This window comes from Pantoea sp. SO10, assembly GCF_005281435.1.
GTDB lineage: Bacteria > Pseudomonadota > Gammaproteobacteria > Enterobacterales > Enterobacteriaceae > Pantoea > Pantoea leporis.
The window spans coordinates 1092644-1207986 of record NZ_CP040095.1 but is presented as its reverse complement, the minus strand read 5'-3'; the positions used below and the strand labels follow the sequence as shown (position 1 = coordinate 1207986).

97 protein-coding genes, 1 tRNA gene and 7 pseudogenes (2 of these 105 running past the window's edge) are annotated in these 115343 nt (G+C 54.1%); 62 read left to right on the top strand and 43 right to left on the bottom strand.

What is annotated here, in order from left to right; all coding sequences use genetic code 11:
- The 4 genes in view from FCN45_RS05525 to FCN45_RS05510 are tightly spaced (at most 19 nt apart) and all read right to left on the bottom strand, a layout consistent with a single transcriptional unit that may run on beyond the window.
- Positions 1-219 carry the start of an amino acid ABC transporter permease gene (locus FCN45_RS05525; RefSeq protein ID WP_101763258.1) on the bottom strand. Its footprint begins 741 nt before the window's first position, so only the first 219 of its 960 coding nucleotides appear in the window; it begins with the start codon at positions 217-219; its stop codon lies beyond the left edge, outside the window.
- Positions 216-1103, bottom strand: coding sequence for an ABC transporter substrate-binding protein (locus tag FCN45_RS05520; RefSeq protein ID WP_137385357.1), 888 nt, complete (start codon positions 1101-1103; stop codon positions 216-218). The genes FCN45_RS05525 and FCN45_RS05520 overlap by 4 nt, the downstream gene beginning before the upstream one ends.
- Positions 1104-1122: 19 nt before the next feature.
- Positions 1123-1917 (bottom strand): deaminated glutathione amidase, encoded by a 795-nt coding sequence (locus FCN45_RS05515; protein ID WP_008103707.1) that lies wholly within the window; start codon positions 1915-1917, stop codon positions 1123-1125.
- Positions 1918-1919: 2 nt separating this feature from the next.
- Positions 1920-2879, bottom strand: a complete 960-nt coding sequence (locus tag FCN45_RS05510) for an ABC transporter substrate-binding protein (protein WP_137385356.1) — start codon at positions 2877-2879, stop codon at positions 1920-1922.
- A gap of 137 nt (positions 2880-3016) precedes the next feature.
- Between FCN45_RS05510 and FCN45_RS05505 the strand changes: the two genes are divergently transcribed.
- Positions 3017-4372: a PLP-dependent aminotransferase family protein gene (locus tag FCN45_RS05505; protein WP_137385355.1), complete on the top strand. Its 1356-nt coding sequence runs from the start codon at positions 3017-3019 to the stop codon at positions 4370-4372.
- Here FCN45_RS05505 and FCN45_RS05500 read toward each other — a convergent pair.
- The 3 genes from FCN45_RS05500 to pagP form a co-directional block, all read right to left on the bottom strand.
- Positions 4356-4781 (bottom strand): GNAT family N-acetyltransferase, encoded by a 426-nt coding sequence (locus tag FCN45_RS05500; RefSeq protein ID WP_137385354.1) that lies wholly within the window; start codon positions 4779-4781, stop codon positions 4356-4358. The two genes, FCN45_RS05505 and FCN45_RS05500, sit on opposite strands and share 17 nt — an antisense overlap.
- 355 nt (positions 4782-5136) lie before the next feature.
- Positions 5137-5346 (bottom strand): transcription antiterminator/RNA stability regulator CspE, encoded by a 210-nt coding sequence (gene cspE / locus FCN45_RS05495; RefSeq protein WP_007890714.1) that lies wholly within the window; start codon positions 5344-5346, stop codon positions 5137-5139.
- Between the two features lie 150 nt (positions 5347-5496).
- Complete coding sequence (pagP, locus tag FCN45_RS05490; RefSeq protein ID WP_101763264.1) at positions 5497-6069, bottom strand: lipid IV(A) palmitoyltransferase PagP; 573 nt, start codon at positions 6067-6069, stop codon at positions 5497-5499.
- A gap of 947 nt (positions 6070-7016) precedes the next feature.
- On the opposite strand from pagP, the gene FCN45_RS05480 reads away from it, so the two are divergent.
- The gene (locus FCN45_RS05480; RefSeq protein WP_101763266.1) at positions 7017-7262 is read left to right on the top strand and encodes a hypothetical protein; all 246 of its coding nucleotides are present in this window, start codon (positions 7017-7019) and stop codon (positions 7260-7262) included.
- Positions 7263-7368: 106 nt separating this feature from the next.
- Positions 7369-8451: a malate/lactate/ureidoglycolate dehydrogenase gene (locus FCN45_RS05475; RefSeq protein ID WP_137385353.1), complete on the top strand. Its 1083-nt coding sequence runs from the start codon at positions 7369-7371 to the stop codon at positions 8449-8451.
- 39 nt (positions 8452-8490) lie between these two features.
- Here FCN45_RS05475 and gntT read toward each other — a convergent pair whose 3' ends face one another.
- Positions 8491-9807 carry a gluconate transporter gene (gntT, locus tag FCN45_RS05470; protein WP_137385352.1) on the bottom strand — a complete coding sequence of 439 codons (1317 nt, stop codon included), beginning with the start codon at positions 9805-9807 and terminating at the stop codon, positions 8491-8493.
- A gap of 283 nt (positions 9808-10090) precedes the next feature.
- Between gntT and FCN45_RS05465 the strand changes: the two genes are divergently transcribed.
- Complete coding sequence (locus tag FCN45_RS05465) at positions 10091-11242, top strand: iron-containing alcohol dehydrogenase (protein WP_233501651.1); 1152 nt, start codon at positions 10091-10093, stop codon at positions 11240-11242.
- A gap of 32 nt (positions 11243-11274) precedes the next feature.
- On the opposite strand, the gene FCN45_RS05460 is transcribed toward FCN45_RS05465, so the two are convergent.
- From FCN45_RS05460 to FCN45_RS05445, 4 genes are all read right to left on the bottom strand, one after another.
- Positions 11275-13203, bottom strand: a complete 1929-nt coding sequence (locus tag FCN45_RS05460) for a methyl-accepting chemotaxis protein (protein WP_137385351.1) — start codon at positions 13201-13203, stop codon at positions 11275-11277.
- A gap of 125 nt (positions 13204-13328) precedes the next feature.
- On the bottom strand, positions 13329-14156 hold the full coding sequence (locus FCN45_RS05455) for a Cof-type HAD-IIB family hydrolase (protein ID WP_110865702.1): 828 nt from the start codon (positions 14154-14156) through the stop codon (positions 13329-13331).
- A gap of 107 nt (positions 14157-14263) precedes the next feature.
- Positions 14264-14749 carry an RcnB family protein gene (locus tag FCN45_RS05450; protein ID WP_137385350.1) on the bottom strand — a complete coding sequence of 162 codons (486 nt, stop codon included), beginning with the start codon at positions 14747-14749 and terminating at the stop codon, positions 14264-14266.
- Between the two features lie 797 nt (positions 14750-15546).
- Positions 15547-15777, bottom strand: a complete 231-nt coding sequence (locus FCN45_RS05445) for a DUF1272 domain-containing protein (RefSeq protein ID WP_101763271.1) — start codon at positions 15775-15777, stop codon at positions 15547-15549.
- A gap of 204 nt (positions 15778-15981) precedes the next feature.
- Between FCN45_RS05445 and FCN45_RS05440 the strand changes: the two genes are divergently transcribed.
- Together FCN45_RS05440 and FCN45_RS05435 are read left to right on the top strand one after the other, a co-directional pair.
- Positions 15982-17106, top strand: a complete 1125-nt coding sequence (locus FCN45_RS05440; protein WP_101763272.1) for an AI-2E family transporter — start codon at positions 15982-15984, stop codon at positions 17104-17106.
- A 111-nt stretch (positions 17107-17217) separates the two neighbouring features.
- Positions 17218-17898, top strand: a complete 681-nt coding sequence (locus tag FCN45_RS05435; protein WP_101763273.1) for an HAD family hydrolase — start codon at positions 17218-17220, stop codon at positions 17896-17898.
- Between the two features lie 18 nt (positions 17899-17916).
- Here FCN45_RS05435 and FCN45_RS05430 read toward each other — a convergent pair whose 3' ends face one another.
- The 7 genes and pseudogenes from FCN45_RS05430 to FCN45_RS05400 all read right to left on the bottom strand — a co-directional run bounded on the left by FCN45_RS05430 (position 17917) and on the right by FCN45_RS05400 (position 23784).
- Positions 17917-19158, bottom strand: a complete 1242-nt coding sequence (locus FCN45_RS05430; protein WP_137385349.1) for a VWA domain-containing protein — start codon at positions 19156-19158, stop codon at positions 17917-17919.
- 83 nt (positions 19159-19241) lie between these two features.
- On the bottom strand, positions 19242-19817 hold the full coding sequence (locus tag FCN45_RS05425) for a TerD family protein (protein WP_101763275.1): 576 nt from the start codon (positions 19815-19817) through the stop codon (positions 19242-19244).
- A 57-nt stretch (positions 19818-19874) separates the two neighbouring features.
- The gene (locus FCN45_RS05420) at positions 19875-20453 is read right to left on the bottom strand and encodes a TerD family protein (protein WP_137385348.1); all 579 of its coding nucleotides are present in this window, start codon (positions 20451-20453) and stop codon (positions 19875-19877) included.
- Positions 20454-20503: 50 nt separating this feature from the next.
- Positions 20504-21541 (bottom strand): TerC/Alx family metal homeostasis membrane protein, encoded by a 1038-nt coding sequence (locus FCN45_RS05415; protein ID WP_008103746.1) that lies wholly within the window; start codon positions 21539-21541, stop codon positions 20504-20506.
- 24 nt (positions 21542-21565) lie between these two features.
- Positions 21566-22021, bottom strand: a complete 456-nt coding sequence (locus FCN45_RS05410; protein WP_101763276.1) for a tellurite resistance TerB family protein — start codon at positions 22019-22021, stop codon at positions 21566-21568.
- Positions 22022-22041: 20 nt separating this feature from the next.
- Positions 22042-23200 (bottom strand): annotated as a pseudogene (locus FCN45_RS05405) (TerD family protein).
- A complete protein-coding gene (locus tag FCN45_RS05400; RefSeq protein WP_137385347.1) occupies positions 23200-23784 on the bottom strand; it encodes a TerD family protein in 585 nt (194 codons plus the stop codon). The pseudogene FCN45_RS05405 and the gene FCN45_RS05400 overlap by 1 nt, the downstream one beginning before the upstream one ends.
- A gap of 320 nt (positions 23785-24104) precedes the next feature.
- Here FCN45_RS05400 and FCN45_RS05395 point away from each other — a divergent pair.
- The 24 genes and pseudogenes from FCN45_RS05395 to tssG (FCN45_RS05280) form a co-directional block, all read left to right on the top strand.
- Positions 24105-25159, top strand: a pseudogene (locus FCN45_RS05395) (ATP-grasp domain-containing protein); the annotation flags it as partial.
- Positions 25160-25171: 12 nt separating this feature from the next.
- A pseudogene (locus tag FCN45_RS05390) lies at positions 25172-26298 on the top strand (phosphoribosyltransferase domain-containing protein).
- Positions 26291-27076, top strand: coding sequence for a hypothetical protein (locus FCN45_RS05385; protein WP_137385346.1), 786 nt, complete (start codon positions 26291-26293; stop codon positions 27074-27076). Before FCN45_RS05390 ends, FCN45_RS05385 begins: the two are co-directional and overlap by 8 nt.
- The gene (locus FCN45_RS05380; RefSeq protein ID WP_137385345.1) at positions 27066-28145 is read left to right on the top strand and encodes a cysteine protease StiP family protein; all 1080 of its coding nucleotides are present in this window, start codon (positions 27066-27068) and stop codon (positions 28143-28145) included. Before FCN45_RS05385 ends, FCN45_RS05380 begins: the two co-directional genes overlap by 11 nt.
- Positions 28145-29128, top strand: a pseudogene (locus tag FCN45_RS05375) (HpcH/HpaI aldolase/citrate lyase family protein). Before FCN45_RS05380 ends, FCN45_RS05375 begins: the two are co-directional and overlap by 1 nt.
- A gap of 130 nt (positions 29129-29258) precedes the next feature.
- Positions 29259-29728, top strand: a pseudogene (locus FCN45_RS05370) (tellurium resistance protein TerW).
- A 569-nt stretch (positions 29729-30297) separates the two neighbouring features.
- Positions 30298-30954, top strand: a complete 657-nt coding sequence (gene tssL, locus FCN45_RS05365) for a type VI secretion system protein TssL, short form (protein ID WP_137385343.1) — start codon at positions 30298-30300, stop codon at positions 30952-30954.
- Between the two features lie 36 nt (positions 30955-30990).
- Entirely contained in the window at positions 30991-33375 is a 2385-nt protein-coding gene (locus FCN45_RS05360; RefSeq protein ID WP_137385342.1) for a type VI secretion system Vgr family protein, read from the top strand.
- 2 nt (positions 33376-33377) lie between these two features.
- Positions 33378-34124, top strand: coding sequence for a DUF4123 domain-containing protein (locus FCN45_RS05355; protein ID WP_137385341.1), 747 nt, complete (start codon positions 33378-33380; stop codon positions 34122-34124).
- Positions 34121-34633, top strand: a complete 513-nt coding sequence (locus FCN45_RS05350) for a DUF3304 domain-containing protein (protein ID WP_137385340.1) — start codon at positions 34121-34123, stop codon at positions 34631-34633. Before FCN45_RS05355 ends, FCN45_RS05350 begins: the two co-directional genes overlap by 4 nt.
- Entirely contained in the window at positions 34621-35166 is a 546-nt protein-coding gene (locus FCN45_RS05345; protein WP_137385339.1) for a DUF3304 domain-containing protein, read from the top strand. The genes FCN45_RS05350 and FCN45_RS05345 overlap by 13 nt, the downstream gene beginning before the upstream one ends.
- Positions 35154-37559 carry a DUF2235 domain-containing protein gene (locus FCN45_RS05340; protein WP_101763289.1) on the top strand — a complete coding sequence of 802 codons (2406 nt, stop codon included), beginning with the start codon at positions 35154-35156 and terminating at the stop codon, positions 37557-37559. The genes FCN45_RS05345 and FCN45_RS05340 overlap by 13 nt, the downstream gene beginning before the upstream one ends.
- Positions 37556-37819, top strand: a complete 264-nt coding sequence (locus FCN45_RS05335; protein ID WP_101763290.1) for a PAAR domain-containing protein — start codon at positions 37556-37558, stop codon at positions 37817-37819. The genes FCN45_RS05340 and FCN45_RS05335 overlap by 4 nt, the downstream gene beginning before the upstream one ends.
- Complete coding sequence (locus tag FCN45_RS05330; RefSeq protein ID WP_101763291.1) at positions 37816-38952, top strand: hypothetical protein; 1137 nt, start codon at positions 37816-37818, stop codon at positions 38950-38952. Before FCN45_RS05335 ends, FCN45_RS05330 begins: the two co-directional genes overlap by 4 nt.
- On the top strand, positions 38933-42265 hold the full coding sequence (locus FCN45_RS05325) for an ImcF-related family protein (protein ID WP_137385338.1): 3333 nt from the start codon (positions 38933-38935) through the stop codon (positions 42263-42265). The genes FCN45_RS05330 and FCN45_RS05325 overlap by 20 nt, the downstream gene beginning before the upstream one ends.
- Complete coding sequence (tssJ, locus tag FCN45_RS05320) at positions 42262-42783, top strand: type VI secretion system lipoprotein TssJ (RefSeq protein WP_137385337.1); 522 nt, start codon at positions 42262-42264, stop codon at positions 42781-42783. Before FCN45_RS05325 ends, tssJ (FCN45_RS05320) begins: the two co-directional genes overlap by 4 nt.
- Positions 42784-42812: 29 nt before the next feature.
- Positions 42813-43415: a CDP-alcohol phosphatidyltransferase family protein gene (locus tag FCN45_RS05315; RefSeq protein WP_137385336.1), complete on the top strand. Its 603-nt coding sequence runs from the start codon at positions 42813-42815 to the stop codon at positions 43413-43415.
- Entirely contained in the window at positions 43408-44337 is a 930-nt protein-coding gene (locus FCN45_RS05310; protein WP_137385335.1) for a phosphatidate cytidylyltransferase, read from the top strand. Before FCN45_RS05315 ends, FCN45_RS05310 begins: the two co-directional genes overlap by 8 nt.
- 9 nt (positions 44338-44346) lie before the next feature.
- Positions 44347-44979: a lysophospholipid acyltransferase family protein gene (locus tag FCN45_RS05305; RefSeq protein WP_137385334.1), complete on the top strand. Its 633-nt coding sequence runs from the start codon at positions 44347-44349 to the stop codon at positions 44977-44979.
- Positions 44976-46730: a bifunctional alpha/beta hydrolase/class I SAM-dependent methyltransferase gene (locus FCN45_RS05300; protein ID WP_137385333.1), complete on the top strand. Its 1755-nt coding sequence runs from the start codon at positions 44976-44978 to the stop codon at positions 46728-46730. The genes FCN45_RS05305 and FCN45_RS05300 overlap by 4 nt, the downstream gene beginning before the upstream one ends.
- Position 46731: 1 nt before the next feature.
- Positions 46732-48051 carry a phosphatase PAP2/dual specificity phosphatase family protein gene (locus FCN45_RS05295; protein WP_137385332.1) on the top strand — a complete coding sequence of 440 codons (1320 nt, stop codon included), beginning with the start codon at positions 46732-46734 and terminating at the stop codon, positions 48049-48051.
- Entirely contained in the window at positions 48036-48437 is a 402-nt protein-coding gene (locus tag FCN45_RS05290; RefSeq protein WP_137385331.1) for a hypothetical protein, read from the top strand. The genes FCN45_RS05295 and FCN45_RS05290 overlap by 16 nt, the downstream gene beginning before the upstream one ends.
- Positions 48438-48444: 7 nt before the next feature.
- Complete coding sequence (gene tssF, locus FCN45_RS05285) at positions 48445-50226, top strand: type VI secretion system baseplate subunit TssF (protein ID WP_137385330.1); 1782 nt, start codon at positions 48445-48447, stop codon at positions 50224-50226.
- Positions 50223-51239 carry a type VI secretion system baseplate subunit TssG gene (gene tssG, locus FCN45_RS05280; RefSeq protein WP_137385329.1) on the top strand — a complete coding sequence of 339 codons (1017 nt, stop codon included), beginning with the start codon at positions 50223-50225 and terminating at the stop codon, positions 51237-51239. Before tssF (FCN45_RS05285) ends, tssG (FCN45_RS05280) begins: the two co-directional genes overlap by 4 nt.
- Before the next feature lie 371 nt (positions 51240-51610).
- On the opposite strand, the gene FCN45_RS05275 is transcribed toward tssG (FCN45_RS05280), so the two are convergent.
- Positions 51611-52330, bottom strand: coding sequence for a Rha family transcriptional regulator (locus FCN45_RS05275; protein WP_137385328.1), 720 nt, complete (start codon positions 52328-52330; stop codon positions 51611-51613).
- Positions 52331-52503: 173 nt separating this feature from the next.
- Between FCN45_RS05275 and FCN45_RS05270 the strand changes: the two are divergent.
- A pseudogene (locus FCN45_RS05270) lies at positions 52504-52881 on the top strand (tyrosine-type recombinase/integrase); the annotation flags it as partial.
- A gap of 241 nt (positions 52882-53122) precedes the next feature.
- Here FCN45_RS05270 and FCN45_RS05265 read toward each other — a convergent pair.
- From FCN45_RS05265 to FCN45_RS05245, 5 genes and pseudogenes are all read right to left on the bottom strand, one after another.
- Positions 53123-54370 carry a PD-(D/E)XK nuclease family protein gene (locus tag FCN45_RS05265; RefSeq protein WP_137385327.1) on the bottom strand — a complete coding sequence of 416 codons (1248 nt, stop codon included), beginning with the start codon at positions 54368-54370 and terminating at the stop codon, positions 53123-53125.
- A 110-nt stretch (positions 54371-54480) separates the two neighbouring features.
- The gene (locus FCN45_RS05260; RefSeq protein ID WP_137385326.1) at positions 54481-55314 is read right to left on the bottom strand and encodes a DUF4942 domain-containing protein; all 834 of its coding nucleotides are present in this window, start codon (positions 55312-55314) and stop codon (positions 54481-54483) included.
- A gap of 114 nt (positions 55315-55428) precedes the next feature.
- A complete protein-coding gene (locus FCN45_RS05255; protein WP_137385325.1) occupies positions 55429-55758 on the bottom strand; it encodes a TA system toxin CbtA family protein in 330 nt (109 codons plus the stop codon).
- 21 nt (positions 55759-55779) lie between these two features.
- Positions 55780-56082 carry a type IV toxin-antitoxin system YeeU family antitoxin gene (locus FCN45_RS05250; RefSeq protein ID WP_137385324.1) on the bottom strand — a complete coding sequence of 101 codons (303 nt, stop codon included), beginning with the start codon at positions 56080-56082 and terminating at the stop codon, positions 55780-55782.
- A gap of 24 nt (positions 56083-56106) precedes the next feature.
- Positions 56107-56552, bottom strand: a pseudogene (locus FCN45_RS05245) (JAB domain-containing protein).
- 337 nt (positions 56553-56889) lie between these two features.
- On the opposite strand from FCN45_RS05245, the gene tssL (FCN45_RS05240) reads away from it, so the two are divergent.
- From tssL (FCN45_RS05240) to FCN45_RS05180, 13 genes are all read left to right on the top strand, one after another.
- Positions 56890-57597 carry a type VI secretion system protein TssL, short form gene (gene tssL, locus FCN45_RS05240; protein ID WP_137385323.1) on the top strand — a complete coding sequence of 236 codons (708 nt, stop codon included), beginning with the start codon at positions 56890-56892 and terminating at the stop codon, positions 57595-57597.
- 157 nt (positions 57598-57754) lie between these two features.
- Positions 57755-60136 (top strand): type VI secretion system Vgr family protein, encoded by a 2382-nt coding sequence (locus FCN45_RS05235; RefSeq protein WP_246862553.1) that lies wholly within the window; start codon positions 57755-57757, stop codon positions 60134-60136.
- Between the two features lie 15 nt (positions 60137-60151).
- A complete protein-coding gene (locus tag FCN45_RS05230; RefSeq protein WP_137385321.1) occupies positions 60152-61144 on the top strand; it encodes a DUF4123 domain-containing protein in 993 nt (330 codons plus the stop codon).
- Positions 61141-63939 (top strand): T6SS effector BTH_I2691 family protein, encoded by a 2799-nt coding sequence (locus tag FCN45_RS05225; protein ID WP_137385320.1) that lies wholly within the window; start codon positions 61141-61143, stop codon positions 63937-63939. The genes FCN45_RS05230 and FCN45_RS05225 overlap by 4 nt, the downstream gene beginning before the upstream one ends.
- 14 nt (positions 63940-63953) lie before the next feature.
- Positions 63954-65018 carry a putative type VI secretion system effector gene (locus FCN45_RS05220; RefSeq protein WP_137385319.1) on the top strand — a complete coding sequence of 355 codons (1065 nt, stop codon included), beginning with the start codon at positions 63954-63956 and terminating at the stop codon, positions 65016-65018.
- A gap of 10 nt (positions 65019-65028) precedes the next feature.
- Positions 65029-65301 (top strand): PAAR domain-containing protein, encoded by a 273-nt coding sequence (locus FCN45_RS05215; protein ID WP_137385318.1) that lies wholly within the window; start codon positions 65029-65031, stop codon positions 65299-65301.
- Entirely contained in the window at positions 65301-66494 is a 1194-nt protein-coding gene (locus FCN45_RS05210) for a hypothetical protein (protein WP_137385317.1), read from the top strand. Before FCN45_RS05215 ends, FCN45_RS05210 begins: the two co-directional genes overlap by 1 nt.
- Positions 66487-69777, top strand: coding sequence for an ImcF-related family protein (locus tag FCN45_RS05205; protein WP_210421273.1), 3291 nt, complete (start codon positions 66487-66489; stop codon positions 69775-69777). The genes FCN45_RS05210 and FCN45_RS05205 overlap by 8 nt, the downstream gene beginning before the upstream one ends.
- An 8-nt stretch (positions 69778-69785) precedes the next feature.
- Positions 69786-70532 carry a hypothetical protein gene (locus FCN45_RS05200; protein WP_137385316.1) on the top strand — a complete coding sequence of 249 codons (747 nt, stop codon included), beginning with the start codon at positions 69786-69788 and terminating at the stop codon, positions 70530-70532.
- On the top strand, positions 70520-72280 hold the full coding sequence (gene tssF / locus FCN45_RS05195) for a type VI secretion system baseplate subunit TssF (RefSeq protein WP_137385315.1): 1761 nt from the start codon (positions 70520-70522) through the stop codon (positions 72278-72280). The genes FCN45_RS05200 and tssF (FCN45_RS05195) overlap by 13 nt, the downstream gene beginning before the upstream one ends.
- Entirely contained in the window at positions 72259-73338 is a 1080-nt protein-coding gene (gene tssG, locus FCN45_RS05190) for a type VI secretion system baseplate subunit TssG (RefSeq protein ID WP_137385314.1), read from the top strand. The genes tssF (FCN45_RS05195) and tssG (FCN45_RS05190) overlap by 22 nt, the downstream gene beginning before the upstream one ends.
- Complete coding sequence (gene tssJ / locus FCN45_RS05185; protein WP_137385313.1) at positions 73338-73859, top strand: type VI secretion system lipoprotein TssJ; 522 nt, start codon at positions 73338-73340, stop codon at positions 73857-73859. Before tssG (FCN45_RS05190) ends, tssJ (FCN45_RS05185) begins: the two co-directional genes overlap by 1 nt.
- Positions 73860-73896: 37 nt before the next feature.
- On the top strand, positions 73897-74730 hold the full coding sequence (locus tag FCN45_RS05180; protein ID WP_137385312.1) for a DUF4087 domain-containing protein: 834 nt from the start codon (positions 73897-73899) through the stop codon (positions 74728-74730).
- Positions 74731-75189: 459 nt separating this feature from the next.
- On the opposite strand, the gene FCN45_RS05175 is transcribed toward FCN45_RS05180, so the two are convergent.
- The 5 genes from FCN45_RS05175 to FCN45_RS05155 all read right to left on the bottom strand — a co-directional run bounded on the left by FCN45_RS05175 (position 75190) and on the right by FCN45_RS05155 (position 82330).
- Entirely contained in the window at positions 75190-78306 is a 3117-nt protein-coding gene (locus FCN45_RS05175) for an HsdR family type I site-specific deoxyribonuclease (protein ID WP_137385311.1), read from the bottom strand.
- Positions 78307-78428: 122 nt separating this feature from the next.
- Entirely contained in the window at positions 78429-79706 is a 1278-nt protein-coding gene (locus FCN45_RS05170) for a restriction endonuclease subunit S (protein ID WP_137385310.1), read from the bottom strand.
- Positions 79703-81259: a type I restriction-modification system subunit M gene (locus FCN45_RS05165; RefSeq protein WP_137385309.1), complete on the bottom strand. Its 1557-nt coding sequence runs from the start codon at positions 81257-81259 to the stop codon at positions 79703-79705. The genes FCN45_RS05170 and FCN45_RS05165 overlap by 4 nt, the downstream gene beginning before the upstream one ends.
- Before the next feature lie 395 nt (positions 81260-81654).
- Positions 81655-81731, bottom strand: a tRNA-Arg gene (locus FCN45_RS05160).
- A 95-nt stretch (positions 81732-81826) separates the two neighbouring features.
- A complete protein-coding gene (locus FCN45_RS05155) occupies positions 81827-82330 on the bottom strand; it encodes a DUF1198 family protein (RefSeq protein ID WP_137385308.1) in 504 nt (167 codons plus the stop codon).
- Between the two features lie 175 nt (positions 82331-82505).
- Between FCN45_RS05155 and folD the strand changes: the two genes are divergently transcribed.
- Positions 82506-83372, top strand: a complete 867-nt coding sequence (folD, locus tag FCN45_RS05150; protein ID WP_036648219.1) for a bifunctional methylenetetrahydrofolate dehydrogenase/methenyltetrahydrofolate cyclohydrolase FolD — start codon at positions 82506-82508, stop codon at positions 83370-83372.
- Complete coding sequence (ybcJ, locus tag FCN45_RS05145) at positions 83372-83584, top strand: ribosome-associated protein YbcJ (protein ID WP_007890771.1); 213 nt, start codon at positions 83372-83374, stop codon at positions 83582-83584. The genes folD and ybcJ overlap by 1 nt, the downstream gene beginning before the upstream one ends.
- A 25-nt stretch (positions 83585-83609) precedes the next feature.
- Here the strand turns inward: ybcJ and FCN45_RS05140 are convergent, their stop codons facing one another.
- Both FCN45_RS05140 and cysS read right to left on the bottom strand, forming a co-directional pair.
- Positions 83610-84716 carry an AAA family ATPase gene (locus tag FCN45_RS05140; protein ID WP_137386853.1) on the bottom strand — a complete coding sequence of 369 codons (1107 nt, stop codon included), beginning with the start codon at positions 84714-84716 and terminating at the stop codon, positions 83610-83612.
- A gap of 33 nt (positions 84717-84749) precedes the next feature.
- Entirely contained in the window at positions 84750-86135 is a 1386-nt protein-coding gene (gene cysS, locus FCN45_RS05135) for a cysteine--tRNA ligase (RefSeq protein ID WP_110865669.1), read from the bottom strand.
- A gap of 218 nt (positions 86136-86353) precedes the next feature.
- On the opposite strand from cysS, the gene ppiB reads away from it, so the two are divergent.
- The 4 genes from ppiB (at position 86354) to purK (ending at position 89266) form a co-directional block, all read left to right on the top strand.
- A complete protein-coding gene (ppiB, locus tag FCN45_RS05130) occupies positions 86354-86848 on the top strand; it encodes a peptidylprolyl isomerase B (RefSeq protein ID WP_008103818.1) in 495 nt (164 codons plus the stop codon).
- Positions 86848-87564, top strand: a complete 717-nt coding sequence (locus tag FCN45_RS05125; protein WP_137385307.1) for a UDP-2,3-diacylglucosamine diphosphatase — start codon at positions 86848-86850, stop codon at positions 87562-87564. Before ppiB ends, FCN45_RS05125 begins: the two co-directional genes overlap by 1 nt.
- A 131-nt stretch (positions 87565-87695) precedes the next feature.
- Positions 87696-88205 (top strand): 5-(carboxyamino)imidazole ribonucleotide mutase, encoded by a 510-nt coding sequence (gene purE, locus FCN45_RS05120; RefSeq protein WP_110865667.1) that lies wholly within the window; start codon positions 87696-87698, stop codon positions 88203-88205.
- The gene (gene purK / locus FCN45_RS05115) at positions 88202-89266 is read left to right on the top strand and encodes a 5-(carboxyamino)imidazole ribonucleotide synthase (RefSeq protein ID WP_137385306.1); all 1065 of its coding nucleotides are present in this window, start codon (positions 88202-88204) and stop codon (positions 89264-89266) included. The genes purE and purK overlap by 4 nt, the downstream gene beginning before the upstream one ends.
- A 116-nt stretch (positions 89267-89382) precedes the next feature.
- On the opposite strand, the gene FCN45_RS05110 is transcribed toward purK, so the two are convergent.
- From FCN45_RS05110 to ybbA, 3 genes are all read right to left on the bottom strand, one after another.
- Entirely contained in the window at positions 89383-90126 is a 744-nt protein-coding gene (locus tag FCN45_RS05110) for a class I SAM-dependent methyltransferase (RefSeq protein WP_137385305.1), read from the bottom strand.
- An 82-nt stretch (positions 90127-90208) separates the two neighbouring features.
- Positions 90209-92626, bottom strand: coding sequence for a putative ABC transporter permease subunit YbbP (gene ybbP / locus FCN45_RS05105; RefSeq protein ID WP_137385304.1), 2418 nt, complete (start codon positions 92624-92626; stop codon positions 90209-90211).
- A complete protein-coding gene (ybbA, locus tag FCN45_RS05100) occupies positions 92623-93309 on the bottom strand; it encodes a putative ABC transporter ATP-binding protein YbbA (protein ID WP_101762379.1) in 687 nt (228 codons plus the stop codon). Before ybbA ends, ybbP begins: the two co-directional genes overlap by 4 nt.
- Here ybbA and tesA point away from each other — a divergent pair.
- From tesA to FCN45_RS05075, 5 genes are all read left to right on the top strand, one after another.
- Positions 93277-93903 (top strand): multifunctional acyl-CoA thioesterase I/protease I/lysophospholipase L1, encoded by a 627-nt coding sequence (tesA, locus tag FCN45_RS05095; protein WP_210421272.1) that lies wholly within the window; start codon positions 93277-93279, stop codon positions 93901-93903. The genes ybbA and tesA overlap by 33 nt on opposite strands.
- Positions 93904-93934: 31 nt before the next feature.
- Positions 93935-94708 carry an SDR family oxidoreductase gene (locus tag FCN45_RS05090; RefSeq protein WP_137385302.1) on the top strand — a complete coding sequence of 258 codons (774 nt, stop codon included), beginning with the start codon at positions 93935-93937 and terminating at the stop codon, positions 94706-94708.
- Positions 94709-94787: 79 nt separating this feature from the next.
- Positions 94788-95642 carry a co-chaperone YbbN gene (locus FCN45_RS05085; RefSeq protein ID WP_137385301.1) on the top strand — a complete coding sequence of 285 codons (855 nt, stop codon included), beginning with the start codon at positions 94788-94790 and terminating at the stop codon, positions 95640-95642.
- Positions 95643-95705: 63 nt separating this feature from the next.
- On the top strand, positions 95706-96620 hold the full coding sequence (locus FCN45_RS05080) for an SPFH domain-containing protein (protein ID WP_101762383.1): 915 nt from the start codon (positions 95706-95708) through the stop codon (positions 96618-96620).
- Positions 96617-97078 (top strand): NfeD family protein, encoded by a 462-nt coding sequence (locus tag FCN45_RS05075; protein ID WP_225608369.1) that lies wholly within the window; start codon positions 96617-96619, stop codon positions 97076-97078. The genes FCN45_RS05080 and FCN45_RS05075 overlap by 4 nt, the downstream gene beginning before the upstream one ends.
- On the opposite strand, the gene cueR is transcribed toward FCN45_RS05075, so the two are convergent.
- Entirely contained in the window at positions 97054-97470 is a 417-nt protein-coding gene (cueR, locus tag FCN45_RS05070) for a Cu(I)-responsive transcriptional regulator (RefSeq protein ID WP_101762384.1), read from the bottom strand. The two genes, FCN45_RS05075 and cueR, sit on opposite strands and share 25 nt — an antisense overlap.
- A gap of 96 nt (positions 97471-97566) precedes the next feature.
- Between cueR and copA the strand changes: the two genes are divergently transcribed.
- The 3 genes from copA to ybaK all read left to right on the top strand — a co-directional run bounded on the left by copA (position 97567) and on the right by ybaK (position 101696).
- Entirely contained in the window at positions 97567-100086 is a 2520-nt protein-coding gene (gene copA / locus FCN45_RS05065; protein WP_137385300.1) for a copper-exporting P-type ATPase CopA, read from the top strand.
- A 68-nt stretch (positions 100087-100154) separates the two neighbouring features.
- Positions 100155-100955, top strand: a complete 801-nt coding sequence (locus FCN45_RS05060) for a TraB/GumN family protein (protein ID WP_137385299.1) — start codon at positions 100155-100157, stop codon at positions 100953-100955.
- 261 nt (positions 100956-101216) lie between these two features.
- Positions 101217-101696 carry a Cys-tRNA(Pro)/Cys-tRNA(Cys) deacylase YbaK gene (gene ybaK / locus FCN45_RS05055; protein WP_137385298.1) on the top strand — a complete coding sequence of 160 codons (480 nt, stop codon included), beginning with the start codon at positions 101217-101219 and terminating at the stop codon, positions 101694-101696.
- Here ybaK and FCN45_RS05050 read toward each other — a convergent pair.
- Positions 101693-102562 carry a LysR family transcriptional regulator gene (locus FCN45_RS05050; protein ID WP_101762388.1) on the bottom strand — a complete coding sequence of 290 codons (870 nt, stop codon included), beginning with the start codon at positions 102560-102562 and terminating at the stop codon, positions 101693-101695. The genes ybaK and FCN45_RS05050 overlap by 4 nt on opposite strands.
- 90 nt (positions 102563-102652) lie before the next feature.
- Between FCN45_RS05050 and FCN45_RS05045 the strand changes: the two genes are divergently transcribed.
- A complete protein-coding gene (locus FCN45_RS05045; RefSeq protein WP_137385297.1) occupies positions 102653-103084 on the top strand; it encodes a multidrug/biocide efflux PACE transporter in 432 nt (143 codons plus the stop codon).
- Positions 103085-103134: 50 nt separating this feature from the next.
- Here the strand turns inward: FCN45_RS05045 and ushA are convergent, their stop codons facing one another.
- Positions 103135-104886 carry a bifunctional UDP-sugar hydrolase/5'-nucleotidase UshA gene (gene ushA / locus FCN45_RS05040; protein ID WP_137385296.1) on the bottom strand — a complete coding sequence of 584 codons (1752 nt, stop codon included), beginning with the start codon at positions 104884-104886 and terminating at the stop codon, positions 103135-103137.
- Between the two features lie 459 nt (positions 104887-105345).
- Between ushA and ybaL the strand changes: the two genes are divergently transcribed.
- Both ybaL and FCN45_RS05030 read left to right on the top strand, forming a co-directional pair.
- Positions 105346-107034 carry a YbaL family putative K(+) efflux transporter gene (ybaL, locus tag FCN45_RS05035; protein ID WP_137385295.1) on the top strand — a complete coding sequence of 563 codons (1689 nt, stop codon included), beginning with the start codon at positions 105346-105348 and terminating at the stop codon, positions 107032-107034.
- Between the two features lie 84 nt (positions 107035-107118).
- Positions 107119-108482 (top strand): IS3 family transposase gene (locus tag FCN45_RS05030; RefSeq protein WP_137385294.1). Its coding sequence is split into 2 segments (ribosomal slippage): positions 107119-107614 and positions 107614-108482, totalling 1365 coding nucleotides; the frame shifts between segments, so codons are not numbered across the junction.
- Positions 108483-108532: 50 nt separating this feature from the next.
- Here the strand turns inward: FCN45_RS05030 and FCN45_RS05025 are convergent.
- The 4 genes from FCN45_RS05025 to FCN45_RS05010 form a co-directional block, all read right to left on the bottom strand.
- Positions 108533-109834 (bottom strand): inosine/guanosine kinase, encoded by a 1302-nt coding sequence (locus FCN45_RS05025; RefSeq protein ID WP_101762392.1) that lies wholly within the window; start codon positions 109832-109834, stop codon positions 108533-108535.
- Positions 109835-109892: 58 nt separating this feature from the next.
- Positions 109893-110852, bottom strand: a complete 960-nt coding sequence (hemH, locus tag FCN45_RS05020) for a ferrochelatase (protein ID WP_137385293.1) — start codon at positions 110850-110852, stop codon at positions 109893-109895.
- A gap of 121 nt (positions 110853-110973) precedes the next feature.
- On the bottom strand, positions 110974-111618 hold the full coding sequence (adk, locus tag FCN45_RS05015; protein ID WP_137385292.1) for an adenylate kinase: 645 nt from the start codon (positions 111616-111618) through the stop codon (positions 110974-110976).
- 151 nt (positions 111619-111769) lie between these two features.
- Positions 111770-112600: a DUF6024 family protein gene (locus FCN45_RS05010; protein WP_137385291.1), complete on the bottom strand. Its 831-nt coding sequence runs from the start codon at positions 112598-112600 to the stop codon at positions 111770-111772.
- Between the two features lie 188 nt (positions 112601-112788).
- Between FCN45_RS05010 and FCN45_RS05005 the strand changes: the two genes are divergently transcribed.
- Positions 112789-113658, top strand: a complete 870-nt coding sequence (locus tag FCN45_RS05005) for a LysR substrate-binding domain-containing protein (protein WP_101762395.1) — start codon at positions 112789-112791, stop codon at positions 113656-113658.
- A gap of 54 nt (positions 113659-113712) precedes the next feature.
- Here FCN45_RS05005 and htpG read toward each other — a convergent pair whose 3' ends face one another.
- A protein-coding gene (htpG, locus tag FCN45_RS05000; RefSeq protein ID WP_137385290.1) for a molecular chaperone HtpG crosses the window boundary here: on the bottom strand, positions 113713-115343 show its 3' portion. 244 nt of this gene lie beyond the right edge of the window; the window shows 1631 of its 1875 coding nt (coding positions 245-1875); its start codon lies beyond the right edge, outside the window; the stop codon is at positions 113713-113715.

Genomic DNA, 115343 nt, shown 5'->3' with positions numbered 1-115343 from the left:
GCCTTTCATCACCGAACCTTCGGTGAACCACTGCAGCACCACGTTCCACTCGAAATTGGGGTTGGTCGCCACCAGCCAGAGGAAGTTCGCGGCAATAACCAGCACCAAAATCCATGAGATCCAGCGCCCATAAGTGGGCGCACTGCGGGCAAAAGCCACATCGCGCTGCTGCACGTCGGCCTTATCCCTGGCTCGCGAATTGTTGGTGACCGGACTCATTTTGCAGCCCCTTGCGCCAGGTTACGTCCCGGTTGCTGCAACACGTTGCCGTCTAATTTCCACTTCTTCATGATGGCCGCGTAAGTGCCGTTATTGAACAGCTCTTTGTACGCATCCAGCACCACGTTGCCGAGTTCAGAACCCTTGGGTACCACGGTGCCCTGGAAAATGTCACCAAAGCCGTTTTTCTTGCCTTTGCCCGAAAGCTCCAGCTGGCCATTGGCCTGTTCGATGAAGTATGTCAGCGGCGCCTGCGAGGAGAAGAAAGCATCGGAACGTTTTGAACGCACGGCTAAAATCGACGATGGCTGGTCGGTGAAGGATTGCACCACCACCGCCGGTTTACCCGCCGCGACACAGGCATCGGACTGCTTGCGAATCACCTGCTCCGCTGAACCGGCCGCCATTACCGCAATGCGTTTACCGCAGGTATCTTCCAGACCGTTAATCTTCGAGGGATTGCCTTTCTGCACGCCAAACACCACGAACTCCTGCACGAAGTCGATAAAATCAACCTTCTGCTGACGATCCGGATAATCGCCAATCGGGCCAATCGCCATCTGGTAGCGGCCGGAATTAATGCCGGTGAGCACGCCCGATAAACCGCTGACGGTGGCATGTTCAATCTTCACGCCCAGCAATTGTGCCAGCGCTTCGGTGAGATCGGCGGAAGCGCCGTCCATTGAGTGCGGACCGTTAACGATCTCATACGGAGGAAAAGATCCGTTGTTCACCGAGATCATTTTACCGCTGCTTTTGATCTCTGCTGGCAGACGATCGTGCAGCGCCTGATCCACTTTTTGCGCAGGAATCGTGTCGGCGGCCTGAGCGAAACAGGCCGTGAGGCCCAATGACAGCGCGATGGCGGTAGCAAGAATTTTCATCAGTCAGATTCCCCAGCGATCAAAGTGGTTTAAGTTCGGGACGCGCAAAACAGCGATTTTCCAGCACCGGCAGTACGCTGCGAGCGTAGGCGATGCGCTGTGGATCGAGATCGGCAAACACCAGCGCGGCCGATTCCGGCGCTTTGGCAATCGCCACGCCCAACGGATCGATTACCAGGCTGTTGCCGATATTGCGTGGCCCGCATTCGCCCACCGCCACCATGTAGCAGGTGTTTTCCAGCGCACGCGCGGTGGTCAGCAACTCCCAGTGCATCTCTTTCAGCGGGCCTTTCACCCACGCTGCCGGTAGCACCAGCACATCCGCGCCGTCAAGCACTAAGCGACGCGCCAGCTCCGGAAAGCGCACGTCGTAGCAGGTCATCAACCCGACTTTCATGCCCGCCACGTCAACCAGCGGCGGAATTTCGCGCCCCGGATTCACGCGCTGCGACTCCTGCATGGCGAAGGCATCGTAAAGGTGCAGTTTCACGTACTCGGCGATGATTTCGCCGTTGCGAATGGCGATCAGTACATTGAGCGCCTTCTGCCCTTCTGTCGGCACGTGCACGCTCATCATGGTGGTCAGGTTGTTGCCTTTGCTAACCGCCAGCAGCTGCGTGACGAAAGGACCATCAAGTGGCTGCGCCGCTTTCAATACCAGATCAGGATCGGCGATATCACGCGCCAGCACGCCTTCCGGCAGCACCAGCAGATCAGCACCGCCCGCCAATGCCTGGTTCATCAATCCGATGCAGATATCGGTGTTTTCCTGCCATTCGCGGCTGACGGCAAATTGTCCCATTGCTACTTTCATGGTTATTCTCCTTGCGCCGCAGCCGGGAAAATCGCTTCCGGCGTCAGCAATGTTTGGGTTAGGCCTTGCTGGAACAGCTCATTCGCAAAGTCGGCAATCATCTTTTTGTTAACGGAAAATCCGTTCTGATTCCAGTTGGCCGGTAATTCCTGCGCGGTGCGCCGCAAATCGTCCAGCAGCCACGGCGTGGTGTCGGCGTATTTCTCGCGCTTCTTCATCCACATCTGGTACGAACGATCGATGATGTCGCTCAGCGCCTGAGGCAGCCACGGATGCGCCTCCGCTAGGGCGGGCTTCAGTGCCAGTAAGTGAATGCCCGGCACATAACCGACGCGATTAAAGTAGTCGCGCTCGGCAGCGGCAAAATCCACCTGCAGCTGACGCAAACCCGAATCGGCGAGGAAAAAACCCTCCGGCATAAAAGGGGTAAAGACAGCATCCAGCTCGCCCGCTTTCAGCAACGCGATCAGTGGACGCTCACCTGGCGCCGGTTCAATACGCCCCGGACGACCAAAACCGGCCAGACGATCAACAATCGGGTGATCCTCAGTCAAACGCCCGGCAAACCAGTACGCATCATCAATCTCCACGCCCGCTTCACGCAGCACGGTGCGCGTCCAGGTGTTGCCCGAATCCTGCCAGCCGGTAACGCCGATCTTTTTACCTTTCAGCTGCGCTGGCGTAGTCATCGGGCTGTCGCTGCGCGTAATGATGCAGCGCTGACGGAAACCGCGCATCAGAAAGTGTGGCAGGCCCAACAGTGAAGTGTCACCTTTTGCCCGAGCCTGAGCAAAGCGGCTAAACGACACCTCACCGGCATCGTATTTATCGCTGGTGGCGAGGTTATCCACCAGCGTGCCAACGCGATCGATCTCCAGCGTGAAACCTTCCGGCTTGATATCGCCAAGTGCCAGCGGTGTGAAGTAATCCCAGTCACGTACCGCCAGTCTGATGGTTACCATAGTTTTGCCTTCCCCGTCTGTTCTGCCAGCCCTGCGGCTGTGATTATTTATGCAGCAAATAGTGCTTGAATTTGAGTCTAAATCGCGAATACTAATCTGAACAATCTATTATTTGTTACTGAACAAAGGATTTTCTTATGACGCAAAGTGTGGATTTGGAGTGGCTCAGCCTGCAGATCACGGATGCTTCGGTGAAAGGCATCACGCATGCGGCATCCACGCTGATTCGCGATGGGCAGATTGCGGTGGGCATGCAGATGCCGGCGGTACGCGAGTTGGCTGAGCGATTGGGCGTGAGCCCGGCAACCGTTTCCGCTGCCTGGGCGCAACTGAAGAAGCAGAAAGTGCTGGCGGGTAAAGGTCGCAGCGGCGTGTGGGTGAGCGGTAACAGCGTGATGCCGCGTCCGATTCGCTTCGAGAAGATCGGCAATTACGGCGAGAATGTTCAGGCGTCACTGGCGATGGCCTCACCGGATCCAACGTTATTGCCGGATCTACGTCAGGCGATGCTGGCGGGCATTGCATCGCCGCAACTGAATAGTTATCAGCGTGAGGCGATTTCACCGCAATTGCTGGATGCCGTAGCGCCACGTTGGCCCTATCCCGCCGAAGCCTGGTTGGCAACCGATGGCGGCTTCGATGCCATGAACCTGATCGTGCAGACGTTGCTGTCACCGGGCGATCGTGTGGTGATCGAAGATCCTACCGCCACGCGATTACTGGATATTTTAGACAACATGGGTGCTGAAATTCTGCCGCTGCCCTGCGATGAGCAAGGTCCCATTCCCTCGGCGCTGACCACGCTGATGCAGAAATCTCCGGCGATGTTTATCTATCAACCGCGCACCCATTCCGCCACCGGAAACAGCGTGAGCCAGCGTCGCAGTGCAGAGCTGGCGCGCGTGCTGGCAAACAGCAGCACCGTCATTGTCGAAGATGACGGCATTGGCGATCTGTCGCGCTACCCGGTGTTTAGCCTCGGCTTCCACTATCCCGAACGCGTGCTGCATGTGCACTCGTTTTCTAAAGCATATGGGCCGGATTTGCGGCTGGCGGTGTTATCAGGCACCGCAGAAATGGTGAAGCGCCTGCAAGCGTGGCGCAACTTTGGCGTGAGCTGGACCAGCCGTATTTTGCAGGATGCCGTGGCGTGGATGCTCAATGATGAAGAGACTCAGCAGCGTATTCAGCAGGCCAAAGCCACCTATGCGCAGCGTCGCCAGCAGTTACTGGCCGCGCTGGCGAAACGCGGTCTGGTGCTGGAAGAGCGCGATGGATTGAGCGTGTGGATTCCGGTGGAATCGGAGCAGTACGCGATGATCACGCTAGCCGCGCGCGGTATCGCCGTGCTGCCCGGTGAACGCTGTAGCATTAGCAGCCGGCAGTTCATTCGCGTCAGCGCCGCGCTGCTGCCTGTGGCACAACTCGACAGCATCGCCGATGCCATCGTGATAGCCAGCGGACGCGAGCTCAATCTTAACTCAGAGCTTTAATGTGATAACGCGGTGATTCCACATAGCCTTCACGCGCATAGAACTGGTTGGCTTTGAGGCGCGATGAATGGCAGTGCACTTCCATACGGTCGCAACCGCGTGACCGCGCCAGCTGTTCAGCGTGGTTCAATAACTGCTGCCCGCTGCCTTTGCTGCGCTCGCCTTCGGCAATACAGAAGTAGCTGATGCGGGCAAAATCGCCAGCCAATGCCAGCTGCGGAATAAAGTGCAACGAGAGAAAGCCCAGCACCTGATTGCCGTGTTCCGCGACCAACAACATTTCATCGGGATGATGAATAAGCTGCGCCAAACGTGTATCGATAAATCCTTCCGTCGCGCTATAACCTAATTCGGTTAGCAACGCGCTCAATGCAAAACTGTCTTTTGCCTGTGCCTGACGTATGTTCATCCTGCCTCCTCATTTTCCCTGAGCAGTTATATAGCGTTGCCGGACAAAAATCTGCAAGTAAGCATTGTTGTGGCTATGTTACGGAAGTTATCTGTGAGATGTGCCGCAGAATCTGCCTTGTCACGAGAATGTCATAACGGCTTAAGGCTGGCTTAATCTGGTATTGGCATGCTGAGGGAAATCTCTTTCTGAGGCAGGCGAAATGAAAAACCTTATTCCACGCACTTTCGATGAGTTAATGGCACTGAGCATCAGCATGCTTGCCGTAGCGAGCTGGATGATTATTTGGTGGCGAGCCTAAAAATGAATAAAAAAAACCCGCCAGAAGGCGGGTTTTCAGAATTCGAACTGTTAATTACAGTGCGATAACGTTAGCAGCTGATGGGCCTTTAGCGCCGTCAGTGATTTCGAACTCAACGCGTTGACCTTCAGCCAGAGTTTTGAAACCGTTGCTGTTGATTGCAGAGAAGTGTACGAATACATCTTTGCTGCCATCTTCTGGAGTAATGAAACCGAAGCCTTTCGACTCATTAAACCACTTTACGTTACCTTTGATCTTAGACATCTATATTACCTTTACATGAAAAAAGGACACTAAACTGTGTCGACGTCTAGTACAGCAATTGCGGTGACATTTGTCCAGTGCGATTTGATGAAAAAGTGATAAATATTGATTTTTTGCATGCCGATCACACTTTATGCGTGCCGCCAGCGCTTAAAACTCAAATCTCAGCCATGCAAAGTAAACGTTGCCGTTATTATAAGTGCCGGGAATATAAGTCATTTGGAAAGTGGCTGGACCATATCCAATTGATGCTAAAGGCAATATCAGCGGAACCGGGATGTAGCGCCAGTTATCACGTGCCGTTACACCCGCCGTGTATCCGGCGCCCAAATGAAAGTTCTGATCGCTAAGCGGTCGCCAGGTCGCTTCCCAACCGTAACCGCCAATCGGCTCCCATTTGTTGAAGGAGTCCTTGAACGCCATCAGGTACAAACCGTGCCAGTTACCTTTCTCATCCCAGCGCGAAACGCCCGCACCTGCGCCCCACGGGCGCTCGTTGTATTTATCGATGTGTTCGTCGTCATAAGTCCAACGGTTGTGCCAGGTAATCGCCGGCAGATAAAAATCATAATTCTGCGGTTGCGACCAGGTTTGCGACACGTTATCGCTAAAGGTGTTCCAGCCTGATTTGATGGCTTGTGAAGTTGTTACCGCTGATGCCGAAAATGAGACCGATGAGGTCAAAATGCAGCCTAACAAAACTGCAGAAAAGTGCCGATTCACAACGTAATTTCCTGTTAATTCATGCTGAAAAAGTGCACTACCCTGAGGCAAATTTTTCAGATTCTTGTACGACGCATTCCTAAGTAATCGCCAAAAGGATATTAAAAAACATGCTTAATATCTCCAGGCTAATTCTCGGTTGACGGCGAATTTTACCTCATGCGGAACGTGAAATTGAAACGCCGGATAAACGGAAAGGTATTACTGAGGGATGTACACAAAGTGCAATCATGTTGTGAGGATGACGGCAAGCAATAAGATAGCTTTCAGTGACTTAGTGTCAACTATTCACGCATGGAATAAATTAACAAAATTTATCAATTGAACTCGCCCGACGAATAAGATAAATCTCGATACTCCAGGACGGAGATGGGGAAAAAACTGACATGACTATTCGTTGTAGCCGCTGCGGTTGCACTAAATTTTTTTACACCTTAACGGACTGCAAACAGGTCGATGCAATAAATCATCATGGCGCCTGTTGCGCACAGTGTCAGAAACCGTTGACGCTGGGCGATCTCATCCTGCCTATTGCGTCTTTTAATGACAGCGAAAAATCCTATGCTGAATAAAAAATTCAGGCACCCGCAGGTGCCTGTTGTTGTCAGAAAATCAGTTTAAAGACGCCTGTTAGTGTCAGTAACCCAACGATGAAGATGATGGCGATGACCCACAGAATTATTTTCATTGTTCGCTCCTTCAAGTATGAAAAATAATGTGTCTGCTAACCAGTATAGATGATCATTCTGCTTTCGCTGGGCGCTGCGAGAGTGGTCACAACCCTTGGCTATCGTTTCGCTTAATGCCGATTTAATTCTGCGAGACGGGTCGCAGCCTGCGATTTTCCCTCTCCTTGATTCCGCACTCAGCGCCTGTCCGCAGTCTAAACTTATAGCGCCTGAAGAGGCCTCGATTGTTATCAATGCCGACGTAACAAGGAGATTCTTATGAGCACGATTAATACCAGCATGGGGCGTTATAGCCTTAAGGCAAAGGATTACGGCAACCACATCAGCGGCAGTATTGCGATTAATGATGAAGGTGGCACGCAACTCACCCTGCAGGAGTTTGAAGAACACTATCTTGACGATGTCGTCAACAATGTCATTTATCCGATCACTGGCGGAAACCGTGAAATTACCCGCGCACTGCGCGATCAGATGGTCAAAGCGGGCTTTGAACAGCCGCACTGAGTTTTTGGGCCACACGTTGTGGCCCTTTACTTCTTATCATTGACTTGCAGTTATTACTGGTTTCGGCACAGGATGCATGATTGTTCATGATAAGGAGATTGACCGTATGAGTACTCTGCATCTTATTCCCCCTTCTCGCCTTCATCAGTTTGTTCAAGCCATTTGGTTACATGCTGGCAGCAGCGCCGAAGAAGCGCGCCTGGTCGCCGACCATTTGGTGGCCGCGAATCTGGCGGGTCACGATTCACATGGCGTTGGCATGATTCCGAGCTACATGAAATCGCTGGCACAGGGCTTTTTGCAACTCAACCAACATGCCAGCATTGCAAAAGACGCCGGCGCGGTGCTGACGCTACACGGGCACAACAGTTTTGGTCAGGTGGCGGCCTTTGAGGCGATGCAACTCGGTATTGAGCGCGCAGCCAGGTTAGGTATTGCGGCGGTTGGTTTACACCATTCGCACCACATTGGTCGCATCGGCCATTGGGCAGAACAGTGTGCGGCCGCCGGTTTTGTCTCGTTCCATTTTGTTAACGTGATGGGCGATCCGATGGTCGCGCCGTTTAACGGTAGCGATCGTCGTTTTGGCACCAATCCTTTCTGCGCCATTTTCCCGCGCCGCAATGCCAAACCGCTGCTGCTCGATTTCGCCACCAGCGGCATCGCCTTTGGTAAAACGCGAGTAGCGTGGAATAAAGAGCAGCAGGTCGCGCCAGGTTATCTGATTGATCATCAAGGCCAGCCGACCACCGAGCCAGGCGTGATGCACCAGGCGCCGTATGGTTCACTGATGCCGTTTGGTCTGCACAAAGGCTATGCGCTGGCAACCATGTGTGAAATTCTCGGCGGCGCGCTGTCCGGCGGACGCACCACACATGATGAGACGCTGGTCACCAGCCACGATGCCATTTTCAACTGCATGACCACTATCATCGTGAATCCGGATGCGTTTGATGCGCCTGCGATGCAGGAAGAAGCGGAATCATTCCTGGATTGGGTGAAACAGTCGCCGCAAAGTGGCGAAGCACCGATTCAGGTGCCCGGCGAGTGGGAAGAGCAAAACCGCGTGGCACGTGAACGCGATGGCATTCCTCTCGACAGCAACAGCTGGGAGCAAATCTGTGACGCGGCGTTACAAGCGGGAATGCCGCAAGAGGAACTCGCGGCGTTCCGCGCCTTAACGCAGTAAACCGCAAGCGGCTGAGGCGCATTGCCTCAGCCTTGATGCTTAGATGACGTTGGCGAGCAGTAAGCAACCCAGCAAACCGCACACCGAAATAATGGTTTCCAGCGCCGACCATGAGCGGAAAGTTTCGCCGATGGTCAGGTTGAAATACTCCTTAAACAGCCAGAAGCCCGGATCGTTGACGTGAGAGAAAATCACGCTGCCGGAGCCAACCGCAATCACCATCAGTTCCGGACTGGCGCCGCTGGTGATGATCAACGGTGCGACAATCCCGCCTGCCGTAATCGCCGCCACGGTTGCGGAACCCAGGGCAATACGCAGCACCGCAGCAATCGACCACGCCATGAAGATCGGCGACAGATTGGTTTCATGCATCATGCTGGCGATATATTTATCGACGCCGCTGTCCACCAGCACCTGTTTGAACGCCCCGCCACCACCAATCACTAACAGCATCATCGCGATGATCTTGATCGAATCGGTGATGGTGCTCATCACGTCATCCATGCTGCGGCCACGGTTCAGACCAAAGGTGAAGATGGCGATCAGCACGGCAATCAAGGTTGCCATAATGGGGTCACCAAAGAACTCGGCATACGGCAACAACACGTGACCTTTCGGCAGCAGCATCTCCGCCACCGCGCGCAACGCCATCAGCACCACCGGCACCAATGCCGTCCAGACGCTGACGCCAAAGCCAGGCATCTCCGCTTCGGTAAAGGTTTTCGGGTTCCACAAGCCTTCCGGGATCGGCTTATCAATGCCTTTCAGGAAGCGCGCATAAACCGGACCGGCAAGAATAACGGTTGGAATCCCCAGCAGCGTTCCGTACAGCAACGTTTTACCCATATCGGCGTTAAACAGCGTGGCGATCGCAGTTGGGCCCGGATGCGGTGGCAGGAAACCGTGTGTGACCGAGAGCGCGGCCGCCATCGGCACACCCACGTACAGCAGCGGTACGCGCGCGGAGGCGGCGATGCTGAACACCAACGGCAGCATCAGCACAAAGCCCACTTCGTAGAACAGCGCAAAGCCGACGGTAAAGCCGGTCAGCACCAGCGCCCACTGAATATGCTTCTCGCCAAATTTAGCGATCAACGTGGTGGCGATTCGCTGCGCCCCGCCGCAATCCGCCAGCAGTTTACCCAGCATCGCGCCGAAGCCCATGATCAGCGCGAGGCTGCCCAACGTGCCGCCGACGCCGGTTTTAATCGAAACGATAACTTTGTTGACCGGCATGCCCTGCATCATGCCAACGGCCAGCGCCACCAGAATCAGCGCAATAAATCCGTTCAGTTTGAAACGAATCATCAGCAACAGCAGTAACGCTACGCCAATCGCCACATAGAGTAATGGCATAATTTTTCTCCACTTTTGCGCACGGTAAGCTACCGGCAGCGGTTTATTTTGGTTATCCCAGAGGACATGAGAATCAACAACGTGCACCACAGGAAACATCCTGCCGAGCAATGTTACGGGTATCATGTTAAGGGTAACATTGCGTACAAAGCACCTGGCGCCGCAGCGGAATTTCTGTTTTGCGAAGGTGATCAACTTTTTGCCAGCGGGTTATCAGAATGTTTGCAGCGGGAGTGTCACGGCTTTTGGTTACACTTAGGTCTTTGAGCCAAACAAGAAGGACGTGCAGGTGAGTGAGAATCTGATCGAGTTGTACAGTAATCAACAAACCCTGTTTGGGCGCGGCAGCATTGACCAACTGATTCCGCTGCTGGCGGCCAATACCCAGCCGACGCTGCTGTTTTGCGGCCGCTCATTCCTGAATGGTCCGGCCTGGACGCGCTTAGGTGCCGCGCTCAACGATCACATCATCGGTTACGAGATTGTCAGCCATGAAGCCTCGCCGGATGAGATTGATGGCTGGGTGCGACGCTGGCGCGGCCATGTTGATCGCGTGGTGGCAATTGGTGGCGGCAGCGTGCTGGATGCGGCCAAAGCCTTTAGTGCGATGATGCAGCACCCGCTGAATACCGCGCGCTATCTGGAGAAAGTCGGTGATACGCCAGTGCAAGCGGTGACCTTGCCGCTGATCGCCATTCCCACCACGGCCGGCACCGGCAGCGAAGCCACGCAGAACGCAGTGGTGACCGATCAGCAGCATATTCAGGTCAAAGCCTCGCTGCGACATCCGGTGTTTGTGCCGCAGGTCGCGATTCTCGATCCCGATCTGCTAAAAGGCGCGCCCGACAGCGTGCTGGCAACCTGCGCCATCGATGCCTTCACCCATCTTTTCGAAGCCTATCTGTCGCGCAAAGGCAATTTGTTCACCCAGCAAACTGCGCTTAATGGGCTGCGACTGTTCTTCCAGGCCTGGCCAGATTTAAACCGTGACGACGAGCGTGGAGATGCCGCGCGCGAAGCGATGATGATGGCGTCATGGTTGGGTGGCGTGTGTCTGAGCAGCGCCGGATTGGGCGTGATCCACGGCATTGCCGGTGAGTTAGGGGCGATCAAGCCGTTCCATCACGGCGAAGTGTGCGGACGTTTACTGTTCCCGTTCCTCGAGGTGCTGGCAGAAACCGAGCATGCTGAACAGCAACGTTTGATGGCGCAGTTCGGCCAACAGCTGCTGCCGGACGATCCCGCGCCGCCCGCGCTGGCGTTGAAAGCCTGGATCCAGCAGCAGGCGATCGTGCCGTTCTGGTTAGAGGGCCCAACGCTGTCAGCCACCGACGTTGACTGGATTGTGTCACGCGCCAACAGCAAAAACGGCTGGGTCAGCTACGATGCACCGACGTTAACCGAGATGATCGCCGCCGCCTGGCGCATCGTCTAAATGATAACGGGCAGCCGACGCTGCCCGATTTTTTACTGCTCAGCCACTTTAAACATCGCCATCTCTTGCGCCAGCTGCGCCGCTTCATCACGCAGCGCCTGGGTATTTTCAGCGGTTTGCGTCACCAGCATCAGGTTTTGCTGAATACCGCGCTCCATTTGCGATACGGCCAGCGTCACTTCCGCGATACCTTTGCTCTGCTCATCACCGGCCACGCGCATCTCGCTGACTACCTGCTTCACTTTATGCACGTCGGAAACCAGCTGCGAAAGCTGCTGCCCCGCGCCTTCCACCAGTTTACTGCCGGCCAGCACGTTGCTGTCGGAATCGGCAATCAGCGCTTTGATCTCCTGCGCCGCCGTGGCGCTGCGCTGCGCTAAGGCCCGCACTTCAGATGCCACCACAGCAAAACCACGCCCTTGCTCACCGGCGCGTGCCGCTTCCACCGCCGCATTCAGGGCAAGGATGTTGGTTTGAAACGCGATGCTGTCGATCACCGTCAGAATCTCCGCCACGCGGCGCGACGAGGATTGAATAGCGCCCATGGTGCTCACCACTTCGCCCATCACTTCGCTGCTGCTGCGGGCAATCTGCGCGGTCTGTTCGGCGGCAGCATCGGCCAGTCGGGTATTTTCAGCGTTTTGCTGCACGGTGGCGTTAAGCTGCTCCATCGCCGCCGCACTCTGCTCAAGCGCCGCAGCCTGCTCGGCGATTTTCTCCGACAGCGCGGTGTTGCTGTGCGCTAATCCCGATGCGTTGGCCGCCACCGTTTCGCCGCTGCCCTGCACGCGAGTAATCACGCCCGCGATCTTATCGACAAAGCTGTTGAACGCACCGGCGATATCCGCCAGCTCATCGCGCCCACTTTTGGTCAGACGGCGGGTTAAGTCGCCATCGCCATTGGCAATCTCATCCAGCGCCGCGTGCGTCGCCTTCAGGCGTTGGCCAATGCGTTGGGTAAACGCCCAGGTTAACAGCAGCAGCACGATCATCGCCGGAATCAGGAAAGTGAAGATGTCGCGCATCATGGTACGCGCCAGGCCGCTGACGGCACTTTCCGGCGTTACCAGGCCAATTACCCAACCGGTGCCGGGCATGCGGAACAGCGTCACCTGTGTGCTGTTGTGCAAGTAGCCGTCTGCAAAATCCGAGAATTGTAATACATCGCCATCGCCCTTCAACTGGGCGATACGGGCGGCCAGCGGCGCCAGCCAGCTGGATTTTTCCGCCAGGCTGCTCAAGGTGGTGAGCGATTTCATATCCTGGCCTGGGTAATAGAGCAGGTTGCCCGCGCTATCGAGCGCAAAGGCGTAACCGCCCGTCACCTGCCCTTTCTGCTGCATAAAGCCCGCAAGATTATCCAGCTGCACATCCAGCGTTGCGACACCGGCAAACCGATCGCCCGCCGCATACGGCACGCTGCAGGTGACCATTTTCACACCGGAGACCGGATCCTGATACACCTCCGACCAACCGCAACGATCGCGCGGTCCGTTACGCACCGCGCTGTACCAGCTTTCCTGTTGATAGCCGTTGCCCGCAGGCAGGTTGTAGTCATCGGAATAGGCCAGCGCGCCATCACCCTGACGCGCCCAGAAGAAGCTACGACGCTGCACTCCGGCGCTAAACGCATCGGGTTCCGGCCACACGCCGCCGCCGGCAATGGTTTTATTGCCGCTGCTGTTGATGATTTGTGGGAAGCTTTGCTGCCACAGCGTGGCATCGTGCGGCAACACTTCAGCAAGGCGCGCCATGCTGACGGCCTCGCCTTCAATGCGCACCAGCTGCTGATTTAATTGGCTGACCAGATTGCTACCGGCCTGCTCAATCAGCGTATGGCTGGCTTCGATGACGCGCGGCTGACCGCGCAACAACAGAACGGAAAATACGACTGCGGTGGTGACGCACAGTAATAGCAGGCCACCCAGCGTCATGCGGGCAGCCAAACGGGTTGGCAACATAATTTATCCTTTCTAACCGACTGCATTAACGATTGAGATAAGAAGTGCCGCTCAGCGGCGAATTGTGCGTTCCGTCACAATCGAATATCGGCAAAGCAAAGAATAAATTCAGCTATAAATGACGATCAGATGACAAACGGCGGTTTGCCGGCCAGCATCTGCTCAATCACCTGTAAAACGCCCTCGTCGTTATTACCCGGCGCTTCAAAGCGGGCCGCATCTTTGACCTTCTGCGGTGCGTTCGCCATGGCAAAGCTGAAGCCCGACTGCTGCAGCATTTCGAGATCGTTACCGCCGTCGCCAAACACCAGAATTTCACTGCGTTCGATGCCCCAGCGTTTGCCCAACAGATCGAGGCCGTGACCTTTATGGTTGCCCGGCACGATCAAATCCACCGATCCATGACCGCTGGACGTGGCGGCAGCCGCCCCCTGATGCAGACGCTCAATGTCCGCCATCAGCGGTTCCACGTAATCATCAGACAGATTCAGCGCAAACTTGAACAGCTTATCGCCCGCCACGTCATCGAGGCTGCGAATCGCCTTCAGGCGGTGGCAATAGTGACGCATTTTCACCAGCCACTTTTCATCAAGGCCTTCGAAGTAGTACGCGCTGTCGCGTCCGCACAGGATGTAACGCAGTTCGGGATAGTTACCGTTGTGCAACGTATCCAGCACCGCATCAATATCCGGACGAGAAAACTCGCCGCAGAATAACTCTTCATCACAATCGATAATCCACGCGCCGTTCTCCGCCACAAAGGCAATTTCGTGGGCGATCTCAGGGAAGAAGGATTTGAGTTGGTAATACTGGTTGCCGCTGGCTACCACAAACTTGATGCCGCGCTGCTTCATTTCCTGATAGCAGGCGTTAAAACGCGCGCGATTGTACTGTTTCTTGTCGTCGAGAAAGGTGCCGTCTTTATCCACCGCCACCATTTTTACCACGGTCATCATCACTCCTTAACGTATCGAAAGGAAAAACGGGTCGTAGAGAGAATAACCTGGTGAGCGGATAAAGCGCAGAGAAACACGGATGGCCGCAGCCATCCGCGGGGGGATTAGTTAAACGCGCCGTTGAGCAGAATCGCGGTGATGATGCCGGTTGCTGCGGCCACCAGCACGTAATTACCGTCGATGTAAGCCCAATGCTCACCGCGCGGTGGTTCATACAGACCACGGTCACGCCAGTCATCTACGCGATAATGCGGACCACGAAACTCCGGCGGTGCCGGATAGCCGCGACGGAAGTCATGTCCGCCCCAGGCGAAGCGGTCGCCGTCACGATGCCCTTCCGGCATACGATGGTCAGCATAACGGTCATGACGATCCGGGCCGGGGCCGCGATCGTGGCCACGGTCATGATGATTGCCGCGATCCGGTCCGCGGTCGCCGCCACGATCCGGGCCACGTCCGTGGTCCTGATGCTGGTCGCCGCCGTGCGGCTGCCAGCGCTGGTCACCAGGGCCGTCTGCCCAGGAGACGCTAGATAACAGTGTGCTGCATGCAATAAATGACGCAATAAGAGTTAATGTTGTTTTTTTCATGGTGTTGCCTCCAATGATAACGGCGGTTGCTGTGCCGTTAAGCATTACTATTGATTAACTGGAGACAGAAAAGCATTTCCAAAACTCTTAAAAACCGCATACTTACAGGAAATTACGTCAACTTATCACTTTCTTAACGATTGTGTATTTTCTGACATTAACAGGATCGAAGAGACGCATCAGCGTTTATTGCGGCGAGAGCGGGAAATATAAAGAAAAACCCGATCGCAAGGATCGGGAGGATAATTCAATTTCCATAAATTGCATAAAGGGGTAAACCCTGCAAAAGTGAGGGTAAAACTGAAGCACACAACGCCACATCACTAGCATTGCCAGCAAACAATACCATTTAAAATTGAAAACTTCTTTTGAAAAGGGCTATTTTTCAGAAAAATACGCAAAAATTAAATGACAGAAAAGATATTTTTTTAGGAACGTTGTTTCAGGATAAATAAGGTCTGTGCTCTGACCAGATTCAGCAAAGACACAACAATAAGGCATTCAAACAGCTAATCCATGCTATCAAGCATCGTTAATATCCCTTTAAAAACAACACCATTGGCCTTTTAAACCTTTATAATCTCAGCACGCCGCACGCGCAACCTGATGAGTATTTAACAATTACTGCTCCTTATTAGGCCCGGATTGTTTATCACCAACATTAATACACAGCGGTGATTACTATCGTGCTCAAAATTACCCTGCTTGCGTAACGTTTAAATATCACGAGGCAGCCTGATAAACTATTTAGGGTAAACGTTTACATGAGCAGAATATTCGTTTGCACGCTCACTATCTCATGAAGAAGATAAATGGCGCGTTGAGGACGCCGGATGACGTGCTAACGCTGCAGCAGGACGAATCGGTCGACGCACCAGCTCACCGCTGCAATTCGGGCAGCGCTGCGCCAGGATACCTTCCGCGCACGCCACACAGAACGTGCATTCAAATGAACAGATGCGCGCCTCAAGCGACTCCGGCGGCAGATCTCTATCGCAGCATTCGCAGTTAGGACGTAGTTCCAGCATGATTTCCTCCGGTGAGTTTCAGCCACCATCATCACCGTAATAGTGCTGCCGCGCCAGCCAGTGAACAGACATCAGGCGGACAAATCGGGACATCTTGTGTCTGCTCTCTTCACGAGCTTGAGCGAACCATCGATCCTAAAAACATTACTTTCCCCGTTAAGCGTTCTATAGTTCATTCGCCCTATCTACTGACGAGACTATGTAATGCGTATTAAAGGACTTAATTTAGGCTTCTTTATCGTTATTTTGGCGATCGTCACCTTCGCCTTTTTTGATGTGCTGACACCCTATTTTTCTGCCATTTTCTGGGCCGCGATTCTGGCGGTGATCTTCCATCCACTGAAGTCGCTGCTGCGCCGTAAAATGGGCGATCGCAACGGTCTGGCTTCGTTCGCTACGTTACTGATTATCTGCCTGATGGTGTTCACGCCGCTGGCGCTGATCACCTCTTCAATGGTGGTTGAAGTTAACACCGTCTACACCAAGCTGCAGAACAACTCCGCGCAGTTCCCTGCGGTGTTTGCCGATCTGCTGCAGCATCTGCCTTCCTGGGCACGCAACTATCTCGCCGATAACAACCTGAACAACGCGCAGGAGATTCAGCAGAAGCTCTCTGGCTTTGCGCTGAAAGGCGGCCAATACATGGCGGGCAGCGTGTTCCTGATCGGCAAAGGGACCTTCACCTTTACCGTTGGCTTTGGCGTGATGCTCTATCTGCTGTTCTTCCTGTTGAAAGATGGCGCCTGGCTGGTGAATTTAATTCTGGAAGCGCTGCCGCTTTCAACTTACGTGAAACATCACCTGCTGATGAAGTTCGCAGCGGTATCGCGTGCCACGGTCAAAGGCACGGTGGTGGTTGCGGTGGTACAAGGTGTGCTGGGTGGCATCGCCTTCTGGATCACCGGCATTGATGGCAGCTTGCTGTGGGGCACCTTGATGGCATTCCTGTCGCTCATTCCGGCGGTCGGTTCCGCTATTGTCTGGGTACCAGCAACCATCTTCTTTTTCGCCACCAGCGCCATCTGGAAAGCGCTGTTCCTGATTGGCTTCTTCGTAGTGGTGGTTGGACTGGTGGATAATATTCTGCGTCCGCTGCTGGTCGGTAAAGACACCAAAATGCCGGACTATCTGATCCTGATCTCCACGCTGGGCGGCATGGAAGTGTACGGCATCAACGGCTTTGTCATTGGTCCGCTGATCGCCGCGCTGTTTATTGCCTGCTGGAATCTGCTTTCTGGTCGCGATAACCGTGAGAACTCTGAAGAGATTGACGAAGAGTTTATCGAAGAGGGTAAAACCCGCGAGGAAGAGGGCAAAATCCGCGAGTAAGCGTTTCAAACGGCTACCGTTTATCGGTAGCCGCATTCACGCATGAGAATATCGGCCAGCCATTTGCTATCATCGTGGCATTGATTACGGCTTGCGACAAAAGAGAACAACATGTCCATGGAATCCTCCTTAGCGCGTGAAAATCAGGTTCTGTCAGTCTTCGATTTTGACGGCACGCTGACCATTCACGACAGCTTCATCCCCTTTCTGCGCTTCAGCTTTGGCAAACGCGCGTTCGCACGCAAAATTGCCAAACTGGCATTCCCAACGCTGCGCTGCATGCGGAAAAAGCTAACGCGTGATGAGTTAAAAGAAGTGTTGATTCACACCTTTTTAACCGGCGTTGAGGAGCAATGGATCCGTCAGCAGGCGCAACTTTTCTGCGCGGCAAACTGGAATAAGCTAATGCGCCCAGCCGGGTTGTTAGCGGTTGCCGCCGAAGTGAACTCCAGCGCCGAAGTGACCATCTGTTCCGCCTCGCCGGCGATGGTGTTAGAACCGTTCGCCGAGCGACTGGGCATCAATCTAATCGGTACCCAATTAGAAGTCGTTGACGGCATTCTTACTGGTAAAATTACCGGCCATAACTGCCGCTGCGGGCAAAAGGTCAAGCGACTGGAAAGCGTTTACGGCCCGCTGCATAACTATCACCTGCGCGCCTGGGGCGATACGCGCGGTGATTTTGAGTTACTGGCCGCCGCGCAGGATCCACACTGGCGTCATTTCCATCCAACGTGGAAAAAACGCCGCGTGCCAATGGAAAAACTGCGCATGCTGCGTCTGGATCCTTAGGGGCACAATTCGGGCTGATCAATAAATCCGGTCAGCCTTTGCTGCATCCAGCCACGGCTTAAACTCCTCCAGCAGCAGATCGTATAACCGGTCTTCCGCCAGGCTGGCAAAGTTGTCGATGGCGAAGAAATGGGTGTTGTCGATGCGGCGATCGTTGAAGTTATCCAAATCCTGCAAAATGCCATAATTACTGCCGCCGAGGCCGACAAATTTCCAGAAGATGGGATAGTTAGCCGAGCGGCGAATCGCCTCTTTGATGGCGCGGGTTTTGCTGATGCCGCCGTCGGTAATGAAAACCACGTACACCGGCAGATCGCTGTGCCTAAAGGTATCAATCAGCTCTTCCATGACCGGCGGTTCATTATTAGTGCCGCCCAGTCCGGGTAAAATCTCCCACGCCGATGTCTTGCCGCCACGCTGGATGGTAGCGATGTAGCCATCAAGATTATCCAAGGTTACATCGGGATATTTCGCGTGCTGCTGACCGAAGCCCCAGACATCCATCGAACCGTCATCATCAAACTGCGCCGCCAGCACCGCAATGCGATCTAATACGGCCTGCACGTTGCCCTTACTAAACTGCCCTTTCATCGAACCCGAAGCATCCAGTACAAATGCCACCTTCGCTTTCACCATTTGTAGCTGGTATTTGCTCAGGCTAACGCTGGCGTTTTTCGCCAGGCTCACTAATCTTGGCGCTTTCTGTTGCAGCTTTTTCTCCAGGCTTACCACCGTTGGCGCGGCAGGCTGAGGATCGGGCTGGGCGATATCCACGCCATAATGACGCGCCAATGGTTCGAGCCCGCCGTTGAATCCCTGCCCCAGCGCGCGCAGCTTCCAGCCGCCATTGTGACGATAAACCTCGGCCAGAATCAGCGCCTTCTCGCCGCGCCCGTGCGTTTCCGGGCTGAACTGCGCAATATTTTCGGCGGTTAAGCTCAGGCTGTTGAGCGCATTGATCGCCTCGTCGCCGTCAATCACTAAGGTGACGGCGATTTTACTGACGCTGGCGGCAATCTTCATCAGATCCAGATTAATGGTGCAGCCTTGCGGCGTGCTCTGCATGACCACACTGCGATTGGCGGTTGTGGGCTGATTGAAGAAGATGAAATCGGCATCGCCACTCACTTTGCCTGTGGCATCGAGCAGGAAAACACTGGTATCCACATCGCCGCGCAACGTGGATGAAGCAGCATAGTGCAGGCGCAACGTCAGTTCGGTGGTGTTCAGCGGCAGGTTCTGGCCCGGTTGTAACATCATAGTTTTAACCTCCTGTTAAGGATGCGTCCTTTGGATAATAAAAAGCCCCGGACCAGCCGGGGCTTTGATAGCAATGCTTTGAATCAGACGCTCACGCCGTGCTGCGAAGCCAGCGCTGACAGGCCGCCTGCGAAGCCCTGACCAACGGCCTTGAATTTCCACTCGGCACCATTCCGATACAGCTCACCAAACACCATCGCGGTTTCGGTAGACGCATCTTCAGACAGGTCAAAACGGGCGATTTCAGCACCGCTGTCATTATTGAAGATACGCATGAAGCTGTTGCTCACCATGCCGAAGTTCTGCTTACGCGCTTCGGCATCATAAATGGTCACCGCGAAGACCAGCTTCTTCACCTCAGCCGGTACTTTAGACAGGGTAATTTTAACCTGCTCGTCATCGCCATCGCCAGCACCGGTGCGGTTATCGCCCTGATGCTCAACGGAACCACAAGCGCTCTGCTTGTTGTTGAAGAAGATGAAGCTGGCATCGCTCAGCACTTTACCGTCGTCACCGACCATAAATACTGAAGCGTCGAGGTCGAAATCCTGACCATCTGTTACACGTGCATCCCAACCCAGACCCGCCATGGCAACATTCATGGTTGGTGCTTCTTTAGTCAGGGAAACGTTACCGCCTTTTACCAGAGAAACTGCCATTTTAAAGCTCCTGCTTTTAATTGGATGATGCGGGCAGCGCGAAGCTACCCGTGATAATTAAGACGCGTTGATGCCGTACTGAGCACATACCGAAGCGAGGCCGCCGGCATAACCCTGGCCTACCGCGCGGAATTTCCACTCGGCGCCGTTACGGTAAAGCTCACCAAACAGCATCGCGGTTTCGGTGGAGGCATCTTCGGTCAAATCGTAACGCGCCACTTCACTGCGATCATCATCGTTGACCAGGCGGATAAACGCGCCGGAAACCTGGCCAAAGCTCTGACGACGGGTCTGCGCATCGTGGATGGTGACCACAAACACAATCTTGTCGACGTCAGCCGGAATCAAATCCAGTTTGATTTTCAGCGATTCATCATCGCCATCGCCTTCACCAGTACGGTTGTCACCGGTGTGGGAAACGGAACCGTCGGAAGAGACCAGATTGTTGTAGAAAATAAAGTCAGCATCGCCGCGGACTTTACCGCTGGCGGACAGCAAGAACGCTGACGCATCAAGGTCAAAGTCCTGACCATCGGTGGAACGTGCATCCCAGCCAAGGCCAACGAGGACGTTTTTCATGGTTGGTGCCGCTTTGCTCAGCGAAACGTTACCGCCTTTAGAAAGAGAAACGCTCATTGTAATTACCTCTTGGTTAATGATTTTTCAGACTCATTGCTGGCAGAAGATCAGCTCTCTTCTTTTTCCTCGGGTTTACCGGGGAACATCACGCTGAGTACGATACCGACCGCTAACACGCCGAGTACCACAAACAGGCTGGCGCTAGCAGAGATGCTGTAGCCGTGATGCCAGATATGATCGGTAGCATTCAGACCCAGTTTCACCGCGATGAAGAACAGCAGCACGATAACGGCTTTCTCGAGGTGAACCAGATACTGCTTCAATGCTTCAAGTACGAAGTACAGTGTACGCAAGCCGAGGATGGCGAACATCATGGCGCTATAAACGATCAGCGGTTCACGGCTTACTGCGATAATCGCCGGCACGGAGTCAAAGGCGAACATCACGTCAGAGAGTTCAACCACCGCCACACACAGCATCAACGGCGTGGCATACAGCGCCGCTTTCTTGCCGCGACCAATCGCTACGTCTTTGTTTTCTGGCTTCTGCAGCTCTTCATCAACTTCCTTCTGATTCAGCAGGAAGGCGTTACCGCGCATTTTTGGCCAGATTGGGAAGAAGCGCTTCACCATGCGATAAGCAAGGTGCTGCGAGTAATCTTCGATCTCGTCGCTGTCATCGCCGCTTTTCAGCATCATCACCGCCGTCCACGCGACGATCAGCGCAAACACGATTTCGACGTACGGACCAAGGCTCAGCAAGCCGGTACCGATCGCCACGAAGATGCCACGGAAAACGATGGCACCGATGATGCCCCAGTAGAGCACGCGGTGACGATAGCGGTCCGGAACGGCAAACCACGAGAAGATCGCCATCATCACGAACAGGTTATCGACGGAAAGTACTTTCTCCAGCGCGTAACCGGTCACGAACAGGCTGGCAACTTCAGCGCCGTGATGGATATAGAGGAAGCCGGCGAAACCCATCGCCACCGCCACCCAGAACACTGACCACAGCGCCGCGCTTTTCAGCGAAATCGGCTTGTCGCCGCGGTGCATGAACAGGTCGATAAAAATAGCGCCCACCGACAGCGCGATGAAAACCGCGACTGTTTCAGTTGGGAAGCCAATGTGCGTAGACACCATGATGAACCCTTAAAAGATAAAAAATTACAGACCAAATATTGCTGGATCAAAGCCCAAAGCGACGGCGATTTCGCGCACCGCTTTCTGCTCGTCAGCATCAAAATCACCATCACTCTTACCGACAGCAATACCTACGCGGATCGCCAACTGTGCGGCTTCCGGCTGATCTTTCAACGCCATGATGTACTTCATGGTTTCGCCCTTGCCGATTTCCAGATCGAAATCAAAGCTGCTCACCAGTTTGTTGAAGAACTCAATCACTTCATTGGTATCAAAGACTTTCAACTCTTCGGAGGCGCGCAGAAAACCGATCATCTTCTGCTTCTCTTCCGCGCTCACGCCGCCGTCTGCCACCGCAATGCGTGCGCACACCGCGACGGTGCCTTGCATAAATTTCTTGTTCTTAAAGCGGCTAACCTGTTTAGTTAATTCATCGCGGCCGGAATTAAATGCCCCTTTGACCTTGTTGAAAAAGCTCATAGTGAATCCTCTGTCTGTTATTATTTGGAGCCGGCTCGCCAGTTGAATCCCCAACCGAAAGCTTTGTCCATATCGGAATGCCCGTTAAAGAACTGATTGATACGCTCGACGCGGATACTGCCGTTCTCATTGACCAGGCGAGCAATCGCACACATGTTGCGGCGGTTCTCCCCTTCAGTCATACGCGTTTCAATCGGAGGCTGGTCTGGAATGTGCAGCGTGACTACGCCATCCGTCTTGTCCCAGCTCGCCGCACCTTGATAGATGAAGGCGAAAATTAATACCTCGCGAATCTGACTCCATTCGCGACCGTTGATGTGCAGCCATTCGCCGTCGGTCACTTCGCCAGTGCGATCGTCGCCCTGCAAGTGTACGAAAGGTTTGGCATGCATAGCGCCAAAATTGCCGCCCAGCGCCTGGATCACACCGCGCGAGCCGTCTTGCAGCTCAACGAAGGCGCCGAGATCGAGATCCACGCCTTTGTTGCCGCCGAACAATCCGCGCAATCCGCCGCCGCCACTGCTGGTTTCACGGTGCCAGTTCAGATTGATGCGGATCTCACCGAAGTTATCGCGCTTGGTCAGGCTGATGGCTGGCTTCTCTTTGGTAAGAGACACTTTGCTCAGATTGATTTTTGCCGGCGCGGGTGTCGGTGCTGGAGCCGGTGCCGTCTGCGGTGCAGGCGCAGGCGTTGGGGCAGGCGCGGGTTCAGCCACATCCACACCAAAATGTTCCGCCAGCGGCTTTAAGCCGCCGTTGAAACCCTGCGCAATAAAGCGGAATTTCCACTCATTATTACGGCGGTAAAGTTCGCCGAGGATCAACGCTGCTTCCTGACGTCCTACCAGCTCCACGCTGCCATTCAGCAACACTTCACCGCTGCTCCACCTGCCGTTTGCAAACCCGACACGTTGCGGCCGCCGGTAAAGGTTTCTGCACGCACGTCAGACGCAGGCGGGTGAGATCGACAGAGAAGGCGGAGTTGTGCCCTTCGCTTTTCAGGCTGATGGTGCGGTCATCGTTATCCGGCTGACCGTAGAACACCATATCGGCATCGCCATTGACTTTGCCGCTGGCGAACAGACGAAAGGCCGAAGCATCAACGGCGGCGCCAGCGAGTACGCGCACCGTCAGCAGATTAGCGGGAACGGGAGCATTGCTCCCCGGCGTCATATTCATTAGCGCCCCACTGCGGCAACGATGTCGTTTTGCATCGCGTCAATGGTACGGCCGGCACTCGCGCGGCCATGCGCCGTGAAGTCCCACAGCCCGGCGTTGCGGTGCAGCGAAGCAATCACAATGCCGGTATGGCTGCCTTGCTCAGTCAGCTCATAGCGCGCCAGCTCTTTGCCGTTTTGATCCACCACGCGGCAGAAGGCATTTTCCACTTCATTGAAGGTTTGACCCTGGAAGCTGTTCACGGTGAACGCCAGATACTCAACGTTAGCTGGCAGACGTGACAACTCAACGATGATCACTTCATCGTCGCCATCGCCTTCGCCAGTACGATTATCACCGCTGTGTTTCACCGCACCACATTTGGAGGTTAATGCGCGGAACCAGATGGTATCAATGGCATGACCGGATTGATCCAATAATACGCAGCTGGCATCCAGATCGATGGAATCGCTGCCACCACCAAAAAGCTTGCCCATGAAGCCTTTCTTTTTAATGGGATCCCAGCCTAAGCCGAAATGTAATTTATTCAGCGAAGCGGTTTGTTTGCTGAGTGAAACCGTCTGATTCTTGCTTAATGAAACCATGTCATAATTCCTTCAAACAGGTTTGAAAAGGGTTTTATATTTGCAACAAATTCCATGAGAGCAAAATCATAACATGAGGATATTCATGTTCAGCATTAATTTTCACAGCAATTTTATGAAACACAATAAATCCTTGCAGAAGAACGACTTAAAAGAATCCAGCCCGAACCAGTAACGCACTAAACATGACAATTCTTTACATTAAAATTCATAAGGTTACGTTATAGTAAAAAATCATATTATGATTGACTCATTTCAAAGTGAGAAATAAACTCGCAAACCATAATCCAGCCACCAGCCTCTTGCGGAAATAATTAGAAATGTCTCACAAAATTTGGCTAATGGAAGGTTTATCCTCCCAGCGCGATATAATTAATGGCATAACATCTGCAGCTAAAAAACATAACTACAACGTGTCGATTTATGCATCACATCGCCAATCGCGTAATGAAATACTTTCGCTGGCGGATCATGCATTAATTGAACCTGGTGATGTTAATCAGCGCCTCGAATTTATTCTTTCTACCGTAGAAAAATATGCCATTCAGGCGATCCATACCGGTCGACATGCTCATTGGTTTGAAGCCCATCGCGCCGCTATCGAAGCCAGCGGTGCGCGCTTAACCACCGGCGCACGCGATGTTGTAATGCTGGATCTGGCCGATGACAAAGTCGCGTTTGCCCACCATATGAAAAGCCTGAATTTGCCGGTGGTGCCTTCACTGCGCGTGGATTCACCCGTACAGTTGCGTGAGCTGATCGCCGGTAAACCCTTTGGCGATCTGCCGCTGTGCGTAAAACCGGTTACCGGTATTTATGGCATGGGATTCTGGCAGTTTGATGAGAGCGCCTCGCCGATGGCGCCGTTTACCCATCCCGACGCACGCCGGGTGAAAGCCGAATATTACTTACAGGCGCTGGAGGCCGCCGACAGCATGGAGCCGCTGGTCCTGATGCCGTATCTGCCGGGCCCGGAATATTCGGTTGATATGCTGGCGGAAAACGGCAAGGTGCTGGCCGCCGTGGCGCGCCGTAAAGAAGGGGCGCTGCAGTATCTGGAGAACCGCGGCGAAGCCTTTGAGCTGGCGCTAGCCTGTGCCGCTGCGATGGGCGCGGATGGATTGATCAACGTGCAGACGCGCAATGATGCCAGCGGCAAACCGCTATTACTGGAGATCAATATGCGCCCTTCCGGCGGCATTGGTTACACCCGTTTCAGCGGCGTCAATCTTCCCGGCTTGTTTGCCCTGCGCCAGCTAGGCTTGATCAGTCAGCAGCAGGTGATCGACAACGCCTGCCGCGACTTCACGCAGCCACCGTCCGCGCGCTGAGCGACGTGGTGGCGTACAACCCGTCCTGTCCAACCAGGTTCAATAAGGAACAATCCATGACCACACTTTGGAGCAGGACGCTGTCATGCGGCACGCTGAGCGTTACGCCAACCGGCGGCATCAGCGCCATCGACGATCTGTTCGAGATCGCCGAGCGCCGCAATCCCAAGCGCGCTTTTTTGTTCGTCAGTAAAGTGCTTGGCCGCCACATTCCGGTGGCGCCGGAGAAAATGCGCGCCGTGTATCGCCAGCTGGCGGAGCAGTTTCCGCCGCTTTCTGACGGCCCGGTGCTGTTTATCGGCATGGCGGAAACCGCCGTTGGCCTCGGCGCAGGCGTGTTTGATGAAGTGCGCCAGCACGTCAGTGAGCCGGTGTATCTCACCTCAACGCGCCATCCGCAGCAGGCGGATTTGCTGTGCGAGTTTAAAGAGAATCACAGCCACGCCACCGATCATCTGATCTACCTGCCCGATGATGCGCAGCTGCGCCAGCGCGTGCTCAACGCGCGCACGCTGGTAATGATTGATGACGAAGCCACCACCGGCAACACCTTTATTAACCTGCTCGAAGCGCTGCGCAACGACGGCGGCGCAGATCGAGCAGGAGCAGGTTATCGCCGTCACGCTCACCGACTGGAGCGGCGATGCGTTATCCGCGCGCTGTCCGGTGCCGGTGCGCAGCGTGTCGCTGGTGCAAGGCGACTGGCACTGGCAGCAGGATCCCGACGCCGCACTGCCGCCGATGCCAGCGATGGTGCTTAACGATGCCGCACCGTGCCCATCACCGGCAAACAGCGCTGGGCCGACTCGGCATGGCAGCGCCAACGGGCGATTTGGGGCGCGCGATTCAGGCGCAGCCGGGAGAGAAAATTCTCGTGCTCGGCAGCAGCGAATTTGTCTGGGAACCCTTCTTGCTGGCAGAACGTCTGGCGACTCAGGGCGCAGAGGTGAAATACAGCTCCACCACGCGCTCGCCGATCGCCAGCGGATTTGCCATCGAATCGGCTATCGCCTTCGGCGATAACTACGGTCTCGGCATCGCCAACTTCGTTTACAACGTGGCGCATCAGCAGTTTGACCGCATTTTGCTGTGTATCGAAACGCCGGTCGACAGCGTGGATCCGCTGTTAACCACGGCACTGGCCAAGGTTGCGCCACAGGTGGAGGTGATCAGCTATGAATAAACCGGTGATTTTTTCCGACCTTGACGACACGCTATTTCAAACGCGCCGCAAAATGGTGGACGAGCTGGATCTTGAGCCGTTCCGTACTGGCGCACTCGATCTCAGCCTGCAACCGCGCAGCTTTATGACGGAAGAGCAGTCGATGCTGGTTGACTGGATGATCGAGCAGGCCGATTTGATCCCGGTCACCGCCCGCGGCACCGAAGAGATCGCCCGCGTGCAGATCCCTTTCCGATCGTGGGCGGTGACCACGCACGGCGCGGTGATCCTTAATCCGCAAGGCGAGGAAGATGCCGCATGGCGCGCGCACATGCTGGAAAAACTGACGCCGTACGGCCCGGCGCTGCTCTCGATGCAGCAGGCGATCACCGACCTGATGGCAGAGCGCGACATCAACGGCTGGGCGCGCATCAACTATGAATATGGCGTAACGCCGATCTATCTGGTGATGAAGCACCGCGACAGCACGCGCCTCGAAGAGCTTTACGCCATCGCCGATGAAATCGAGCAACGCTTCCCCACCGCCGGCTATTACATCCATCGCAACAGCAACAACGTCGCCTGGCTGCCGAACGTGGTGGAAAAAGGCTTAGCCGTCAGCTACCTGCTGGAAAAGCTGCGTAACGAGCGCGGCGTTTTCCCAGTGATTGGCCTTGGCGACAGCCTCAGCGATCACCGCTTTATGAAGCTGTGCAGCTGGTACGGCATTCCGCGTCAGAGCCAGTTTGCCGAACGCATCAACCAGGCAATATTCGGAGAACAAACAGATGGTGAATAACTTGCCTTTCTCTGGATCGTACCAAGCCGGCGACGTCGAATTTCTGCTGAAGCCGGTTGAAATCGACATGACGCCGGTGGAGCAAAAAGAGCAGCTGATCCAATCTGGCGCGCGCCACTATTCCGAGATGTTGAGTCAGGAACCGGAACCGACGCGCTGGCACCTTGAGCTGTTTTCCCGCGCGCTTGACGCCGGTGCCGGACGCCTGGCGCAAGAAGTCACCATGCTGGCGCGGACGCTGGCACAACAGTTTGGCGACACGCCGATTGTGCTCGCCAGCCTGGTGCGCGCGGGCGTGCCGCTCGGCGTGATGCTGCAACAGGCGCTGCGCGCGATGGGCCGCGAATCCTACCATTACGGCATCAGCATCATCCGCGATCGCGGTATTGATCAGGCCGCGCTGGAGATCATCGAAGCGCGCCACGGCACCGCAGGCATTGTGTTCGTTGATGGCTGGACCGGCAAAGGCGCCATCACCGGCGAGCTGATCCGCAGCCTCGAACATCGTCCCGGCTATCCGGCACAGCCGCGCTTGGTGGTGCTGGCCGATCCGTGCGGTCGGGCGTGGCTTTCGGCCAGCGATGATGACTGGCTGATCCCGTTTGGCATTATGGGCGCGCCGGTTTCAGGGTTAATTTCGCGCTCGTTGTGGTCTGAAGCGGGCTTACACGGCTGCGTGCAGTGCGACCATCTGGCGCAATACGATTGCAGCCAGCAGCTGGTGAACACCGTGGCGGAATATGCGCGATCGCTGGATGTCAACGCCCTGCCCGCGTGCCAGCAGGATCCACAACATCAGCAGCAACTGGTGGCGCAAAGTGAAGCGGTGATCGCCATGCTGGCGGCGCGTTATCAGGTGAACAGCATCAACCGCATTAAGCCGGGCATCGCCGAAGCCACGCGCGCCGTGCTGCGTCGCGTGCCGGATCAGGTGCTGGTCCGTTCGGTGAACGATCCCGACGTGGCGCTGCTGGTCTATCTTGCCCAACAAAAAGGGCTGACCATCACAGAAGCGGGTGCCGATCTTGGGCAATACCGCGCCGTGACGATAATCAAAAAGGTGCTGTGATGAACGGCCGTCTCTCTCCATGGCGATTGGGCGCAACGCTGTATATGCCGGCGGTGCGCAGCGATATCGTCGATGCCATTCTGCACAATAAAATCAGCGGGTTGCGCTCGCTGGTGATCTGCCTGGAAGATGCGGTCAGTGATGCGGATTTGCCGCAGGCGCTGCACAATCTCCAGCAGATCCTGCTTGTGTTGAATGCCGAACAGCGTGCCAATGGCAACGCGCAGTGGCCGCTGGTGTTTATCCGTCCGCGCAACAGCGAGATGGGCGCGTGGCTGGTGGAAAACCTCAACCTCAGCGCGATAGACGGTTTTGTGCTGCCGAAATTCACCGCCGACTCCTTGCCGCTGTGGTGGCAGATTCTTGAACCGAGCCATCTGTGCATGATGCCGACGCTGGAAACCGAAGAGGTGTTCGACGTGGTGGCGATGCGCGAGCTGGCCCACGCTGCAAAACCATGCCTGCCGCGAGCGCGTGATCGCCCTGCGCATCGGCGGTAACGATTTGATGAATGTGCTGTCGCTGCGCCGTTCACGTCACTTCACGCTGTATGACAGCCCGATGGGTTACACCATCAAAATGCTGTGGCGGTATTCGCGTCGCGCGATTTTGCGCTGACCGCACCGTATGCGAGCACATCGACGATCAGCAGATTATGGATCAGGAAACTGGTGGATATCGCGCACGGTTTGGTGGGCAAAACCGCCATTCATCCGAGCCAGATCGGCAAGATTCAGGAGATGTTGATGGTTTCCGCCAGCGATCAAGCGGATGCCTTCCGCATCCTCAATTCAAGCCAGGCGGTATTCAAATCGCAGGGCGCGATGTGCGAACCGGCGACGCATCGCCGCTGGGCTGCCGCCCATCCTGGCGCGCGCGCAGGAATACGGCATCGCACCCGATACCCGCTCAGACGGCGCGTTGATGCTGGTAACCTGACAAACCCCTTAGGGTGGCATTCCTGCCCACCGCGTTACCACTGAACCACAAACCGGACGTAGGAATTTTCGGACCCTATTTACCTGATATTTAAATACCCTCTGATACTGTCGAAAACCGTTTGCCAGGAGGGCGATACCGACCATTGACCACTAACGCAGGCCTCAATCGACCATGCAACTCAGTACCCGACAGACACGCGTATTTATGCTCGCCTCACTGCTCAGCAGCGGCAAACCGGTCGCATCCAGCCGCATTCTCGCCTCGCTCGACTGCTCCGAACCCACGCTGACGCGCGCGCTAAAAGAGCTACGTGAATCCTGGTCTGCGGAGATCAAATACAGCCGCCTCACCCACTGCTACCAACTTACTGAACCCGGCAAGCTGGACAAGAAAAGCCTGCGCCATATTAATGAAGCGCTCAAACTTAATGCCGAACTGCAACAAAGCGAAACCGTCAGCCGGGTATTTCTGGATAAAGAGAAAAAGAAAGCGGTGTCGCTGTCGTTGCGTATGTCTGTTTTGAGGAAAATCGATCAGGTTGTGAGATTGAGTGAAACGACGAGGAGTGATGCGGTGGAGATGCTGGTTGAAAGCGGTTGGATGAGTTAATTGAAAAGTTAATGCTTAAAAGAACGAGTTAAAACGGCAGTAAATATTTCAGCAGTAGTTTAACGACGTTGAGTGGTGGGGTGTATTGCCAACGCACTTTAGCGATACCAATTCTACATCAGCCCCTTAAATTTTTGCTGGACCTTATCGACATTGCCAATGTCCCCTAACCTGCCAAAACTGTTAACGTAATCACGTTTCATCGATCGTTATTTTCATCCTCAACATTCACATCTTCGCACCACATGTTTACTCACGCAGAACAGCCTTCCCCTTTATTAAATTATAAAAAATCGTTCAAAATCAGTATGTAAAATTAAAAACCGCAGTTACTGAATCGCATTAGGATTACTAGTAATGTCGAGTGAAAATCCTTGCTAAAAATTGGAATCCTGTTTCACAAACTCAAATTGTTAGTTTGATCAACTATCACTCCTTGTAATATCCTCAGGGCCGTTGGTCGGTGGAGATCGCTCTTTCAGGGCAGCGAGTCCACCTTTGCTCGGCTAAGTAAGCAGCGTGAGCAACAGCCATTTCTCGATTGAAATCGGTGATTGGATTAATGGATTAACAATGCTCAGGCGTTACCAGGAAGGTGCCCATGACGTTTTCACAACACAACATCACAGCGAATACTCTCGATGAGCTGATGCAGGATACCTGGCTATTGGCGCTCGCGATCCGTAATGGGCAATCCATCACGGTTGATGATGCACTCTACCAGCGCTGCTTCAATACGATTCAACAGGTTCAGCATCACCTCACGACAGCGGGAGCATCCGCTTCTCTCTGCGAAGAAATCAAATTTGCGCACTGCGTCTTTCTCGACGAACTGATCATGACCATTCCGCAAGCTGATATCTCTGCCTGGTGGAAACGCACACCTTTGCAGGGGCACTTTCTCGGGCACCTCATTGGTGGTGAGCAATTCTTTGACCGCGTCAAAAATCTGCTTCATGAACCTGCAACAGCTCAAGCCGCCATTAGCTGCTACTACAGAATGTTGCATTTGGGTTATGCCGGAAAATACCGAACGGAAGACGATGAGGAGCGACAGTTGCTGATGCAGCAGCTAAAAGCGCTATTGCCGAAGCAGATTGGATCTGCCGACTCAGCAATAATTATCCAGCGCTCGAAACATAAAACATCTTTCTGGCAACGTTCTCCGTGGCTTATTCGCAGCAGTGTGCTGGTTGCCATTATTCTCGCCACTTTCATCATGAACGGTCATCTGCAATATCTGTTAGTCAAAGGGTAGGCTTCAGGCAAACAAATTTCAGGAAGGAATCTGTAAATGGGCAAGAGGGATTTTGTGATTACGGCTGGCAAGACGCCGATATACAGCCACTATCAACTGAGCATCCAGACGCTGAAAAATCAGCGTCCCGATATTCTTTTGTCAGTGCTGCGTTTTAGCGGTGAAGAGGCATTAAATTCGCCGTGGAAGTACAGTATTGAACTCACCAGCGCTACACGCGATATTCCCGCCGATATTCTGATTAACAGCACGGCCCAGTTATTGTTTTACCCTGACGGCCAACCCTGGCTGTCAGTGGAACCTCGCATTTTGCGCGGTGTAGTTACCGCTTTCCAGCAGTGCGAATCCTCTGCTGACCAAACACGTTATGTGGTCACGCTGGAATCGCGCCTTGCGCTGCTAAAAAACAGCCTGACCTATGCCGTTTACCAGCATAAAAGTGTACCGGGTGCGGTAGAGGATATCCTTAAACGCTGGGAATACTCCTCGCTGGATTATCACTTTCGCCTGAATACTCAATATCCGATTCGCGATTTCTATATCTCATATGCGGAGAGCGATCTCGCCTTTATAGAGCGTCATCTGTCGCGCATTGGTGTCTTTTATTACTTCACCTGGGATGAAGAAAACCACCGAGATGTGCTGGTACTGGGTGACAGCGCGCAGGCCTATGGTGCTGAGCAAAGCATCGTCTTTCGCCATCCGTCAGGGTTATTTGATGGCGGCCTGGAATCTCTCTGGGATATTTCCGTTAATCGCCAATCCGTTGCCGCCAGCACACGACTCAATGATGAGTATTACCGCAACGCGCAAAATGACATGCAGGCGCAAGCGGAAACCGATCCTGATAAGCCGGCGCTTACGGGAGAGCTGTATCGCTATGGTGAAAACTATCAGTTGCTCGGCAAGGAGTATCAGGCTCTACCGGAACAGGGACAGTGGTTTGTCAGACGTCGCCAGGAACGCCTGATCACCGAGCAGGTCACTTTCGACGGTATGAGCAACGGCATGGATATCCGTCCGGGCATGGTGATCTCGCCACAAGGTAAAGAGTGGCCAGATGCGCCGGATGGCCTGCTGGTAGTGTCTACCTCATCAACCCGTATTTCGCGCGATACCGCCTATGTTATCCGCTTTACCGCTGTGCCCGTTCGGCCGCAAAGCACTTATCGCCCACCGTTGAAAAGCTGGCCGCACATCGCAGGCACGCTGCTGGCTCGCGTTACCAGCCCGGTAGAAAATGCGCAATATGCAGAACTTGATGAACATGGCCGCTATCGGGTGCGTTTTCAGTTCGATCTAAACGAATCCTGGCAGTCTGGTTTTGAAAGTGTACCGGTGCGGCTGGCGAAGCCCTATGCAGGCAATGTCTACGGTTGGCACTTTCCACTGATAGCCGGAACGCAGGTGATGATTGCCTTCACCAACGGCGATCCGGACAGGCCTTTTATTCTCTGCTCGGTACATGATTCTCGCCATGAAGATCATGTCAATCTCTATAACTATCATCGCAATGTGCTGAGGACGCCGGCGAACAACAAACTCCGCTTTGAGGATCGCCGTGGATATGAACATGTCAAACTGTCGACGGAATTTGGCGGTAAGAGCCAACTCTCACTCGGACATATCGTCGACAGTTCACGTAGCAAGCGCGGCGAAGGGTTTGAGCTGCGTACAGACAGCACCGGTACGCTGCGAGCCGGCAAGGGCCTTTTCCTGACGGCTGATAAGCAGGCCACGGCAACCGGGCCGGTACTGGAAATGACATCGGCAATAAGCCTGGTCAAAGGTGCGATCAGCCAGATGAGCGACTGGCAGTCGATCACTCAGTCGCACCATAATCTCCAGCCCGATGTCACGCATCTCAGGGCTTATCTGGCCGCCGTCGACCAGCTCAAATCCCCTGCCATGTTGCTGAGTGCGCCAGAAGGCATTGGCGTTGTCAGCCCCAAAAGCATTCTGCTCAACTCAGGCAGCACTATGCATCTGCAAAGCCAGATGGAAACCAGCATTGCCAGTGGCAAACGCATTCAGGTCAACGCCAGCCAGGCGATTTCCCTGCTGTCGCAGCAGGAAGGGATTCGCATGGTGTCGGGCCAGGGTCCGCTGACGGTGGAATCGCACGGCGATACCCTGGGACTGACGGCGATGAAAGATATCAGCGTCCAGACAGTTCAGGGTGAACTGCGCCTGACCGCGAAAAACGGCATTGTGCTGGGATGTGGCGGCGCAACCATCAGGATTACGCCGCAGGGTGATATCCAAATTCATTCGCCGGGTAAAACCAGCATCCGTGGCGTTCATGCCTGGAATTCTCCTGCCAGCGAAGAAACAACGCTGCCGGATCTGCCTAAATCCGTTTGCAAAGAGTGCCTGAAAAAAGCACAGGAAGCCGCGCTGGCTTTCGCGCCAAGGGGATAGCGATGACGGACATGAATAATGGATGGTTGAAACAGGCTAACGCGCTTTGCACTGCTGCCGGACAGGATTATCTCGATGTGCTGGTTGATCAGGCTGGCACAGCACAGCCGCTGCAACAGGCGCTGAACCAAATTAACCCGCCGTTACGCTGGTTCGAGCTGTTTGCGAACACGCCGGAAGCGGCAACGCCAGAGTATTCACCGCTGGTGATGCGATTGCATTTTAGCATCAGCAGCCACCAGCACTGGCTGGAACAGCTGGTGGAACACTTCTCCACGACACCGCGATTGACGTTGCTGATATCGCCACTGGCATTCGACCTGCTGAGTAGCCATTTGCAGGCACTGTCACAGGTTCACTGGGAAGAGCAAACCGGTTTACTGCGCTATTACGACAATCGCGTATTTCCCTCGCTACTTGAGCACGTCCTGACGCCAGAGCAGCAGGCGGCTTTCACCGATATTGCGCTGTTCTGGGGCTGGCGAGATCGTGATGACGAGGTGGTGTGGAAAATAGGTACCTGGAACCCGGGTCGACAACTTGCTGATGCCCCGGAAATGAGCCGAATTAGCGATGCGCAGGTTGAACTGATGGGATGTATTAGTGATGCCGAGGCGCTGATGTTGAAAACCAGCGAACCATGTTTCTCAAAAGAAGCGAAATATGCACGATGCCTGCAGATAGCAATGCTGGCAAGTCAGGCTGGGTATCTGGGTGATCTATTAGCATTCACGGAGCATCGACAATGAGTCATACAACCAAGCTGTTAAAAACATTTTTTTTCAGCTGCGTGGTTATTTTAGCTGGCTGTGATCAATCGGGAGCCAGTGGGTCCAGCGCCGGAAATATCAGAGGATACAATCATGTCGCCAGCCAACACGTTAATTGGTTCACCGTTGATGGCTATCGCGCAACATTATCTGGCAATACCTGTTGTGTGATGATCCCCGATAAATGGCGGCCAGGATTAACGGTTCATATTGAGTGGGAAATCGATCCCAATCCTCGTGAAAAAATCCCCATGAGAAAAGAGGGAGCCGGATATGACCAAAAGGCATACGCTCAGCATAAAGCGAAATATATTAAGTACAGCGCTGATGTGCCTATTCCTGAATATGAGAACAGTGCAGGAATGAGTGTGCATTTTCTGCCCTGCCAGAAGGTGAAAGTTTACGCCGGTATCGCCAGCTATGGTGCGGATACTTACCCAATTAAAGAACCAACGAATATGGAGGAGCCAGTAACATGTCCCAAATAAAATTATTACACGTTGCGTTGCGTTGGCTCCGTCTTCATACACAGTTCGCGGCGCTCAGCAGCCTACTTATCCTGGCTGGATGCGATCAATCTGGAGCTAATGAATATAGCGGTGGGAACTTAGGGGCAATTAACCATGTTCCCGGACAAAGTATTAATTGGTTCTCCGTTGATGGTTATCGCGTGCCTGGCACTGGTGGAGGATATTGTTGTGTCATGATCCCAGATAAATGGCGGCCAGAATTAGTGGTTCATATTGAGTGGGAAATTGATCCTAATCCTCATGAAAAAATTCCCATGAGAAAAGAGGGGGCCGGATATGACCAAAATGCTTACGCTCTGCATAAAGCGAAATATCGTCAGTACAGCGCTGATGTGCCTATTCCTGAATATGATGAAAGTGCAGGCATCACCGTGCATTTTCTACCCTGCCAGCAGGTGAAGGTTTACGCCGGTATAGCTAGCTACGGTGCGGATACTTACCCGATTAAAGAACCAACGGATATGAAGGAGCCAGCAACATGTCCCAAATAAAAACCAGAGCAAATGTCTGGGCTCCACCGTATTTTCCGGAAAACGGACGTCTTTCGGTTACCCATAAAGCGGTCGTCGAAAACTACTTGCAGCAAAAGCGAGAGGAAGAGCTGCATCTGCAACAATTTAATGCGCAAACTGAGCGACGTAACGGCGCGGGTTTTACTTGCTCGCAAAGCCTCCATGTCAGTTTCTTTTTTGATGGAACGGGTAATAACGAAGATAACGACACCAATCATTCCAGTCCAACGCATCCAACAAATATTGCAAAGTTGTTTCATGCAACCTATCCAGCCACTGCTGAAGATGATGGTTATTTCTCCTATTACATGCCCGGTGTTGGGACTGTTTTCCCAGAGATTGGTGAAATGAACTACAGCAGCGCTGGTCTTGCCTATGCCACTGGGGGTGAAGCAAGAATAAACTGGGCTTTACTAATGTTGGCTGATGCAGTTATGTGCGCTATTACAAAAGGACAGAAACGAATTTTCGCTTCTGAAGCAGGAAGCAAAATCTCACGAATGGCAGCCGACTGGCCGTTTGATAACCCTGAAAGCCGTAAAGCTGCATTCTATTCATTTTTGAATACAGAAATGAAGGCGAAGGTTGCTACCGCCAAACCTCAGTTGCTTAAGATAAAACTGTTTATCTATGGTTTTTCTCGTGGTGCGGCAGAGGCACGTACTTTCGTGAACTGGCTAACAGGTCTATTTGAAATCCCAAAAGGTGCAAATAAACCGGAACAATCAATACTCGGCATCCCTTTGAGCATTGAGTTCTTAGGTCTGCTGGATACTGTGCCATCCGTGGGGATTGCCCATATTGCACCTCTGGTCGATGGGCATATGGGATGGGCCAACAATACGCAGTTGCTGCCTAATGAAAAACGCTTTCCTCATTTAATTAAATGCTGTCGCCATTTTGTTGCGGCCCATGAGCAGCGCCTGTGCTTTCCGCTCGACTCGGTATGCCGCCCAGGCGGTGGCTATCCGCCAGCCACTCAGGAGGTCATCTACCCCGGTATGCATTCGGATATCGGCGGCGGCTATCCGCCGGGCGACCAGGGAAAAGGGCTGGTGGGCGGACAGAGTGATGACCCCAACTACCCGGGAAATCTGTTGTCGCAGATTATTCTGCATGATCTCTATGCTGCTGCATTTGCAGCAGGTGCACCTCTGACGGTGATGGAAAACTCAATACCTGACGAATTACGTTTAATGAAACCGTCAAGGGTAATGCCCTCTTCCACCTTCCAGGAATTCGATATAAATAAATCCCTGGTCAAGCGCTTCAATGCATGGCGACAAACCATCCTGTCTGAAAAAGATCAGACCAGCCTCGACCAGCAATGCACTATTGATGATGGTTATATCCCACATCTTCTTTCGCAATCACTGGACGACGCCGTTGCCGATCAAATCGGGCTGATCACCGCATGGCGTATTGGTCGCTATGCTAACGGCAGCTATGCCAGCCAACCTTTTTATCTCAATGCTAAACAGCATTCGAAAGAAATGCTGGAACAGACTAAAAAGGCGCGAGAGGAAAAGGCGCAAAAGATTGAATACTTACGCAAAGCGGCAAAATTGAACCCTGCGCTTAAAGACGCTGGAAAGATGCTAAATCAGGCGGGCCCGCCTGATTTTGAACCACTGATAGATAAACAACAACTTCAGGAAGCCGCAGATGAATTTAAAAATGACTACCTGAATAAGATAAGGCCGCAAAGCTGGAGTGAATTTGTTCTTAACCAAATCCCCAAAGGCATTGTATGGCTGATTAACACTGATGATGAGATTACGCAGCAGCGGAATATAAAGCAGGATGGTGAAAGGCTTTATCCGCGTCTTTTCTCCTCAAAACAGGGCACTGTAACACCCGATCCAACGATGGCGCTGGTGGTCGCGCTGTTTGACGATCAGATTCACGATTCGCGCGCCTGGTTTATGCACTCTGCGCTGGGCACACGTGAACCCTGGGGCGGCTATTTTTTCTATCGCTCGATCTATTACGGCAGCCAAAGCAATAAAGATCAGTATTTGTTTTCAATTCACCAACAGTTGATAGGCGTTCCTGTTACTCACGATGGAACATCCTATCGCGTTAAAAATAATGCGCTCTACTATCCATCCAGCAGCATAAGCAACGCTGAAATGCAGAATATCTTCCCGGGCACAAAGGTAGATAAGCCCGTTCCATTCTGGACGGTTATTGACAATGCAACTGGCAAAGCTATTCCACTTCAGGACGGTACAGCACAGTTACTGAATCCCACTCGCGAGCCGGGCACATTAGTCGCCCATGCAAGCCAGCAAATGCTCACATCACAGCACCAGGCCATGATGACCTCTGCCGTCGATATGCTGAAATCCTCGGGAGCGCGAGTGGTATGACACTTAAAAAACTGGTGCGCGTTGGCGATAAGCTCAAACCTTATGGTGGTGAAGTGCTCAGCGGCAGTTTTAACGCGTTTGGCAAGCCGGTGGCCTGCGTCAATGACAAAGCGAAATGCAACGAGCACGGCATGACCGCCATTATTCAGGGAGCAACCAACAGCACCGTAAACGGTAAAGCGGTGGCGCTCGATGGGCATAAATGCGCCTGTGGTTGCACGCTGGTCAGCTCCCTGCCCGATATGGATGTCTGCGGATGAATCAACCGCCGGTTTATGCCGATTACGCCACCATTTACCCGCCCCGCTGGCGGCGCTGGTGGGTGGCGTTGCCCGTGCTGCTGTTTATATCTGCGATGACCACCATTCTGCTGTGGCCGGAGGGAAAGCCGACCCGTTCGCCGCTTTTCTGGTTCTGCGCGCTGGTCTTGCCGCTGCTGTGCTGGTTGCTGGCGGTGACGCTGCGCTGGCTGGTATGGCTGCAATCTAGCGATAACAGCCGCACGCACTATGCAGAAACCTCGCTGGCACTGGATGCCTGGTGGCGAAAGCGCAGCCAGGCTTTGCCGATTGAAGCCGTTTTATTGGTGACGCCAGCTGGAGACGACGCGTCGGAACATCTGGCGCTGTTGTCGCAACCAGTTGACGCTCCACAACCGGGCATCAACGCAGAAGGTTACGCTCAGTTGCTTTGCCCACTGGTGCTTAACAGCGCCCGCAGTCGTCCTGTCATGCTGGCGGTTTATCTCGCCAATCGCCTGATGGCGCATGTGCGTCAGTTAGGTGATACACGCTCAATAACGCATCTCTGTTGGCTGGGTGATGACCCAAGTCTGCTCGCCTTTCGCGAAACGCTACTGGCAGCGGGCATGACGTTGCCAGAGGAAACCCTTCGACTCAGTGCAATTGATGGCGCAGATAGCGTTATCGATCTCTTCGCCACTACTGCTCCGGTTTTGCTGCTGTGTGCCGGAAGCGGCGAAGGATTGGCTGATTGCACCCCGGTTGCCGGGGAAGCCGCCTTTGCCTGGCTCTGCTCGGCGCAGGGGACTGCGCTGATGCATCGCTCGGAGTGCTGGCAACCGGCGTTGGGTGAAACGGCCACTCTGGCCGTTTCACAGCTTTCCCGTTATGCCGGATTAAGTGATATGCCGGATACGGTGATCGCAGCAGATGCCCCCGCCATGGAAGCATTGCTGGAGGGCGGCTGGTCCGCGCTGGATCACGTACTTGCCCCATGGCTCGGCCATGCCGGGCAAATCACACCGTTTACTTTACGGTCGCTGGCGCTGCTCTCGGCGTTCAACGGCCAGTCCTGCGGCTGGATCGCCGCAGAAATGGAATCTCAATACATTACAGGAGTTTGTATTCCCCGTGGAAACCTCCCGCACTAATTCCCGGCACTCGCTGTTCTGGCTGGTTTGTGGCTATTTGCTAGCCGTAACCCTGCTGGTGCTGACTGGCGCAGAGCTCTATTACTTCGCAGGCAGCAGCGTTGATCTGCCGGAGGCTCTGCCGCGCCAGATTGCTTTCTGGTCATTGATGGTCTGGCTGGCGCTGGTGTGGTTCTGTCCACTGTTTATTCTCGCCTGGCGCGGACTGGTACGACTCAACGCGCGTGAAGCAACAGGCGCAACTGATTCGCAGAAACAGCGCCCTGCCGAGAATCAGTGGGTGCAGGAGATCATTACCCAGATGCGCTACCAGTATCGGTGGCGCTGGCGCAGCCGGGTACGCATTCTACTGGTGGTCGGGGATGAGCATCTGGTTGAACGGAGTATTCCCGGCCTGACAACTCAACACTGGCTTGAGGGGCATCATACCTTGCTGCTCTGGCACGGCAGTCCACAGGAAGATCCGCTACCCGCGCAGCTGCGGGCGTTACGCAAAATTCGCCGCCAGCTGGCCGATGCGGTGGTGTGGGTAGTGAACGCAGAAGCGGAAATGAACCAGGATGTGCTGGATAGCACGGCTCGCCAGATGCAGAAGCGCTACAACCTGTTGGGCCAGGATATCCCGCTGTGGCTGTGGGAGATTCACGCCCCCTCTCTGCATAGCGCCCCCGCGCAGGGGATCGGATTTACCATTGCGCAAGGTGATAGTGCGGACGATTACCGTCAGTCACTGGATGATCTTGAGCACCAGTTGGTTGAGCGCGGCATGCAGCAAATTGAGCGTAATCGCCAGCACAGTTTTTTACTGGAACTGGCGCACGTGCTGCGCAGCGGTGGCGCGGATCGCCTGACACGAACCTTGTCACAGCTCTCCACAGGCGCAAGAGCGCTGCCGCTGGCGGGAGTCGTGCTCAGCCAGCCGGAAACCACGGGAAATGCTTCATTGCGAAATGCCTGGCAGCCGGGAAAAGCCTGGCGGGATTTACTGGCGCTACGCTGGCGCAGGCCGGTAACTAACGGTGCCTGGCGTAAAACGGTGCTAACGCTCTGCTCCTGCCTGCTGGTGATATGGATGGCCTGCCTGGTGTTTTCGTGGATTGCCAATATACGTCTTATACAGGCAGATCAGCACCTTGCCGCCGCCGCAACAGATTCCCGTCAGCCGCTGCAGCAGCAACTTTCAGCCTTGCACGAGTTGCAGAGAGAGATCGAGCGTCTGCAGCATCGTCAGCAATATGCTGCGCCCTGGTATATGCGTTTTGGCCTCAGCCAGAATGACGCTCTGTTAAATTCGCTGTGGCAACAATGGCAGCAGGCGGCAATGCCGCTGCTGCGTGATGCATCCGTCAAGCGCCTGACTACGCTGATGAGCGGTTGGCGTAACCTGCCGCCCGACAGCCCACTGCGGGCCGATGATGCTAAAAGCATGTATGACCTGCTGAAGGCGTACCTGATGCTGGCGCATCCCGAACAATCCGATCCGGCGTTTTTCAGCGCCACGGTAATGAAGGTCTGGCAACAGCGTGATGGCATTCCGGACGCAAGCTGGCGCAACAATGGCGGCGCTATGCTGGCCTTTATGATGACGAATCTGCCTGCGCACCCAGAGTGGCAGTTACAACCGGATATGCGACTGGTCAGCAGTATGCGCTCAGCGCTGCTGCGTCAGATTGGTGCCAGCCATGCGGAGACCTCGCGCTATCAGCAGCTCATCGAGCAGGTGTCCCGTGATTATGCTGATATGACGCTCAGTGAGATGGTCAGCGGCACCGACAGCAGCAGGTTGTTCAATACCGATGAAACCGTGCCCGGCGTCTTTACCCGTAAAGCGTGGGAAGAGGCAGTAGAGCCTGCGATTGAGCAAGCGGCGAAAGTGCGTCGCGATGAAATTGACTGGGTGCTGAGCGATAACAAAGCGGCCAGCAATATTGATGTCTCTGCGGAAACGTTGCAAGCGCGGCTGACAGATCGCTATTTCTCCGATTACGCCGGAGCCTGGCTGAAATTCCTCAATAGCCTGCAATGGCAGCGGGCGGAGAGCCTGTCAGAATCGATTGAACAGTTAACCCTGCTGGCCGACATACGCCAGTCACCTCTGATTGCGCTGTTCAATACGATGAATGTGCAGGGCCGGACGGGGCAAACTGGCGGTAATCTTACCGATTCGCTGGTGAGCTCGGCCAAGAATCTGCTCAGCAGTGACCAAACCCAGGCCATCGCCAGACCACAAGGTGCACGTGGCCCAATGGACGACGCCTTTGGACCTTTGCTGGCGCTAACCGATACCGGCGCAGCGGCTAAAGATAGCCTCAGCCTGCCAACCTTCCTGACGCGTATTACCCGTGTTCGTCTGCGGCTGCAGCAGGTCACCAACGCGCCGGATCCGCAGGCCATGATGCAGTCGTTAGCATTGACGGTGTTTCAGGGCAAAGCCGTTGATCTCACTGACACCCGCGATTACGGCAGTCTGATTGCTGCCAGCCTCGGACAGGAGTGGAGCGGGTTTGGTCAGGCGATATTTGTCGAGCCGATGGTGCAGGCGTGGGAGCAAGTGCTCAGCCCCACTGCTGAAAGCATTAACAGCCAGTGGCAGAACGATATTGTAACGCCGTGGGATCAATCGTTTGCCGACCGCTATCCGTTTGCTAACCGACAAAGCGACGTCTCCTTACCGCATTTAGCGCAGTTTATGCGTACCGACACCGGACGTATCGCGCAGTTCGTTAACAGTCGCCTCGCTGGCCTGCTACGGCTTGAAGGGGATCGCTGGGTGCCGGATGCCATGAACAGCCAGGGGCTGACGTTCGATCCTGCTTTTCTCAACGCGCTGAATAAACTGACGCACATCGCTAACACCGCATTTGTCCGGGGAGATGTAGAGCTGCACTTTCAGATGATGGCAAAACCTTCCCGCGACGTGGTGGAATCGGAGCTGACGGTGGATCGCCAGAAGCTGCAATATTTTAACCAGGAAGAGAGTTGGCAAACGCTGAACTGGCCTGACAACCGCTGGCAACCGCAAACCACGCTGACCTGGCGCAGCACCCATACCGGAACCCGCATTTATGCCGATCACCCTGGAAGCTGGGGCCTGATCCGCCTGCTGGATAAAGCCCACATTACCAATCTGGGGAACAACATCTATCGTGTTACCTGGCCGACGCCAGACGGGCTGGCACTCAACTATCAGATACGTACGGAGTTCGGCAGTGGCCCGCTAGCGCTACTCGAATTGCGCGGCTTCCGCATGCCAGCGCGGATATTTATTTCCGCTACGCAAAATGAAGATGCGTATCAGGGAGGTGAACAATGAAAGTTCGCTTCGCTCATATGTTGCTGATTTTGCTGTCGCCAACGTTGCTGAGCAGTTGTGGAGCATGGCAAAAAACCAAACAGGGAACAGCAAGCATTGCCGATGCCGTGTTTTATCGTCAGGTCAATATCCTGCACCTGACCTTCACTGCGCGTACGGCGATCAATCAGGACGACGCCCAGCAGTCGATGCCTTTACGCCTGAATATTTTACAGCTCAGCACGCGTCAACATCTCGATAACGCTGAATATAGCAGCCTGCTGACACAGCCAGATTGGGTGCTGAAAGAGAGCCTGCTGGCGCAGCGGCAGCTTAGCGTCATGCCGGGACAAAGCGTCAGCCTCGATATGCCAATGGAGAAGCAGGCGCAGTTTGTCGCAGTCGTGGGCTTGTTCCGCCAACCGGACCGGGAGCGCGGTACATGGAAACGGGTGCTGAGCCGTGAGGAGCTTGATGCGGATTCACCACGCACGATTGAAGTAAGGGATAACACCCTGAATTTGGAATTATTGAAGTAACTATTCAATTTAACGGCAGGAGCCACAAAGTGACGCTATACGATATAAAACCGAAGTTTCAGCATTTATTAAGACCGCTGGTCGTCAGGTTACATGCGCAGGGTATCACTGCCAACCAGGTAACCTTGTTTGCCATGCTCACCTCTGTAGCACTGGGCGCATTGTTGATGCGTTTCCCCGATCCACGCTTTTTTATCACCCTGCCCGTTTTCCTGTTTTTCCGCATGGCGCTAAACGCCATTGATGGCATGTTAGCCCGCGAATTCCATCAGCAATCCACCCTCGGGGCAATCCTCAACGAGGTCGGTGACATTATCTCCGACGCGGCACTCTACCTCGCTTTTGCGTTTGTTACTGGCATCTCTGCCTGGTGGGTTGTGCTGGTGGTGCTGCTTGCCTGGCTGAGCGAATTTTGCGGTGTGATGTGCCAGACGCTGAACGGCATCCGAAGCTACCGTGGCCCGTTAGGCAAAAGTGACCGCGCATTTATCTTTGGCGCTCTCGGCCTGGTGATTGCGCTGTGGCCGCAGTCTATCGGCTACGCTAACGCAGTGTTTGCCATCGCCGCCCTGTTCCTGTGCTTGACCAGCCTGAATCGCTGCCGCAATGCGATGGAGGCGAAAAATGGCTGACTCCAGACACCTGCTTTATTACTGCCTGGGCGGTATCTTCGGCGTTCTCATGCTGGCGACGCTGATTATTTTTGTGCTGAGAAAGTGCCGCCCACAACGCAACTGGCTGGAATTGCAGCAGCGCGTTAATAGCTGGTGGGTGATTATCTGCCTGTTCTCGTTAGCAATGCTGTCGCCGAAGTGGCTGGCGCTGACCTTTTTCGGCTTCATCAGCTTCCTGTCGTTAAAAGAGTATCTGACGTTAGCACCCACGCGGCGTTCTGACAGTATGCCGCTGCTGTGGATGTATGCCGCTATCCCGGTGCAATATCTCTGGACCGGCATGGCCTGGTACGGCATGTTCATCATTTTTATCCCGGTTTACGTCTTCCTGTTCCTGCCCGCTCGCATGGTGATTGCCGGTGATACCAAAGGTTTTCTGCACTCTGCGTCGGTAATGCACTGGGGCATGATGACCACCGTGTTCGCTCTGAGCCACGTGGCCTACCTGATGACTTTACCCGGTGCCGACGCCAGCGCCGGTGCGCTGCTGGTGTTCTTCCTCGTTGCGCTAACTGAGCTGAATGATATTGCCCAGTATCTGTGGGGAAAATCGCTGGGCAGGATTCGCGTGACGCCCAACGTCAGCCCGAATAAGACGCTGGCCGGTTTGCTGGGTGGCATCTTTACCACCATGCTGCTGGCCGTGATTCTTGGTCCACTGCTGACACCGATGAGCTTTCTCCACTCGCTGGGTGCTGGGTTGATTATTGGTGCAAGCGGCTTTTGCGGCGATGTTGTGATGTCGGCGATCAAGCGCGATTTTGGTGTGAAGGATTCCGGCAAATTGCTGCCCGGACACGGTGGCATTTTGGATCGACTCGATTCACTCATCTACACCGCGCCGCTGTTCTTCCACTTCTATTACTACTTCTACGTGTAGGAGGCGCACATGAACCGCATGCTGCGCTGGCTCTTTACCCTTTGCATCGCTTATCCGGTGGTGTGGATCTGGCTGGGTGTCGCCGTTGCCAACCGCAAGAAGCTACCGAAAACAGGCCCGGCGATCATTGTGGCAAACCACAACAGCCATCTTGATGTGCTGACGCTGTTCACCTTGTTCCCCCTCTCGACGCTGGTGAATGTACAGCCGGTGGCTGCCGCTGATTACTTCCTGAAAAACAAAGTGGTGGGTTGGTTTGCGCTCAAGGTGATTGGCATCATCCCGGTGTATCGCGGGGCGCATCAGGCTAATCCATTGCAGGCCTGCGTCGATGCACTGGCGGAAAAGAAAATTGTGATTATTTTCCCGGAAGGCACGCGCGGCGAGCCGGGGAAACTGTCAGAAATTAAATCTGGCCTGTGGCATCTCAGCCAGCAGTGCCCGGATGTGCCCATCATTCCGGTCTATATGCACGGGCTGGATCGCTCAATGGGTAAAGGTCAGAAAATACCGGTGCCGTTCTTTATCGATATTTATATCGATGATCCGCTGCGTTATCAGGACAACAAGGCTGAATTTAAAAGCGCGTTATTAAATCGTTTTGTCGAATTACAACAGCAAGCCATAAGGAAATCATCATGAGCCAGGAAGCACGTTTATTTCAGGAAGGAGCTTTTTCAACCAGCGACGGGGAATCTCTCTATTTTCGCCACTGGCCCGCGCAGGAAGCGCAGAGCAAAAAAGTGATTGTGCTATTTCATCGCGGGCATGAGCACTCAGGACGTTTGCAGCATGTTGTCGATGAGTTACTGATGCCGGATGCCCATTTTTACGCCTGGGATGCGCGTGGACACGGACATTCGCCGGGAGAGCGAGGTTATAGCCCAAGCCTGGCTCGCTCAGTGCAGGACGTCGATGAATTTGTTCGCTTTGTCGCTGAACAAGCCAGGGTGAGCATTGAAGATATAGTGGTGATTGCGCAAAGCGTCGGTGCGGTGCTGGTCGCTACCTGGGTGCATGATTACGCGCCTAAAATTCGCGGTATGGTGCTGGCCTCTCCAGCGTTTAAGGTGAAGCTGTATGTGCCTTTCGCACGCACGGGATTGGCTATGCTGCAACGTATTCGCGGTCTGTTTTACGTGAACTCTTACGTCAAAGGGAAATTTCTCAGCCACGACCCCGAGCGCATTCGCAGTTTTGAGCAGGATAAATTCATCACCCGTCAGATTGCCGTGAATATTCTGCTGGATCTGTATAAAACGGCGGAGCGTATTGTTTCTGACTCTGCCGCCATCACCGTGCCAACACAGCTGCTGATATCCGGCGATGATTTTGTGGTGTACACCAAACCGCAGAAAAAATTCTATCAGGGGCTGCGTAGCGTCATTAAAGAGCAGCATATTCTGCCCGGTTTTTATCACGATACGCTGGGAGAGAAGGTTCGCCAGCTTGCCTTCGATAAAATGAATCCGTTTATTGAACAGCTTTACCACGCGGCACCTTACACCTTCGATTACAGCCATGAAGATCAGTGGAGTCCGGGCGCTGATGCGTACCGTGAGCTGCAGGCACCACCTAAGCGCTGCTCACTACAAGGCATGTCCTACGCTTCATTAAGTTTTGGCATGAAAACCATTGGTCGGCTGTCAAAAGGCATGCGCCTGGGATATGAAACCGGCTTTGACTCTGGCAGCACGCTGGATTATGTCTACCGCAACACGCCCGAAGGCGCCGGCATTATTGGCCGTATCATCGACAGGCAGTACCTCAACAGCATTGGCTGGCGCGGCATTCGCATGCGCAAAGAAAATATCCAACAGGTGATTACGCAGGCCGTAGCAAAACTGCAAGAGCACAATTTGCCGGTTCGCGTAGTCGACATAGCCGCCGGACATGGCCGCTACGTTCTTGATGCACTAGAGAAACAGCCGGGAATTGAAAGCATCTTGTTGCGAGATTACAGCGATCTGAATGTGGAAAAAGGCCAGGCGATGATTGAAGCGCGTCAATTAGGCCACCTCGCGCAGTTCAAAAAAGGCAATGCCTTTGATTATGACTCGCTCGCCACACTCGCGCCTGCGCCGACGCTGGGGATTGTCTCCGGCCTGTATGAACTGTTCCCGAGCAACCAATTAATCAAAACTTCGTTGGCCGGGTTGGCAGCAGCCATTCCGCCGGGCGGCGTGCTGGTTTATACCGGGCAACCGTGGCATCCGCAGTTAAAAACCATCGCATGGACCTTAACCAGCCACCAGAACGGTATTCCCTGGTTGATGCGCGTACGCAGCCAGAAAGAGATGGATACGCTGGTCGAAGAAGCTGGATTTGAGAAGTGCCACCAGCTGATCGATGAGTTTGGCATCTTTACCGTGTCGCTGGCGGTAAGAAAATAGCATGACTGAATCGTTGCTGACACAACGCCCTTTTAGCCCCTGGAAACAGGGGCTTTGCTGGCTGATGTTGCTGGGGCCCCTGTTTTTTCTCAGCTACGGGCAGGTGAATACCTACACCGCTACCCGCGACGATGTGGAAAGCCTGGTGTTTGCCTGGGAACGTTCGATTCCATTTGTTCCCTGGACCATCGTGCCTTACTGGAGCATCGACCTGCTTTACGGTATTTCACTGTTCATCTGCACATCAAGACAGGAGCTGACGCGTCACGGCTATCGCCTGCTTGCAGCATCGCTGGTGGCGTGTGCAGCGTTTTTACTTTTCCCGCTGAAGTTTACCTTCACGCGCCCGGAAACCCAGGGTGCCTTCGGCTGGTTGTTCCGTCAGCTTGAACAGTTTGATTTACCTTATAACCAGGCCCCTTCGCTGCACATTATTCTGACCTGGCTGCTCTGGCTGCGCTTTCGCCAGCATCTGAATCGCAATGCGAGAATTGTTGCGGCCAGTTGGTTCCTGCTAATAGCTATCTCCGTACTGACCACCTGGCAGCACCATGTTATCGATGTCATTAGCGGGATTGTGGTCGCGGTCATCATCAGCTACCTGATTCCGATTAGAGGAGAATGGCGCTGGCAGCGGCCAACTCTGCACGCGCAACGTCTCGCAAGCAAATACGGCTTGGGTGGAATGCTGTTGTTAATGGCTGGATCCGCAATTCCTTGTGGATATCTGCTGTTGTGGCCTGCTTTAGCGCTGCTGGCAGTGGCTGCGGGCTATGCCGGCTTGGGCGTGACGGTGTTTCAGAAAAGCAGTTGCGGTAACTTATCTCTCTCAGCACGTTTGCTGCTTCTGCCTTATCTGGCAGTTGCAGGGATTTCCCGCCGCTGGTTTTCCCGGCATAGCGCGCAAAGTAATGAGATTGTCGCTGGCGTAGCGCTGGGCAGGTTCCCGGGCAAAGCGCAGCAAGATTTTGCCGTTTTTGATCTGACCGCAGAATTTCACAAAGGCAACCGGAGCGCACAGCGATGGCAGGCCTATCCACTCATGGATCTGCTGGTGCCCGACATTGCGCATTTGCGCACTGCAGTAAGACAGCTCCAGCAACTGCATCGGGAAAGTGACAAGGTGTTGGTTTGCTGCGCGCTGGGTTTATCGCGCAGTGCCACAGTGATTGCGGCGTGGCTGCTGGCGCAAGGACATGCAGCTTCTGTCGTTCAGGCCGTTGAACTCATTAAGTCCCGACGCCCGCAGATTGTTCTCACCCCTGCACACATTGCAATCCTCGAAGCCTTTAGCAAGGAACAGCTATGTCAGACATCATGATGACCAACCGAATTGTGCAAATTCATCTGGCAAGCTGGCGCTACTTTGCCGCGCTGACACTGCCGCCGCTGGCGCTGATACTCAGCCTTTTCTACTCCGCGCTGAGTCTGCCGTTAATGGTGTTGTTCTTCATCACACACTACTACTGCTGGTGTTTATGGCTCGATGAACGGCTCTTCGCATTGCTCAACAACGAAGACGACCTTGCTGAGTTTGACCGAGGCATGGCGCAGCTGTGGCCGAAAAAATTTGCCCGCCCGCGTTCTCTGGCTGATCGCCTGCACGGAACAAGAGTCATGTTTTACCGGGCAATGATCTCACTGCTGGTGCTGTGGTTGGCTTCACTCTGCTCAGTGAGTTATCTGGCACTCACGCTGGTTGAGTAGGTGAACCATGAACAACCATGATTTTCTGAAATATTTCGACAGCGAAATGCGTTATCTGAAAGCGGCTGCGCAGGAGTTTGCGGAGCAGTATCCGGAGGCGGGACGGCGACTGGGTGTCGACGGCATGTCTTTGAAGATGAATGACTCGGTCGAGCAACTGTTTCAGGGCTTCTCGCTGATGATGGCGCAGATGCGTCGCAAGATTGATGACGATATTCCGGAGCTGACGGAGCCGCTGCTCGGGCATCTGCTGCCCGTGGTGAACCGCACGCTGCCATCAATGTCTGTGGTGGAACTTACGCCCGATAGCGTCGCTCAGGTACGTGATGCGGTGCTGCCGGAAGGTACAACGCTGCTGACCCGACCGATGGATATCACTGGCCTGTGCTGCCCTTATCGCACGACCGATGCGTTGAAATTGCATCCGCTGGCGTTAGGCAATGTCACAACATCGTTTCACACCGACGGGCACCAGATTATCTCCCTGCGTTTTACACTCAGCCCTCAAGCCGATACGAGCCAGGTCGATCTCAGCGATATTCCGCTTTATATCAACGGAGATCGCCCAGTGCAGTCGCTGCTATACCATGCGCTGACCTGTCATCTGCGCAACATCACTTTACGCCTGCCGCAGAGTGATTACCTCGAGCAGCCATTTAGTGGCGACATCCGTGCCCGCTGGCAACAAGAATGGCGTCCGGTCTGGCCGGAAAGCGACAGTCCTGCACTCTGTGGTGAAGTGCGCCCGCTACTGGAATATTTCAGTTTTCCGGCTCGCTACGCCTTCTTTACTCTATCGGGGCTCAACACGCTGCCTTTCGACGAAAGCTGCCGGGAAGTGATGCTCGATATTCACCTTAGTCAGCCGCTTCCACATGATATTTCCCTGCCGGCAGACGCGCTGCGCATTCACTGCGTGCCGGTGATTAACCTGTTTACTCTGAATGCAGAACCGCTGAAGGTGAAGCCTGCGGTGCTCGATTATCGTCTGCGTCCGCACCGCCTGCGCGATCGGCACACTGAGATTTACAGTGTTGATGAAGTTGCCGCCAGCGAAACACTGGATAAGCGGCGTTATGTGCCGTATCGGCACTTCCGGCAAAAAGGGGGCATGTTGCAACGCAAAGAGTCGTGGCCGGAGCGATATTTCCATACGCGTGTCTGGCGTGGTGTCAGCGGTCTTTATGAAACACTGCTGATGCTGGGCGGCGATGAAAGCGAGACGGATCGAGGCGAAGATGATGCCACGCTGTTTATGAACATCACCTGCACCAATGGTAACTATCCGCGCATGGCGCTGGAGAAAGCCGTGTTTGATGGAAGCGCCGTCACCGGCAACCTGACGTTGCAGTGCACAACGCGTCATCCCCCTTCTATGCCTTATTACCCACCGACCACGCAATTATTTCAGTGGCATATGATGTCGCTGCTGCATCCGCGTGCTCTGAGCCAGATGATTAACGATGCTGCAAGCCTCAGAGCCGTGCTGGCGCTATTTAACTGGAGCGACGACGAAAATAATCGCCGTCGTATCAGCGGTATTCGTCACGTCAGCTGGCGTCAGGACTATAACTCCTCGTATCACTGGCACGGCGTGCGTATTCGCGTGGCGCTCGATGAAACCCAGTTCAGCGGCACCGGCGATGCCCGCCTGTTCTGCGAGCTGCTGGAACAGTTCCTGACGCAGTACGCCAGCGTTGTACGTTTTACCCAACTGACGGTGCTGCTGACCGCGTCGGGAACCGAATGGGCCTGGCCGGAGCGACGCATTGACAGGGTGCTGATGTGAGCGAAGAAAACAAAAAACCGTTCTGGCTGGACGATGACGGCAATGACCAGACCGCGCGTTACAACTTTTACCGCTTCTGCCAGTTACTTGAGCAGACGACCGGCAGCCGTCTCGGCACGGGCCGCACGCCAGAAAGTGATCCAGTGCGTTTTCGTCCCAATCCGCATCTGGGCTTTCCCGCCGGGGAGCTAAAACGCACGGAAATTGACACCCACAATCCGGATGCGATACCAACGGTCAGAACCAACTTCTTCGGCTTGTACGGTGTGGATTCGCCGCTGCCCACCAGCATCATTGACGACATCAACCAGGGGCGGGACGGCGCTGATGCGATGGCGGCGTTTCTGGATATCTTCAATCACCGACTGATGACGCAGTTTTACCGCATCTGGCGCAAGTACAGCTATCCGGCCACCTTTGAGCCAGGCGGTACCGATAGGGTGTCGCAAAGCCTGATGGCCTTAACCGGGATCACCCACAGCGGTGACCAACCTTCGTCACGCCTGCTGGCGATACTGAAACCGTTGCTGCATACCACGCACACTGTCGAAGGTGTTGCAGCGGTGATCAACAGCCAGGCACCGAATACCAAAGTTGAGGTTTTCGCACACCATCCGGTGACGATGCCGGTGGCAAAACGCGCCCGCCTCTCACTGAACGGCGGCATGTCGCTTGATCAGAATCCGATCCTGGGCGATGAAACCCGCGTGGCTGATTACTGCTCACGGGTGGAGCTTTTAACAGACGATCCTGAAGAAGCAAAGGGCTGGATGCCTGACGGGCAGCTCAGGAAGGACGTGATGGCGCTTCTGCGCACCTATCTGGGCTGTGATTATGATTTGCGGTTTTGGCTAACGGTTCCCACCCGATTGCTGCCAATGCCCCGGCTTGGCGATGCCGGGTTGTTTAATGGATACAACATGATCCTGGGGCTGAGGGAGGATAATCTAAGTGTGATGCCGGAAACGGTGCGAATTAAAGTGGGAAAGTTGCGAAAAAGTAATGTTAAATAATATAAACATCGAGAGTGAATGATACGCTAAATACAGTGAACCTTAACGAAATATCGGGGAAGCCACAGATGTATACGAGCATTGTTCTCGTATAATGATTAAAAATCCGAACGAAACATGAAACAGTGAATAAAGTCGGTTTCTTCGGCAATGCATACACCGTCTGTTAGAAAATAGTTCCAAGATGGCGCCACACGATTGGTAATTTAGTGAGTTATTTCACCTACTGAAATGCTGATCAGTAAAATATTCATTTCAATCAACTTGAATATGGGATGCTTTATCAGTGCATCCCTTTCAATATTTAATTAGAAAAAATTAAATAACTCAACCCACTAGATTTTATACATAGAAATTGTTGACTCGCAAAGTCATTCGCGTATATCCATTACTGGCGAAGATGTGATCAGAGTGGCGAAGGCTTCCATACGACGTGCCACTTCACGAACTGCATCACCCGGACTTATGTCACTGCGCACCGCTTCGTCAAAAGCTGCAAGCTCAATCTTCTGTATCACTACCAGCAATCCCAACTGTTTTTCATCCGCGCCACCTCGCTCGCCTGCGGACAGGCCAATAACGCGATTTTCAGCACGTGCCAGATTTATGTAATGATGACGCAGTGCTCCGAGCGCTTTGAGGCTGTCGCGGCTTTCGTGATATCCGGGCAGGTATTCTCGGCGAATCGATGCGGCTACACGACGCATAGAAAATGCTTTAGTCACGTCCAATTTGAAAAGATTCATGCGTTCTGGATTGCTCCCACGAATAATTCGAAGCGTGTAATCGAATTGGGACTCGTTAAGCAAATAACTGACCTCTGGCCTCTCTTCCCTGCTTTTAAGGTTTCCCTGTTTCGAATCGGAAAACTCTTTAAGCGATTGGCAGGGCAATGAACCAAGCTCACGAAGTCTTTCTTTATTCACTTTGATTGTTGCAACTAAGTTTTCATGCTGTATTCCAGCTCGTTCAGCAATAACCCGAGAATCAATACACGACTCTTGCTTATGTTGGGTAAGGATTTCATCTTGGCTGACTTCAGATTGAGTTTGGCCGCTGCCATTTAAGGCAGTGATTTTTCTCTGGTTCATCTTTTTTGCTCCGAATTATTTTTAATTAGAGCCGCCGCGACAGCGTTAATGATGTTGCAATAAAATGAGCGCAAATGGTCGCAACTTATTTTATTTTCGCTGTTCAGAATAATTTGCGAGTATTTGCACATTAATTTTGCCAGGCCGATTTACAGCTATGTGGCTTATTAACGGTATTCGTTCACAACGAATCAGCGAAGAGAAGTGACGGAACCACAATGGCAAAGCTTCGTAAAAAGTGAATGGATTCCAATTCAGCCTGGAGAGCTGCATTAATACGAGCGGGAATTGATGATTTAAGATTTCATGACCTGAGACCCATCTGGACAAGTTGGCTTATTCAGGCTGGGATTCCGTTGTCGGCATTACAGGAAATGGGCGGATGGGAAAGCATCGAAATGATGCAATTTTGTGCTCACCTGGCACCTAATCATTCTACGGGGCATGTGAGGAAAATTAAGGCGATTTTCCTGGTAGTCGTGTCTAAAATCTGTCCCATGGGAAATTTGAGACCTACGGGATTCAAATTAACATTTGAACCTATTGACTAAAAAACACAAAATCGTATTCGAAAAAATTCATACCAACAATTATACCAACACATCACCTGGCGTGGCTTAGCTCGTTGGATCTGCTTAGTAGTCTTTAGCACAGGTCAGATGATTTTTAATTGTTAACTTGCACACAACCAACAAGCCAGAGTAGCTAACTCTTCAGTTCGGTCAGAAACTGAAGAGATAAAAGGGTTAAAGGTCACTACAAACGCTGAGCGGTCTGTTCTTCACTCAGGTTTCAGGAAGATATCCTTAACAACGATAAGTCCATTTCGTCATGGATCCGTTTTGCAATACTGATTATTGATAGTGCAAAACTACCTTCGCCACGTTCAAGCAGCAATGCCCAGGCATCTGATTCCATATTCCAATTGCGTGGGACATTCATGCCCGCATCAACATAGCACCACCAGGGCCACCATCCTTTGCTTTCGATTTTTGCATCGATTTCAGGAAAAACATGTCTCATCGCTTGAGCGATTGCAGGAAAATAATCATTATGCAACTTATCCTCTGGCTCGACAGTTGAGCAGATCCCGTAAGCCAGATTGCGGTAATCGCTGGTTTCAAACTCCCAGCATAATTTAAAATCATCACCTTCTTTAAATAACACCGAGAACGTTGCGTATTTGCTGCCCGTCCGCAACTCATCATTCATATCAACCTTGAATCCCAATGGTGTTAGTTGCTGACGCAGATATACGATGAAATCTTTCCACAGGCGTTCTTTAACCTGACGCATATTCTGAGCAATTAAAAATGCTGCGCTGAGATTTTGCGGTGAAGCAACCAGTTTTTCTGTGAGTTCATTTTGCAATTCCATAGCTGTTTCTCCATTAATATCTTCGCGAATGAATTTTATTAGAGCTTCTACAAAGCATCGTACTGCTGGTGCCTCAATGTGCAATGCACAACGCGAAAGCCAATTTTCCAACTTAAAGAAAGTGATGGGTTTTACATGCCTGTTTATATCGTCAGATGATTGAGAGCGAAAAGTAAACTCACTTATCTCGTTGTTACAGAGGTAAACTAAGGACCATCCGCCGCCTCGTCGTTTCGCTTCCGCTGCTAACCAGTGAGCATAATCATAAAGTTGATCTTTTTGGTCGGCTGCCCAAGGTTTGTTCTCAATACCTGTTAACTCGTTTTGATCCGCAATCAATATGTCAATTCTACGGCTATTAGAAATGGTGTATTCAGTTGAAATCTGAGCCTTCATATCAGCTTTGAGCGCTTCTGATTTCTCTATTAATTGATAAAAACTACTGAGAAAAAGATCACCCTGGGCATGGCTTTCATCAGGTCTGAGAAGGAATGCCAAACATTGAGAAAGGGTATTTTCATTAATATTGAAAAAACGCAACAAACGAAAATCAGGAGCTATCTTACTGGCATAACGTTTCTTTGCTTGATGATAGCCTTCCTGCATTAACACAGTGTTACGCAGCAACTCTCGTATATCTCGCCACTCATCAATCTTTTCCATTATTCAGTCCCTTGTGTGATAAATTGGCCTCTTAAAATATTTAGGCAATTTTGTAGACAATTGCTGACAAAGATCGCCTGTGTTTGAGGCAAACGTATTCTAATCTTCCGCTATCTTTCAGCCAACATTCCTGGATAGTGTTTAACAATGATGTCGTTCAATTTATCCACTAAATTTGGGCGCTTGAATGTCAGATGTGCGGTGCCCTTTTGAAAGTAACGGATCGAGAAGTAATTGTCTTCGTAAGCATCCTTGACCGGATTATCGCGTATATGCTCCATCAGGCGAATTGAAATGTCACCGCGATTATCGGGTATTGCTTTGTCATCCAGTAAAAACAGCATCCGTTCCAGATCTGCCAACTGGTCACGACGAAATCCCCACGTCAGGCTATAGCCCCAACGGTTGTGCGTCACCAGGTTATTAATGATGATTTTCTTGCCGAAGAAGCACGGGCTGTTAGTTTTGTAATCCCATGACAGCCCTTTGAACACGTTGATAATGCCGCGCTCAAACACGTCCGCTTTGCTCTGGTGCAACTGCTCGAAGGTGCTGAGAATATTGGCTTCACTAATGACCGGTAGATCCCCATCTTCCAGGTTCTGATACCATTGAGTACGCGCCTGTGCATCCATCAGCGATAGCATGCCGGATTTCAGCATCAGGTCGCGCCACAAGCTGCGGTCAATATTGCGGGCGATCACCGGCATCGCTTTATCTGGCTTTTCCATCAGCCAACAGTTATAGCGATGACCTTGCTTCATCGCCCAGTCGGCAGCGTTGCCACCACCGATTCCGGCAGTGAGCTTAGAAATGGCGTTGAGCTGCTGAATCAATTGCTCAATCTGCGCCAGAGCAGCGTTGCGTCCGGTGACGATGCGCTCAATATTGGTCGAGTTAATCAGCTCAGTATGTTCGGTAATCACTTCAGGTTCTGTTTGCATCGCAAAAAATTCCCTATAAGCAAATGCTTCTGCCGGTGATGGCAGAGGCATTATGCGTCGTCAGATAGAGGAGAAAGCAGCAGAAAGGTAAATCTGGAATGCGCTATACAGGATTTAATCGAGATTGCGCTGCGTTAATCCGGTAGCGTGACTTGCCTTCAGTATGTCGGCGGCGGTCAGGAAGATTTCTGGCTCTGAATAGGTATCACCAAGGGTATCGATGCGCACCAGGTCATATTTTTCTACCAGGAAATTGATGGCGTCGGCCAGGGTAACACCCGCTTCGATGTGTTGCAGGATGACTAACTCACTGCAAAATGGCGTATCGTTTAAATCCATTCCGAAATGCTTTTCCAGCAGGTACACAAGTAATGTTCGCCAGTGCACTACAGGTGACAAGCAGCACGATGCCGCCCGCCTCGGATGAATTGCTGAGGTTGGCATAATGATTTCCTTTAAAGGGATCTAGTGAGGTGTCGGGTAAATCGAAACATAGACGTAGCCCTGCGAACCGAGCGTGTCGGCTTCGCAGGTCAGGTTATTGTGATAAATCGTGACACAATGCTGCTGGTACGGATTAAGTTCGCCTGTGGTCAGTAGATGTTCAAGCATGCCAACCATTGGCGGGAATGACTGATTGATACGCTCGATTTGCGCTTCGCTAAATTCACCGGTTATTCCGGCCCGGTCAGACAGGAAGTGCAGCCGGTTGCCTTCCTGCACCAGTCGGGCACCGAAGCGCGGAATAATATTACGTTTCAACCCCATTCATTTTCATTCATATTCTCCTGATTACACCCAGCCACGCTCGGCAAACGACACAATTTCTATGTTGCCAATGACAAAATGATCCGGCAGGCGAACATCCACCAGTGCCAGCGCTTTTTTCAACCGCTAGGTAATCCGCCTGTCTACATCACTGGGCTATACATGTCCGGATGGGTGATTGTGAGCAAGGATGGCGGCCGCTGCGTTATGTCGCAACGCCGCTTTGACGACCTCACGAGGGTGCGCTTCTTTGCTGCTGATTGCCCCGCTGAACAGCGTTTCGTGAGTCAGCAATCTATTCTGGTTATCCAGTAGCAGAACCATAAACACTTTACGCTCGATACCCGTCAGGTTTCATCGCAGCCAGACGCGTGCAGCGGTTGCAGAGGCAAACGCCACGCCAGGTTCACGCAGGTGATTTTTAATCAGTGCGATGCGTGTTTAACGGTGAGCTGGGATGCCAGAGGCACTGTGGAGTTGGGTATACGTTATTTTACATCGCGCACTCCGACTTCAGTCGATGATGCGCATATAGCGGTTAGTTACTTTTAGAAGATTAAGTGTCTGGAAGCAGCTGCTTGCTACTGACCCTAATGAGAAAATCATCTCTTTTCATCTAATAGAGCCTGAAGATTAAAGAAGTACATTTCGTATTCATTAATTCAAGGTTAATGGAGAATTTTTGATATCAGCACGCCGTAAAATCCAGCAACTGAATGATAAGATAAGAAATATCTTAATTACAATTAGTAACACTTTGCTGGATGATCATGCTTAATATTTAACTAATATCGGCAGAATAATTCCATGCATGAAGCAGGGACATCATCTTCAGGGAGAAGAGCATTGCCACCTACCGTTCGCGATACTGACGCCACAGATCCCGTAAATTTAATTGATCGCCTGCTGCAGGACACTTTTCTGTTCGTAATGCATGTCCTTCACAACTCATCACTACAGCGGGATAACGATTTCTATCGTCGCGGCTGCAAACTCGTCGAAACCCTGAAAGAAAAGCTCGAAGCCCTGCAGGCCAGTGATGAATTCACTCACCACGTGCTCTACGCCCAGTGTGGTCTGCTCGATCAAATCGTTCTCAACAGTGCATCGCAGCAGGACAATCATGCCTGGCTACCTGCCCCACTTCAGTCTCGCTATCTCAGTGAAATGCGTGCGGGAGAAGTTATCCCGGAACGCCTGAAAATGCTGCTGCGGCAACCCGCACCGGATATGCGTTTGCTGGTGCTATATCAGCGCATCTTCGCCATGGGGTTTGGCCGCTACTCACCTGATTTCCAGCATGAACGCCGCGAGTTGATGGAGTCGTTAGACGCACTGGTGCCTTCGGCAGATACGCCGCAATCTGCACCGCTGGTGGTTGAACTTCGCCCTCGCACTAGGGATGGATTGCTCCGCTCTGGACGATTTCATATTGCGCTAATTGTCGTAGTAATCGCGGCACTGTGGTTCGGCCTGTCGTTTTCACTTTCACATTTTCTCAACAACAACTTTTAGGGCTGAAAGCCCCACGGAACTTACAACGCCCGGATAACAGCCATACGCCGGGTGACATGGATAATGACCTGATGCGCTTTGGTTCCCTGCTACGGGAAACAGCGAAGGGCGGTAGCGTGCCATAACGCCAGGTTCACTGATGCAAAGGAATGATGTCATGACCACACTTCCCCCTATCCTCAACGGCACCACGCTTAACCGCTATCACCTGCAGGTGAAAGGTTCCGATATTCCGCTGGACGTTGAATCCTTTACGGCCCGCGAGGCACTCAGCGAGTGCTATCGGTATGACATCATGCTGACCAGCGTAAACCAGGATATCGAACCGTCATCGATGCTGATGAAGGATGTCACCTTCATCATGCAGACGCTGCCGGAAACCGCGCTGCGCATTGCGATGCAGCCCGAAGTTCAGCGCTCGGTTCATGGTGTCATCACCCACTTTTCCCGCATTTCCTCTTCACGCGACGAAGCAACCTATACGCTGACGCTGCGCCCTCGCCTTGCGCTCCTGGACAAATCCCGCCGCACCGCCATTTATCAAAACCTGTCCGTCACCGAGGTGGTGGAGCAGATCCTGCGTAAAAATCACAACTGGGCAGGCTGGCTGTTTGATTTTCGGATCCGGCAAAGCTATCCGAAGCGGGAACTGATCACGCAGTTTATGCAGTCAGATTTTGAGTTCATCAGTTGCCTGCTGTCAGAAGTGGGTATCGGATTCCGCTTTGAAATGGATCCCGATATCAAGCATGAAGTGGTGATCTTCACCGACAGCGGGCGCGACTGGCGGCAAGGCATCGTCGTCCCGGTGGTCAATCCGGCAGGCATGTTTGATGGTCGCGTTGAATCGCTATGGAGTCTGCAGACGCATCATCAGGTGGTGGAACGCTCAGCTTCGCATCGGGACTACAACTATCGCACTGCCGGTGAGCCACTCGATACTCAGGCGGATATCACCCACGACGACGATAACAGCACCTACGGCAATGATTACCAGTATGCGGAAGGCTATCTGGCTTCAGGCGAGAAATATTCCGGGCAGAATGTTCAGCCGGAAAGCGGCCAGTTTTATTCCCGGCTGCGCCATGAGTGCGCAATCAATGATCAGCACTGCCTCAGCCTGGAAAGCAACGCCACCATTATCGCGCCCGGTCAGATACTCGAACCTAAAGGCACCGTTCCAGAGGCGTTTGACGGAGGCATGCTGATTACCGCTATCACCAGTGAGGCGTCACGCAGTTCGCACTATAAGTTGCGGGCCGAAGGGATGGCGTGGCGTGACCACCTTAACTGGCGACCGGCGATACAACCGCGTCCGCGCATCACCGTTCCGTTGCCCGCTCGCGTCACCAGTCTGACCAGCAACGACATTTATAGCCACATCGACAAACATGGCCGCTATCGGGTGAAGTTCCACTTCGACCAAGCCGATTGGAAAACCGGCTATGAAAGCCCATGGCTGCGACTGGCGCGCCCGTATGCCGGTGACACCTACGGCCTGCATTTGCCGCTGCTGGCGGGTACGGAAGTCTCGGTGATGTTCGACGGCGGGCATCCGGATAAACCGTTCATCGCGTTTACCCTGCACGACTCACTTCATCCCGATCTGGTCACGATTGAGAACTACAAGCGCAACATTCTGCGTTCTCCGGCACACAACGAACTGCGACTGCAGGACGAACGCCAGAAAGAGAACATCCACCTCTCTACCCCACACTCCGGCAAATCGCAGCTTAATCTCGGTTTCAACGTCATGGATGACGATGCAAAGGAGTTGCGCGGTGAAGGTGTCGAGCTGCGAACCGACGGCCACGGCGTACTGCGTGCTGCAAAAGGCGTGTTTATCACCGCCGATGCGCAGCCTCAGGCACAGGGCAAACTGCTGGATATGGCTCCGGCGGTTCAGGGGCTGGAGGCGGCATATCAGGAAGCGTCGAGCCTGCGCCACGCCGCTGAAATGGCAAAAGCGGAACTCGCCGACATCCAGAAACAAACCGATTTGCTTAATGACACGCTTAAAAACCTGCAACAGCAGGCGCTGCTGCTTTCTGCACCAGCTGGTATTGCGCAGGTTACTCCTGCCAGCATCCAGCTCGCGGCGGGCCAGAACCTGATTGCCACCAGCGGACAGGATGCAGATTTCAGCATCGGTAAAGCACTGCGCATCGCCGTAGGCAGCACGCTCAGCCTTTTCGCCAAAATAGCGGGCATAAAACTGTATGCCGCTGCCGGGAAGGTTGATATTCAGGCGCAAAGCGATGCGCTCAGTCTGCTGTCGCACAAGGATATGCAGATTAGTAGTCAGGAAGGAAAAGTGGTGATATCGGCCAAAACCGAGCTGCTGTTGGAATCAGGCGGCGCGTGGGTGCAATTGAAAGACGGCAACATCACACTCGGTGGATCCGGCAACGTCAGCGTGAAGTGCGGCACTCTGGAGAAGCTGGGACCGGCTTCGCAACAGGGTGCGATCACATTACCGGTGCGCTGCCCGTCAATGCAGGAATCCGCCGCAGGCCAGAACGGCGGCACCGCGCTGTAAGGATACAGAGTAACGATGATGACGTATAACTTCAGTCAGGAAGCGGCTGCGCAGCAATGCGAACACTTTTACCATTCCATCCTGCAAATGCAGCGTGATACCGGGCATCGCCTGTATCTGCTGACCGATCCGGTGTTGCTGCTGCAACGTACCGACACGCCGTTTGTGCAGACGCTGGTCAGCTATCAGCCCACGCCTGTGCCGCTGCCGCATTCCGCCGTATCGGTGGCTGATTATCCATGGCTGGTCGCGCTGGACCCAGACGATGAGGATCATCTCACCTTGCTGCGTGGCAGCATCGCCGTGGCACTTGAAGAGCTTCATCCTGATTTGCTGTGCCAGGGCGGTGGCCGTGGCATCTGCGGCTGGATTACCTGCGGTGCGGATCCCGCAGATTTAATCAAACAGCTCGGCCACACAGCGATCCAGAAGCAGCCGAATCAGAATCCACTATTGCTGCGTTATTACGATCCGGCTGTGCATAACCTGCTGTGGGATCGGCTTAGTGAATTACAGCAGCGCCGGATGGCGGGCGTGATGTCAGGCTGGCTGCTCGCTGGTGGCGATGCGCAGATCGTCGTTCGCCGCTTCCAGCCCGCCCCCATGCTCTATTCCACCTTCTCGCTGGGGCTGAACGCGCAGCAGTGCGAATTCATTCTGAATGTCTGCGGTATCGCTAACCGTGCCCTGCGACAGTATCGCCTGCAGCTCGCTGAACACCCTCGTTATTGTGAATTAACGGCTGCGAGCCACATATTGCATGCGCTGGAACGCCAGTCGCAGCACCCGGCACTGCAACAGCCTGCTGACAAAGAGCGCCTCGCACTGCAGGTACTTCAGTACCATCCAGAAATTGATCAGCATCCAAAGATCGCCGAACTGCTGGATTACGACGCATTCAGTGACGACGTGACGTGGAGCAAACGCACCCGCGCCATCACGCCGGAAATCTGGCAACGCTATGCCCGCGAGCTGGCAATCACCCCATCGATGGAGAATCCGCAATGAGCGCATCCTGTACCACCTGTCTGAATACCGGCCCGGTGCTGATGCCACTGCGCTATGCCATCGTGCCGGATTTTGTTAGCCATAAACTACCCGACTGGGCTGCGCCAGCGACAGCTTTCCCGGCGTTGAATGGCTACCACTATGCCCTGCGATGTGTGCGCCAGGGATTCATCTACGTCTATTACGATACCGGCACTGGCGACCTGCTGGACTGGGAAGTGTGGAATATTGATGAAAGCGGTGACCTTTACTGGAGTTCAAACGTGCTGAGCGCCCGCGCGGTGTTCAACCCTCTGCCCTGTGGACGTCCGATACACCGGCAGGCCAACCTTGAACACATGGCGCTGAACGAAAACGCGCTGAGCAATGAAACCTGGGTGGCGTTTTCGCACGCGCCCTGGACGAAAGAGACGATTGAGCGCTACACCCGCGATCCGGCTGAACGCAAACTGCGTATGCAGAACATCCAGCCCGGCGACTGGACTGCCGTCGGAGCCACATTTGGTGACGGCCTGTGCCGGGCGGATGAATCCATGCTGGATCCTGTGCTGGACTACCGCCCTAACCTCAGCGGCAGCCCAAAGTATCCGCTGTGCGACAGCGATGATCCGCTCTATCGGGTGAGCTACATCGAAGCAGGCCAGTATCACTTCTATGCTGACAAGGTAAGGCCACACACCACATTTCATCCTTGGGTGCGCAACCGAAAAGTACAGGGTGCAGCTGCCCGCACGATGAAGGCAATGCAAAGCCGCAGCCTTGGGCCGGGTGGCAAACCGGTTAATCCGCTGATGATTGCGCTAAAAGATCCTGCTGGCATTGCTCACGAGCTCACCAGCTGGTGCGATGGCCTTGCGCTGGCGCATCAAACCTATCTTGAAGAATTGAACGTCGAATTCTGGACCTGGCGCAACATCAACGGCGTGCGCAGCCAAGTCGAGCAGATGACAACGGCAAAGCAGCAACAGTACGCAAAGGAGAAAGGTGAAAGCGACCTGCAAATGCTTCAAATAATGAAAAATGCAGGCTATACCAGCGAGCAAATTCAGCAGTTTCACGACGGCGGGACGCGCTGGGCGAACCAGCAGGGTATGGCTTTTGAATGGCAAAAGTACGAAAAAAAATTAAACCACGCAAAGTTTAATCAGTTCATCAGCGCGTATGACCAGCTTTGTCAGACGCTTGATCAACAGATGAATCAGCTGGTGGGCCTGCGTCTGGCATGGTTGCAGGATAAGCATTTCCTTCAGTGTCTTGACGATCATCATACCAACGTTCTGGAAGATAACCTGAACTACAGGGAAATCGTGGGCTATGCGATCTCTGCGATCAACGTGGTCCCAGTGGGTCGCAAACAGATTCAGGCATGGGTGAAGGAATACAATGCAACGAACAACAGCAATCTGTTCTGGCGCAGACAGTTCTTCAACAATCCGGATGTGATAAGCGAAACGACTCCGGTTCTGGCGCAGTTGAAGAAGGATGCGCAGACAGAAGACAGACCGGCGAATGATATTGAAAAGCCCGCGATCTTGGCGACGTTCAAAAGCTTTGTCGGCTATTTGGGAAAATACAACGATGCCTGCGATCGTGCTCTGGACGAACTGGGGAGGGATGAAAAAAAAGCACTAGTATCCGACACCCGCAAGCTGATGGCGAAAATGGATACCGGGCTGACGACATTTACCACCGAAGTGTTCAATAAAAGCCTGCTGGGCAATCGTCTCGACTCATTCAGCAATCTTATCTACAAAACCCTGTTTGCCCGTGATGCCGGGATCGCTATGTATGACATTGAGGTAGATATTGGGCGTCAGATGACGACAGGACCAGAGGGGGCATGGGCCCGCCGTCGGGCGATGTGGGACGAACGGACGAAAGTGCGTGATGAGGTTGCAAACAATTACCAGAGAGCAAACTCGCAACACTTGCTGTCCACAGAGGGTAAGAAAACCATAGAAGTATCACGCATTAAACTGCTGGGAACCATTCTCAGCGTCTGGGAGCTTTATAGTCAGTCGAAAGACATTGTCACGGAAGGTAAGGGCTCGGCCAGTAATATCATGTCTGTAGGGTTATTCGCAGCAAGTTTCGGGATACACACGGTTTTACCGGCAATGGACACGACTGTTGAAGTTGCCGAGAAATCATATCCGTTAGCAACGGACCGTGCGAATGACAGGCTATTGAAGTGGAGTATACGTGCAAACGCCTACGGCAGTATTGCGGCGGGTCTGATGGTGATCAGCGATTTTGGCGAGCTAGGAGAGATCATTACAAATGATGGTCCAGTCCGCTGGAAAGGTGTGGGGATTTCAATCGTTAAAATTGTGTCTGATAGCGCCTATACCATTCAAAGTAGCGAGGAATTATTAAGGTTACTTGGTAAAAAAACATTTCAAGAAATAATTTTAGGTTTGGCAGAAGAGTCTGGCGGGATGATTGAAAAACTTATCGCACGAAGAATGGTAAGTTCTATTGCTTTTCTTGCAAGCTGGCAGGTCATGACTTTGATCATTCTCGCTCAAGTTGCAATTGTGGTGTTTTCAGACGATGAGTTACAGAACTGGTGCGAACAATGTGTATTTGGTACAGAAACCAGCATAGATAATACCGAGCTAATGCCTGCTAGCCATCGAGTAGGACTAACTCAAGAGCAGGAAGATAAGCTTGTGAAAGCATTGCACGAAACGTTAGGCCTGCCATTAACTGAGCGTGTTAAGCAGCATGAAGATGCGGAAAAGCTTAAACAACTGAAAGCCGAAAAAAATGCTTTCCAGCAAGTGCATAATTAAGCGGAGTTTTTGTAATGACCGATAAAGAACCATTCTCTCCGCAAGAGTGGCTGGACTGGCAGTTAAAAGGGCTGGACGGTTACAAAGATCTGAATAAGCTGAATCGGTTGTTGATTTCAGCCGAAGCATCCATCAGTTTGAATTCGGAGAGAATTGAAGAACGCGCACCGCTTGTTGCTGCTGGATTGATCAATAGCGATGATTCAGATAGATACCAAGATACGCTGGAATGGGCGCTTGAGGTGAAAGCGCTCATTGAAAAAGAGATCGCTGATTTCCCACCATTACCGGTTCTTCCCCCTTCAGGGCCGCTTCAGAAAATATCGGGTGTGATCGAAGAAGTCACATTCACAAAAGCGATGGCCTGCTTTGAAGCTGAAGCGTATAGCACCATGCGGGATGAACTTGAACGTAAACGTCGCAGTGACAATGCAGGTGCTGCGATTGTTATGGTTGCGCAAGCGCTGTCTGGTACTGCCCCCCACGCCCTGATCAATGACGGCAAGGCGAAGATGCTGAAATGCCTGTATGTCAAAGGGAAGATCGGCGGCAAAGCATTCTCTGGCTGGTTTGGTATGACGAATATAAGGCCTGGGGACTTTGTAGAAATGGCGGTGGTGTCGTCTGAAGAAGGCTATTTGGCGTATGCAGTTGCGAATCCTGTATCAAGAATTATTTCTGTTACCCCAAAATGTAATGAAGGATCATCGGAAAATTCTTTTTCGCTTTCATTTTTGGTTTTTCTTGGTTTGCTTTTAATCCCTTTCCTTTTCCCATTTTTCCTTGCAGATGCATTTTTTAAAACACTTATATGTTACATCGTATCTGCTCTTCTTCTTTCAATTGGCGTTTTTATCAAAACCCAAAAGGAACGAGGGAGTCAATACCTCCTTTATGAGCAGCTTTCTCTGGTATTAGATCTCCCTAAGGGAATACGATCCAGCTTATCTATTATTACGGCTAGAAAGATAAAGGAAAAAATTGCAGCTGGTACATATACACCTAGGCATAAAAGTATAACCCCAGTCCCTCAGAGGGCTACTCAAGGGGGGCTTTATGAATATTTTTATTATTATTAATAGGTGTGTCATGTCTAAAATTAATATTTTGCTCGGTGACAAGCTCACCAGTGGCGGCAGCGTTATTTCCGCGACCTCAACAGTGACAATAAATGGTATTGCCGCGGCCCGTTTGAACGATATCGTCTCATGCCCGATTCTGGGCCACGGTGTTAACCGCATTGTTAGCGGCGATCCCGGCTTCACCTCTGAAGGCGAGCAACTGGCGTTCGATGGTGCGCTCTGTGAATGCGGCTGCCGCGTAATTGCCAGTATTACCGAATCCGTACTGGGCAGCGGCTGATGACGTGGAATATTCCGTTACCTCACCCGATAAGGTCTCCGTCACCGCCGCGCTGGTCGCTGTGGTGGCGGGTATTAGTTTTATGCTGCATTGTGACCGCCGTCAGCGGCACCGTATTGTGGTTCTGGCTGCAGGACAGTCGCACGGTGCTATGGACGCTGGGCATTATCGCCTTGATTACGGTGATCTTCACGCTGATCGCCGGATGGATGCTGTTCCGCTCGGGTGTTGATGAAGAGCACGCTCAGGGCCTGATGGCCTATAATCGGCTGCAGGAATTCGAATGGCAACGCTGGGCGCAGCAGGCCGTGCATGTCAGCGGCTGGCACGCGGTATTTGCACCGCAGGCCCGATTGTCGATGCAGCCCGGCGAGCCGGTGACAAATGACATCCCTTTGCTGCTCCCCTCTTTTCCCGGTTATCGCTGGCTGTCCGAAGAAGTGATTATGTCGCTTCTGACCGCATTGCAGGCGGTTACCAGCCGCTGGCCGATTGAAGTGTCGCTGCCCGATGACGCTGATCACAACGAGTGGCGGCAGTTCGCCGACTGCTGGCAGCAGGCTGGATTGCCCATGAACCGGTTGGCAGGCCAGACCGCGAGCGTATCCAGTTACGATTCTGCCATAAGTAGCTGGCTCGATGCTCCGCTGACTTACCGGGCACGACTGGTAATCGTCAAGTACTGGACCGGCAGCGGCGAACACACTGAAGGCGTTATAGCCTGTCTGCTAACACCTCGTGACCATGCCGCTGATATTCCGGTTCGCTGCTCACTGCATCGGACGATGAACGTCAGTCCGGGCGACGAAGCCGCATCCTTTTCACAGTTTCTGCACTATCAGCCACTGACATCGGCAATGGCAGGGCTGTGGACCGACCGCAACAGCCAGCCGCAGGCCGCGCAGCTGGTGATGGTCCACAGCCAGCGCCTGAAATCCGATGAAATCAGCGCAGCAGAGACGGAAACCGGCATTCCCGCCGTGGTCATCTCACCCGCAGCACCAGAGCAGCACTGGCTGCCTCACTGGCTCGGTCAGACCGGCCCGTGCGCCGACTGGTTTGCCCTCACCCTGATGATGTCGATGGCAGAGCACAACGGCGGCGTGCAGTGCGGTCTGCTGTCTGGTGCGTCACCTTCTTCCCAAACATGGATTTTAAGCAGTGTCAGCGCAGGAGCGTTTTCGGATGATTAGCAGCCAACGCCGGATTTCTGGCGTCATTATTTTTACCGTGCTGGTCAGTGCGCTGGCGGCCCTTCTGCTCTGGTGGCTTGGCCCACGCTGGCAACTGTCACATCAGCAATCAGCCCTGATATGGCTGCTGATCACCGCAACGGCGGCAGCACTGATGGCAGCTGTTCGCTATTACCGTCAGGACACGCCAAAGACGCCGGGCACAGCAACCGTTAAAAGCCGCACTGACCAGTACGGTGAAGCTGAACAGTTGTGGATTCAGGAGATGCGCGACTACCTGTATCACCGCTATGGTCGTGGCTGGAAGCGTAAGGTGCGCGTTGTAGTGCTGACCGGCCACCATCGCGTGGTACAAAACGTTATTCCCGGATTACCTGAGGCCCAGTGGCTTGAAGCCAACGGCGTAGTCGCCGTCTGGGGCGGTAATCTCACCTCCGGTGCGGAAAGCGCACGCATCACTGCGCTGCGCAAGCTCAAGCGCTGTCCGGTCAGCGCCATCGTGGTGGCGTATGACGCCGCACTGCGACAGGCGATGCCGACCGACACCGTCGCCCGTCAACTCACCGAGCGCTGCAAAAAACTTGGCTGGCAGGTGCCGCTTTACCTGTGGGAAGTACAGGACTACGTCTGGCCGCAGCAGGAGCGCGAGACCCAGCCGATCGGCGTGCTGCTGCCTGCGCAGGCATCCCCGGCAGAACTGGCTGCTGCGTTGCAGACGTTGCCCGTTCAACTCACCGAACCCGGCATTCGTCAGGGCATGAACAACTCCCACTTTGCCTTTTTGCTGCAGCTGAGCGCCATGCTGCGCGATGGCGCGGCGGAACAGTTCAGGCGACTGAGCCAGCCATTGCTGACCGGACCTTATGCGGTGCCGCTGCGCGGCGTGATGTTCAGCCCTCCAGTTGCTGAAAAGGAAGCCGACAAACAGCGCTGGCTGCCTGACAACAGCTGGCAGCGTATTCTGGACGACCTGCAAAGCCTGAAAATCCGTCGCGCCGGGTTTGCCTGGGAGCGCGTGGCCTATCAGACGGTGATGGCGGCGTTGCTGGTGCTGTGGGGTGGCTTGCTGCTGTCATGGTGGACCAACCATCGTGCCATGAGTGAGGCGCAGCAGCTGGTGCAGGCCGCTGCTGATGCTTCATTGCCGGAAGATCAAAGGCTCATCAGCCTCGGACAGTTGCAGCGAAAAGTGGACCAGCTCGACTGGCGGCGTCAGCACGGCACGCCCTGGTACAGCCGTCTTGGACTGAGCCAGAACGATACGCTGCTGAACGCGCTGTTGCCGCACTACGCGCGTATTGCTCTGCCCGAGCTGCGCGACGGCGCGGTTCAGCATCTGTCTCAGGCGCTGGAACACTGGAGCACATTGCCGGTTAACGATCCACAGCGTGCAGAGCAAAGTAAAGAAGCCTACAGCTGGCTGAAAGCCTATCTGATGCTGAGCCACCCTCAGAAAATGGATGCGGCGCTATTTGCTGACACGGTAATGCGCATCTGGCCGCTGCGCGAAGGCGTCAGCCCGGGACTCTGGCAGGCGGAAGGGGCAAAGCAGCTAGGCTTCATGGCGCAGCATCTGCCTGAGCATACCGGCTGGCAGATAAAACCGGATATGGCGCTGGTTTCGGCCTCACGCAGCGCTCTGCTACGCACCATCGGTATGCGTAACGGTGAATCGGCGCAGTATCAGAAGGTGCTGGCGCAGGTATCCCACAACTACGCGGACCTCAGCCTGCAGGACATGACCGGCGACACCGATGCCGGTCGGCTGTTTTCCAGCGACAGCGCGGTGTCGGGCATGTTTACTCGCCAGGCATGGGAAGGCGCGGTGCAACCCGCCATTGAAAAGGTGGTGAATGAACGGCGCGAGGAAATCGACTGGGTGCTGAGCGACAGCGAGCAGCCGTCCAGCAGCGAGAACTCGCCCGAGATGTTGAAGGCCCGCCTCACCGAACGCTACTTCACCGATTATGCCGGAGCCTGGCAGGACTTCCTCAACGGCATTCGCTGGCAACAGGCCGATACGCTATCAGACGCCATCGACCAGCTGACGCTGCTTGCTGACGTGCGCCAGTCGCCGCTGGTAGCGCTGATGAACACGCTTAACCAGCAGGGACGCACCGGACAAATGCGCGAAGCGCTCAGTGATTCGCTGGTGAAGTCAGCCAAAAACCTGCTGAACAGCGACCAACAAAACAACATCGACCTGAAGTCCGGTCCGCGTGGCCCGATGGATGCCACCTTCGGTCCGGTTCTAAGCCTGATGGACCGCAGTAACGACAGCGGCAACAGCCTGAGCCTGCAGACCTTCCTCACACGCGTCACCCGCGTGCGACTCAAGTTACAGCAGGTCACCGGCGCAGCGGATCCGCAGGCCATGATGCAGGCGCTGGCGCAGACCGTGTTCCGGGGCAAGTCGGTGGATATCACCGATACCCGCGACTATGGCAGTCTGGTCGCCGCCAGTCTCGGTCAGGAGTGGAGCGGCTTTGGGCTGGCGGTGTTCGTACAACCAATGGTGCAGGCGTGGCAGCAGGTGCTTGCGCCAACCGCGTCCAGCATCAACAGCCAGTGGCAGACCAGCATTGTGCAGGACTGGGAAAGTGATTTTAATGACCGCTGGCCATTCTCACCGCATAAGCAAAGTGAAGCGTCACTTCCTCTGCTGTCGCAGTATCTGCGTAACGATACCGGACGTGTCACGCAGTTCGTGAAGGAGAACCTTGGCGGCGTGCTGCGCAAAGAAGGCCGCCGCTGGGTGCCGGATGCCATTGCCGCACAGGGGCTGCATTTCAATCCGGCGTTTATCGATGCACTGAATCAGCTGAGTGCGCTGGCCGACATAGCCTTTACCGGCGGCGATGCCAGCGTGCAGTTTGCGCTGATGGGCAAGCCAGGCAGGGACGTGATGCAGACCATCCTGCAGCTAGACCAGCAGGTAGTTGATTACCACAACCAGCAGGAGCAGTGGCAAAACATCAGCTGGCCGGACAGCCAGTGGAAGCCGCGTACTTCTCTGTCATGGGTGACCACCACCACCGGTGAGCGTATATATGCCAGCTATCCGGGTAGCTGGGGCCTGATTCGATTGCTGGACCGCGCTCAGGTCACCGCCGTGGATAACAGTACCTACAAGCTGAGCTGGAAAACCAGCGACGGCTTTGGTCTCAACTACATGCTGCGCACGGAAGTGTCGAGCGGTCCGCTGGCGCTGCTGGGATTGAAGGGATTTAGACTGCCGCAGCAGGTGTTTGCAGAAACTCAGGGTGACGATTCTGTTGAATAAGGAAATTAATGATGAATGAGTTTCTTCAGTGGCTAATTAACCTTAGCAGCGTTATTCCCTCCATTATCACTGGCGCGGGAGCTGTTTTATATACGCGCTGGCGATATGTGAAAAATCGTCAGTTTTCCACAGTAAGCGATGAAAAACGTTTTGAGACCCTTAAGAGAATTGGTGATCTTGAAAAAGAAGACGACCATGTGCATAAGGAAAGCATGCGTAAAACCCTTTATGAAAGCATTGGCATGTATTATCCCCATCAGTACAACTGCTATCTGCTTCAATACCTCAATGAAAAGGGCTTACCTTACAGAGATGCCGAACTCAATTTTTTTCTTAAAAGTGCGGCACTGATTAGTGTTAGTTCACTCAATCAATTTGAGTTTAATGAGAAAAAGTATTTCTGGCGATCAGTCGAATTATGGGGAGTACTGGCAGGCGTTTCATTGGTATTACTACCCGTCTCATTTACCATGCTTAAAGTAGCAACATCATCACAAGATGGTGTGGATATTTTGCATTACTTGTTAGCTGGAATTGTCGGGGGTGCGTGGGCAATTCTGTATGTAGGATTTATAAGGTCAATGCAGAATTGTATTGGAGCCAAACGGTTTTATAAAAAATTTGCACCGTGGTTAGAGCTTAAATTAGAGGAAGTTCTTCCTGAGCCTTCAGCAGAGCCTGATCTTCCACCCGTGAGAAATAAACTGATCAAAACAGTTGAATATATAGCTCAGAGGCTTTCATGGAAGACCTAACCCTGCGCTACTACGAAGCCGAACTGCGTTATCTCAAAGATGCGGCACGAGAATATTCCCTACTGCATCCCGAGCAGGCCAGCATGATGGGATTGACCACGCCCGGTGCAGCGGATGACTCAGTTGAGCGCCTGTTTCAGGGCTTCGCCTTTCTCAATGGACGACTGCGCGAGAAGCTGGACGACGACTACCCTGAGCTGACCGAGGGCGTTATCAGTCTGCTGTGGCCGCACGCACTGCGTCCCTTGCCTTCAGCTTGCGTCGTCGAAATTTCGCCAGATGCAGACGGCATGAAACTCAGCGATGTGGTGACGGCAAAAAGTGAGGTGCTGTCGCAGCCAGTGGGTGAAAATCACATCCGTTGCCGTTATCGCACCACTCGCAATCTGACGCTTAATCCGCTGGCACTAAATTCCGCCACTATGGTGACTGGGCCGGACGGGCAGCACCTGCTGCGCATGCGCTTTCACTGCGGACGTAGCGCAGACTGGCGACAGGTCAATCTGAGCAATTTGCCACTTTATTTGCACGGCGATGCGCCTCTTAGTTCACTGCTACACCTTTATCTCACCCGCCGCGTGGCTGCGATGTATCTCCGACTACCGGGCCAGGCAGATCTTCAGCCTTTTAGTGGACGCTTCCGCGCCAGTGGCTTCGATAAGACAGCCAGTATCTGGCCGGTGGATAATGCAGGCGCAAAAACGTCTGACCGCAACGGCCATATGCATCTGCTGGAATACTTCACCTTTCGCGAAAAATTTATGTTCGCCGAGCTGGCGGGACTGGAATCCGTCGAATGGCCGGAGTCGCCGGAGTGGTTCGAGCTGGAAGTGGTATTCAGCGAATTCTGGCCCACTGATTTCAAAGTAGATGAATCGAACCTGCGCCTGCACTGCGTACCGGTGGTGAACCTGTTTCGCCTTGATGCCCGTCCGCTGGCAATAAATGCACATCAGTCTGACTATCGGCTGCTGCCACTGCGCAACGACGATCCTGATATTGAAATCTTTGCCGTGGAACAGGTAGCAGGTTCATTTGCTGAGGATGCCCCTCACTACACGCCGTTCCGCCATTTTCAGCATCGTGGCGGCATGATGCAACACAACAGACCGGCACGCTGGTATCATACGCGGATGAAGCACGGCCCGTCGGGACGAATGGAAACCACCCTGACACTGGGCGGTGATGCATTTGAACAGGATCGCCTGAATCCGGAAGATCCACTGGCGCTGAGCCTGACCGGCACCAACGGCATGCTGCCACGTAAAACGCTACAGAGTGTGCTGCTCGACACGCTGGAAAGCACCACGCAAACCAGCGTGCGGGTGCAGAACCTCAGCATACCCACCATGGCCTGCTATCCGCCGCAGCGCGATCGCTTCCACTGGCAATTGCTCAGCCAGACCGGCAGCAGTTTTCTGTGGATGATGGATAACGCTGAGGTACTGCGGAACACGCTGAAGCTTCACTGCTGGTCTGATGACGCGATCAATCAGCAGCGTCTGGATGGCATCATCGACGTGCGGCACTGGCGGCTTCAACGCTGGCAGCGTTATCTGCAACGAGGCGTGGATATTGAAGTCACGCTGGATACCGCTCACTTTGCCGGTGAAGGCGACGTGTGGCTGTTTGGCTCCCTGCTCAACCGCTTCCTGGCGCAGTTTGCTGATGAGCATCTGTATAACCGACTAACGCTGATACTGCAGCCTTCAGGGAAATGCCTGCGATGGAAAGAGAATCACCACTGAGCTATACCGAACTCAGTGAAACGATGGGCGACAGGCTGCCCTACAGCAATTTTTACCGCTTCATGCAGTGGCTTGAACATCGCCATCCGCACCTGCCGCCAATCGGCAGCACTACGCAGATTAAAAACGATCCGATCCGCTTGCGACCTCATGCGGGCATGGGATTTCCGGCCAGCGAGTTTAAAGGCATTGAACTGAACCCGGATGAGAATCCGGATTCACCGCCTACGGTTCGCACCACCTTTCTCGGCCTGTACGGCATTACGTCTCCTCTCCCGGGCTCCTATATCGATGACATTGCAAAGCGCCGCGAGGGACATGAATCCGTTGAGCACTTTCTCGACATATTCAACCACCGCATCCTGACTCAGTTCTATCGCATCTGGCGCAAGCACAATTATCCGGCCACTTTTGGGGCAGGTGGCACGGATAGCGTGTCGCAATGCCTGCTGAGCCTAGCTGGACTGGGCATATCTGGCACCGCTGACCACCTGCGCACGCCGCTGTCACGCTTTCTGTCTCTTCCCGGCATCTTACGTCAGCCGGGAAGAGCGGCGGAAGGCCTTGAAGCGCTGGTCAGGCTTGTAACGCCCAATACCCACGCCACCATCGCCCCAAACTTTAAGCGCAGAGTTGAAGTGCCAGAGCCACGGCTTGACAGGAATTTCAGCCTCGATAATCAGCCGGTGCTGGGCGGCAGAGCAGCCGACGTGAACAGCACGGTGGAGATCCGGCTTTTTACAGAGAACCCAGTTGATGCGCGTGGCTGGTTGCCACCGCATCAACCGCTTTATCACGACCTGCTTTCCCTGCTACGGGTGTACCTCGGCTGGCGATATGACGCGCACATTACGCTGACGCTGCCGCGCCGGTTGTTCCCGCCTCCGCGTCTGAGCGCAAAAGCCAACGACATGCACAGCACCTTCGCGGGCTATTCCTTCCTGCCGGGACAGGATGATAACAACAATTCAGATACGTTGACGGTACCGCTCGGCTTTTATGAAGGGCTAACGCGCAATCCGCAACAACGCACAGTAACAGAAGTGGATGACGATTAATGAAACGGAGAATACAACGCACCCTGCCCCTGATGTTCGCCGCGCTGGTGGCATGCTGCGGCCTGACGCAGAGCGTCACTGATGGCACAAAAGACGTGGCAAAAGCGGTGTTTTATAAAAAGGTGAAAACCGTGCATCTGGAGTTTCGTGCTCGCGCTGAGCTGAACCCGGATGAGGATGGCATGTCACTCGCTACGCGCGTGCAGGTCTTTACGCTCAAAGACCGACAGGCATTTGATAAAGCCGACTACAACACGCTTATCAGTGATGCTGAGCATGCGCTGAGTGCCGATATGGTGGCAAAAAAAGAAGTGCAGATCCGCCCACAGCAAACGTTGACTTTCACCATGCCGATGGATGAACAGGCACAGTTTGTTGCCATCGTCGCACAGTACCGCACGCCCGATATTCGTAAAAATGACTGGCGAGTGGTGTTGAGTCGGGAGGAGCTTGATCCGTATAAGGCGCGGGTGGTTGAAATGGAGAAATATGCCATGCAGATGAAGCAAACCAGCAACTAATCTAACAGCCTATGTTTTTATAAAATAAGGACATTTTATGCGTTCAATTTCCCTTTCTGCCCTGGCATGCATCTTTTTTATTATCTGTTCAGCCACCTCTCACGCCGCTGAACGTCGCTGTGGCTGGTTTCAGAACCCTACACCAGCTAATGCCACGCTGACAGACCGCGATGGCATGTGGGAAATTGCTACTCAGGGAGGATATCACGCAGGAGGTGACTGGCCAGATTTCAGCGCTGATCGATGGGTACGCACCGGGTATGGAAATTATGGCTACGGCTGTGCATGTATCACTGCTGATACGGACCCAAACATGCATCGCATGATTAATCTGATTAAATCAACCTCTCGCCCTCTCAGTGCATGCCGTAAAGATAAAATTCTGAAAGAACCTGAAAATCCTCTGGCCGAGATACAAAACATGGTCAGGTATCAGGCTGGGGAGTTTAGTCTAAGCTATCCGAAAGCTTGGTCAGTTAAAAAAGAAAAGCAGTGCATACATCTCAATAAGCCTGGTCGGTTAACAAATGAAGAATACACACTAAATATTTGTGTTCAGCATGGCACTCTGGAGCAGGCAACCGACAGCATGATTTTTTACAACGATAATGGTGTCTGGATGCGGGAAGCCGGAATGGATGCTCCCAGCCCTGTCGATATGCTTGATGGAGAAGGCTGGAAAGGGATGGAAACCACGCAGACATGTGGTGTCAGTGATGAAGAAACAGGGTTTCATGCCGCTGGAGGCACCTGTTTTATGGCAATTGCTTATAACGATAAAACACAATTGTTATTCGATACTGTTGGTTTTTATCAGGACTTTGATGTTATCAGTGCGATTGTCCAGTCTGTTAGTTTTAATGATCGTTAAAATACTTATCAGAAGGCCCGTGAAGCAAAGCTCGATGACTGCGAAACATAGTTAAAAGGATGATGTGGGCGGATGATATACCTAACGTACAGTTATCTTTCCTAATAATTTTAATCGATAAGATTAAGTGACCCGCTCCCAGGATTAAATAAGCTGGAAGAGGAAGGCCATGTCATCGGTGAGGGTGAACAAATTAGGCCAGTTTCCCTGAAGAACGAAGCCGGGGTATAAACGGAAATCAAGTGGGGGAAGTAATAATACAGTACGCATTTTATAATAACTCCCCTACTTATACGCCTTACATGCGCCGCAAGTGGGGGAATTGAACCAATATCTAAATTATTAATAAGTTGCACTCATTTCGCAGAAAGCAATCAGCTAATCTCGTTGACCCTCAAAGCGGGGGAATAAATGGGGGAGACATGCCATTCGTAATAGCTCCCCCCCTTTTAACAATATTTAGATCTGACCACCTACACCTTTAAACTTCTCGATAAATGATACAATTTTCTGGAATACAGTCTGTTTCTTAGTTTTGTACTGTGGATTCAGGGGGCTGAGTTTTGGCAGCGCCTCATTAAGTTCCGTACCATTTTCCGTCGCATATTCACGTTTTAGGGAAGTGCGGATGTAGCGTCTTGCAGCTTCTTCATTGAGGTTTTCTGACTTAATCAACTCTTCCGCCTCGCGCTGCTGCTCGCGTTGAGCGAAGGTGAAGAATGCATCAATAATCCCTGCCTTGTCCGGCAGTTCATCAAGATTCGTCTGCTGAATAAAGTCAACGACCAACCCTTCTTTGGCACGGTTACCTAAGCTGGAGCGTATCAGGCGTCTAACTTCCTCGGTCAGGCCTGCTTTGTTTTTATTCTGTTTATTACGTTCAAATATCAGGCCGAGAATGTAGTCCAGATTGATTTCCTGCGACTTCAGCAGGTCGATCTCAAACACCACGTCCTCCCAGTTGATGGTTGATTTATCTTTGTCATCAGCTGCTTTTTCTTTGCGCTGCCAGTCACGGATATCGTTATACACCGAACGATAATCCTGCACCTTCCGCTCGGCTGGCAAGCGTATAGTCTGGAGTTCTGAGAACTTATCATCATCCAGATAATGCGCGGCTTTGAACTTCTCGACGGCTTCCGGATTATTGATATCGACTGTTTGCAGCGCTTTCAGCGTGGCAAATTCATCATAGTTTTGCAGGATGTTTTCGGCTCGTAGATATTCACCAAACAGCTTCACAAAGGCTTTTTTCTCTTTCTCGCTTTCAATGTCAGCCGGATCAGGGAAACGATGTTCTAGTGTAGTGACGATGTCCATAAAGCCGCGCTTCGCCTCGCCGGTGACGATATCGGTAAAGCCCTCCATGTACTCTTTGTAGCTTTTTTCCAGCACCACGTTTTTCGTATTTTTGTCGCCAAACAGCGTGATGGCATCAATTGTGGCACGTTCCAGATTACGGAAGGTCACAATATTGCCGAAAGTTTTGGTCGCATCATAGATACGGTTGGTGCGTGAAAACGCCTGCATCAGCCCGTGATAGCGCAGGTTTTTATCAACAAACAGCGTATTCAGCGTTGGGGCGTCAAAACCAGTCAAGAACATCCCGACAACAATCAGCAGGTCGATATCTTGATTTTTCACCCGCTGGGCTAAATCCCGGTAATAATTTTGAAAGCCATTACTGTCAGTGCTGAAGTTGGTTTTAAAGTGGCCGTTGTAGTCATCAATCGCCGCATCCAGATACTCTTTGGCGCTGCTGTTCATCGCGCTGACATCAAAGCTCTCATCGGTAATATCACCGACGGCATTCTGCTCTTCATTGGCGGTAAAGGAGTAAATGGTAGCTACTCTCAGTGGCTTATACGTATCAGAAGCCTCTAAGGCATCCTGTTGCTGTGATTTAAAGGCTTCATAATAGGCTTTAGCCGCATCGACACTGCTCACTGCAAACATGGCATTAAAGCCTTTCACCCCCGGAAAAGCACGATGGGTCTTCTGGCGAAAATGAGTCAGGATATAGCGAGTGATTTCCTCAATACGACGCGGGTGCAGAAAGGCCTGCTGATTTTCTGCTGCGCTGAGTTTTTTGTCATCAGTTTCAGTTTCCAGTGCCTTGAACTGCGGGCGGACATCATTGTAGTCCACCTTAAATTTCAGCACCTTTTCATCCCGGATGGCATCAGTGATCACATAAGAGTGCAACTCGCGGCCGAACACGCTGGCGGTGGTTTCTGCCCCGAGGGCGTTTTGCGGAAAAATTGGTGTTCCGGTAAAACCAAACTGATAAAAGCGGGTAAATTTTTTGTTCAGGTTCTTCTGGGCTTCACCAAACTGGCTGCGGTGGCACTCATCAAATATAAACACCACTTGCTGACGGTATACCGGCAAGTCAGCCTCTCCCTTCATCAGATTGTTGAGCTTCTGAATAGTGGTGACGATGATTTTGTTATCGTCCTTCTCAAGATTGCGTTTCAGGCCGGAGGTATTATCTGAGCCATTAACGCTGTCCGGAGAAAAGCGTTGGTACTCCTTCATGGTCTGATAATCAAGGTCCTTGCGGTCAACAACAAAGAAGACCTTATCGATGAAGTCCAGTTCAGTGGCAAGCCTTGCCGCCTTGAAGCTGGTAAGGGTTTTACCCGAACCAGTGGTATGCCAGATAAAGCCGCCGCCTTCGGGTTTTGACCAGTCTTTAGCTTTAAAGGAGCTGTTAATTTTCCACAGAATACGCTCGGTGGCGGCAATCTGGTAAGGGCGCATCACCAGTAGCGTCTGGCTGCTGTCAAAAACACTGTAGTTAAACAGGATATTCAGCAGGGTATGCTTTTGAAAGAAGGTGGCGGTAAAGTCCTTCAGATCTTTAATCAGCGTATTATCGGACTTCGCCCAGTTCATGGTGAAGTCGAAGCTGTTTTTATCCCGCTTCGTAGTGTTGGCGAAGTAGCGGGTATCGGTGCCGTTAGAAATCACAAACAGCTGAAGATACCTAAAAAGAGAGTTGTCGCTGTTAAAGCTCTCTTTGCTGTAACGGTGTATCTGGTTGAAGGCTTCCCGAATCGCCACACCGCGTTTTTTCAGTTCAACCTGAACCAGCGGCAGTCCATTGACCAGGATGGTGACGTCATAGCGGTTCGCGTGTGATCCGGTCTGCTCAAACTGCTGGATAACCTGTACCTTATTACGAATCAGATTCTTTTTATCAATCAGGTAAATGTTTTCAAGTTGTCCGTTATCAAAGGTGAAGTCACAGATGTAATCGATGTGTATTTTACGAGTCTTATCAAGGCTGCTGTCTCCCGGGCTGTCCAGATAGCTCTCACAGAACCGCCGCCATTCACTGTCACTAAACAGCACATTATTAAGCGCCTGAAGCTGCGTGCGGATATTTGCCAGCATCAGCGGCTGAGAGGTGAAGGAAACAAATTCATATCCCTGATTGCACAGGTCCTGAATCAGTTCTCGCTCCAGGTCTGATTCACTCTGGTAGCTGTCAACGCTCTCCCAGCCTTTAGTGTACTTATCGAGAACAATGAATTTATTCGATTCAGCAATGGTATTGGTCTGTTGAGTCATCGCGCATCCTGTGTGCTGTTTGGAAAAGTCCGGCAGCAGAAGAAGTAAAAGCTACCGGCCGGTGAATTTGGTTATGTATGGCACGGCCAGCAAACGCTGACCGATTAGTTATAGCATTACTGTCACTGACTGACGGCATCAGGCTTGGGGAAGCTGAACAGCAAGTCACGATAGTATTCATACTGCTGCTGGCGCAGGGCGATTTCACGGGGTAAGCCTTCGGTGATGGAGTTGGTGAGAGCGTCGAATTTGTCGAGTGTTGTAGCTATTCGGTTCTGTTCTTCATACGAAGGAACCGGAACAACAATCTTTGAAAAGTCGCTTTTATTGATGAGGGGCATCGTTCCTCCGCCCAGCTCACCCTGTCGACGCAATGTCTCACGCATAGCAGTCAGAACGTGGAACAGGTAGCCGACTTGAACGCTATCATCGGTCAATTTAATTGCGTTAATTTGTTGATTGGGGATGCAGTCGTTAGTATTAATTACTGTCTTACCCATATCAGCGCCGATACATGTGACTAGCAATGAACCACTAGGGATCCGAACTTTGGGCATCGAAGCTGCTCCTTCAGCTGACAAACGACGACTTGGACACGTGATGTTACGCATCCCGTTCTTGATATCGCTGGGGGTTACAAAATCAACATCGTCGCCCCATGCAGACTTGTCTGACGACTTTGGAGTGCGGCCAGTCACGATCTGACCAATCTCCTCCAAGGTCTTCCACTCGACCTCCCCCTCTTTAAAACTCAGCAACTGATCGCGATAGTAGTTGTACTGTTTTTTACGTGCGGTAAGCTCAGCGGTAAGCTCAGCGGTAAGCTCAGCGGTAATGACGGTAAATTTATCCAGAATTCGGACGATTTCAGACTGAATGGCTAGGGAATTATCCGGATTGTTTGGGCAAGGGATTGGTATAGCGATTTTTGCCATATCAGTTGCTGATACATCAATTACTTTTGTTCCTTTTGAATATTTCCGTTTCTCATTTGCAAAAGTGTCCGTTTGCGTGAAATAAGCAAAATATTTACCAACAATTCCGACATTAGGTTTAAAAATTGTAGCGTGCCCACCTGTAACGGCCTGTTCTGTACCTAAATAAACTAATGCTTTACCAACATCTGCAAGGTTTTCACTGGTGTTAGTAATAACAACATCGCCAGTATTTACCTTTTTAAGCTTTTCCGCAGCAAGCGGAGAGACAAACGACTTGGTCGTTTCAGTTGATAGCCCATAAAAAGTATAAATCTGACCATAATGGATAGCTGGAACTCCTGATTCTGTAAAATCAGACTTTGGCAATCCATTTCCGCGTACTAGCTCGCCTAACTGACCCAATGGCACCCACTCTATTTCAATACCATCTAACAGTTTTTCAAGATAACTCAGCTCGCTCATCCCTGTGCCTCACTACCTTCAATTTCTGCCACAATTGCATCAATATATTTGCGTAACTGATCAATCTTGCTAACTGTGATTTTCAGTTCTGCATTCAGTTCGGTAATATTAACGATTTCTCGGGTATCTTTAGCTTCTACATAATTGCTGACTGACAGGTTATATTCATTGGCTGCAACAGTTTCAAATGGCACAGCTTTCGCCAGATGGTCAGTATTTGCCTTGCTGTCAAACACCTGCATGATCTGCGTAATATGTGCGTCAGTCAGTGTGTTGTTATTAGTCTCTTTCTTAAACAGGCTGCTGGCATCAATAAACTGCACGTTGGTATCGGTTTTGTGCTTTGATAGCACTAGGATGTTAACGGCAATGGTGGTGCCAAAGAACAGGTTAGGCGCGAGTGAAATTACGGTCTCTACGTAATTGTTATCGACCAGATACTGGCGAATTTTCTGCTCCGCGCCACCACGGTAAAAAATACCCGGGAAGCAAACAATCGCAGCACGGCCTTTAGGTGAAAGATAGTTCAGCGCATGCAGCACAAAAGCAAAATCGGCTTTTGATTTCGGGGCCAATACACCTGCTGGCGCAAAACGTTCATCATTAATCAGCGTCGGATCGTCACTACCAATCCATTTCACCGAGTACGGCGGATTAGAAACAATCGCATCAAAGGGCTTACCATCTTGAAAATGCGGCTCCGTGAGAGTATTACCTAGTTTTATATCAAATTTTGCGTAGTTAATGTTGTGCAGGAACATGTTCATACGCGCAAGGTTAAACGTCGTATGGTTAATCTCCTGCCCGAAAAAGCCTTCTTCGATAATATGGTTATCAAAATGCTTTTTCGCCTGTAACAGTAATGAGCCAGAGCCTGCTGCTGGGTCATAGATTTTGTTAACGTGGCTCTGACCATGCATCGCCAGTTGGGCAATCAGTTTAGATACGTGCTGTGGCGTAAAGAACTCACCGCCTGACTTACCGGCATTTGCCGCGTAGTTGGAAATCAAGAACTCATATGCATCTCCAAAGAGGTCAATCTGATGTGCATCAAAATCACCCAGCTTTAAGCCTTCAACGCCTTTCAGCACGGCAGCGAGGCGGCTGTTTTTATCTTTAACGGTGTTACCCAGACGGTTACTGGTGGTGTCAAAGTCAGCGAACAGGCCTTTGATATCGGCCTCAGAAGGATAGCCATAGGCTGAGCTTTCAATGGCGACGAAGATACTGTTTAAATCAGCGTTCAGCCTGTCGTTGGTATTCGCTTTAGCGGCAACATTGCAGAACAGCTGACTCGGGTAAATGAAATAGCCTTTGGTTTTAATGGCATCATCTTTGATGTCATCGGTAATGATGCTGTCATCCAGAGCAGCATAGTGGACGCTATCATCACCGGCCTCAATGTAGCTGGAAAAGTTTTCACTGATAAAGCGATAGAAGAGCGCACCAAGGACGTATTGTTTGAAATCCCAACCATCGACCGAACCACGGACATTGTTGGCAATTGCCCAGATTTGACGGTGTAATTCTGCTCGCTGTTGAAGGCTTGTCATTTAATATCCTGTTACGATGCTATATTTATGTTGTTGAATACATTTTATCGCAATTTAATTTTATATAAAGAACCATATGGAAATATTTAGCGTAAATCGCCGAATTAATTCGATATGCACCTATTGCTTTACTCCCTTATGTTTCCACCCATTCATTACTTCATACAAATAAGCAATATAATACTCTCAACCAGCTCATTCCAGCGTATTCGTTGATCTCCAATACGGACTGTTACTCCCTATTCCACTGGTTAGTTATACCATGCAGAAAAGTTAGTCTTTAGATGGATATCCCGGAGGAGTTTATTTCCATTGAAAAACGTAGTGAATTGGATGAGATATAAAGTTATGACAAGGACTAATGAGACGATTATAAACAAGAAGAGAAGCAAAAATGGTACGCCCTACAGGATTCGAACCTGTGACCTACGGCTTAGAAGGCCGGTGCTCTATCCAGCTGAGCTAAGGGCGCATAGTGATTGGGTCGGATTATACGTCCAGCGGCTCGCGCGTCAACGTTTTTGCCCTTGAACATAAGCGGAGTGCTGCCAGATTAACCAAAACCCCTTAATGCCGCTTGCGCCATTCGCTCATCGACACCAGATTCCCGCCCTGCTCCGTTTCGCCTTCCAGCTCAATCCCTTGCTGCGTGAAGTGCGCATTGTACTGATCGCGCAGCGCGTGCAGTTCCTGGCTGTCCGGCTCCAGCTGGCGCAAGAACCCCAACGCCAGCAACAGCTGTTGCCTTGATATCAGCGCAGAAAACCCAGCCCGGCTCAAAATGCCATGCCAGCGCTGCTTATTTTCGTCGCTGCCATCGACAATCAGCACCTGCCAAATCAGCAGCACCGCCGCGCCGTTGTGCAGATGCGTGTCGTTATCGCCCGAGATGTAATCGGTAAACTCTTTTGCCGCCTCTTTGCCCATCAGCGACAACATCGATTCGATATGCACCGGCTGCAGTTGCAACCGTTTATTAAGCGCCTGCACCGCATGGCGCGAGCTGGCCGTCAGCAGCTGAAAACCTACCACGAACACCACCGCCAGCGTGGCGAGAATTAACCAAATCATCACGTCATCCATCTCATTCACTGCCGGGCATCATAAGCGCTAACGCGGGCGGGCGCCACGGCGAAAAATCGGGAAAGCGGCGTAGATGGCGAATCTCTACCTGACAGCCGCACGCGCTTCTGACAGAATAGGCGCCATCCCCGATCTAACCCTCTACAGATGGATTTCCTCTCTGATGGCAGCAAAAATTATTGACGGTAAAACGATTGCGCAGCAGGTGCGCCTTGAGGTTGCCGAAAAAGTACAGCAGCGTCTGGCGGCCGGTAAACGAGCGCCCGGTTTGGCAGTTGTGCTGGTGGGTGAAAACCCGGCTTCGCAGATCTATGTCGCCAGCAAACGTCGTGCTTGTGATGAAGTGGGCTTCATCTCCCGCTCGTACGATCTGCCCGCCACCACCAGCGAAGCCGAGCTGCTGGAGCTGATTGATACGCTCAACAACGATAACGACATCGACGGCATTCTGGTGCAGCTGCCGCTGCCAGCCGGCATCGATAACGTCAAAGTGCTGGAGCGCATCGTGCCGGACAAAGATGTGGATGGTTTCCATCCGTACAACGTTGGTCGTCTGTGCCAGCGCGCGCCAAAGCTGCGTCCGTGTACGCCGCGCGGCATTGTCACCTTGCTGGAGCGCTACAATATCGATACTTACGGCCTGAACGCCGTAGTGGTTGGCGCATCGAATATCGTTGGCCGTCCGATGAGCATGGAGCTGCTGCTCGCCGGTTGTACCACCACCGTGACGCACCGTTTCACCAAAGATCTGCGTCATCACGTTGAGCACGCCGATCTGCTGGTGGTGGCGGTCGGCAAGCCGGGCTTTATTCCGGGCGACTGGATCAAGCCGGGCGCGGTGGTGATTGATGTGGGTATCAACCGTCTCGACAGCGGTAAAGTGGTGGGTGATGTGGAATTCGAAGCGGCTGCTGAGCGCGCCTCGTACATTACGCCCGTTCCAGGCGGCGTCGGTCCAATGACGGTCGCGACACTGATCCAAAACACGCTAACGGCGTGTGAAGAATTTCACGACATTGAGGAGGCATAATGGCCAGTTTTTCTCTCGGTAAACATGCCCACGTTGATTTGTGCGACCTGCTGAAACTCGAAGGTTGGGTGCAAAGCGGTGCGCAGGCGAAAGCGGTGATTGCGGAAGGCGAAGTGCGCGTCGATGGCGCAGTTGAAACGCGTAAGCGCTGCAAGATTGTTGAAGGCCAGAAGGTCGAGTTTGCGGGCTTTAAGATTACGGTTGTTGCCTGACCTTTAGGCGTCCCAATCGGGGCGCCTAAATCCGCTCTTCCCCCACCACCCGAGTTTCCCCTTCAATTTGCTCCAGCGCGATGTGATTCACCGCCGTATGCTGCGCAATCAACGTCGCCAGTTTCGGTGAATGGCTGGTGATCCACAGTTGGCTAAACTGGCTGGCTTCGGCGATCAGTCGTGCTAATGCAGGCAACAAATCTTCATGCAAACTGTTTTCCGGTTCATTCAGCGCCATAAACGCCGGCGGACGCGGGCTGAGCAGCGCCACCACTAAGCAGAGAAAGCGCAGCGTGCCATCCGAGAACTCGGCGCTCTCCAGCGGTCGCAAAATCCCCCGGCGTGACATCAGCATCTGAAAACGCCCGTTCTGCACGTCAACGTGAAATTCCGTGTCCGGGAAGGCTTCGGCCATCACCTCGAGCAGTAATTCGGAATGACCGCGTTCAACAATTGTGGCCCAGGCTGCGGCCAAATTGCTGCCATCGTGGCTCAGTACCGGCGCACGCACGCCAATCTGCGGCGCACGAATCGGCGAACCGGGCCACACCGCAAACTCATGATAGAAACGCCACTGGCGCAGCCTTTCACGTACCTGGGAAAGCTCGGGATAAAGGTGCGGCTCGCCAAGCTGCCCAAACAGCGACTCTTCCGGATGCAGCACCGCAGGATAAGCAACGCGTTCGCCCTCAACGTTGTGCAGGAAAGCGGTTTGATTTTGCCGCTGCAGGATGCAGGAGGAAGGACGCCGACGCTGGCCGCTCATCCATATACGCTCCTCTTTCACCAGCGGATCGAGGTTAAACATGCTGGTGGCTAACGGCTCAGGAAAACCAATATCAAGCTGATAATCCATATCATCCATCACCACCGCGAGCGCCAGACGTTTAGGATCGTGGCGACGATCGCCGCGCCGCAATCCCCCCGCCCACATCGCTTTCTGGATGCCGCCCTCTTCCGCCAGCGCCAGCGCTAAACGTCCGCCCGCCGCTTCGTGCAGTAGTCGCACCGCTTTATAAAGGTTGGATTTTCCGCAGCCGTTCGGGCCGCTCACCACGTTGAGCTGTTGCAGCGGTAGCGTCAGGTCGCGCACCGAGCGGAAGCCGTGAATATGAATCTGTTCAATCGCCATCAATAAAAAAGGGCGATTTCTCGCCCTCTCCGGTTATTTGCGTCGCCAGCTGGAACCTTGCGGCCCATCCTCAACGATCACGCCCAACTCATTGAGCTTATCGCGCGCCACATCCGCCTGCGCCCAATCTTTGGCTGCACGCGCATCGGAACGGGCTTTCACCCAATGCTCGATTTCCGCCACTTCATCGTCATTCACCTGCGCACCGCTTTGCAGGAACTGCTCGGGATCCTGCTGCAGAATGCCGAGCACGTTAGCGATCTGGCGCAGTTTCGCCGCCAGCGCATCAGCGGAGGCTTTGTCTTCAGTCTTCAGGCGATTCACTTCACGCGCCATATCGAACAGCACCGAATAGGCTTCCGGCGTGTTGAAGTCGTCATCCATCGCGGTACGGAATCGCGCTTCAAACTCTTCACCACCCGCCGCCGTGGCATTGGCATCGGTATGTCGCAGCGCGGTGTACAAGCGCTCAAGCGCCGCACGCGCCTGGTTGAGGTTATCTTCGCCGTAGTTGAGCTGGCTGCGATAGTGGCCCGACATCAGGAAGTAACGCACGGTTTCGGCATCGTAATGCTGCAACACATCGCGCACGGTGAAGAAGTTATCCAGCGATTTCGACATCTTCTCGCGATCAACCATCACCATGCCGGAGTGCATCCAGTAATTTACATACGGGCCATCGTGCGCACAGGTGGATTGCGCCACTTCGTTTTCATGGTGCGGGAACATCAGGTCCGAACCGCCGCCGTGAATGTCGAAATGGGTGCCAAGCTGTTTGCAGTTCATCGCCGAGCACTCGATGTGCCAGCCTGGACGGCCGTTGCCCCACGGCGAGTTCCACGCCGGTTCGTCGGCTTTAGACATCTTCCACAGCACGAAGTCCATCGGATTGCGCTTTACATCCGCCACTTCAACGCGTGCACCGGCCTGCAGCTGCTCCAGATCCTGACGCGACAGCACGCCGTAATCCTTGTCGCTCATCACGTCGAACATCACGTCGCCGTTGTCCGCCACGTACGCGTGCTTACGCTCAATCAGCCTGCCGACCAGCTCAATAATCTCGTCGATATGGCGCGTTGCGCGCGGCTCCAGATCCGGCGGCAAAATGCCGAGCGCGGCGAAATCGTTGTGCATCTCGGCGATCATGCGGTTGGTCAGCGTTTCGATGCTTTCCCCGTTTTGATTGGCACGTTTAATGATTTTGTCATCGATATCGGTGATGTTACGCACGTATTTCAGCTGATAGCCCACGTAACGCAGATAACGCGCCACCACGTCGAATGCCACAAATGTACGCCCATGGCCGATATGACAGAGGTCGTAAACCGTGATACCACACACGTACATACCGATTTCACCGGCGTGGATAGGTTTAAATTCCTCTTTCTGTCGACTCAGGGTGTTATAGATCTTCAACATTGAATGGTTCCGTTAGTGACGTTTGCGGGATACGCCCTTGCAGCGTAGCCGGTTATTGTGCCGTATTTTTCTGACTTGTGCATCGCTCGGTTGCCAACTGCCGTCCGGTTACTGACGCGTTATTGGAAATTGTGATATAAGAAGCGTCTACAAAAATGCCTCGCCGCCTTACAGGCGTGGCAGTTGATACTGACGACAACCTTGACAGGAAGAAAATAATGGTCACTTTCCAGACGAACCATGGCGATATCGTAATCAAAACTTTCGATGACAAAGCGCCGGCTACCGTGAAGAACTTCCTGGAATACTGCGCGGAAGGTTTTTACGATAACACTATCTTCCATCGCGTAATCAACGGTTTCATGATTCAGGGCGGCGGTTTTGAGCCTGGCATGAAGCAGAAAGATACCAAAGCAGACATCCGCAACGAAGCGAACAACGGCCTGAAAAACACCAAAGGCACCCTGGCGATGGCGCGTACACAGGCGCCACACTCTGCAACGGCCCAGTTCTTCATCAACGTGGCAGACAACGACTTCCTGAACTTCCGTGACGAAAGCCTGCAAGGCTGGGGTTACTGCGTGTTCGCTGAAGTGGTTGAAGGCATGGACGTGGTTGAGAAAATCAAAGCGGTGAAAACCGGCCGCAGCGGCATGCATCAGGACGTTCCGGTTGAAGATGTTGTCATCCAGAAAGTGACTGTTAGCGAGTAATGTCGCGCACGCTGTTTATCGCAGATCTGCATCTGTGTCATGAAGAACCGGCAATTACTGCCGGTTTTCTGCATTTTTTGCAGGGTGAAGCGCGCGCCTGCGATGCGCTTTATATCCTCGGCGATCTGTTTGAAGCCTGGATCGGCGACGACGATCCTAATCCGCTGCATCAGCAAATCGCTGCGGCGCTCAAGGCGCTGCCGGTGCCGAAGTTCTTTATTCACGGCAATCGCGACTTCCTGCTCGGCCAGCGTTTTGCGCGTGCCAGCGGCATGACGCTGCTGCCGGAAGAGAAAGTGCTCGATCGCTACGGACATCGTGTGTTGATCATGCACGGCGATACCTTGTGCACCGACGATGCAGGCTATCAGCGTTTCCGCGCCAAAGTGCATCAACGCTGGTTGCAGCGTCTGTTCCTCGCGTTGCCGCTGCGTCTGCGCATGCGTATTGCCGCGCGCATGCGCAATGGCAGCAAGCAGGCGAATCAGCACAAGTCGGTTAGCATCATGGACGTCAATCAGTCCGCGGTGGAAGCCGCGATGACGCGTCAAGAGGTGGCGATTCTGATTCACGGCCACACGCATCGTCCCGCCATTCACGCCTTCCCGCTGCACGGCGAAAACGCCGAGCGCGCGGTACTGGGTGCCTGGCATGAGAACGGATCGATGATTCAGCTTGATGCCAGCGGCGTCAGCCTGATCGAATTCCCCTTCTGAAATCCGGGCATCAATGCCCGTTTTCCGCCTACGCAACCGTTTTCCTTGCTGCCATCTCATGCTATTCTCTGTGCCCTTCTTCGCCTGCCCGCCCGGCCAGGTTCGTTTGCATATTCACAGGAGTTGACCGCATGTCATCCAACGCCGCCCCGGCCCGTATCGCCATTGTCATGGGTTCCAAAAGTGACTGGGCTACCATGCAGTTCGCCGAGGAAATTCTTAACAGCCTGGATGTTCCCTTCCACGTTGAAGTGGTCTCAGCTCACCGTACGCCCGACAAACTGTTTAGCTTCGCGGAAACCGCAGCCGACAACGGTTTTCAGGTGATCATCGCCGGTGCCGGCGGTGCTGCCCATTTGCCGGGCATGCTGGCCGCGAAAACGCTGGTGCCGGTGCTGGGCGTGCCCGTGCAAAGCGCGGCGCTGAGCGGCGTCGATAGCCTCTACTCCATCGTGCAGATGCCGCGCGGCATTCCGGTGGGTACGCTGGCGATTGGTAAAGCCGGTGCTGCCAACGCCGCCCTGCTGGCGGCACAGATTCTGGCGATCCACGACAGCGCGCTGTCAACGCGCATCGCCAACTGGCGTCAAACGCAAACCGATGAAGTGTTGAACAACCCGGATCCGCGGGAGGACGTATGAAGCCGGTTTGCGTCTTAGGAAATGGTCAGTTAGGCCGCATGCTGCGCCAGGCAGGTGAACCGCTGGGCATCGCGGTGTATCCGGTGGGTCTGGATGCGGAACCTTCTGCGCTGCCGATCGCCGAAAGCGTGATCACCGCTGAGATCGAGCGCTGGCCGGAAACCGCGTTAACCCGCGAACTGGCGAGCCATCCGGCCTTTGTAAATCGCGATATCTTCCCGCGTCTGGCCGATCGCCTGACGCAAAAACAGCTGCTGGATCAGCTGAACCTCGCTACCGCGCCGTGGCAGCTGCTGGCCGATAAAGCCGAGTGGCCAAATGTGTTCAACTCGCTTGGCGAACTGGCGATTGTAAAGCGTCGTACCGGCGGCTATGACGGCCGCGGTCAGTGGCGTTTGCGCGCCAATGAAACCGATGCGCTGCCGGATGAGTGCTACGGCGAATGCATCGTTGAGCAAGGCATTAACTTCAGCGGCGAAGTGTCGCTGGTCGGCGCGCGTGGGCACGATGGCAGCACGGTGTTTTATCCGCTGACGCATAACCTGCATCAGGACGGCATTCTGCGTATCAGCGTGGCGTTCCCGCAGGCCGATACCGCACAGCAACAACAGGCGGAAGCGATGCTCAGCGCCATCATGCATGAGCTGAAGTATGTTGGTGTGATGGCGATGGAGTGTTTCATTACGCCAGAAGGTTTGCTGATCAACGAGTTAGCACCGCGCGTGCACAATAGCGGCCACTGGACGCAGAATGGCGCGTCAATCAGCCAGTTCGAGCTGCATCTGCGTGCGGTTTTGGGCCTGGCGCTGCCAAAGCCGGTGGTGTTTGCGCCGTCGGTGATGGTGAATCTGATTGGTACTGAGGTGAATCTGGCGTGGCTGCAGCAGCCGCTGGTGCATCTGCATTGGTACGACAAAGAGGTGCGTGAAGGCCGCAAGGTTGGGCATCTTAATCTCACCGATAGCGATCACGCGCGTCTGGCGTCAGCCTTGAATGCGCTGGTGCCGCTGCTGCCGGAAGCGTATGCAAGCGGGATTGCGTGGGCGGTTGAAAAGCTGTAGTTCAGCTGTTTTTCCCTCACCCTAGCCCTCTCCCACTGGGAGAGGGAACCGATCGAGCTAACATCTCCCTATGGGATAGGGCCGGGGTGAGGGCATCAGCCCGCTCAGAACTCCCCTTACCCCACCATCTTCATCGCCACATGGCTCCAGCGATTCAGATGCGTAATCTGGAAACCATGCGCCTTAAACAGCGCATCGAGCGACGCTTCCGAATGAATCGTGATATGCCCATTACGCGGCGCGATATACCAGTCATTCATCCCCAAATGACTCACTTCGTCAGTGGTCGCGGTGCTGAAGAAAAACACTCCGCCTTTTTTCAAAAAACCTGACACTTCTGCCAGCGTTTTATGCGGATCCGGCGTATGCTCAAACACCTCAAAACTGGTCATAAATTCATAAGAATTCAGTTCTGGATAATCGCCGGGCACAAACGGATCCCACGCCACCATATCAATGCCCACTTCCTGCATTAAGCGCGCCAGCGTGCCGGTGCCGCCACCGTAATCCAGCATTTTTTTGCCGTGATATTTTTTGAATAACGTCAAAATCAGATCGCGATTTCTCATCGGTCGATTGATCTCATAGTTAGGATCAAACTGCCCGTAAGCCTCGTTATACATATGCTGTGCATAATCCGCTGGCGTCCAGTCATCGCATGCGTGGGTATACACCAAACCACAGGTCTGGCATTGATGATAATAAATCGCCACGCCGGTGAGCGGATAAGTGTAACGACTGGCATTTTCCGAATGACAGATGGTATTGAAATCGGTCACACCATACAGCGTGGCCTCGCCCTGGCAGACTTTACAGCAGCCGATTTCAACAACGGATTTGACGATAAGTGGAGATGACATGTTTAGCCTTAAATAAGTCTGGTCTGCTTTCATGAGTCGACTCACGCAGACCAGAACTTAAATTTAAGACAAATCGTTTTGCTTATCCGGCACTGAAGCTTCTGAACAGCGCCTTCTGTTTTAACAGCCGAATCCCCAACCAGGCACCGCACAGCGAGAGCAGCAGCGCGCCGCCGATCGGCAAGGCGATCCACAACGTCCAGTCTGGCTGCCACGGGAAATCGAAGATCTTGCGCTGCAAGCCCCACAGCGCCGCTTCCGCGCCCAGCGCCGCCGCAATCCCCGACACCACGCCAAGTAGCGCAAACTCGCACCATAAGGTGCCGCGCAGCAGGCGTTTACTGGCACCCAACGTGCGATAGACCACCAACTCCTGCCGACGCTGACGCATGCCAACCTGGATCTGCGCCAGCAACAGCAGCACGCCGCACACCGTTACCAGCACCACCATCACTTCCAGCGCCTGACTGACCTGCGTCAGCACCTGACCAATCTGGCGCATCATGCTGCCGATATCCAGCAGGCTCAGTGTCGGGAATGCGCGATTTAGCTGCGCCAGCAGCGCCGGATTGCTCTCCATACGGAAGCTGGTCAGCCAGGTTTGTGGCTGTTGATCGAGCGCGCCCGGCGGGAAGATAAAGAAGAAGTTCGGCCGCAGACTCTCCCAATCGACCTTGCGCAAGCTGGTGATTTTGGCGCTGAACTGCTGCGTGTCACCGCTGAAGGTTAAGCTATCGCCGAGCTTCACGCCGAGGCGATCCGCTAACTCCACTTCCATCGACACTTCACCGGCTTGCGGCGGCCAGTTACCGGAAATCAGCGGATTGTGATCCGGACGCTCCGCTTGCCACGTCAGATTGAGTTCGCGATTCAGCGCGTTATCCAGCTGGGGATCGGCCTCTTTGCCGTTTAGCTCGGTGAGACGTGCACGCACAATTGGGTAGAAGGTCTCCGGCTTAAGCTGATGCCCAGCCAGGAAGTCGCGTACCTGCGGCACCTGCTCTTTGGTGATGTTCAGCAGGAAATAGTTCGGACTGTCCGGCGGAAGTTGCTGTTGCCAGCGATCCAGCAGATCGCCGCGCATCACCAGCAGCAGCGCCAGCAGCATAAATGACAGCGAAAACGCCGCCAGCTGGCTGAGCGTCATCGCCGGTTGACGCAGCAGACGGTTGATCGCCAGGCGCAGCGCCAGATTGCGCACCACCAGCCGATGCAGCAGCAGCAAGGTGCCCCAGCCGAGTAACGCCAGCAGCAGCGCCAGCATCACCACGCCCGCCAGCAGCGCCCATAGCATTTTGCTGCCGCCCATTAGCAGCGCCAGCAAGCCAATCACCACCAGCGCCATTGCCGGCAGATAGAATCGCAGCGGCCAAACGTTCGCCACCGCATCCCGCCGCAGTACGCGCAGCGGTTGCGTCGCCATCAGCAAACGATACGGACGCAAACCCACCAGCAGCGAAATCACAAACATCGCGCCGATCGCCCACAGCCACGGCCAGAAACTCGCCGCAGGCAGCGCGCCCGGCAGCACCGGTTTCAGCATCAGCAGCAGAATCACTTCAATGCCCTGCCCTAAGGCGCTCCCGACAATCGCCGCCAGCAGCAGCACCGCCAACCATTGACCGATAATCAGCCGCTGCAGCGCCTTGCGCGTTGCGCCCAGCGTTTTCAGCACCGCCACCAAATCGTAGCGGCTGCGGCAGTAATGACTCATCGCCACCGCCACCGCAGCAATCGCCAGCATCAGCGTCAGCAAGGCGGAAAGCAGTAAAAACTGCTGCGCGCGCTGCATCGAACGGCCCAGCGCATCTTCCGAATTATCCACGCTGATCCAGCGCTGATCGGCTTTTAGCTGCGGCGCGATCCAGCTGTCATAGCGCGCCAGCGGTGCCGGATCGCCGGAGAATTTATAGCGCCAGCTTAGACGACTGCCCGGCTGCACCGCTCCGGTTTTCTCCACGTCGGCCAGATTCATTAGCAGACGTGGCGCGGTCTGGAACGGATTGAAGCCGCCATCCGGCTCCTGAATCACTTCCCCGGCAATGCGCAGCGTGGTGTCGCCGACATCCACGCTGTCGCCCACTTTCAGATTCAACAGCGCCAGCAAACGCGGTGCGACCAACACCGTGCCCGCTTGTGGACGTAGGCCCGGCGGATCGGTTTGCAGCGTGCCGAACATCGGATAGGCATTGTCCACCGCCTTCACGTCCGCCAGCTGCGGCGTCTCTTGCGCGAAGGTCATGGTCATAAAGTGCAGCTGGCTGCTGACCGACAGCCCTTCGTCGCGCGCTTTGTTAAGCCACGCTTCCGGCGCGGGCGCGGTGGTGCGCAGCGTGCGATCGCCCGCCATAAAGTCGCGGCTCTGCTGGCTTAAGCCTTTTTCCATGCGATCGCTGATCGAGCCCAGCGCCAGCACGCAGGCCACCGCAAGCGTGAGCGCCAGCCAGACAATCAGCAGCGAGGGCGAACGCCACTCGCGCCAGAACCAGCGCCAAATCATGACTCCTCCCACAACTTGCCGTCGCGCAGCCGTAAGCGACGGTCGCAGCGCGCCGCCAGTTGTTCATCGTGCGTCACCAGAATCAGCGTGGTGGCAAAATCGCGGTTGAGGGAGAACAGCAGATCGGCGATACGATCGCCGGTTTTACGATCGAGGTTGCCGGTGGGTTCATCAGCAAACAGCAGGCCGGGGCGACCACTAAAGGCACGCGCCAGCGCCACACGCTGTTGCTCGCCGCCAGAAAGTTGCGCCGGCAAATGGTGCAGACGATCTTTCAGACCCAGCACCGTCAGCAGTTCCACCGCCTGGCGGCGACTTTCGCGATCGCTGTCGCCACGCAGCAGCGCCGGCAGCTGCACGTTTTCCAGCGCATTCAGCGTCGGCACCAGCATAAAGGATTGAAACACAAAGCCCACTTCACGCGCACGCAGCGCCGCTCGCTGCTCTTCATTCATGCTGTGTAGCGGCTGGCCAAGCAGATGCACTTCGCCGCTGCTGCCGTCGTCCAGTCCGGCCAGAATGCCCAGCAGCGTGGATTTGCCCGAGCCGGACTCGCCAATCAGGGCGATGGTCTCAGCTGGTTTGACAACCAGCTCAACTCCGGTAAGGATGGTCAGCTGATGCTCTCCCTGACCGACGGACTTAGTAAGATGATGAACTGCAACAATGTTTTCCGCTGGCATTATCCCTTCCTGTTGTTATTGCTTCTGCTGGTGTCCCGACTCGCCGCCGCCGATACCTTGCTGGTGTTGGGCGACAGCCTGAGCGCCGGGTATCGCATGTCCGCCACCGCGGCCTGGCCCAGCCTGCTGAATAAAGAGTGGCAACAGCAGCCCAAAGTGGTCAACGCCAGCATCAGCGGAGATACCGCAGGGCAAGGGCTGGCTCGTTTACCGGACCTATTAAAACAGCATCAACCCCGCTGGGTGTTAATCGAATTGGGCGGTAACGATGGCCTGCGTGGTTTCCCGCCGCAGAATATCGCCGCAGACCTGACCAAAGTGATTGACGAAGTGAAAGCCGCGAAAGCGCAGCCGCTGCTGATGCAGATTCGTCTGCCGGCTAATTATGGACGTCGATATACGGAAGCGTTTAGCGCGATCTATCCGCGCCTGGCACAGCAGTACGACATTCCTCTGGTGCCCTTCTTTATGGAGCAGGTCTACCTGAAGCCGGAGTGGATGCAGCAGGATGGAATTCACCCCAATCCGGATGCTCAGCCGTTTATCGCCAACCTGATGGCGACCGAACTGGCTCCGCTAGTAAAGCATGATTAATGCAGGCGTGTGATTTTTAACGGGTAAAGAAATGCAAAAAACAATTCTCATCACCGGCTGCTCGAGCGGCATTGGTTTGGTCGCCGCAAATGACCTTTTATCGCGCGGCTATCGCGTGCTGGCCGCCTGTCGCCGCGCCGACGATGTGGCGCGCATGGAAGCATTGGGATTTATTGGCGTGCAGCTCGATCTCGATGATGCCGCCAGCGTCGATGCCGCCGCCGATCGCGTGCTGGAACTCACCGATCATCGCCTGCACGCGCTGTTTAACAACGGCGGTTTTGGTCAATATGGGCCGCTCAGCAGCGTTTCACGTCAGCAGTTAGAGAAGCAGTTTTCTACCAACCTGTTTGGCACCCACCAACTGACCATGCGCCTGCTGCCCGCGCTGCAAGCCAGCGGCAACGGACGCATCGTCAATACCAGTTCGGTACTGGGACTGATCTCGACGCCGGGGCGCGGCGCCTATGCCGCCAGCAAATGGGCGCTGGAAGCCTGGAGCGATGCGCTGCGTCTTGAAGTGCGCGACTCTGGCGTGCGCGTTAGCCTGATTGAACCGGGCCCGATAAGCACGCGTTTCACCGATAACGTGCATCAGGGCCAGCAGGATAAACCGGTACAAAATCCGGGCATCGCTGCGCGTTTCACGCTGCCGCCGGAAGCGATTTTGCCGAAGCTGCGCCACGCGTTAGAGAGCAAACATCCGCGCCTGCGCTATCCGGTAACGCTGGTGGCCTGGGCGATGAGCCTGCTGAAACGCCTGCTGCCAGGTTGGATACTGGATCGCATTTTGCGCAGCAACTAAGCTGCAACGCAGAATCAAACTTGAACCGGGGCAGCTTGCCCCCATATCCTCAACACACTTTCTGACAAGAGACGTATTCATGTCACACGCTTTGATTATCGACATCAACGAATCCAACCTGCAGCAGACCTTAGAACAGTCGATGCAGCTGCCGGTGCTGTTCTATTTCTGGTCCGAACGCAGTCAGCACTGTCTGGAACTGACGCCGGTGCTGGATCGCCTGGCGCAGGAGTATGCGGGTCAGTTTATTTTGGCGAAGCTGGATTGGGATAAAGAGCAGATGGTGGCATCGCAGTTTGGCCTGCGCTCGATCCCAACCGTTTATCTGTTCCAGAACGGTCAGCCGGTTGACGGCTTCCAGGGACCGCAGCCGGAAGAGGCAATTCGCGCTCTGCTGCAAAAAGTGTTGCCGCGTGAAGAAGAAGTTAAAGCGCAGCAGGCGATGCAATTAATGCACGAAGGCAAACCGCTGGAAGCGCTGCCGCTGCTGAAAGACGCCTGGCAGCTGAGTAACAAAAACAGCGAAATTGGCTTCCTGCTGGCAGAAGTGTTGATCACCCTGAACCGCAGCGACGAGGCAGAAACCGTGCTGGATGCGGTGCCGCTGCAGGATCAGGACACGCGCTATCAGAGCCTGATTTCGCAAATCGATCTGTTAAAGCAGGCCGCCGATACGCCAGAAATTCAGCTGTTGCAGGAGCAGCTAGCCAGCGATCCGACCAATGCCGAACTGGCTGCTAAACTGTCGTTACAGCTGCATCAGGTTGGTCGCAACGAGGAAGCGCTGGAGTTGTTATTCAGCTTCCTGAAAAGCGATCTCAGCGTCGGTGACGGCCAGGTGCGTAAAATGTTCCAGGAAATTTTGGCCGCACTCGGCACCGGCGACACCCTCGCCACGCGCTATCGCCGCCAGCTTTACTCGCTGCTGTACTGATCGGTACCGCGCGTTAAACGGGCCGAACGACTCGGCCCGACAATCTGACAGCCAGGAGGTTATATGTTAACGGTCATTCCCGTCATCATTGTGCTCGCACTCGTTACCGTGTGGGCCGGTGTAAAAATTGTTCCACAAGGTTACCAGTGGACGGTAGAGCGCTTTGGCCGCTACACCAAAACCCTGGCGCCCGGCCTCAATTTGCTTGTGCCATTCATGGATCGTATTGGTCGCAAAATCAATATGATGGAACAGGTGCTCGATATCCCTTCGCAGGAAATCATCTCTAAAGACAACGCCAACGTCACCATTGATGCAGTCTGCTTTATTCAGGTTGTCGATCCGGCGCGCGCCGCCTATGAAGTCAGCAATCTTGAACTCTCGATCCTGAATCTGACCATGACCAACATCCGTACCGTGCTCGGCAGCATGGAGCTGGATGAGATGCTGTCGCAGCGCGACAACATCAACACGCGTCTGCTGCATATCGTTGATGAAGCCACCAATCCGTGGGGCGTGAAAATTACCCGTATCGAAATTCGTGACGTGCGCCCGCCGCAGGAATTGATCGCCGCGATGAACGCGCAGATGAAGGCGGAACGTACCAAACGCGCCGATATCCTTGCCGCCGAAGGCGTACGTCAGGCGGCGATTTTGCGCGCCGAAGGGGACAAGCAGTCGCAGATCCTCAAAGCAGAAGGCGAACGCACCTCGGCCTTCCTGCAAGCTGAAGCGCGCGAGCGTCAGGCGGAAGCGGAAGCCACGGCGACGCGCATGGTCTCCGAGGCGATAGCCGCCGGTGATATTCAGGCGGTGAACTACTTTGTGGCGCAGAAATACACCGACGCGCTGCAAAAAATCGGCGAAGCCAACAACAGCAAAGTGGTGATGATGCCGCTGGACGCCAGCAGCCTGCTCGGTTCAATTGCCGGTATCAGTGAACTGCTGAAGGAGAACCGGACGGAGCGCAGACCATGATCCTGATGGAGCTGATTGCGCATCCACACTGGTTCTGGCTGACGCTGGGCGGCCTGCTGTTGGCCGCCGAAATGCTCGGCACCAGCGGTTATCTGCTGTGGAGTGGCTTAGCCGCCGTCGCGGTGGCGCTGATTGAGTGGCTGTTTCCCATCTCATGGACCAGTCAGGGCATTGTGTTTGCGGTGATGACGTTGTTCAGCGCGTTCTTCTGGCATCGCTGGATGCGCTATCGCGAATCGTCGCAGGTCGCTAACACGCTTAACCAACGCGGTAACCAGTTAATGGGCATGCAGCTGACGCTGGATAATGCGCTGAAAAACGGCCTTGGACACGTACGCATTGGTGACAGCAGCTGGCGCGTGCAGGCGGACAGCGACCTGCCGGCGGGCACGCCGGTGATTGTCACTGGCGTGGTCGGCATTACGCTGATGATTCAGCCGCGCTTTCCATCGGCGTGATGGCAGCAACCGGCCAGATGATTGATGATCGGGCACTCTGCGCTGTCATCGCCGGGGCAAGCCTCCGCCAGTTCCAGCAAGCGCGCGCGCATCGCATGTAACTCTTCGATGTGCGCAGCAATCTCGTCGGCTTTCTGCAAAGTGCGCGCTTTAACATCGGCGCTGTGGCGCGCGGGATCGTTGAACAGCGTCACCAGTTCACGGCACTCTTCCAGCGTAAAACCCACCTGACGCGCCTGGCGCAGCAGATTCAGCTCATCAATATGATGCGCCGCGTAATGGCGATAGCCATTGTCACCGCGCGACGGCGGCGTCACCACGCCCTTCTCTTCGTAGAAGCGAATCGCTTTGCTGGTGAGTCCGGTTTTTTTTGCCACATCGCTGATGTTCATTTTTCCCCCTTGACCTTCCATTCAGGGGAAGGTTTAGGCTGTAGTTCTAATGCAAATTTTGCATGTAGTCAAAATCATTAGCCTGAGGAGTACACCATGTCACATACCCAACTGCTGGCGCTGGACGGCTTGTCCTGTGGCCACTGTGTAAAACGCGTCAAAGAAGCGCTGGAGCAGCGCAGCGATGTTGAACAGGCGGACGTCACGCAGCAAGAAGCGCGCGTGACCGGTGCGGCGAGCGCCAGCGATCTGATCGCTACGGTTGAACAAGCCGGTTATCACGCGGTGCTGAAAGAAGGCGCAGCCAGCCCAAAGCCTGATCCGTTGACAGCTACAGAGCCGCCGCCGGAGGCGCTGACAACGGAGTCGCAACCGGCACAATCCACTGAAGCTGAGCTTGCTGTGCATCATTTACTGATTGGCGGCATGAGCTGCGCCAGCTGCGTAAGCCGCGTGGAACAGGCGCTGCAAAAAGTGCCGGGCGTCAGCCAGGCACGCGTCAATCTCGGTGAGCGCAGCGCGCTGATCATGGGTGATGCAAGCGCCGAAGCGCTGGTGAGCGCGGTCGATCAGGCTGGGTATTCCGCCGAAGTGATCGAGGATGAACAAACCCGCCGCGAACGCCAGCAGGTTAGCGCGCAGCACGCTATGCGCCGTTTTAGCTGGCAATCGGCGCTGGCGTTGCTGCTCGGCGTGCCGATGATGATTTGGGGCATGCTCGGCGAAAACATGATGCTGAGCGCAGATAACCAAACGCTGTGGCGCACGCTCGGCGTGATTACCTTGCTGGTGATGGTGATGGCCGGCGGCCACTTCTATCGCAGCGCGTGGCGCAGTTTGCGTCACGGCACAGCCACCATGGACACGCTGGTGGCGCTGGGAACCGGCGCGGCGTGGCTCTATTCGATGAGCGTCGCCCTTTGGCCCGAATTCTTCCCGCATCAGGCGCGTCATCTCTATTTTGAAGCCAGCGTGATGATCGTTGGCCTGATTAATCTCGGCCACGCGCTGGAGCAGCGCGCACGCCAGCGCGCCTCGCAGGCGCTGGAACGATTACTGGATTTAACCCCGGCGCAGGCGCGGGTCATCAGCGATCAGGGTGAAACGCTGTTGCCGCTCAGCGAGGTTCAGTCCGGCATGACGCTGAAGCTGGTCACTGGCGATCGCGTACCGGTGGACGGTGAGGTCGCCAGCGGTGAAGCCTGGCTGGATGAAGCGATGCTGACCGGTGAAGCAGTGCCGCAGGCCAAACAGCCGGGAGATAAAATCTTTGCCGGTACGCTGGTACAAGACGGCACGCTGCACTTTGTGGCGCACGCCATCGGCAGCCACACCACGTTGGCGCGCATTATCAATCTGGTGCGTCAGGCGCAAAGCAGCAAACCGGATATTGGCCGACTGGCGGATCGCATCTCCGCCGTATTTGTGCCGGTGGTGGTGGCGATTGCACTGCTGAGCGGGGTTATTTGGTATCTGGCGGGTCCGCAGCCGCAACTGGCTTACACGCTGGTAATTGTCACCACGGTGCTGATCATCGCCTGCCCTTGCGCTTTGGGTTTAGCCACGCCGATGTCGGTGATTGCGGGCGTCGGGCGCGCCGCAGAGTTGGGCGTGCTGGTGCGTGACGCCGATGCGCTGCAGCGGGCCAGCGAAGTCGATACTATCGTGTTCGATAAAACCGGCACCCTGACGCGCGGCACGCCGCAGGTCAGCGATGTGGTGCTGTATGGCGAGTGGAATCGCGAGCAGGTGCTCAGCGCGGCGGCGCAGATGGAGCAAGGCTCCAGCCATCCGCTCGCCAAAGCGATTCTTGAGGCTGCGCCTGCGGTGAACGCCGAAGCGGTTAAGCAATTTCGTACAATACGCGGCAAAGGCATCAGCGCTACAGTGGCAAACAGAACGCTGCTGCTGGGGAATCAGGCGCTGCTGGATGAGCAACAGGTTGATTACCGCGCCGCGCAGGACGATATCGCGCGCTTCGCCGCACAAGGCGCAACGCCGGTGCTACTGGCCGACAATCAGCAGCTGCTGGGATTGATCGCGCTGCGTGACAGCTTGCGTCCCGAGAGTAAAGCGGCGCTGCAGCGTCTGCATCAGCAAGGTTATCGCCAGATTATGCTGACCGGCGATCACCAAAAAACCGCGCAGGCCATTGCCGCCGAAGCGGGTATTGATGAAGTGATTGCCGGCGTGTTGCCGGATGGTAAAGCGCAGGCGATTAAGCAGCTACAGCAGCAAGGCCGCAAAGTGGTGATGGTCGGCGACGGCATTAATGATGCGCCCGCGCTGGCGCAGGCGGATGTCGGCATTGCAATGGGCGGCGGCAGCGATGTGGCGGTAGAAACCGCCGCCATGACGCTGATGCGCAACGATCTGCACTGCGTCGCCGATGCGCTGTCGATCTCCAGCGCTACGCTGCGCAATATGCGGCAAAATCTGTTGGGCGCCTTTATCTACAACAGCCTCGGGATTCCCATTGCGGCCGGCGTGCTCTATCCGTTTACTGGCATGCTGCTGAGCCCGATTGTCGCGGGCGCGGCGATGGCGCTGTCATCCATTACCGTGGTGAGCAACGCTAACCGTTTGTTGCGCTTCAAGCCCGCGCAACGGCAATAGCCATTCCAGCCCTGTTTTTCATCGGATGAAATCGCTAGCATGGTTTTTTGCCTTAAAAAGGACAGGGAATGAGACACGGTCTGTGGCACAGCATCCAACAACGGATCGCGACCCTTTTTCCGGCCAGTTACAGCTGGCCGGCCATGGATATTCAGCTGGGCGATCGTCGTTTCCATTTGGCGGGCAGCATTCACATGGGCACGCGCGATATGCAGCCGCTGCCTGCCGGGCTATTGCGCCAGCTGCATAAAGCCGACGCGCTGATTGTCGAAGCCGATATCACTCAAGGCGAATCGCCGTTCAGCAATGATGATGAACATCCGCCGCTGGCAATGCGACTCGACGACGACGTGCTGCCGCGCTTGCAGGCTTTGTGCGATGAGCTTTCGCTGTCACTGAGCCTGTTCGATACGCTGCCGTTCTGGCAGATCGCGCTGATGTTGCAGGCGCAACAGGCGCAGCGGCTGGGATTGCGTCCGCAGTTTGGTATCGATTATCAGCTGTTGCAGGCGGCCAAAGCGGCCAACAAACGCATTATCGAGCTGGAAGGTCCGGAAACGCAGATCGCCCTGCTGAAATCGCTGCCGCAGGATGGTTTGCCGCTGTTGCTGGATACGCTGGAACACTGGCACACCAACGCGCGCCTGCTGCAAACCATGATCAGCTGGTGGCTGGATGCGCCGCCCACCCAGCAACCGGTGGCGTTGCCGACCACCTTTAGCAGCGAGCTGAACGACACGCTGATGCGCAACCGCAACCAGCACTGGCGCGAGCTGCTGCTGGCGTTACCGAAAGGGCGTTATGTGGTGGCGGTGGGCGCACTGCATCTGTATGGCGATGATAATTTGCCGGGACTGCTGAAGAGCTGATTTATGCACATTTCTTAGCGGCGCAATTTATTGCGCGTTAAGACGCGCCGCTACGGGCTTGTGCGGTTGATTAACTGTGCGTTTGGCAGAAAAAAAGAAGGCCAATAATACTATTGGCCCGTCAAAGAGGAATTTGTTTATGATTTTGGTTATCACCAACAATCTCTTGCTGGCGCGGGCCAATTCTCGCGCAAAGTTCAGAATTTCGCCACTGTTTTTCCATCAAAACTGAAATAAGAATTTTCCTAACAAGGACCGATCATGACGCCCGCGGTAAAACTTCTGGAAAAACAAAAAGTCACCTTTACCCTGCATCCCTACGACCACGATAGCCATGAAACCAATTTTGGCGACGAAGCGGTGCGTAAGCTTAATCTGGATGCGCGCCAGGTGTTCAAAACCTTGCTGGTATCGCTCAACGGCGATGCTAAAGCGCTGGCGGTTGCGGTGACGCCGGTCTCAACCCAATTGGATCTAAAAAAGGTCGCCAAAGCGCTGGGCGCCAAGAAAGCGGATATGGCCGATCCGCAGCTGGCACAGCGCGTGACCGGTTATCTGGTAGGCGGCATTAGCCCGCTGGGACAGAAAAAGCGTCTGCCAACGGTGATCGATCGGCAGGCAGCGGAGTTTGCCACCATCTTTATCTCCGGCGGCAAACGCGGGCTGGATATCGAGCTGGCCGCGCAAGATTTGTCTCGCCTGCTGGATGCGCCGCTGGCCGACGTCGCACGGCGCGATTAGTCGGGCTGCTGGGCGCAGAGTTGATCGATCATCCAGCGTCCGGCCGGTCCCGGCGGATTACGCCGCGACCACACCACATCAACCGCGATATGCTGCGGCCAGCCCGGCACCGGCAACTCCTTCAGCACCTGATGACCAAACTGCTCCACCAGCCAGCGCGGTAATATACTCCAGCCAAAACCCTGCTCCGCCATCTCTAACAGCAATAAATAAGATGGCGCCGACCACACGCGTCCGGCGGGCAAGGGATCGCGATTTTGTACCCAGGTATTGAGTCGCAGATGCCGCAACTCACCTAACTGCCCTTCACTCACCTGCTGAGCCTGCGACAGCGCATGATCCTGATGAAGGTAGATCGCCATCTGCGCCCCCACTTGCAAGCGTGCCACCGCCAAATCCGGCGGCAATTGTGGCTGCGCCCGCACCACGCCAAGGTGCACGCGCCCGGCTTGTATCAAATCTAATGCATCAGCATCCTCGGCGATCATGCACTCAAAATCGATATCTGGATAACGCACCTCAAACCGGTTAAGCAGATTTTCATGGTGATCCGCTTGCCAAAAATCGGAGATCGCCAGGCTAAGGCGCGGTTCTACGCCCTGCGACAAGCGCACTGCCAGCTCATCCAGCCGCTGGCTGGCGGCCAGAATCTGCTGCACCTGCGCAAACGCGCGCTGGCCATGCTCGGTCAATACCGGGTTACGTCCGCTGCGATCAAACAGCGTGAAACCCAAATCGTCTTCCAGATTAGCGATAGCGTTACTGATGGTGGACTGGCTTTTAGACAACGCGCGCGCCGCCGCCGAAAAGGATCCGCTGGCCACGGTTTGCACAAACGCCTCAAGGGATTCCGGGGAATATTTCATGTTGAACCATCGCTTTTATCGATAGGTGATCATTTTATCTTAGCATCACCCAGTGCGAAAATAGGGGTTATCACCAATAAGGAGGTTTATATGCGTACCCGTTCGCTGAAAGAACGTTTTTGTCATGCCGCAGGCTTTGAAGGGTTAGCACTTATCACTGTTGCGCCGCTGGCTGCCTGGATCATGGAGAAACCGCTGTTTCAGATGGGCGCGCTGGCGATTATGCTGTCGACCGTCGCCATGCTGTGGAACATGATCTATAACACCGGCTTTGACCGCATCTGGCCGCCGCAGGTGAAACGCGGATTCGGTTTACGCGCCATGCATGCGCTAGGCTTTGAAGGCGGTTTTATCCTGATTGGCTTGCCGATTGCCGCCTGGATGCTGAATATTTCACTGCTGGAAGCCTTTGTGCTGGAAGTGGCGTTCTTCCTGTTCTTCCTGCCCTATACCATGGTTTACAACTGGATGTGGGATAAGTTGCGCCACCGTTGGGTGGCGCAGAAATCGTGTCAGGCGTGATGTGCATTTGAAAAGAGGTCGCCATGAATGGCGACCTACGAGCGCAGAGTTCAATGTTGTGCGGCGCGCGGCCAGATCCACGCCAGAATCATTTGCGGATAGCTTGGCTTGCGTTGCTTCTCCAGCGCTTTGTTGCGCTCTTCAATTTGTGCTGCCGTCAGATGCACAATCCCGCCAGGTTGATAATCCGCTACCTTCAGCGGTGAATGCTGGCTGACATAATCACGCAGCACATCCGCATCGCGCTGCCCGCTGTTGCTGAAGCCAGCATGGGTTTCAATGTTCGGATAACCGTCGCCGCCGCTGGCGTTAAAGCTGTTAGTCGCCATGCGGTAGGTTTTATCCTTTTGCAGCGGTTCGCCATTAATCTTCACGTCGCTGACGCCTTTACCATCCGCCACCAGGCTGATGTTGCTGAACTGCGCGAAGCCGCCGGAGTCCACTTTAATATTGGCAACCGTCGCCAGATAATTCAGCACTTCATTACCCTTCAGCGTCACCGACACCACCTGATTGCCAAAAGGCTGCACCTGCAACAAATCGCGCCAGCTGAGATTACCCTGCGCCAGCGAAGTGCGAATGCCACCGCCGCTCATCACCGCAAAGTCCGCTTTGGTCGCCGCCATTTGGGCGCGCAAAATTAGCTGCCCAAGATTGGTCTGCTCAAAGCGTACCTTGTCGCGCTCACCGACAAACACGCCGTCGCTGCTGCCGACGTTAACATCCAGTTTCTTGCCAGCACGCAGTTGATACGGCGTTAACAGCTTCATCATCGCGCTGTTTTTCGGGATCTCTTCCTGCCAGGTGAGCCAGGATTCGCTGCCATCAAGATTTTTTACCTTGTGCTTGAGGTTGACCGGGATCAGCTGGTAATTCTCCAGCGTCAGCTCGCCATTGCGGAAGGTGAAGTCGCCGCGCCCAACAAATTTGCCCCACTCTTTTGCCTGCATGATCCACACGCCGTTTTGCCGATCCGGCTGGCAGGGCTGGCCTGGCTGATAATCTTTTACGCTGACGTTCTCTTTCTCCATGCACACCGCATCCTGTGAATGGCCGCCAATGATCACGTTGATGGTCCCCGGCGGCAGGCTGCGCGCCAGCTCCACGTCGCCCGGCGCATTGCTGCCGTGCTGACCGCCGTCGTAGTGGCCCATGTGTGTCAGCGCGATGATGACATCAGGCTTTTCGCTGGCGCGTAGTTCCGCCACCGCTTTTTCGGTCTCTTTCACCGGATCGCGAATATCAATCGTCGCAATGTTTTCCGGATTGGCGATGCGCAGCGTGTCGGTGGTGGTCAGGCCGATCACCGCAATCTTCAGCCCCATGCGGTTAAAGGTTGCCCACGGCTTAAATAAGCGCGTGTCGGTGCCTTTTTGATAGATGTTGGCCGAAAGGAACGGAAATTTGGCCCACTTCTGCTGCTGTTGCAGCACGCTAAGCGGTTTGTCGAATTCGTGGTTACCCAGCGCCATGGCGTCATAGCCCACCAGGTTCATGCCGCGAATGTCGGGTTCAGCATCCAGCATGTCTGACTCTGGCACGCCAGTGTTCACATCGCCCGCCGACAGGATCAGCGCGCCGCCACCTTTGGCCTGCACATCGTAGCGCTGTTGATCCATCAGCGTTTTCTGTGCCGCAAGGCCATATTCGCCTTGTGCGTTCGGCCAGTAACGACCGTGATGATCGTTGGTGTGCAGAATACTGAAACGATAACTGCGATCCGTTTGCCACGCCTGCGCCAGCATCGGCAGCAGTAACACTGTCAGCGCCAGCCAGCGCCCTTTTCGCGGTGATAAAAACAAAGTCGATCTCCTTATTCTGCGTTTTTCCACTTAGCGGTGGACTTAATGTGCGTTATCGCCCTTCTGTGTCGCACAGATGGCTGGCTAACTCAAGATGAAACACGCATTGCATCATGGCACAGCGTGACGACCAGCATTTTTAAATTCGCTTCTAGCTGGCAATGACAACCCAATTCTACACCTGGCGGTGACTTTATCGACTTAGGACCGCTTTAACCGTAACAACCCCTGCTGCGAAGCCAATTTCCCCCTGCAACTATTTTTTCCACGCCACCCTTCATTCTGCGTATTTCCAGCCGATATAATGAGATAACTGACGAAAATGGAGCTTCAGCTGCGTTTTAGTCTCATTTTTTCAATTTAGTGGGCTTTAACCGCTCAAATGTTTAAACGCGGTGAGTGATTGTGCATTACACTAGGTTGTTACAAGCGGATACATTTGCACACAAGGAGACAGGCATGCATCACACCACACCGTTGATCACTACCATTGTCGGGGGACTGGTCCTCGCATTTCTCCTTGGTATGCTGGCAAACCGCCTGCGCATCTCACCGTTAGTCGGTTATCTTCTGGCTGGCGTCCTGGCCGGCCCCTTCACGCCAGGCTTTGTCGCGGATACCAACCTTGCCCCTGAACTGGCTGAACTCGGCGTTATTCTGCTGATGTTCGGCGTCGGTTTGCACTTCTCGCTGAAGGATTTGATGTCGGTAAAGTCCATCGCCATTCCTGGCGCCATCGCGCAAATCGCCGTGGCGACGCTGCTGGGAATGGGACTTTCATGGACAATGGGCTGGTCGTGGATGACCGGTTTGGTATTTGGGTTGTGTCTTTCCACCGCCAGCACCGTGGTGCTGCTGCGTGCGCTGGAAGAGCGTCAGCTGATTGATAGCCAGCGCGGGCAAATCGCCATTGGCTGGTTGATCGTGGAAGATTTGGTGATGGTGCTGACGCTGGTGCTGCTGCCAGCCATCGCTGGCATGCTGGAACAGGGCAACGCCAGCCCAACGCTGCTGTTGTGGGATCTGCTGCTGACCATCGGTAAAGTCGTCGCCTTTATGGTGCTGATGATGGTGGTAGGCCGTCGCGTGGTGCCGTGGATTCTGGCAAAAAGTGCCGCGACCGGTTCGCGTGAGCTGTTTACCCTTGCGGTGTTAGCGCTGGCGCTCGGTATCGCCTTTGGCGCCGTCGAATTCTTTGATGTCTCCTTCGCCCTCGGCGCCTTCTTTGCCGGCATGGTGCTGAACGAATCTGAACTTAGCCACCGCGCGGCGCACGATACCTTGCCGCTGCGGGATGCGTTCGCCGTCCTGTTCTTTGTGTCCGTCGGCATGCTGTTTGACCCGATGATCCTGATTGAGCAGCCGCTGGCGGTGCTTGGCGCGCTGGCGATTATCGTGCTGGGCAAATCCATTGCCGCCTGGCTGCTGGTAACGCTGCTGGGTCATTCACGTCGCACCGCGATGACCATTTCGGTGAGCCTGGCGCAGATTGGTGAATTCGCCTTTATTCTCGCCGGCCTCGGCATCTCGCTCGGCATGCTGAGCGAGGAAGGCCGCAATCTGGTGCTGGCGGCGGCGATTCTCTCCATCATGCTTAACCCGATTCTGTTTAGCGTGCTGGAACGCTACCTCGACAAAACCGAGACCATCGAAGAGCAGACGCTGGAAGAAGCGATCGAAGAAGAGAAGCAGATTCCGGTGGATATCTGCAATCACGCGGTTTTAGTAGGTTATGGCCGCGTCGGCAGCCTGCTGGGGCAAAAGCTGATGGAAGCGGATGTGCCGCTGGTGGTGGTGGAGAACTCCCGTCCGCGCGTTGAAGCGCTGCGCGAGCAAGGGATCAAAGCGGTGCTGGGCAATGCGGCACGCGTGGATACCATGGAACTGGCGCGCCTCGACTGCGCCCGCTGGCTGCTGCTGACCATTCCGAATGGCTACGAAGCCGGTGAAGTCGTGACGGCAGCGCGCGAGAAGCGTCCGGACATTGAGATTATTGCCCGTGCGCATTATGACGATGAAGTGGCCTACATAATGGAGCGCGGCGCGAATCGCGTGGTGATGGGCGAGCGTGAGATCGCTAACAGCATGTTGCATGTGCTGGAAGAAGAGATTGCGCAGAACCCGATTGTACGTGAGTGCCCAATTTAAGTGAGTGCGGTCTTTAGCAAGGTCGCCATTAATGAACTGCACCCCAAATGTTGGACCATAATCTGACATTGAAGGTGCAGGTCTATGGCGACAAAATATCCCGTCGAATTCAAACTCTCGGCCATTCACTATTTTCTTAGCGGCCATGCCGGTATTGATGGAACGGCTAAGCACTTCAGCATTGCCCCTACTAACCTGCGCCGCTGGGTTGCACGCTATCAGCATCACGGTGAGCAGGCTTTGCTTCCCCGCGGGCACCGGCGTTATTCTTCCGACTTCAGAGTTCAGGTGGCGCATTACGTTCTGGCTCATCCCGGTGAGTCATACGCCGCGGTTGCGGCGCGTTTTAATCTCACCTCATACAAAACGGTTGAATCCTGGGCCCGTCAGTACAGCCTTAAAGGCCACTACGCTTTCCCGCCCGAAAACAGCACGCGGAGTATACGAATGTCAGACAAAGCAAAATCACCAAAACCTGCCGGATCAATGACGGAGAAAGAGCTGCTTAAGGAGCTCGAATACCTTCGCGCCGAAAACGACTATCTGAAGGTTATGCAGGAGATTATCCTGGAAAAAAAGCGCCGGGAGCGGGAGAAAAAGCCGCTGCAGTGACGCGGTTGCGCACGCGGCATCGCCTGCCGGTGCTGCTGAGCGTATCGCGGCTGCCGAAAAGCACATTTTTTTATCAGCTTGCCCGCCAGCAGGCGGCGGATAAGTACGCAGAGGTGAAGGCGCTCATCGTCAGGCTGTCGGAGGAGCATCGCAGTCTTTACGGCTACCGGCGCATGGGCTGCCTGCTCAGGCAGCACGGCTGGGGGCTGAGCGGGAAAACCGTGCTGAAGCTGATGTCGGCGCTGGGCCTGCAGTCGCCGGTAAGAAAGAAGAGATACCGGTCCTGTCGCGGGCCCGAAGGGCGAACAGCCGGCAACGTGCTGCAGCGCAACTTCCGGGCACAGGCACCGAACGAGAAGTGGGTAACGGACGTAACGGAGTTCAGCGTTGCGGGTGAAAAATGCTACCTGTCCCCGGTTCTGGACCTGTATAACGGCGAAATCGTGGGCTGGGAAACGGCGCGTAAGCCGCTGATGCCGATGATAAACAATATGCTGAGCAGTGCCTTACGGCATCTGACGGGCGAGCAGCGTCCGCTTCTTCACAGCGATCAGGGCTGGCAGTATCAGATGCCGGAGTATAGGCAGCGCCTGGCGGAAAACGGGATAACACAGAGCATGTCGCGCAGAGGAAACTGCCTGGACAACGCGGTGATGGAAAACTTCTTCGGTCATCTGAAGTCGGAAATGTTTTACCTGAAGAAATACCGTGATGTAGAGGAGCTGGAGAAGGATATCGGAGACTATATCCACTTCTGGAATACTAAGCGGATAAAAATGGGGTTGGGTGGGCTGAGTCCGGTAGCGTACAGGACTCAGCATTACGCAGCGCTTTAACTAAACGGTCCAGGTTATGGGGTTCAGTTCATTAACGGCGACCTTGCGTTTTATCTGTCCCAATACGACTCTTCTAAGCTGTCTTCCCGCTCCGGCAGGCCGCGCGTCAGGCGTGGTGAATGCTGGTTCAGCACCTGATAACTTACCCGGTTCGCGTATTTACACACCTGTGCCAGCGACGAATAGGTCAGGTAGGCGCGGCCGTGTTTGCTGGAGTTCGGCACTTTTTGGCGGTGGAAGTTGTTAGCGGTGATGTCATGCAGCAGCGCCGCCAGCGCACCATCGCCCGCGCCATTGGTGTTCATGATCTTCTCTGGGCCGCCCATATATGGCGCGATATGCGAGAAGATGCGCAGCGGCTGATCGCAATCCTTGTGGCGCATCGCGCGGCTAAATTCATATTGGTTGAACTCAGCCAGCGCGCCCGGCAGCAGCGGATGGTTGGTTTTGCGCTTGTACTCCTCTTCAGTGAAACCGGCCATGTACAAACCGGTTGGCCCGGCGGTACACAGCACCAAATCTACCCAATCCAGCGCCATATTCGACGCCAGCAGCGGATCCTGCTCGCCGGTCAAGGCAAAGGCTTCTTCTTCGTTCATCGCCACAATTGAGACGTGATCGCGCAGGAAATCGCGCCAGAACTGCGGATTATCCTGAATCACATATTTGGTACCGAGCGTCAATACCACCGGCACGTTGTGTTTTTTGGCGTAGTCGATGGCGCGTAAAGTGGCTTCCGGCATCGGTTCGCCCGGCTGGCAGCGCACCAGATAGGACGTCAGCACCAGCGCCGACGCGCCTGCAATGACCTCTTCCGGAATGCTGTTGGCCTGCAGCTGGTTCATCAAGCCGGGACTGATGGCAAAGGTACGCTCACCCTGCTCGCCAATCAGCGTAAAGCAGCGGCCAATCGCGCCATCGACGCCCTGCAGGAAGTTCAGATCCATGCGGCTGGAGGTGTTGCACAGGTAGCGATAGGCGTAGCCGCCGATCTGAATGTTATTGCACATCACACCGAGCAGCACCGAGCGGTCATCCGCCAGCACCGAGTAGTTATGCAGGGTGTTTCCGATGGTGCCACCGGCAAATTGATGGCTGATGAGCGCTTCGCGCATCAGTTCGTTATAGAGCGCCTCGGCGGTAGCATCGTCGATCACCAGCGAGTGACCGGCGCTTAAACCGTAACGCTGCAGAAAGTCGTCGTCGACTTTGGCTTCAATATCCACCAGCGTCTGGTCGATACCCACCACCCAACTGCCCTCTTCCTGCTCTTGCTGCGTGGCTTGCAGCAGCGGATCGCGCGCGTTGACGGGGAAATAGTGTTTGGATTTGCGTTTGCCGGGAAATTTCATCGAGAGTGCCGTCAGGGAAAATCAGGCAGAGAATGATATCACACTCTCTGCCACACCCTTAACGGCGCGCGTTGACCAGCTGCACCATCATTTCAATGTGCTCCGCATCGGCGTTGAGCGCAGGAATGTACTCGAACTTTTCGCCGCCGGCATGCAGGAAGATCTCGCAGTTCTCACCGCTGATCTCCTCCAGCGTTTCAAGGCAATCCGCCGCAAAGCCCGGACTCATCACCTGCACATGCTTGATGCCTTTGGCCGGCAAGCTCTTCATGGTTTCATCGGTGTACGGCGTCAGCCACGGCTCGCGACCAAAGCGCGACTGGAAGGTCATCATGATTTTGTGTGGCGCAATGCCCAACGCCGCGGCCAGCGCATCGGTGGTGTCTTTGCAACGCAGCGGATAATCATCGCCTTCATTGGCGAAACGCTGCGGAATGCCGTGATAGGACAGCACCAGCAGATCCGGTTCGCCATGTAGCGCAAACGAGCGCTCAACCGAGGCTTTCAGCGCGGCGATGTAAGCCGGATGCTCCGCGTAATCGCGGATAAACGCCACTTCCGGCAGCGAGCGCAGTGGTTTAAAGCTGGTGGCTAAGCCATCCCAAACCGCGGCAACCGTCGAGCAGGAGAACTGCGGATAGAGCGGCAGCACGATGAGTTTGGTCACGCCCTGATCCAGCAAGCGCTTCAGCGCGCTGTCGAGGCTTGGCTGGCCGTAGCTCATGCCCAGTTCAACCGGCATATCGAGGCGCTGCGCCAATGCGTCACGCTGACGCTTGCTGAACACCATCAGCGGTGATCCTTCATCCATCCATACGGAAGCATACAGTTTCGATACGCGTGGCGAGCGAAAAGGCACGATGATGAAATTGAGAATCGGCCACCACAGTAAGCGCGGTGTATCAACCACTCGTGGATCGCCGAGGAATTGTTTCAGATAGCGTTTAACCGCAGGTGTTGTGGGTGCGTCTGGTGTGCCTAAGTTAACCAGCAAAACCCCGGGCTTTTCTTGCCTCATGGTATTTCCTTGATGTCGAAACGAATGGGTCGAATGCAAAATCAGGGGGAAATTGTAGCGGAAATTGAAGGAGGGGAAAGCAATTGCTGCAAAAGGGCCGGACAACCGGCCCCTCAACGCATTAACCGAGAATCGCGGCCAATTGCGTGCTCACTTCGGCGACAGGACGTGTGCCGTCGATTTTGTGATATTCGGTGTTGCCGTCTTGCGCTTCTTTGCCGTAGTAGGCAATCAGCGGTGCAGTCAGTTGATGGTATTCCACCAGACGCTTACGCACGGTCTCTTCCTGGTCATCTTTACGCGTGGTCAGCTCTTCGCCGGTCAGGTCATCTTTACCTTCCACTTTCGGTGGATTGTAAGTGACGTGATAAACGCGGCCCGATGGCGTATGTACGCGGCGGCCAACAATGCGATCCACAATCAGCTCGTCCGGTACAGCGAACTCCAGCACGTAATCAACCTTGATGCCCGCTTCTTTCATCGCGTCAGCCTGCGGGATAGTGCGTGGGAAGCCATCGAGCAGGAAACCGTTTTTGCAGTCTTCCTGCGCGATACGCTCTTTAACCAGCGCAATCACCAGCTCGTCAGTCACCAGTTTACCGGCATCCATGATCGCTTTTGCCTGTTGGCCCAGTTTCGTACCTGCTTTGACTGCCGCACGTAACATGTCACCGGTGGAGATTTGCGGAATACCGTATTTCTCCATGATGAATTGAGCCTGAGTGCCTTTACCTGCGCCCGGAGCTCCGAGCAGAATAATACGCATTGCGTAATTCCCCTTGCGAATCGCATTGTTCAATCTGAGAAGGCGAAGAACATACCATTATGGCCCGCGCACCACAAGGAAACGGGCGCGCTCGCCACGAAAGGTCTACTTTGACCTGCTTTGTCAGCAAATACCAGCAGAGTGCCCGTTTTTAGGAATCACGGCTAAGCATGAGTAGGTCTTTGAGGCGTTTTTTCAGTGCGGGTGTGACGTTCAGCTGTTTGTTGACCCCGCCGCGCACGTCGGCGCGCAAGCGTAATTGCGCCTGTTCGGGCAGCACCTGAATATCCTGCGGCAATTCACTGGCATTGAGGCCGTTCGGCAGCGGAAAAAGCGCAAAGGGTAATCCCGGTTGCTGAATGGAGTGCAGGATGAATGGCGAGTCGAGCGCGATTTTTTCCACCATCGCAATATTGTACGGACGCCATTCGCTCTCCTTCATCATTGCCAGCGCCTGTTCTGGCGCGCCACCGAGCGCTAATCCTTGCTCAAACAGCCGCAGCTCGCTGCGCACCAATGTGCTGAAATCGGCGGTGCGCAATGCGATTAACACCAGATCGCCGCATAACGCCGCATGGCGATCAAGGCGGGCGACAAACAGTCGCGCATCGCTCACCAGCCGTTTGTGTAGCTGCGTGGCAAACGACTCCGATGCATCGGTGACGCCGTGGCTTTGACATTCGCTCAACGCACGCACGCGACCTTGCTGCATATCAACATGATCCACCAGCGCAATGTTGCCCGCCGTCATCGGCAAGGTGGGCAGCACGCTCAGTTCACTAACCGGATAGTGCGAGGCATAGCGCGTGTGATTACGTGATTGCTCCTGACGGAGAAACAGCTGGGAAAGCAGCACTTGCGAGATATGCAAAGAGGGTGCGAAGAAGAGATCGAAATTTTCAAGCCGGTAATAACGGGAAAGCGAGCCGCGAAGCTTATCGCGCGCCGCCGCCGCCCTGGCAGAAGCAAGTTGTGGAGCCATCGCGTGGTATGTCTCTGGTTATTATGCTGTGTGTGGGAGGTGAAACCTGCGGTGATAGTCGGCGTAAAACACAGAGAGCCGTATCCGTCAACCTGCCAGAATCTGGGGGAAAGGTTAGGCCAATGCGGCTGGACATTAAAATGATATAAACTGACAATCCCTGTTAGGTTTTTACACAGGGGACGAGTATGACCGTGCTTCCATCGTTACGTGCACTGCACTATTTCCACCAGGCGGCACTGTTCAGCAGTTTTAGCGTAGCGGCCGAACGTCTGCATGTCACCCATAGCGCCATTAGCCATCAGGTTCGACAGCTGGAGAGCTGGATGGGGAAGCCGCTGTTTGTGCGTACCAATGGACGCGTCAAATTAACCTCACACGGTGAACGTTTGCTGGTGAGTTGTCAGAAAGCCTTTAGCGAGCTCTCCACCACCTGCGAAAGCATTCGTACCGGCATGCGCCATCATATCAGCGTCTCCTGCGCGCCCAGCTTTCTCTCGCAATGGCTAATTCCGCGCATCGCCAGCTTTTATCAGCGCTATCCCGATATTGAAGTGCAGTTTCAGCCGCTGGTGGAGATTGACCAGCTGCGCAGCGAGCATACCGATGTGCTGATTCTCAGCGCCGAGCAGTCGCCGGATGACGATATTGATGCCACCTTGATCAGCGATGATTATATCGGCCCACTGTGCGCCCCGCAGTTTGCCGCCCGCTTTCAAAGCGAGCAGGATCTCGCCTCACTGCCGCTGCTGCACGCCGATACGCGGCTGCATGCGTGGGCCGAATGGGCGAAAACCAGCGGCGTACGCGGCAATTACTGGATCGGCAAGCATTTCGATAATTTGACGTTAGCCATTCAGGCGGCGAGAAACGGATTGGGTGTGATTATGGCGCCACGCTTGCTGGTGCGTCAGGAGTTGAGTGACGGCACCTTGATCGCACCGCTGGGCTTTGTGCGCGTCGATCGCGCCACGTTGATGATGACCAAGACTTCGCGTCAGCACGATGCAGAGATTACGTTGTTTCGCGATTGGTTGCGGGATCAGGCGCAGATTTAACAGCAGATATAAAAAAAGGTCGCCATGAATGGCGACCTTTCGGGTTTGGTGCGATTACGCCGTCAGCAACTGGTTCATGCGACGGATAAATTGGTTTGGATCGTCAAGCGTACCGCGCTCGGCGAGCAGCGCCTGATCCAGCAGCAGCTCAACCCACTCGGCAAAGCGCGTTTCGTCCTGGGTATCGGCCACGCGTTTCACCAGCGTATGATCCGGATTGATCTCGAAAATGTACTTCACGTCCGGCACGTCCTGACCGGCCGCGGCAAACAGCTTCGCCATCTGCGTGGTCATTTCGTTAGCATCGGTGGTGACGATCGCTGGCGTGTCGGTGAGACGATGCGTCAGACGCACCTCTTTCACACGCTCGCCCAGCAGCGTTTTCACGCGCTCAACAAACGGCTCCAGCGCCTTCTCCGCTTCTTTCTGCTCTTCGGTCTCTTCATCGGCCAGTTTGCTCAGCGAATCATCCGCTTTGCTGACTGACTGGAAGGTTTTGCCGTCGAACTCGGTGAGGTAGCTCATCATCCATTCGTCGATACGATCGGAGAGCAGCAGCACCTCGATGCCTTTTTTGCGGAACAGTTCCAGATGCGGGCTGCTCTTCGCGGCGGCATAGCTGTCGGCGGTGATGTAGTAAATCTTATCCTGACCTTCCACCATGCGCGTCACGTAATCGTCGAGCGAAACGCTCTGCTCAGCGCTTTCGCTCTGGCTGGTGGCAAAGCGCAGCAATTTGGCAATCTGTTGCTGGTTAGCGTTGTCTTCGGCTGGACCTTCTTTCAGTACCAGACCGAACTCTTTCCAGAACTGCTGATATTTTTCCGCGTCGTCTTTCGCCAGCTTCTCTAACATCTGCAGGCTACGCTTGGTCAGCGCGCCACGCAGGCTTTGGGTCACACGGCTGTCCTGCAGGATTTCACGCGATACGTTCAGCGGCAGATCGTTGGAATCTATCAAACCACGCACGAAGCGCAGGTAGTTCGGCATGAACTGCTCGGCATCGTCCATGATGAACACGCGCTGTACGTAGAGTTTCAGGCCGTGCTTGCTGTCGCGGTTCCACATGTCGAACGGCGCACGCGCCGGGATATACAGCAGGCTGGTGTATTCCTGCTTACCTTCCACGCGGTTATGGCTCCAGATCGCCGGATCGCTGAAATCGTGGGCGATATGTTTGTAGAACTCGTTGTACTCGTCGTCGCTGATCTCAGACTTGTTGCGCGTCCACAGCGCCTGGGCTTTGTTGATCTTTTCCCAGGTGGTGGTGTCGCTCTCTTCGTCTTTGCTTTCAATCTCGACCGGCAGCGCGATGTGATCGGAGTATTTGCTGATCACGTTACGCACGCGCCACGCATCGAGGAAATCATCTTCGCCTTCACGGAAGTGCAGCGTGATTTCGGTACCGCGATCGGCTTTCTCAATCTCTGCCAGCGTATATTCGCCTTCGCCAGCAGATTCCCAGAACACCGCTTCATCGGCTTTAGCGCCGGCGGCGCGGGTGCGCACGGTGACTTTATCCGCCACAATGAACGCAGAGTAGAAGCCCACGCCGAACTGGCCGATCAGCTGACTGTCTTTCACCTGGTCGGAGCCCATGGATTCGAGGAAGGATTTGGTGCCGGATTTAGCGATGGTGCCGAGGTTCTCAATCACCTCATCACGGCGCATACCGATGCCGTTAT

Excerpts from the sequence above, each read along its gene's own strand:
- FCN45_RS05520 (WP_137385357.1), bottom strand. The coding sequence starts at position 1,103 with ATGAAAATTCTTGCTACCGCCATCGCGCTGTCATTGGGCCTCACGGCC.
- FCN45_RS05515 (WP_008103707.1), bottom strand. The coding sequence starts at position 1,917 with ATGAAAGTAGCAATGGGACAATTTGCCGTCAGCCGCGAATGGCAGGAA.
- FCN45_RS05510 (WP_137385356.1), bottom strand. The coding sequence starts at position 2,879 with ATGGTAACCATCAGACTGGCGGTACGTGACTGGGATTACTTCACACCG.
- FCN45_RS05505 (WP_137385355.1), top strand. The coding sequence starts at position 3,017 with ATGACGCAAAGTGTGGATTTGGAGTGGCTCAGCCTGCAGATCACGGAT.
- FCN45_RS05500 (WP_137385354.1), bottom strand. The coding sequence starts at position 4,781 with ATGAACATACGTCAGGCACAGGCAAAAGACAGTTTTGCATTGAGCGCG.
- cspE (WP_007890714.1), bottom strand. The coding sequence starts at position 5,346 with ATGTCTAAGATCAAAGGTAACGTAAAGTGGTTTAATGAGTCGAAAGGC.
- FCN45_RS05480 (WP_101763266.1), top strand. The coding sequence starts at position 7,017 with ATGAGCACGATTAATACCAGCATGGGGCGTTATAGCCTTAAGGCAAAG.
- FCN45_RS05475 (WP_137385353.1), top strand. The coding sequence starts at position 7,369 with ATGAGTACTCTGCATCTTATTCCCCCTTCTCGCCTTCATCAGTTTGTT.
- gntT (WP_137385352.1), bottom strand. The coding sequence starts at position 9,807 with ATGCCATTACTCTATGTGGCGATTGGCGTAGCGTTACTGCTGTTGCTG.
- FCN45_RS05460 (WP_137385351.1), bottom strand. The coding sequence starts at position 13,203 with ATGTTGCCAACCCGTTTGGCTGCCCGCATGACGCTGGGTGGCCTGCTA.
- FCN45_RS05455 (WP_110865702.1), bottom strand. The coding sequence starts at position 14,156 with ATGACCGTGGTAAAAATGGTGGCGGTGGATAAAGACGGCACCTTTCTC.
- FCN45_RS05450 (WP_137385350.1), bottom strand. The coding sequence starts at position 14,749 with ATGAAAAAAACAACATTAACTCTTATTGCGTCATTTATTGCATGCAGC.
- FCN45_RS05445 (WP_101763271.1), bottom strand. The coding sequence starts at position 15,777 with ATGCTGGAACTACGTCCTAACTGCGAATGCTGCGATAGAGATCTGCCG.
- FCN45_RS05440 (WP_101763272.1), top strand. The coding sequence starts at position 15,982 with ATGCGTATTAAAGGACTTAATTTAGGCTTCTTTATCGTTATTTTGGCG.
- FCN45_RS05435 (WP_101763273.1), top strand. The coding sequence starts at position 17,218 with ATGTCCATGGAATCCTCCTTAGCGCGTGAAAATCAGGTTCTGTCAGTC.
- FCN45_RS05430 (WP_137385349.1), bottom strand. The coding sequence starts at position 19,158 with ATGATGTTACAACCGGGCCAGAACCTGCCGCTGAACACCACCGAACTG.
- FCN45_RS05425 (WP_101763275.1), bottom strand. The coding sequence starts at position 19,817 with ATGGCAGTTTCTCTGGTAAAAGGCGGTAACGTTTCCCTGACTAAAGAA.
- FCN45_RS05420 (WP_137385348.1), bottom strand. The coding sequence starts at position 20,453 with ATGAGCGTTTCTCTTTCTAAAGGCGGTAACGTTTCGCTGAGCAAAGCG.
- FCN45_RS05415 (WP_008103746.1), bottom strand. The coding sequence starts at position 21,541 with ATGGTGTCTACGCACATTGGCTTCCCAACTGAAACAGTCGCGGTTTTC.
- FCN45_RS05410 (WP_101763276.1), bottom strand. The coding sequence starts at position 22,021 with ATGAGCTTTTTCAACAAGGTCAAAGGGGCATTTAATTCCGGCCGCGAT.
- FCN45_RS05400 (WP_137385347.1), bottom strand. The coding sequence starts at position 23,784 with ATGGTTTCATTAAGCAAGAATCAGACGGTTTCACTCAGCAAACAAACC.
- FCN45_RS05385 (WP_137385346.1), top strand. The coding sequence starts at position 26,291 with ATGAATAAACCGGTGATTTTTTCCGACCTTGACGACACGCTATTTCAA.
- FCN45_RS05380 (WP_137385345.1), top strand. The coding sequence starts at position 27,066 with ATGGTGAATAACTTGCCTTTCTCTGGATCGTACCAAGCCGGCGACGTC.
- tssL (WP_137385343.1), top strand. The coding sequence starts at position 30,298 with ATGACGTTTTCACAACACAACATCACAGCGAATACTCTCGATGAGCTG.
- FCN45_RS05360 (WP_137385342.1), top strand. The coding sequence starts at position 30,991 with ATGGGCAAGAGGGATTTTGTGATTACGGCTGGCAAGACGCCGATATAC.
- FCN45_RS05355 (WP_137385341.1), top strand. The coding sequence starts at position 33,378 with ATGACGGACATGAATAATGGATGGTTGAAACAGGCTAACGCGCTTTGC.
- FCN45_RS05350 (WP_137385340.1), top strand. The coding sequence starts at position 34,121 with ATGAGTCATACAACCAAGCTGTTAAAAACATTTTTTTTCAGCTGCGTG.
- FCN45_RS05345 (WP_137385339.1), top strand. The coding sequence starts at position 34,621 with ATGTCCCAAATAAAATTATTACACGTTGCGTTGCGTTGGCTCCGTCTT.
- FCN45_RS05340 (WP_101763289.1), top strand. The coding sequence starts at position 35,154 with ATGTCCCAAATAAAAACCAGAGCAAATGTCTGGGCTCCACCGTATTTT.
- FCN45_RS05335 (WP_101763290.1), top strand. The coding sequence starts at position 37,556 with ATGACACTTAAAAAACTGGTGCGCGTTGGCGATAAGCTCAAACCTTAT.
- FCN45_RS05330 (WP_101763291.1), top strand. The coding sequence starts at position 37,816 with ATGAATCAACCGCCGGTTTATGCCGATTACGCCACCATTTACCCGCCC.
- tssJ (WP_137385337.1), top strand. The coding sequence starts at position 42,262 with ATGAAAGTTCGCTTCGCTCATATGTTGCTGATTTTGCTGTCGCCAACG.
- FCN45_RS05310 (WP_137385335.1), top strand. The coding sequence starts at position 43,408 with ATGGCTGACTCCAGACACCTGCTTTATTACTGCCTGGGCGGTATCTTC.
- FCN45_RS05305 (WP_137385334.1), top strand. The coding sequence starts at position 44,347 with ATGAACCGCATGCTGCGCTGGCTCTTTACCCTTTGCATCGCTTATCCG.
- FCN45_RS05300 (WP_137385333.1), top strand. The coding sequence starts at position 44,976 with ATGAGCCAGGAAGCACGTTTATTTCAGGAAGGAGCTTTTTCAACCAGC.
- FCN45_RS05295 (WP_137385332.1), top strand. The coding sequence starts at position 46,732 with ATGACTGAATCGTTGCTGACACAACGCCCTTTTAGCCCCTGGAAACAG.
- FCN45_RS05290 (WP_137385331.1), top strand. The coding sequence starts at position 48,036 with ATGTCAGACATCATGATGACCAACCGAATTGTGCAAATTCATCTGGCA.
- tssF (WP_137385330.1), top strand. The coding sequence starts at position 48,445 with ATGAACAACCATGATTTTCTGAAATATTTCGACAGCGAAATGCGTTAT.
- FCN45_RS05275 (WP_137385328.1), bottom strand. The coding sequence starts at position 52,330 with ATGAACCAGAGAAAAATCACTGCCTTAAATGGCAGCGGCCAAACTCAA.
- FCN45_RS05265 (WP_137385327.1), bottom strand. The coding sequence starts at position 54,370 with ATGGAAAAGATTGATGAGTGGCGAGATATACGAGAGTTGCTGCGTAAC.
- FCN45_RS05260 (WP_137385326.1), bottom strand. The coding sequence starts at position 55,314 with ATGCAAACAGAACCTGAAGTGATTACCGAACATACTGAGCTGATTAAC.
- FCN45_RS05255 (WP_137385325.1), bottom strand. The coding sequence starts at position 55,758 with ATGCCAACCTCAGCAATTCATCCGAGGCGGGCGGCATCGTGCTGCTTG.
- FCN45_RS05250 (WP_137385324.1), bottom strand. The coding sequence starts at position 56,082 with ATGGGGTTGAAACGTAATATTATTCCGCGCTTCGGTGCCCGACTGGTG.
- tssL (WP_137385323.1), top strand. The coding sequence starts at position 56,890 with ATGCATGAAGCAGGGACATCATCTTCAGGGAGAAGAGCATTGCCACCT.
- FCN45_RS05235 (WP_246862553.1), top strand. The coding sequence starts at position 57,755 with ATGACCACACTTCCCCCTATCCTCAACGGCACCACGCTTAACCGCTAT.
- FCN45_RS05230 (WP_137385321.1), top strand. The coding sequence starts at position 60,152 with ATGATGACGTATAACTTCAGTCAGGAAGCGGCTGCGCAGCAATGCGAA.
- FCN45_RS05225 (WP_137385320.1), top strand. The coding sequence starts at position 61,141 with ATGAGCGCATCCTGTACCACCTGTCTGAATACCGGCCCGGTGCTGATG.
- FCN45_RS05220 (WP_137385319.1), top strand. The coding sequence starts at position 63,954 with ATGACCGATAAAGAACCATTCTCTCCGCAAGAGTGGCTGGACTGGCAG.
- FCN45_RS05215 (WP_137385318.1), top strand. The coding sequence starts at position 65,029 with ATGTCTAAAATTAATATTTTGCTCGGTGACAAGCTCACCAGTGGCGGC.
- FCN45_RS05210 (WP_137385317.1), top strand. The coding sequence starts at position 65,301 with ATGACGTGGAATATTCCGTTACCTCACCCGATAAGGTCTCCGTCACCG.
- FCN45_RS05205 (WP_210421273.1), top strand. The coding sequence starts at position 66,487 with ATGATTAGCAGCCAACGCCGGATTTCTGGCGTCATTATTTTTACCGTG.
- FCN45_RS05200 (WP_137385316.1), top strand. The coding sequence starts at position 69,786 with ATGATGAATGAGTTTCTTCAGTGGCTAATTAACCTTAGCAGCGTTATT.
- tssF (WP_137385315.1), top strand. The coding sequence starts at position 70,520 with ATGGAAGACCTAACCCTGCGCTACTACGAAGCCGAACTGCGTTATCTC.
- tssG (WP_137385314.1), top strand. The coding sequence starts at position 72,259 with ATGGAAAGAGAATCACCACTGAGCTATACCGAACTCAGTGAAACGATG.
- tssJ (WP_137385313.1), top strand. The coding sequence starts at position 73,338 with ATGAAACGGAGAATACAACGCACCCTGCCCCTGATGTTCGCCGCGCTG.
- FCN45_RS05180 (WP_137385312.1), top strand. The coding sequence starts at position 73,897 with ATGCGTTCAATTTCCCTTTCTGCCCTGGCATGCATCTTTTTTATTATC.
- FCN45_RS05175 (WP_137385311.1), bottom strand. The coding sequence starts at position 78,306 with ATGACTCAACAGACCAATACCATTGCTGAATCGAATAAATTCATTGTT.
- FCN45_RS05170 (WP_137385310.1), bottom strand. The coding sequence starts at position 79,706 with ATGAGCGAGCTGAGTTATCTTGAAAAACTGTTAGATGGTATTGAAATA.
- FCN45_RS05165 (WP_137385309.1), bottom strand. The coding sequence starts at position 81,259 with ATGACAAGCCTTCAACAGCGAGCAGAATTACACCGTCAAATCTGGGCA.
- FCN45_RS05155 (WP_137385308.1), bottom strand. The coding sequence starts at position 82,330 with ATGATTTGGTTAATTCTCGCCACGCTGGCGGTGGTGTTCGTGGTAGGT.
- folD (WP_036648219.1), top strand. The coding sequence starts at position 82,506 with ATGGCAGCAAAAATTATTGACGGTAAAACGATTGCGCAGCAGGTGCGC.
- ybcJ (WP_007890771.1), top strand. The coding sequence starts at position 83,372 with ATGGCCAGTTTTTCTCTCGGTAAACATGCCCACGTTGATTTGTGCGAC.
- FCN45_RS05140 (WP_137386853.1), bottom strand. The coding sequence starts at position 84,716 with ATGGCGATTGAACAGATTCATATTCACGGCTTCCGCTCGGTGCGCGAC.
- cysS (WP_110865669.1), bottom strand. The coding sequence starts at position 86,135 with ATGTTGAAGATCTATAACACCCTGAGTCGACAGAAAGAGGAATTTAAA.
- ppiB (WP_008103818.1), top strand. The coding sequence starts at position 86,354 with ATGGTCACTTTCCAGACGAACCATGGCGATATCGTAATCAAAACTTTC.
- FCN45_RS05125 (WP_137385307.1), top strand. The coding sequence starts at position 86,848 with ATGTCGCGCACGCTGTTTATCGCAGATCTGCATCTGTGTCATGAAGAA.
- purE (WP_110865667.1), top strand. The coding sequence starts at position 87,696 with ATGTCATCCAACGCCGCCCCGGCCCGTATCGCCATTGTCATGGGTTCC.
- purK (WP_137385306.1), top strand. The coding sequence starts at position 88,202 with ATGAAGCCGGTTTGCGTCTTAGGAAATGGTCAGTTAGGCCGCATGCTG.
- FCN45_RS05110 (WP_137385305.1), bottom strand. The coding sequence starts at position 90,126 with ATGTCATCTCCACTTATCGTCAAATCCGTTGTTGAAATCGGCTGCTGT.
- ybbP (WP_137385304.1), bottom strand. The coding sequence starts at position 92,626 with ATGATTTGGCGCTGGTTCTGGCGCGAGTGGCGTTCGCCCTCGCTGCTG.
- tesA (WP_210421272.1), top strand. The coding sequence starts at position 93,277 with ATGATGAACTGCAACAATGTTTTCCGCTGGCATTATCCCTTCCTGTTG.
- ybbA (WP_101762379.1), bottom strand. The coding sequence starts at position 93,309 with ATGCCAGCGGAAAACATTGTTGCAGTTCATCATCTTACTAAGTCCGTC.
- FCN45_RS05090 (WP_137385302.1), top strand. The coding sequence starts at position 93,935 with ATGCAAAAAACAATTCTCATCACCGGCTGCTCGAGCGGCATTGGTTTG.
- FCN45_RS05085 (WP_137385301.1), top strand. The coding sequence starts at position 94,788 with ATGTCACACGCTTTGATTATCGACATCAACGAATCCAACCTGCAGCAG.
- FCN45_RS05080 (WP_101762383.1), top strand. The coding sequence starts at position 95,706 with ATGTTAACGGTCATTCCCGTCATCATTGTGCTCGCACTCGTTACCGTG.
- FCN45_RS05075 (WP_225608369.1), top strand. The coding sequence starts at position 96,617 with ATGATCCTGATGGAGCTGATTGCGCATCCACACTGGTTCTGGCTGACG.
- cueR (WP_101762384.1), bottom strand. The coding sequence starts at position 97,470 with ATGAACATCAGCGATGTGGCAAAAAAAACCGGACTCACCAGCAAAGCG.
- copA (WP_137385300.1), top strand. The coding sequence starts at position 97,567 with ATGTCACATACCCAACTGCTGGCGCTGGACGGCTTGTCCTGTGGCCAC.
- FCN45_RS05060 (WP_137385299.1), top strand. The coding sequence starts at position 100,155 with ATGAGACACGGTCTGTGGCACAGCATCCAACAACGGATCGCGACCCTT.
- ybaK (WP_137385298.1), top strand. The coding sequence starts at position 101,217 with ATGACGCCCGCGGTAAAACTTCTGGAAAAACAAAAAGTCACCTTTACC.
- FCN45_RS05050 (WP_101762388.1), bottom strand. The coding sequence starts at position 102,562 with ATGAAATATTCCCCGGAATCCCTTGAGGCGTTTGTGCAAACCGTGGCC.
- FCN45_RS05045 (WP_137385297.1), top strand. The coding sequence starts at position 102,653 with ATGCGTACCCGTTCGCTGAAAGAACGTTTTTGTCATGCCGCAGGCTTT.
- ybaL (WP_137385295.1), top strand. The coding sequence starts at position 105,346 with ATGCATCACACCACACCGTTGATCACTACCATTGTCGGGGGACTGGTC.
- FCN45_RS05025 (WP_101762392.1), bottom strand. The coding sequence starts at position 109,834 with ATGAAATTTCCCGGCAAACGCAAATCCAAACACTATTTCCCCGTCAAC.
- hemH (WP_137385293.1), bottom strand. The coding sequence starts at position 110,852 with ATGAGGCAAGAAAAGCCCGGGGTTTTGCTGGTTAACTTAGGCACACCA.
- adk (WP_137385292.1), bottom strand. The coding sequence starts at position 111,618 with ATGCGTATTATTCTGCTCGGAGCTCCGGGCGCAGGTAAAGGCACTCAG.
- FCN45_RS05010 (WP_137385291.1), bottom strand. The coding sequence starts at position 112,600 with ATGGCTCCACAACTTGCTTCTGCCAGGGCGGCGGCGGCGCGCGATAAG.
- FCN45_RS05005 (WP_101762395.1), top strand. The coding sequence starts at position 112,789 with ATGACCGTGCTTCCATCGTTACGTGCACTGCACTATTTCCACCAGGCG.